This is a genomic window from Altererythrobacter rubellus, from assembly GCF_030284385.1.
GTDB lineage: Bacteria > Pseudomonadota > Alphaproteobacteria > Sphingomonadales > Sphingomonadaceae > Erythrobacter > Erythrobacter rubellus.
Genome location: NZ_CP127221.1, coordinates 733,243 through 845,109 on the forward strand (window position 1 = coordinate 733,243; position 111,867 = coordinate 845,109).

Annotated in this window: 118 protein-coding genes and 3 tRNA genes (1 of these 121 only partly in view); 69 read left to right on the forward strand and 52 right to left on the reverse strand. The window is 57.6% G+C overall.

Translation table 11 applies throughout. The features are described 5' to 3' along the window. Positions 1–6: 6 nt before the first annotated feature. Positions 7–426, reverse strand: a complete 420-nt coding sequence (locus QQX03_RS03680; protein ID WP_285976524.1) for a VOC family protein — start codon at positions 424–426, stop codon at positions 7–9. A gap of 102 nt (positions 427–528) precedes the next feature. Between QQX03_RS03680 and QQX03_RS03685 the strand changes: the two genes are divergently transcribed. Genes QQX03_RS03685 through QQX03_RS03700 form a run of 4 tightly spaced genes read left to right on the forward strand, consistent with a single transcriptional unit; the run spans position 529 to position 4,465 of the window. Beyond that, a complete protein-coding gene (locus QQX03_RS03685; RefSeq protein WP_285976525.1) occupies positions 529–1,197 on the forward strand; it encodes a glutathione S-transferase family protein in 669 nt (222 codons plus the stop codon). Beyond that, on the forward strand, positions 1,194–2,078 hold the full coding sequence (locus QQX03_RS03690) for a S1/P1 nuclease (RefSeq protein WP_285976526.1): 885 nt from the start codon (positions 1,194–1,196) through the stop codon (positions 2,076–2,078). Before QQX03_RS03685 ends, QQX03_RS03690 begins: the two co-directional genes overlap by 4 nt. Further along, the gene (dapE, locus tag QQX03_RS03695; protein ID WP_285976527.1) at positions 2,075–3,208 is read left to right on the forward strand and encodes a succinyl-diaminopimelate desuccinylase; all 1,134 of its coding nucleotides are present in this window, start codon (positions 2,075–2,077) and stop codon (positions 3,206–3,208) included. The genes QQX03_RS03690 and dapE overlap by 4 nt, the downstream gene beginning before the upstream one ends. A gap of 21 nt (positions 3,209–3,229) precedes the next feature. Then, positions 3,230–4,465, forward strand: coding sequence for a dicarboxylate/amino acid:cation symporter (locus tag QQX03_RS03700; RefSeq protein WP_285976528.1), 1,236 nt, complete (start codon positions 3,230–3,232; stop codon positions 4,463–4,465). Positions 4,466–4,895: 430 nt separating this feature from the next. On the opposite strand, the gene nth is transcribed toward QQX03_RS03700, so the two are convergent. Both nth and dapB read right to left on the reverse strand, forming a co-directional pair. Beyond that, positions 4,896–5,546, reverse strand: a complete 651-nt coding sequence (gene nth / locus QQX03_RS03705) for an endonuclease III (protein WP_285976529.1) — start codon at positions 5,544–5,546, stop codon at positions 4,896–4,898. A gap of 10 nt (positions 5,547–5,556) precedes the next feature. Continuing rightward, positions 5,557–6,297 (reverse strand): 4-hydroxy-tetrahydrodipicolinate reductase, encoded by a 741-nt coding sequence (gene dapB / locus QQX03_RS03710; protein ID WP_285976530.1) that lies wholly within the window; start codon positions 6,295–6,297, stop codon positions 5,557–5,559. A gap of 35 nt (positions 6,298–6,332) precedes the next feature. Here dapB and QQX03_RS03715 point away from each other — a divergent pair, with 35 nt between their 5' ends. Both QQX03_RS03715 and QQX03_RS03720 read left to right on the forward strand, forming a co-directional pair. Next, the gene (locus QQX03_RS03715; RefSeq protein ID WP_285976531.1) at positions 6,333–7,031 is read left to right on the forward strand and encodes an NAD-dependent deacylase; all 699 of its coding nucleotides are present in this window, start codon (positions 6,333–6,335) and stop codon (positions 7,029–7,031) included. Positions 7,032–7,238: 207 nt separating this feature from the next. Further along, complete coding sequence (locus QQX03_RS03720) at positions 7,239–8,975, forward strand: amidohydrolase (protein ID WP_285976532.1); 1,737 nt, start codon at positions 7,239–7,241, stop codon at positions 8,973–8,975. Between the two features lie 148 nt (positions 8,976–9,123). On the opposite strand, the gene QQX03_RS03725 is transcribed toward QQX03_RS03720, so the two are convergent. The 6 genes from QQX03_RS03725 to QQX03_RS03750 all read right to left on the reverse strand — a co-directional run bounded on the left by QQX03_RS03725 (position 9,124) and on the right by QQX03_RS03750 (position 16,639). Further along, positions 9,124–9,747, reverse strand: a complete 624-nt coding sequence (locus QQX03_RS03725) for an isochorismatase family protein (RefSeq protein ID WP_285976533.1) — start codon at positions 9,745–9,747, stop codon at positions 9,124–9,126. Positions 9,748–9,802: 55 nt separating this feature from the next. Beyond that, positions 9,803–10,984: a CaiB/BaiF CoA transferase family protein gene (locus QQX03_RS03730; RefSeq protein ID WP_285976534.1), complete on the reverse strand. Its 1,182-nt coding sequence runs from the start codon at positions 10,982–10,984 to the stop codon at positions 9,803–9,805. After that, the gene (locus QQX03_RS03735; protein WP_285976535.1) at positions 10,984–12,879 is read right to left on the reverse strand and encodes a hydantoinase B/oxoprolinase family protein; all 1,896 of its coding nucleotides are present in this window, start codon (positions 12,877–12,879) and stop codon (positions 10,984–10,986) included. The genes QQX03_RS03730 and QQX03_RS03735 overlap by 1 nt, the downstream gene beginning before the upstream one ends. Positions 12,880–12,883: 4 nt before the next feature. Continuing rightward, the gene (locus tag QQX03_RS03740) at positions 12,884–14,941 is read right to left on the reverse strand and encodes a hydantoinase/oxoprolinase family protein (protein WP_285976536.1); all 2,058 of its coding nucleotides are present in this window, start codon (positions 14,939–14,941) and stop codon (positions 12,884–12,886) included. Positions 14,942–14,964: 23 nt separating this feature from the next. After that, a complete protein-coding gene (locus tag QQX03_RS03745) occupies positions 14,965–15,873 on the reverse strand; it encodes a hydroxymethylglutaryl-CoA lyase (protein ID WP_285976537.1) in 909 nt (302 codons plus the stop codon). Between the two features lie 118 nt (positions 15,874–15,991). Continuing rightward, positions 15,992–16,639, reverse strand: a complete 648-nt coding sequence (locus tag QQX03_RS03750; protein ID WP_285976538.1) for a GntR family transcriptional regulator — start codon at positions 16,637–16,639, stop codon at positions 15,992–15,994. 259 nt (positions 16,640–16,898) lie between these two features. Here QQX03_RS03750 and QQX03_RS03755 point away from each other — a divergent pair, with 259 nt between their 5' ends. After that, positions 16,899–19,421 (forward strand): TonB-dependent receptor, encoded by a 2,523-nt coding sequence (locus tag QQX03_RS03755; RefSeq protein ID WP_285976539.1) that lies wholly within the window; start codon positions 16,899–16,901, stop codon positions 19,419–19,421. A 190-nt stretch (positions 19,422–19,611) separates the two neighbouring features. Here QQX03_RS03755 and QQX03_RS03760 read toward each other — a convergent pair. After that, positions 19,612–19,687 (reverse strand) — tRNA-Lys (locus QQX03_RS03760). 42 nt (positions 19,688–19,729) lie between these two features. After that, positions 19,730–20,233 (reverse strand): 2-amino-4-hydroxy-6-hydroxymethyldihydropteridine diphosphokinase, encoded by a 504-nt coding sequence (gene folK / locus QQX03_RS03765; RefSeq protein WP_285976540.1) that lies wholly within the window; start codon positions 20,231–20,233, stop codon positions 19,730–19,732. 103 nt (positions 20,234–20,336) lie between these two features. On the opposite strand from folK, the gene QQX03_RS03770 reads away from it, so the two are divergent. After that, a complete protein-coding gene (locus tag QQX03_RS03770; protein WP_285976541.1) occupies positions 20,337–21,767 on the forward strand; it encodes a M20/M25/M40 family metallo-hydrolase in 1,431 nt (476 codons plus the stop codon). An 8-nt stretch (positions 21,768–21,775) separates the two neighbouring features. Here QQX03_RS03770 and aguB read toward each other — a convergent pair whose 3' ends face one another. Both aguB and QQX03_RS03780 read right to left on the reverse strand, forming a co-directional pair. Continuing rightward, positions 21,776–22,627 (reverse strand): N-carbamoylputrescine amidase, encoded by an 852-nt coding sequence (aguB, locus tag QQX03_RS03775; RefSeq protein WP_285976542.1) that lies wholly within the window; start codon positions 22,625–22,627, stop codon positions 21,776–21,778. Positions 22,628–22,675: 48 nt separating this feature from the next. Continuing rightward, positions 22,676–23,503, reverse strand: a complete 828-nt coding sequence (locus tag QQX03_RS03780; RefSeq protein WP_285976543.1) for a class I SAM-dependent methyltransferase — start codon at positions 23,501–23,503, stop codon at positions 22,676–22,678. Between the two features lie 110 nt (positions 23,504–23,613). Between QQX03_RS03780 and msrA the strand changes: the two genes are divergently transcribed. Genes msrA through QQX03_RS03805 form a run of 5 tightly spaced genes read left to right on the forward strand, consistent with a single transcriptional unit; the run spans position 23,614 to position 27,966 of the window. After that, entirely contained in the window at positions 23,614–24,150 is a 537-nt protein-coding gene (msrA, locus tag QQX03_RS03785; RefSeq protein ID WP_285976544.1) for a peptide-methionine (S)-S-oxide reductase MsrA, read from the forward strand. A 12-nt stretch (positions 24,151–24,162) separates the two neighbouring features. Next, a complete protein-coding gene (locus tag QQX03_RS03790) occupies positions 24,163–24,996 on the forward strand; it encodes a hypothetical protein (RefSeq protein WP_285976545.1) in 834 nt (277 codons plus the stop codon). A 31-nt stretch (positions 24,997–25,027) separates the two neighbouring features. Beyond that, positions 25,028–26,119, forward strand: coding sequence for a Gfo/Idh/MocA family protein (locus QQX03_RS03795; protein ID WP_285976546.1), 1,092 nt, complete (start codon positions 25,028–25,030; stop codon positions 26,117–26,119). Then, positions 26,112–27,065, forward strand: coding sequence for an aldo/keto reductase (locus QQX03_RS03800; protein WP_285976547.1), 954 nt, complete (start codon positions 26,112–26,114; stop codon positions 27,063–27,065). The genes QQX03_RS03795 and QQX03_RS03800 overlap by 8 nt, the downstream gene beginning before the upstream one ends. Then, the gene (locus QQX03_RS03805) at positions 27,058–27,966 is read left to right on the forward strand and encodes a TauD/TfdA family dioxygenase (RefSeq protein ID WP_285976548.1); all 909 of its coding nucleotides are present in this window, start codon (positions 27,058–27,060) and stop codon (positions 27,964–27,966) included. The genes QQX03_RS03800 and QQX03_RS03805 overlap by 8 nt, the downstream gene beginning before the upstream one ends. Here QQX03_RS03805 and QQX03_RS03810 read toward each other — a convergent pair. Next, positions 27,959–29,659: a solute:sodium symporter family transporter gene (locus tag QQX03_RS03810; RefSeq protein WP_285976549.1), complete on the reverse strand. Its 1,701-nt coding sequence runs from the start codon at positions 29,657–29,659 to the stop codon at positions 27,959–27,961. The two genes, QQX03_RS03805 and QQX03_RS03810, sit on opposite strands and share 8 nt — an antisense overlap. A 161-nt stretch (positions 29,660–29,820) precedes the next feature. Between QQX03_RS03810 and QQX03_RS03815 the strand changes: the two genes are divergently transcribed. The 4 genes from QQX03_RS03815 (at position 29,821) to QQX03_RS03830 (ending at position 36,508) form a co-directional block, all read left to right on the forward strand. Beyond that, complete coding sequence (locus QQX03_RS03815) at positions 29,821–30,843, forward strand: extracellular solute-binding protein (RefSeq protein ID WP_285976550.1); 1,023 nt, start codon at positions 29,821–29,823, stop codon at positions 30,841–30,843. Positions 30,844–30,868: 25 nt separating this feature from the next. Then, complete coding sequence (locus tag QQX03_RS03820; protein WP_285976551.1) at positions 30,869–32,494, forward strand: ABC transporter permease; 1,626 nt, start codon at positions 30,869–30,871, stop codon at positions 32,492–32,494. Further along, positions 32,491–33,516, forward strand: a complete 1,026-nt coding sequence (locus QQX03_RS03825) for an ABC transporter ATP-binding protein (protein ID WP_285976552.1) — start codon at positions 32,491–32,493, stop codon at positions 33,514–33,516. The genes QQX03_RS03820 and QQX03_RS03825 overlap by 4 nt, the downstream gene beginning before the upstream one ends. Before the next feature lie 112 nt (positions 33,517–33,628). Further along, positions 33,629–36,508, forward strand: coding sequence for a TonB-dependent receptor (locus QQX03_RS03830; RefSeq protein ID WP_285976553.1), 2,880 nt, complete (start codon positions 33,629–33,631; stop codon positions 36,506–36,508). 102 nt (positions 36,509–36,610) lie between these two features. Here QQX03_RS03830 and QQX03_RS03835 read toward each other — a convergent pair whose 3' ends face one another. After that, the gene (locus tag QQX03_RS03835; protein ID WP_285976554.1) at positions 36,611–37,123 is read right to left on the reverse strand and encodes a flavin reductase family protein; all 513 of its coding nucleotides are present in this window, start codon (positions 37,121–37,123) and stop codon (positions 36,611–36,613) included. A gap of 148 nt (positions 37,124–37,271) precedes the next feature. Here QQX03_RS03835 and QQX03_RS03840 point away from each other — a divergent pair, with 148 nt between their 5' ends. Continuing rightward, on the forward strand, positions 37,272–38,087 hold the full coding sequence (locus QQX03_RS03840) for a FadR/GntR family transcriptional regulator (protein WP_285976555.1): 816 nt from the start codon (positions 37,272–37,274) through the stop codon (positions 38,085–38,087). 17 nt (positions 38,088–38,104) lie between these two features. On the opposite strand, the gene QQX03_RS03845 is transcribed toward QQX03_RS03840, so the two are convergent. Next, positions 38,105–38,341 (reverse strand): hypothetical protein, encoded by a 237-nt coding sequence (locus QQX03_RS03845; RefSeq protein ID WP_285976556.1) that lies wholly within the window; start codon positions 38,339–38,341, stop codon positions 38,105–38,107. A gap of 175 nt (positions 38,342–38,516) precedes the next feature. On the opposite strand from QQX03_RS03845, the gene QQX03_RS03850 reads away from it, so the two are divergent. From QQX03_RS03850 to QQX03_RS03910, 13 genes are all read left to right on the forward strand, one after another. Further along, a complete protein-coding gene (locus QQX03_RS03850; RefSeq protein ID WP_285976557.1) occupies positions 38,517–39,659 on the forward strand; it encodes an acyl-CoA dehydrogenase family protein in 1,143 nt (380 codons plus the stop codon). Positions 39,660–39,671: 12 nt separating this feature from the next. After that, positions 39,672–40,409 (forward strand): SDR family NAD(P)-dependent oxidoreductase, encoded by a 738-nt coding sequence (locus QQX03_RS03855; protein ID WP_285976558.1) that lies wholly within the window; start codon positions 39,672–39,674, stop codon positions 40,407–40,409. A gap of 10 nt (positions 40,410–40,419) precedes the next feature. Beyond that, positions 40,420–41,445 carry an aldo/keto reductase gene (locus QQX03_RS03860; protein ID WP_285976949.1) on the forward strand — a complete coding sequence of 342 codons (1,026 nt, stop codon included), beginning with the start codon at positions 40,420–40,422 and terminating at the stop codon, positions 41,443–41,445. Between the two features lie 134 nt (positions 41,446–41,579). Further along, the gene (locus QQX03_RS03865) at positions 41,580–42,251 is read left to right on the forward strand and encodes a lytic transglycosylase domain-containing protein (RefSeq protein WP_285976559.1); all 672 of its coding nucleotides are present in this window, start codon (positions 41,580–41,582) and stop codon (positions 42,249–42,251) included. Beyond that, complete coding sequence (locus tag QQX03_RS03870) at positions 42,252–42,557, forward strand: TrbC/VirB2 family type IV secretion system protein (RefSeq protein WP_285976560.1); 306 nt, start codon at positions 42,252–42,254, stop codon at positions 42,555–42,557. A 7-nt stretch (positions 42,558–42,564) separates the two neighbouring features. Further along, positions 42,565–42,849, forward strand: a complete 285-nt coding sequence (locus tag QQX03_RS03875; protein ID WP_285976561.1) for a VirB3 family type IV secretion system protein — start codon at positions 42,565–42,567, stop codon at positions 42,847–42,849. Positions 42,850–42,867: 18 nt separating this feature from the next. Then, on the forward strand, positions 42,868–45,291 hold the full coding sequence (locus QQX03_RS03880) for a VirB4 family type IV secretion/conjugal transfer ATPase (protein ID WP_285976562.1): 2,424 nt from the start codon (positions 42,868–42,870) through the stop codon (positions 45,289–45,291). Further along, on the forward strand, positions 45,291–46,472 hold the full coding sequence (locus QQX03_RS03885) for a TrbL/VirB6 family protein (RefSeq protein ID WP_285976563.1): 1,182 nt from the start codon (positions 45,291–45,293) through the stop codon (positions 46,470–46,472). The genes QQX03_RS03880 and QQX03_RS03885 overlap by 1 nt, the downstream gene beginning before the upstream one ends. After that, positions 46,469–47,278, forward strand: a complete 810-nt coding sequence (locus tag QQX03_RS03890; protein WP_285976564.1) for a TrbG/VirB9 family P-type conjugative transfer protein — start codon at positions 46,469–46,471, stop codon at positions 47,276–47,278. The genes QQX03_RS03885 and QQX03_RS03890 overlap by 4 nt, the downstream gene beginning before the upstream one ends. After that, positions 47,278–48,357 (forward strand): TrbI/VirB10 family protein, encoded by a 1,080-nt coding sequence (locus tag QQX03_RS03895; protein ID WP_285976565.1) that lies wholly within the window; start codon positions 47,278–47,280, stop codon positions 48,355–48,357. Before QQX03_RS03890 ends, QQX03_RS03895 begins: the two co-directional genes overlap by 1 nt. Before the next feature lie 11 nt (positions 48,358–48,368). Continuing rightward, on the forward strand, positions 48,369–49,370 hold the full coding sequence (gene virB11, locus QQX03_RS03900) for a P-type DNA transfer ATPase VirB11 (protein WP_285976950.1): 1,002 nt from the start codon (positions 48,369–48,371) through the stop codon (positions 49,368–49,370). A gap of 42 nt (positions 49,371–49,412) precedes the next feature. Continuing rightward, entirely contained in the window at positions 49,413–51,566 is a 2,154-nt protein-coding gene (locus tag QQX03_RS03905) for an RNA degradosome polyphosphate kinase (RefSeq protein WP_285976566.1), read from the forward strand. Continuing rightward, positions 51,563–53,128, forward strand: a complete 1,566-nt coding sequence (locus tag QQX03_RS03910; RefSeq protein ID WP_285976567.1) for a Ppx/GppA family phosphatase — start codon at positions 51,563–51,565, stop codon at positions 53,126–53,128. Before QQX03_RS03905 ends, QQX03_RS03910 begins: the two co-directional genes overlap by 4 nt. Positions 53,129–53,131: 3 nt before the next feature. Here QQX03_RS03910 and QQX03_RS03915 read toward each other — a convergent pair whose 3' ends face one another. Beyond that, complete coding sequence (locus QQX03_RS03915; protein WP_285976568.1) at positions 53,132–53,878, reverse strand: queuosine precursor transporter; 747 nt, start codon at positions 53,876–53,878, stop codon at positions 53,132–53,134. Between the two features lie 61 nt (positions 53,879–53,939). On the opposite strand from QQX03_RS03915, the gene QQX03_RS03920 reads away from it, so the two are divergent. Then, a tRNA-Arg gene (locus tag QQX03_RS03920) sits at positions 53,940–54,016 on the forward strand. 28 nt (positions 54,017–54,044) lie between these two features. On the opposite strand, the gene QQX03_RS03925 is transcribed toward QQX03_RS03920, so the two are convergent. The 10 genes from QQX03_RS03925 to leuC all read right to left on the reverse strand — a co-directional run bounded on the left by QQX03_RS03925 (position 54,045) and on the right by leuC (position 61,373). Then, entirely contained in the window at positions 54,045–54,827 is a 783-nt protein-coding gene (locus tag QQX03_RS03925) for an NUDIX hydrolase (RefSeq protein ID WP_285976569.1), read from the reverse strand. Between the two features lie 291 nt (positions 54,828–55,118). Beyond that, entirely contained in the window at positions 55,119–55,451 is a 333-nt protein-coding gene (gene grxD, locus QQX03_RS03930) for a Grx4 family monothiol glutaredoxin (protein WP_285976570.1), read from the reverse strand. Between the two features lie 32 nt (positions 55,452–55,483). Beyond that, the gene (locus QQX03_RS03935; RefSeq protein ID WP_285976571.1) at positions 55,484–55,723 is read right to left on the reverse strand and encodes a BolA family transcriptional regulator; all 240 of its coding nucleotides are present in this window, start codon (positions 55,721–55,723) and stop codon (positions 55,484–55,486) included. Between the two features lie 4 nt (positions 55,724–55,727). Further along, the gene (locus tag QQX03_RS03940; protein WP_285976572.1) at positions 55,728–56,051 is read right to left on the reverse strand and encodes a DUF1476 domain-containing protein; all 324 of its coding nucleotides are present in this window, start codon (positions 56,049–56,051) and stop codon (positions 55,728–55,730) included. Positions 56,052–56,119: 68 nt separating this feature from the next. Continuing rightward, positions 56,120–57,118, reverse strand: a complete 999-nt coding sequence (locus tag QQX03_RS03945) for an NADPH:quinone oxidoreductase family protein (RefSeq protein ID WP_285976573.1) — start codon at positions 57,116–57,118, stop codon at positions 56,120–56,122. Then, positions 57,115–57,717 (reverse strand): 3-isopropylmalate dehydratase small subunit, encoded by a 603-nt coding sequence (gene leuD, locus QQX03_RS03950; RefSeq protein ID WP_285976574.1) that lies wholly within the window; start codon positions 57,715–57,717, stop codon positions 57,115–57,117. The genes QQX03_RS03945 and leuD overlap by 4 nt, the downstream gene beginning before the upstream one ends. Beyond that, positions 57,717–58,556, reverse strand: coding sequence for an N-acyl homoserine lactonase family protein (locus tag QQX03_RS03955; protein WP_285976575.1), 840 nt, complete (start codon positions 58,554–58,556; stop codon positions 57,717–57,719). Before QQX03_RS03955 ends, leuD begins: the two co-directional genes overlap by 1 nt. Positions 58,557–58,585: 29 nt before the next feature. Beyond that, the gene (locus QQX03_RS03960) at positions 58,586–58,732 is read right to left on the reverse strand and encodes an isopropylmalate isomerase (protein WP_285976576.1); all 147 of its coding nucleotides are present in this window, start codon (positions 58,730–58,732) and stop codon (positions 58,586–58,588) included. Positions 58,733–58,787: 55 nt separating this feature from the next. After that, positions 58,788–59,861, reverse strand: coding sequence for a zinc ribbon domain-containing protein (locus QQX03_RS03965; protein WP_285976577.1), 1,074 nt, complete (start codon positions 59,859–59,861; stop codon positions 58,788–58,790). A gap of 81 nt (positions 59,862–59,942) precedes the next feature. Continuing rightward, positions 59,943–61,373, reverse strand: coding sequence for a 3-isopropylmalate dehydratase large subunit (gene leuC / locus QQX03_RS03970; RefSeq protein WP_285976578.1), 1,431 nt, complete (start codon positions 61,371–61,373; stop codon positions 59,943–59,945). A gap of 117 nt (positions 61,374–61,490) precedes the next feature. Between leuC and QQX03_RS03975 the strand changes: the two genes are divergently transcribed. The 3 genes from QQX03_RS03975 (at position 61,491) to QQX03_RS03985 (ending at position 63,153) form a co-directional block, all read left to right on the forward strand. Next, entirely contained in the window at positions 61,491–61,889 is a 399-nt protein-coding gene (locus tag QQX03_RS03975) for an acyl-CoA thioesterase (protein WP_285976579.1), read from the forward strand. A gap of 62 nt (positions 61,890–61,951) precedes the next feature. After that, positions 61,952–62,656, forward strand: coding sequence for a fatty acid desaturase (locus QQX03_RS03980; RefSeq protein ID WP_285976580.1), 705 nt, complete (start codon positions 61,952–61,954; stop codon positions 62,654–62,656). Next, a complete protein-coding gene (locus tag QQX03_RS03985; protein ID WP_285976581.1) occupies positions 62,653–63,153 on the forward strand; it encodes a sterol desaturase family protein in 501 nt (166 codons plus the stop codon). Before QQX03_RS03980 ends, QQX03_RS03985 begins: the two co-directional genes overlap by 4 nt. Here the strand turns inward: QQX03_RS03985 and QQX03_RS03990 are convergent. From QQX03_RS03990 to QQX03_RS04035, 10 genes are read right to left on the reverse strand one after another with little or no spacing between them, the layout of a single operon-like run. Next, the gene (locus QQX03_RS03990; RefSeq protein WP_285976582.1) at positions 63,150–64,058 is read right to left on the reverse strand and encodes an NAD(P)H-binding protein; all 909 of its coding nucleotides are present in this window, start codon (positions 64,056–64,058) and stop codon (positions 63,150–63,152) included. The two genes, QQX03_RS03985 and QQX03_RS03990, sit on opposite strands and share 4 nt — an antisense overlap. Continuing rightward, the gene (locus QQX03_RS03995; protein WP_285976583.1) at positions 64,051–64,398 is read right to left on the reverse strand and encodes a YbaN family protein; all 348 of its coding nucleotides are present in this window, start codon (positions 64,396–64,398) and stop codon (positions 64,051–64,053) included. Before QQX03_RS03995 ends, QQX03_RS03990 begins: the two co-directional genes overlap by 8 nt. 14 nt (positions 64,399–64,412) lie before the next feature. Beyond that, positions 64,413–64,820 carry a SufE family protein gene (locus tag QQX03_RS04000; RefSeq protein ID WP_285976584.1) on the reverse strand — a complete coding sequence of 136 codons (408 nt, stop codon included), beginning with the start codon at positions 64,818–64,820 and terminating at the stop codon, positions 64,413–64,415. A 24-nt stretch (positions 64,821–64,844) separates the two neighbouring features. Then, positions 64,845–65,078, reverse strand: a complete 234-nt coding sequence (locus QQX03_RS04005; RefSeq protein ID WP_285976585.1) for a hypothetical protein — start codon at positions 65,076–65,078, stop codon at positions 64,845–64,847. Between the two features lie 29 nt (positions 65,079–65,107). Next, a complete protein-coding gene (locus QQX03_RS04010; protein WP_285976586.1) occupies positions 65,108–65,374 on the reverse strand; it encodes a hypothetical protein in 267 nt (88 codons plus the stop codon). After that, complete coding sequence (locus tag QQX03_RS04015) at positions 65,371–65,676, reverse strand: hypothetical protein (protein ID WP_285976587.1); 306 nt, start codon at positions 65,674–65,676, stop codon at positions 65,371–65,373. Before QQX03_RS04015 ends, QQX03_RS04010 begins: the two co-directional genes overlap by 4 nt. 24 nt (positions 65,677–65,700) lie before the next feature. Next, positions 65,701–66,078: an envelope stress response membrane protein PspC gene (gene pspC / locus QQX03_RS04020; RefSeq protein ID WP_285976588.1), complete on the reverse strand. Its 378-nt coding sequence runs from the start codon at positions 66,076–66,078 to the stop codon at positions 65,701–65,703. Then, complete coding sequence (pspB, locus tag QQX03_RS04025) at positions 66,075–66,374, reverse strand: envelope stress response membrane protein PspB (RefSeq protein WP_285976589.1); 300 nt, start codon at positions 66,372–66,374, stop codon at positions 66,075–66,077. The genes pspC and pspB overlap by 4 nt, the downstream gene beginning before the upstream one ends. Before the next feature lie 3 nt (positions 66,375–66,377). Continuing rightward, entirely contained in the window at positions 66,378–67,313 is a 936-nt protein-coding gene (gene pspA, locus QQX03_RS04030; RefSeq protein WP_285976590.1) for a phage shock protein PspA, read from the reverse strand. After that, positions 67,310–67,468, reverse strand: a complete 159-nt coding sequence (locus QQX03_RS04035) for a hypothetical protein (RefSeq protein ID WP_285976591.1) — start codon at positions 67,466–67,468, stop codon at positions 67,310–67,312. Before QQX03_RS04035 ends, pspA begins: the two co-directional genes overlap by 4 nt. Positions 67,469–67,630: 162 nt before the next feature. On the opposite strand from QQX03_RS04035, the gene pspF reads away from it, so the two are divergent. The 10 genes from pspF (at position 67,631) to QQX03_RS04085 (ending at position 77,278) form a co-directional block, all read left to right on the forward strand. Then, a complete protein-coding gene (gene pspF, locus QQX03_RS04040; RefSeq protein ID WP_285976592.1) occupies positions 67,631–68,692 on the forward strand; it encodes a phage shock protein operon transcriptional activator in 1,062 nt (353 codons plus the stop codon). Positions 68,693–68,808: 116 nt separating this feature from the next. Further along, positions 68,809–69,243, forward strand: coding sequence for a hypothetical protein (locus QQX03_RS04045; protein ID WP_285976593.1), 435 nt, complete (start codon positions 68,809–68,811; stop codon positions 69,241–69,243). Positions 69,244–69,294: 51 nt separating this feature from the next. After that, a complete protein-coding gene (locus tag QQX03_RS04050; protein ID WP_285976594.1) occupies positions 69,295–69,672 on the forward strand; it encodes a hypothetical protein in 378 nt (125 codons plus the stop codon). Between the two features lie 217 nt (positions 69,673–69,889). Beyond that, entirely contained in the window at positions 69,890–70,450 is a 561-nt protein-coding gene (rimP, locus tag QQX03_RS04055; protein WP_285976595.1) for a ribosome maturation protein RimP, read from the forward strand. Next, positions 70,450–72,111, forward strand: coding sequence for a transcription termination factor NusA (gene nusA / locus QQX03_RS04060; protein WP_285976596.1), 1,662 nt, complete (start codon positions 70,450–70,452; stop codon positions 72,109–72,111). The genes rimP and nusA overlap by 1 nt, the downstream gene beginning before the upstream one ends. After that, positions 72,092–72,865 carry a DUF448 domain-containing protein gene (locus QQX03_RS04065; protein ID WP_285976597.1) on the forward strand — a complete coding sequence of 258 codons (774 nt, stop codon included), beginning with the start codon at positions 72,092–72,094 and terminating at the stop codon, positions 72,863–72,865. The genes nusA and QQX03_RS04065 overlap by 20 nt, the downstream gene beginning before the upstream one ends. A gap of 16 nt (positions 72,866–72,881) precedes the next feature. Further along, positions 72,882–75,398, forward strand: coding sequence for a translation initiation factor IF-2 (gene infB, locus QQX03_RS04070; RefSeq protein ID WP_285976598.1), 2,517 nt, complete (start codon positions 72,882–72,884; stop codon positions 75,396–75,398). A gap of 71 nt (positions 75,399–75,469) precedes the next feature. Continuing rightward, positions 75,470–75,910: a PaaI family thioesterase gene (locus tag QQX03_RS04075; RefSeq protein ID WP_285976599.1), complete on the forward strand. Its 441-nt coding sequence runs from the start codon at positions 75,470–75,472 to the stop codon at positions 75,908–75,910. Beyond that, positions 75,910–76,308, forward strand: coding sequence for a 30S ribosome-binding factor RbfA (gene rbfA, locus QQX03_RS04080; protein ID WP_285976600.1), 399 nt, complete (start codon positions 75,910–75,912; stop codon positions 76,306–76,308). The genes QQX03_RS04075 and rbfA overlap by 1 nt, the downstream gene beginning before the upstream one ends. A 52-nt stretch (positions 76,309–76,360) precedes the next feature. Beyond that, on the forward strand, positions 76,361–77,278 hold the full coding sequence (locus tag QQX03_RS04085; RefSeq protein WP_285976601.1) for a bifunctional helix-turn-helix transcriptional regulator/GNAT family N-acetyltransferase: 918 nt from the start codon (positions 76,361–76,363) through the stop codon (positions 77,276–77,278). Positions 77,279–77,294: 16 nt separating this feature from the next. Here QQX03_RS04085 and QQX03_RS04090 read toward each other — a convergent pair whose 3' ends face one another. Both QQX03_RS04090 and QQX03_RS04095 read right to left on the reverse strand, forming a co-directional pair. Further along, on the reverse strand, positions 77,295–77,870 hold the full coding sequence (locus QQX03_RS04090) for a YceI family protein (protein ID WP_285976602.1): 576 nt from the start codon (positions 77,868–77,870) through the stop codon (positions 77,295–77,297). Positions 77,871–77,923: 53 nt separating this feature from the next. Beyond that, on the reverse strand, positions 77,924–79,552 hold the full coding sequence (locus QQX03_RS04095; protein ID WP_285976603.1) for an AbgT family transporter: 1,629 nt from the start codon (positions 79,550–79,552) through the stop codon (positions 77,924–77,926). 184 nt (positions 79,553–79,736) lie between these two features. On the opposite strand from QQX03_RS04095, the gene QQX03_RS04100 reads away from it, so the two are divergent. The 5 genes from QQX03_RS04100 (at position 79,737) to pnp (ending at position 84,794) form a co-directional block, all read left to right on the forward strand. After that, positions 79,737–80,315 (forward strand): thymidine kinase, encoded by a 579-nt coding sequence (locus tag QQX03_RS04100; protein ID WP_285976951.1) that lies wholly within the window; start codon positions 79,737–79,739, stop codon positions 80,313–80,315. Positions 80,316–80,339: 24 nt separating this feature from the next. Next, entirely contained in the window at positions 80,340–81,059 is a 720-nt protein-coding gene (locus tag QQX03_RS04105; protein ID WP_285976604.1) for a site-2 protease family protein, read from the forward strand. Beyond that, a complete protein-coding gene (truB, locus tag QQX03_RS04110; RefSeq protein ID WP_285976605.1) occupies positions 81,052–82,056 on the forward strand; it encodes a tRNA pseudouridine(55) synthase TruB in 1,005 nt (334 codons plus the stop codon). Before QQX03_RS04105 ends, truB begins: the two co-directional genes overlap by 8 nt. Positions 82,057–82,068: 12 nt before the next feature. Further along, positions 82,069–82,338: a 30S ribosomal protein S15 gene (gene rpsO / locus QQX03_RS04115; RefSeq protein ID WP_285976606.1), complete on the forward strand. Its 270-nt coding sequence runs from the start codon at positions 82,069–82,071 to the stop codon at positions 82,336–82,338. Between the two features lie 170 nt (positions 82,339–82,508). Further along, positions 82,509–84,794: a polyribonucleotide nucleotidyltransferase gene (gene pnp / locus QQX03_RS04120; RefSeq protein ID WP_285976607.1), complete on the forward strand. Its 2,286-nt coding sequence runs from the start codon at positions 82,509–82,511 to the stop codon at positions 84,792–84,794. 74 nt (positions 84,795–84,868) lie between these two features. Here the strand turns inward: pnp and QQX03_RS04125 are convergent, their stop codons facing one another. Next, complete coding sequence (locus QQX03_RS04125; protein WP_285976608.1) at positions 84,869–85,078, reverse strand: DMT family transporter; 210 nt, start codon at positions 85,076–85,078, stop codon at positions 84,869–84,871. Between the two features lie 174 nt (positions 85,079–85,252). Here QQX03_RS04125 and QQX03_RS04130 point away from each other — a divergent pair, with 174 nt between their 5' ends. After that, a complete protein-coding gene (locus tag QQX03_RS04130; protein WP_285976609.1) occupies positions 85,253–85,540 on the forward strand; it encodes a winged helix-turn-helix transcriptional regulator in 288 nt (95 codons plus the stop codon). After that, a complete protein-coding gene (locus QQX03_RS04135; protein ID WP_285976610.1) occupies positions 85,540–86,226 on the forward strand; it encodes a spermine/spermidine synthase domain-containing protein in 687 nt (228 codons plus the stop codon). Before QQX03_RS04130 ends, QQX03_RS04135 begins: the two co-directional genes overlap by 1 nt. Positions 86,227–86,229: 3 nt before the next feature. Here QQX03_RS04135 and QQX03_RS11550 read toward each other — a convergent pair whose 3' ends face one another. The 3 genes from QQX03_RS11550 to QQX03_RS04145 all read right to left on the reverse strand — a co-directional run bounded on the left by QQX03_RS11550 (position 86,230) and on the right by QQX03_RS04145 (position 87,399). Beyond that, positions 86,230–86,310, reverse strand: a complete 81-nt coding sequence (locus QQX03_RS11550) for a DUF481 domain-containing protein (RefSeq protein ID WP_367114440.1) — start codon at positions 86,308–86,310, stop codon at positions 86,230–86,232. 55 nt (positions 86,311–86,365) lie between these two features. Beyond that, positions 86,366–86,644 carry a DUF1993 family protein gene (locus tag QQX03_RS04140; protein ID WP_285976611.1) on the reverse strand — a complete coding sequence of 93 codons (279 nt, stop codon included), beginning with the start codon at positions 86,642–86,644 and terminating at the stop codon, positions 86,366–86,368. Positions 86,645–86,727: 83 nt separating this feature from the next. Then, positions 86,728–87,399, reverse strand: coding sequence for a GcrA family cell cycle regulator (locus QQX03_RS04145; protein ID WP_285976612.1), 672 nt, complete (start codon positions 87,397–87,399; stop codon positions 86,728–86,730). Between the two features lie 114 nt (positions 87,400–87,513). Between QQX03_RS04145 and QQX03_RS04150 the strand changes: the two genes are divergently transcribed. Beyond that, the gene (locus QQX03_RS04150; protein WP_285976613.1) at positions 87,514–88,407 is read left to right on the forward strand and encodes an ABC transporter permease; all 894 of its coding nucleotides are present in this window, start codon (positions 87,514–87,516) and stop codon (positions 88,405–88,407) included. A 110-nt stretch (positions 88,408–88,517) separates the two neighbouring features. Here QQX03_RS04150 and hspQ read toward each other — a convergent pair whose 3' ends face one another. Then, complete coding sequence (gene hspQ / locus QQX03_RS04155; protein ID WP_285976614.1) at positions 88,518–88,898, reverse strand: heat shock protein HspQ; 381 nt, start codon at positions 88,896–88,898, stop codon at positions 88,518–88,520. Positions 88,899–89,089: 191 nt separating this feature from the next. Here hspQ and QQX03_RS04160 point away from each other — a divergent pair. From QQX03_RS04160 to QQX03_RS04185, 6 genes are all read left to right on the forward strand, one after another. Next, positions 89,090–89,179: transfer RNA gene (locus QQX03_RS04160), tRNA-Ser, on the forward strand. Positions 89,180–89,464: 285 nt separating this feature from the next. Next, entirely contained in the window at positions 89,465–90,742 is a 1,278-nt protein-coding gene (locus QQX03_RS04165; RefSeq protein WP_285976615.1) for a DUF3422 domain-containing protein, read from the forward strand. A gap of 49 nt (positions 90,743–90,791) precedes the next feature. Further along, on the forward strand, positions 90,792–91,793 hold the full coding sequence (gene bchI / locus QQX03_RS04170; RefSeq protein WP_285976616.1) for a magnesium chelatase ATPase subunit I: 1,002 nt from the start codon (positions 90,792–90,794) through the stop codon (positions 91,791–91,793). After that, complete coding sequence (locus QQX03_RS04175) at positions 91,790–93,502, forward strand: magnesium chelatase subunit D (RefSeq protein ID WP_285976617.1); 1,713 nt, start codon at positions 91,790–91,792, stop codon at positions 93,500–93,502. Before bchI ends, QQX03_RS04175 begins: the two co-directional genes overlap by 4 nt. Beyond that, on the forward strand, positions 93,499–94,392 hold the full coding sequence (gene bchO, locus QQX03_RS04180) for an alpha/beta fold hydrolase BchO (protein ID WP_285976618.1): 894 nt from the start codon (positions 93,499–93,501) through the stop codon (positions 94,390–94,392). Before QQX03_RS04175 ends, bchO begins: the two co-directional genes overlap by 4 nt. 2 nt (positions 94,393–94,394) lie before the next feature. Beyond that, entirely contained in the window at positions 94,395–94,583 is a 189-nt protein-coding gene (locus tag QQX03_RS04185) for a hypothetical protein (protein ID WP_285976619.1), read from the forward strand. Here QQX03_RS04185 and QQX03_RS04190 read toward each other — a convergent pair. Both QQX03_RS04190 and crtD read right to left on the reverse strand, forming a co-directional pair. Beyond that, entirely contained in the window at positions 94,580–95,485 is a 906-nt protein-coding gene (locus QQX03_RS04190) for a hydroxyneurosporene dehydrogenase (RefSeq protein ID WP_490401896.1), read from the reverse strand. The two genes, QQX03_RS04185 and QQX03_RS04190, sit on opposite strands and share 4 nt — an antisense overlap. Then, on the reverse strand, positions 95,419–96,978 hold the full coding sequence (gene crtD / locus QQX03_RS04195) for a 1-hydroxycarotenoid 3,4-desaturase CrtD (RefSeq protein ID WP_285976621.1): 1,560 nt from the start codon (positions 96,976–96,978) through the stop codon (positions 95,419–95,421). Before crtD ends, QQX03_RS04190 begins: the two co-directional genes overlap by 67 nt. A 71-nt stretch (positions 96,979–97,049) precedes the next feature. On the opposite strand from crtD, the gene QQX03_RS04200 reads away from it, so the two are divergent. From QQX03_RS04200 to pufC, 10 genes are all read left to right on the forward strand, one after another. Beyond that, positions 97,050–98,174 carry a methyltransferase gene (locus tag QQX03_RS04200; RefSeq protein ID WP_285976622.1) on the forward strand — a complete coding sequence of 375 codons (1,125 nt, stop codon included), beginning with the start codon at positions 97,050–97,052 and terminating at the stop codon, positions 98,172–98,174. Positions 98,175–98,286: 112 nt separating this feature from the next. Beyond that, entirely contained in the window at positions 98,287–99,222 is a 936-nt protein-coding gene (gene bchC / locus QQX03_RS04205) for a chlorophyll synthesis pathway protein BchC (RefSeq protein WP_285976623.1), read from the forward strand. Continuing rightward, a complete protein-coding gene (locus QQX03_RS04210; RefSeq protein ID WP_285976624.1) occupies positions 99,219–100,202 on the forward strand; it encodes a chlorophyllide a reductase iron protein subunit X in 984 nt (327 codons plus the stop codon). Before bchC ends, QQX03_RS04210 begins: the two co-directional genes overlap by 4 nt. Positions 100,203–100,226: 24 nt before the next feature. Beyond that, positions 100,227–101,762, forward strand: a complete 1,536-nt coding sequence (gene bchY, locus QQX03_RS04215) for a chlorophyllide a reductase subunit Y (RefSeq protein ID WP_432762843.1) — start codon at positions 100,227–100,229, stop codon at positions 101,760–101,762. Beyond that, positions 101,759–103,204: a chlorophyllide a reductase subunit Z gene (gene bchZ, locus QQX03_RS04220; RefSeq protein ID WP_285976625.1), complete on the forward strand. Its 1,446-nt coding sequence runs from the start codon at positions 101,759–101,761 to the stop codon at positions 103,202–103,204. The genes bchY and bchZ overlap by 4 nt, the downstream gene beginning before the upstream one ends. A gap of 121 nt (positions 103,205–103,325) precedes the next feature. Continuing rightward, complete coding sequence (gene pufB / locus QQX03_RS04225) at positions 103,326–103,475, forward strand: light-harvesting antenna LH1, beta subunit (protein WP_118054814.1); 150 nt, start codon at positions 103,326–103,328, stop codon at positions 103,473–103,475. Between the two features lie 64 nt (positions 103,476–103,539). Then, positions 103,540–103,704 (forward strand): light-harvesting antenna LH1, alpha subunit, encoded by a 165-nt coding sequence (pufA, locus tag QQX03_RS04230; RefSeq protein WP_285976626.1) that lies wholly within the window; start codon positions 103,540–103,542, stop codon positions 103,702–103,704. A gap of 133 nt (positions 103,705–103,837) precedes the next feature. Next, positions 103,838–104,662, forward strand: a complete 825-nt coding sequence (pufL, locus tag QQX03_RS04235; protein ID WP_285976627.1) for a photosynthetic reaction center subunit L — start codon at positions 103,838–103,840, stop codon at positions 104,660–104,662. Positions 104,663–104,676: 14 nt separating this feature from the next. Next, a complete protein-coding gene (gene pufM, locus QQX03_RS04240) occupies positions 104,677–105,648 on the forward strand; it encodes a photosynthetic reaction center subunit M (protein WP_285976628.1) in 972 nt (323 codons plus the stop codon). A 5-nt stretch (positions 105,649–105,653) separates the two neighbouring features. Beyond that, positions 105,654–106,703, forward strand: coding sequence for a photosynthetic reaction center cytochrome PufC (gene pufC / locus QQX03_RS04245; RefSeq protein ID WP_285976629.1), 1,050 nt, complete (start codon positions 105,654–105,656; stop codon positions 106,701–106,703). 94 nt (positions 106,704–106,797) lie between these two features. Here pufC and QQX03_RS04250 read toward each other — a convergent pair whose 3' ends face one another. From QQX03_RS04250 to ppsR, 6 genes are all read right to left on the reverse strand, one after another. Then, entirely contained in the window at positions 106,798–107,043 is a 246-nt protein-coding gene (locus QQX03_RS04250; protein WP_285976630.1) for a hypothetical protein, read from the reverse strand. Between the two features lie 12 nt (positions 107,044–107,055). Continuing rightward, on the reverse strand, positions 107,056–107,538 hold the full coding sequence (locus QQX03_RS04255; protein WP_285976631.1) for a TspO/MBR family protein: 483 nt from the start codon (positions 107,536–107,538) through the stop codon (positions 107,056–107,058). Further along, positions 107,535–108,728: a geranylgeranyl diphosphate reductase gene (locus QQX03_RS04260; RefSeq protein WP_285976632.1), complete on the reverse strand. Its 1,194-nt coding sequence runs from the start codon at positions 108,726–108,728 to the stop codon at positions 107,535–107,537. Before QQX03_RS04260 ends, QQX03_RS04255 begins: the two co-directional genes overlap by 4 nt. Next, positions 108,725–110,038, reverse strand: a complete 1,314-nt coding sequence (locus QQX03_RS04265) for a BCD family MFS transporter (protein ID WP_285976633.1) — start codon at positions 110,036–110,038, stop codon at positions 108,725–108,727. Before QQX03_RS04265 ends, QQX03_RS04260 begins: the two co-directional genes overlap by 4 nt. Beyond that, entirely contained in the window at positions 110,038–110,940 is a 903-nt protein-coding gene (gene chlG / locus QQX03_RS04270) for a chlorophyll synthase ChlG (RefSeq protein WP_285976634.1), read from the reverse strand. The genes QQX03_RS04265 and chlG overlap by 1 nt, the downstream gene beginning before the upstream one ends. A 67-nt stretch (positions 110,941–111,007) precedes the next feature. Next, positions 111,008–111,867 carry the 3' portion of a transcriptional regulator PpsR gene (gene ppsR, locus QQX03_RS04275; RefSeq protein WP_285976635.1) on the reverse strand. It continues 562 nt past the right edge of the window, so only the last 860 of its 1,422 coding nucleotides appear in the window; its start codon lies beyond the right edge, outside the window; its stop codon occupies positions 111,008–111,010.

A 111,867-nucleotide genomic window follows, 5' to 3' on the forward strand; every position in this document is an offset into this window, starting at 1 on the left:
AACCGGCTATTTTGCGAATAACTGGGCATCGTCCGCGAAGGCTTTGAACTCCAATGCATTGCCTGCTGGATCGCGAAAGAACATCGTTGCCTGTTCGCCCGGCTGGCCTTTGAAGCGCACAGTTGGCTCGATCACGAACTCGGTTCCTGCGGTGCGCAAACGATCCGCCAGCGCCTGCCAATCCTCCATCGTCAGTACGATGCCGAAATGCGGCACAGGCACACCGAGCCCATCAACGTGATTGCTGGCACGGTCTCCTGCTTGCCCCGGTGCGAGATGCGTGACGATCTGGTGTCCGTAAAAATCGAAGTCGATCCATTCGTCTGAACTGCGCCCCTCCGCACACCCCATCACACTGCCATAAAAATCGCGCGCTGCGGCAAGATCGTCGACCGGAAATGCCAAGTGAAATGGGCGCAATGACATCTGACAAATGCTCCTTTTTGCGCATCCCAGCCTGTTCAGGCTCGACAGCGAATAAATGAACACTTAGGGCAAGCGAGCATTCAAGCGCAAGGTGGAGCATTCATGAAACTGATTATCGGCAACAAGAATTATTCGAGCTGGTCCTTGCGCGGTTGGCTGGCGGCCAAACAATCAGGGCTCCATTTCGAAGAGATCATCGTCCCGATGTTCGGTGAGGAATGGCAGCAGAAGAAACAAAGCGAAGATGGCGGGATGATGCCCTCGCATGGCAAGGTTCCGATCCTGTGGGATGGAGACACTGTTGTGTGGGACAGTCTCGCGATCATGGAATATCTCAGCGACAAGGTTGGCCGCGACCGCTTCTGGCCCAAGGACGAAAGCGCTCGGGGAATGGCGCGGGCTATTGTGGCAGAGATGCACAGCTCGTTCGCTTCGCTTCGCCGCGAATTGCCGATGAACGTACGCCGCCGGTTCGAATTGCAGTCGGTCAACGATGAAACCAAGCAAGACGTTGTGCGGATATTATCACTGTGGGCAGAGGCCCGATCTCGCCATGGCAGCGGCGGACCCTTCCTTTTCGGCACATATGGCGCGACTGACATCTTCTATGCTCCGATCGTTTCTCGCTTCATAACCTATGGCATTGGCGTTCCCGGCTTCGCGCAAGCCTATATGGAAGCCATTTGGGAGCATGAGTGGACGCAGGAATGGATTTCTGCTTCCGAGAATGAAGAATGGGTGATCGAACAATACGAGACAGTCGGCGAATGATGCAGCGCGCCATCGGTAGCTTGGTAGCGGCGCTGGCGTTACTTGTAGCTCCTGTGCAGGCCGGAGCCTGGGGTTTTTATGCGCATGGTGTGACGGCAGACATCGCCTACGCCAATGTCAGCCCGCAAACTCGCGCCAAGATCAACGAACTCTTGCGACAAGAGGCTATGCTGGGCACGCCTGAATGCCGGATACGCACGATCGCGGAGGCTTCGGTTTGGCCCGATTGTGTGCGCAACACCTTGTGGCGCTGGGGTTATACCGCAGCCTGGCACTATCGCACGACACCGATTTGCGAAGCATACAATCCGCGCGCCAATTGTTCGGGCGGGAACTGTGTGACGGCGCAGATCGAACGCAGCCATCGCATTCTGGCGGATGAAAGGCTGCCCGCGCATATTCGCCTCGAAGCACTTGCCTTCATGGTGCATTTCGCAGGCGATATTCACATGCCGCTCCATTCGGGCGACAAGGATGACCGCGGCGGCAATGACCGCGTGACCGATTATGGAATTGTGCCGGACCGCAATCTGCATTCGATCTGGGATGGCCCACTGGCAGAACGCGCCATCACTACCGGGCCGGACAAGGTGTTGCGGCGTTATTCGGCTGAGGAACGCAAAGAACTGGGCGGAGGAACCCCGGCGGACTGGGGCCGCGAAAGCTGGCAGATTTCGCGTCATATAGTCTACCCCAATGCCTTCGATGTGGATGATCCCTGCGCGAGCGATTTGCCCAGTGAAACCGCACTGACGCAGGATGACATTGTCGAAGCAGGGCCGGTAGCGCGCCGCCGGGTGCAGCAAGCGGGCATTCGTATCGCGGAACTGCTGGAGAGCGCCTTTGCGCCCGGCCCCCTGCCAGTCGAGGATCGCCGATGAGCGCTGCTCTCGACTATGCGCAGCGGCTGATCGGCGCTCAGAGCGTAACGCCAGCAAGGGGCGAAGTGTTCGATGTGTTGGAGCAGATGCTGACGCCGCTTGGTTTTGCCGTGGACCGTTTCACGCGCGGCGATGGCGAGGAAGGATTAGACGAGGCACCGGTCGAAAACCTGTTCGCCATCCGGCACGGACCGGAAGGCGCGAAGCATTTCGCCTTCGCAGGGCACGTTGATGTTGTACCGCCGGGTGAAGGTTGGGCGAGCGCGCCGTTTGAGCCTGAAATTCGCGGCGATCTGCTCTACGGACGCGGCGCGGTGGACATGAAAGGCGCGATCGCAGCGATGGTTGCGGCGGTCGCCGATGTCCCGCCAGAGTCCGGAACGATCAGTTTCATCATCACCGGTGATGAAGAAGGCCCCGCGCTGCATGGGACACGCGCCTTGATCGATTACATGCACGAGCAAGGCATTCAGCCTGACCTGTGCCTGGTGGGCGAGCCGACCAGCGTGAATCAGTTGGGCGATATGATGAAAATCGGACGACGCGGCTCGGTCAATATCTGGCTCGAGGTCGACGGCACACAAGGGCATGTCGCCTATCCGCATCTGGCCGACAATCCGTTGCCGCGCATGGTCACAATCTTGTCCGAGCTTAACAAGCTGCATCTTGATGACGGCACGGACTGGTTTCAGCCAAGCAATCTCGAAATCACCGAAGTCGATGTGCCCAATCGCGCGCACAACGTCATTCCGGCCAAGGCCAAGGCACGCATTTCAATCCGCTTCAATGATCAGCATTCGGGCGCATCGCTTTCGAAGCGCGTGGTTGAGATTGCAACGAAGCACGGCGGTACCGCGCGGCCGGTTATTTCCGGCGAACCCTTCCTGACCCCGCCGGGAGTTTTCTCCCACATCATTTCACAAGCGGTTGAGGCCGAAACGGGTCTGAAGCCCGAAGCCTCGACTACGGGCGGCACATCCGATGCGCGGTTCCTGCGCGCTGTATGCCCGGTGATCGAGTTCGGGCTTTGCAACGCCACCATGCACAAGCGCGACGAAGCGGTTGCAGTGGCTGACCTCGACACGCTAAGCCGTATTTACGCACGCATTGCGCAAGCCGCGCTGGCATAAAACACAACGAGAGGGGCGCTCATGAAAGCCTGGTTTGCAATTCCACTTTGGCAGCGCGTGATTGGCGCGTTGATCCTGGGCATCCTGACTGGCTGGTTCTGGGGGCCGGGCGCGGAAAGTATCAAGATCATTGGCGATATCTTTATCGCTTTCATCAAGATGCTGGTCGTCCCGCTGATCTTTTTCAGTCTGGTCGCGGGCGTGGCCAGCATTGGCGATCTGCGCAAGCTCGGCAGCGTCGGCTGGCGCGCCTTATTGCTGTTCGTTGTGACAGGCCAGATGGCTGTATGGCTCGGCCTTGGCCTTGGCACCTTTATGCAGCCAGGGGCGGGCGTTGATACTTCCTCTATCGATATGGGAGCCGTTCCCCCACCGAACGATACGAGCTGGCGCGAGATGTTGCTGGGCATCGTCCCCCAGAGCCCCGTTCAGACAATGGCGGACGTCAACGTACTTCCGTTGATCGTGTTTTCTCTGCTGCTCGGCATTGGTATCCTGATGGCGAAGGAAGAAGGCGAACCGGTTCAGCGGATCTTCGATTCCGGTGCGGTCATCATGCAGAAAGTCACGATGATTGTGATGGAGCTAACGCCGTTCGGTGTCTTTGCGCTGATGGCTTGGGTGGCCGGCACGCTTGGCCTGGACGCGCTTGGCGCACTCGGCAAGCTGGTGTTCCTGAACTACCTCGGCTGTTTGCTCATCATTGGTCTGATCTATTCCTCGATGATCAAATTCATCGCCAAACTGCCTGTGATCGATTTCTTCCGCGGGATCGTGGATGCGATCGCTGTCAGCTATTCGACTGCTAGCTCCAACGCCACGCTGCCGGTGACGCTGCGCTGCGCGGAGCGCAATCTGGGGATCAGCAATTCAGTTGCCAGTTTCGTGATTTCATTGGGTGCGACGATCAACATGAACGGCACCGCGATGTATCTTGGGCTCGCAACACTATTCGGGGCGCAGATCTTCGGTGTGGATCTAAGCTGGGGCGATTATTTCCTCATTTCGATCCTTGCGACACTTGGCGCAATCGGCGCAGCCGGCATTCCGGGCGCTGGCCTGATCATGATGGCTCTCGTGTTTGGCGCTGTGGGTGTGCCGCTCGAAACGATCGCTTTCGTGGCGGGCGTTGACCGGATCATGGACATGATGCGCACCACCACCAATGTCAGTGGTGACGCGGCAGTGGCAACGACTGTTGCCAGCCTGACGAACGAGATTGACCGTGCCGAAATGATCAGCGCGGATGATGTCTAGGGCCTAGTCGGGTTCGGCAGCTTCGGCTTCAGGCCGGGCTGTTTCATCGGCTTTGCCTGGCTCTTCGGTAGGCAGCTCCTCTTCGGGGCCAACCGCATCTAACTGTGCTTCTTCAGGAGCCGCGGGCTCGTCTCCCGGGCAATTCAGCTTGCACCGCGCAGAAGCCGAATTACGTAGCCGCCCACTGACCCGGATCGTGGCGCCGTTGATACTGCCGCGAACTGCGTTGCCTAGCCCGCTTGACGCCCGCCCGGTGCCAACGCCACAGCTCCTTCAGCTGCGGCCTGCGCATGAGCTGAACTGGCAGTGGCGCTCGCAACAGTGACGGAAACCGCGGCGAGAATAATGCGGCCAATCATGGGCAATCCTCCCTTCGTCCAGGGGGATGATTGTGGACCTTGCGCGCAGACTTGGCAAATGGCGCGCCAGATCAACGCCCCTTCGGTTTCTCCAGCACTTTCTTGCGGAAGCTGCAAAGATCAACCAATTGGCATCGCCAGCATTCGGGCGTGCGCGCTTTGCAGGTGTAGCGGCCGTGCAGGATCAGCCAGTGATGTGCGTGTAGGCGAAACGGTTGCGGTACACGCTTTTCTAGCTTCTCTTCCACTTTCTCTGGCGTCTTGCCTTTGGCCAATCCCGTGCGATTGCCAACCCGCAGGATATGCGTATCGACCGCGAAGGTCTCCTGCTTGAACCAGCAATTGAGCACGACATTGGCGGTCTTGCGACCCACACCGGGCAGCCGCACCAGATCTTCGCGCGTGTCCGGCACTTCACCGCCATAATCGTCAATCAACAGTTGGCTGAGTGCGATCACGTTCTTTGCCTTGGAATTGAACAGCCCAATGGTCTTGATGTGCTCGATCAATCCGTCGAGCCCGAGGTCGAGCATTTGCTGCGGCGTTTTCACCTTCTGAAACAGCGCGCGCGTTGCCTTGTTCACCCCGACATCGGTGGCTTGCGCGGATAGCGCTACGGCCACGACCAGCTGATAGGCATTGCCATATTCCAGCTCTGTCTCTGGTTCGGGATTGTCTTCGGCCAAGCGGCGGAAGAACTCAAAAATCTGGTCGTTCGTCATGGTGGTTCGATTAGAGCCCCAGCACTTGCGCCATGGTGTAACGGCCCGGCGTTTTGCCGATCAGCCATTCCGCACCGCGCACTGCACCGCGGGCAAAGATCATCCGGTCCTCTGCGGTGTGCGACAGCGTAATGCGCTCTTCATTGCCGGCAAAGATAACGCTGTGCTCCCCAGCCACGGTCCCACCGCGCAGGGTTGCAAAACCAATCGCACCCTCGCGCCGTGCGCCGGTTTGCCCATGTCGCCCGCTGTCCATGGCATCGGACACGGAAACCCCGCGTGCTTCGGCTGCCGCTTCGCCCAACAGCTTGGCCGTACCCGATGGTGCGTCAACCTTGGCCCGGTGATGCATCTCCAGAATCTCGATATCCCAGCCCTGGCCCAGCTTCGCCGAAGCTTCGCGCACGAGATGCGCGAGCAGCGTTACGCCCAGCGAGGTATTGCCCGTCTGCAGCACAGGGATGGTATCGGCAGCCTCTGCCAGCATTACGCAATGGTCTTGTTGTAGCCCTGTTGTCCCGACCAGGATCGGGATACGCGCGGTCTTGGCTGCGTCGAGATTTTCCTGCAGCGCTTCGGGTGCGGAAAAGTCGACAAGCACATCGCATTGCGTCGCTAACGGTACCGGATTGCCGCCGGCATCCACACCAATCTGCATAGTATGGCCGGCCTCTGCGATCACAGCTGCCAAAGCGCGGCCCATCCGTCCCTTGTACCCGATCACGCCGAACCGCTTTGCAGAATCTGTCATTGCCTTGCCTCCGTTTCGCGTGCTTCATGCGGCAGATGAATGACATTCGCAATATCGTGATCCTGACCGGAGCCGGCATATCGGCTGAAAGCGGGATCGATACGTTCCGCGATGCCGGCGGATTGTGGGAGCAGCACCGGGTGGAAGACGTCGCCACGCCAGAGGGTTTTGCGCGCGATCCCGACCTCGTGCTGGGTTTCTACGACATACGGCGCGAAGCGCTGAGCCAGGTGAAGCCAAACGCGGCGCATCAAGCTCTCGCCCGGCTGGATGCTGAATGGTCTGGCGAATTGTTGATCGTCACGCAGAATGTCGATGACCTGCATGAAAGGGGCGGCGCAAAGCGCGTGCTCCATATGCATGGCGAACTCAAGAGTGCGCTGTGCCTTTCATGCGAGATGCGCAGCCCGTGGGATGCGCCAATGTCTAATCGCCCTCCATGCCCGGTTTGTCAGGCTCCGTCGCTACGGCCCGATGTCGTGTGGTTTGGCGAGATGCCTTATCAGATGGAGATGATATACGCGGCGATCCGAGAGGCTGACTTGTTCGTCAGCATTGGCACCAGCGGCGCGGTTTATCCTGCAGCGGGCTTTGTGCGCGACGCAAGGGAGCTGGGTGCGCAAACGCTGGAGCTTAATCTGGAGCGGAGCGAGGGCTCACATTGGTTCGACGAATCGCGCCAGGGGCTGGCAGGCGAACTAGTGCCTGCATGGGTGGAAGAGACGCTGCGATGAAGCGCGGACCGGGACAAAGCGAACGGTACTTTTAAAGCGTGGCGGCTATCGACATTAAACTAAGCTAGCTCAGCGCCCGTTTTTGGGGTGGAAAGCGGAAGGTGAACAGAAGATCCAAGCTTGTACCCGCTCTCGATCCATTATGTTCCATGCAAGTTTGCCCAGCATCGCGCGATCGACTAGCTAAGACGTGAGAGGAGTTGGGGCATGAAATACTGGTTCTTAGCCGTACTGCTAGTGTGTGTTGGGAGCGTCAGTCCGGTTCATTCGGAGAGCGGGCCGATCGGCTCAACCTACGACAACGTAGTCGTTTACGAGGCTGATAAAATCATCACGATGGAGCCCGGCTATCCCGAAGCCAAGTATGTCGCTGTTTCCGATGGCATCGTACTCGCTGTTGCGGAGAATCTGGAAGAACTCGCGGCGTGGACCGATGGACGGCGTGTAACGGTCGACCGCCAATTTGCATCGCAAGTCCTCATGCCCGGCTTTGTCGAGCCTCATATTCATCCGATGCAGACGATCATGATGCTGCCGCTTCCGTTTATCAGTCCAGAGGCTTGGGACTTACCGGGGCGCCATTATCCTCGCGTAACAGGCGAGGAAGAGTATGAGGCACGGCTGCGCGAAGCGCTTGCAGAGAGCGAAGAGAAATTATTCATCACCTGGGGGCATCACCGACTTTTTCATGGGGAAATGACCAGGCAGAAGCTCGATGCAATCGCGTCCGAACGCGCCGTGGTTATTTGGCAGCGTAGCTTCCACGAGATCATCGCCAATACCAAGGCGCTCGAAATGCTCGAAATCGGAACGCGCGATGCTTTTGAAGCCGAGTTCAATCGGCCCGGCATTGATCCGTCCCATGCCGACTTTGAAACCGGGGTGATCCATGAGACCGCCTTGTTCAATGGCGTCGAGAAGTTGCGCCCTTACCTTTTCTCTCCGGAGAAAGTGAAACAAGGTCTGGCCGAAATGCGCCAGATGATGCTGGAGAACGGCGTCACAACAAGCGCCGATCTCGCTTTTGGTGGTTTTGGTGGAATCGATGCAGAGGCGCCGCTGTTCAAAAGCCTTTATGATCGGGACGACACACCTTCTCGTATCCTCGCAATACCGGTTGCCCCGGTTGTTGAAGGTGACCCGAATGCGTGGCTAGCAGCAACAAGCGCGAAATATGGTAGCGACAAATTCTTTTTCTCCGACCGTGTAAAACTGTTTGCTGACGGAGCATTCTTTGCGCAGTTCATGCAGATGAAGCCGCCCGGCTACAGCGATGGACACGAAGGCAAATGGATTACCGAACCGGATGTTCTTGAAGAACAGGCAGAGCGTTTTTGGGAGGAGGGATGGAGCCTGCACACCCATGTGAACGGTGACAAAGGCGTTGATGTCGTGCTTGGCATTCTTGAGCGCCTCTCGACACGCGAGGCACAGGACCGCGTGCTCGAACATCTGGGCTATTCAACCGAAGCGCAAAATCGGCGAATTGGCGAGATGCAATTGATGGTTTCCGCGCAGCCGAATTACATCCGCATTCTAGGTGATGCCTACGCCCGATACGGCCTCGGCCCTGATCGAGCAGCTCAGATGAACCGCCTGGGCTCACTCGAACGCAAAAAAGTGCCAATCGGCCTTCACAGCGATTTCAACATGGCCCCGATTGACCCTCTCTATCTGGCATGGGTCGCAAGCACTCGGATTACGCTCGAAGGAAATGAAAAGGCTCCAGAGGAGCGGCTTAGTCTGCACAAGGCCTTGCGTGCGATAACGATTGAGGCGGCGCAGGTCATCGGGCTTGACGATCAAGTCGGGAGCATCGCGTCAGGCAAAAAAGCGGACTTCGTAGTGCTAGATCGTGACCCCTTTGCGAGCGGAGCAAGAGCGTTGAACGACGTGCAGGTTCGCGGCGTCATTTTTGAAGGCAGATGGTTCGCTGCACAATGAAAATCAGCCACTCCAGTTGAATGCCAGTTCGGCTAATCGAAGCGATGCATTCAGTTGGTAATGTGAGCGTGTTAGATTATCCGCAAATGGGTCGTTACCAGACGGTCCGCTATTGTTAGATTGCATGACAAGGCAGCCGGAGCCATCGTTACAAAACGTTCAAATGAGCGATAATCTCCTCCTCGGAGACAACGTCGGCATATTTGGCCTGCATATCGAAAAGGTTTGCTTCGTGCGGCTCTGAATGGCGATCGCCGCATGCGTCACGCACAACCGTCGTGATGAATCCATGCGACATGGAATCGACGCAGGATGCGCGAACGCATCCGCTGGTGGTCAGGCCTGTCAGGATCACATTATCGACGCCCATCGCGGTCAGAGTTGAGGCGAGCGATGTGCTGAAGAATGCGCTGGGATACTGCTTTGAAATAACCAGCTCGTTTTCAGTTGGCGTCAATCCCCTGGGCCAGTCACCCATCGGGTTGCCCCGGAGGAAATTGCGCAGCGGGCGTACTTTTTCGAAGAAGCGGCCACCATCAAGCCCGCCGTCCTGATACACGACATTGGTCAGGATCACGGGTATGCCCACTTTGTGTGCGGCCTCGCGCACGCGCAAGGCAGACTGCAGTGCGTCATCGACATCGGCGAAGAGATCACAATCGGGATCGAAATAGGCCTCGACAAAATCGATCATCAGCAAAGCCGGTGAGGTGCCGAAGCCGGCCTTGCCGCCATAAGCCTTGGCGTAATTGGCATCGAGAGAATCGGACATTATTCAGTCTCGCTATTGGTCTTGCACCACAGCCTGGTGTCGGAAAGGCTAGATGTCAGATGACACCAGCATCCGCCATAGTATCGATCATCTGCGTGTCATAGCCAAGCAGTTCGGACAAAACCTCATGGTTCTGTTGGCCCGGCTTTGATGGTGCGGGGCGGCGCACTCCCGATGGAGTTTGCGACAGTTTGGGAAACGCGTTCTGCATTTTCAGCTTGCCGCGAGTTTCGGTCTCAACCTCGATGATCGCCTGGCGCGCCTGAAAATGCGGGTCAGCGATCATGTCTGGCGCGCGATATACGCGCCCAGCCGGGATCGAATGGTCAATCATCGACTGTTCGACTTCATCAACAGTCAGCGTGCCGGTCCAGGCATTCACCAGCTCATCCAGTTCGATCTGGTTTTTCCCGCGCGCGATATGCGTGGCGTATCTCGGATCGCTTGCCAATTCGGGTTGACCCATCGCCTGCGCCAGCCGGGCAAAGATTTCGTCCTTGTTCGCGCCGATCATGAAATGCCCGTCCTTGCACCTGTAGACATTTGACGGGGCAATACCGGGCAAGATCGAGCCGGAACGTTCGCGGATAAAGCCATTGCGGTCATATTCGGGCACCAGGCCTTCCATCACTTGCAATACGGCCTCGTAGAGCGCGGTATCCACCACCTGGCCCTGGCCTGTCTTCTCGCGGTGATGCAACGCGGCGAGCACGCCCATGCAGCCATAGGTGGCGCACAGCGTGTCGCCGATAGAGATGCCCATGCGCGCGGGCGGCCGGTCAGGGTCGCCGACTATATAGCGCCACCCGCCCATCGCCTCGCCAATTCCGCCAAAGCCGGCGCGGTTCGAATAGGGGCCATCCTGCCCGTAACCAGACATGCGCGCGATGATCAGTCCGGGGTTTTCAGCCAGAAGGCTTTCCGGCGAAAGCCCCCATTTCTCCATCGTTCCGGGCTTGAAATTCTCGACCAGTACATCTGCCTTCGCGATCAGCTTGCGGGCCAGCTCCTGACCTTCGGGAATACGCAGATTGCAAGTGACAGAGCGCTTGTTGCGGGCAATGACTTCCCATTGCACCTTCTCTTCGCCCTGGCCCCACAGGCGCATCGGATCGCCCGCACCAGGTGGCTCGATCTTGATAACGTCAGCGCCCATGTCGCCCAGCAATTGGCCGCAGAATGGTCCGGCCAGAAGCTGGCCCATCTCGACCACGCGAATATCATCAAGCGCACCCACTATTCGGCTGCCTCGCGTATCTGAGTGTGGCTCCAGACCGGCTGAATCGGTGCGGGCAGGCCGGTTTCCTCTTCGCATCGCGCGCGCAGATCATCGATTGCCGGACCGTAGTCGAACAGCGGCAGCTCGCCGCGTTTGGCCTTGATCTCAGCGCGCAGAGCTTCTGTTGCGGCGCTGTCGATCACGCCGTTCTCGTCCGCGACTACGCCATAGTGCTTGGCGCCTTCGGGCGTGACGAGACCTTGGCGAATTTCCAGCCCGACCAGCTCTGGATCGCGATCCAGCGGGTCGCCCCAGCCACCACCACCCCAGGTGATGTAATGCAAGAGATCGCCCTCTTTCACCGGCACATCTTCCACTTTGTTGCCCACGATTTCAGTCGTGCCATCCGCGCGTTCGAGCACTTTTCTGGCGCGCATGCCCGGATGCCCGCCATTGACGCCCCAAGGGGGCACGAACCAACGGTCATCATGCACAGCGATCTCGCCATCGGCCAAAAAGCGGTAGGTCATGTGAATACCATTGCCGCCGCGGTGCAGGCCTGCGCCCCCGCTGTCGGGTTCGGTTGAATATCGCTCGATCCGCAGCGGGAAGTACTTCTCCAGGAATTCGTTAGGGACATTGGTAAAGCCCGGCCACAGCGAATGCCCGTCCGGCCCATCGCCCAGCGGTCTGCCCGGGATGCCTCCAAAGCCGATCTGGAACAGCTGGAACCATTCACCTTCGCTGGCTGGCCGGTTGTCCCAGCCGGAGTAGAACAGATGCGGCGATGAGCTGAAGCCTGCAGCGTTGAGGAATTCCGGCGTGCCTTGGCCCAGCAGTCCGCCCAGAATGTCAAAAATCCGGCCCAGCGCATGGGTGCGGCCAGACAATGCAGCCGGGAATTGCGGCTTCAGCAGGGATCCTTCGGGAATGCGAACCTCGATCAGATCGTAGAAGCCATCGTTGAACAGGATCTGCGGATCGAAGACCATGATCATGTAGATGCCGAAGAACATCTTGAACATGTTCTCGTTGAGCAGGAAGTTGATCGAGGCGGCGGATTGCGGATCTGTGCCGTCGAAGTCGAGAATGACCTTGTCGCCTTCGCGCCACATGGTGCATTTGATCTTGTACGGGCCAAATCCCTTGCCGTCGTCGCAGATATAGTCTTCGAAACTGACCGGCTTTTCCGCGACAGCTTGCGACAACAAGGCCTTCATCGCGCGGTGGTTGCGCGCCAGCAATTCCTGCGTTGCCGAGACATAGACATCATCGCCAAACCGCTCCGCCATTTCGACCACGCGTTTGGCGGCCACCCGGCAGCTGGCGATCAGCGCGTTGAGATCTGCCTGACACCAGTCGGGCTTGCGCGTCTGGTGCATGACGAGTTTCATCAGGTCTTCATTATATTCGCCCTTCTTCCAGATCTTGACCGGTGGAATACGCACGCCTTCCTCGAAAATCGAGCTTGCACCGATTGGCATAGAGCCGGGTACCGATCCGCCGATATCCGACTGGTGACCGAACATAGCTGTAAAGGCGATCAGCCGCCCGTCCTTGAACACCGGCAACAGCACCAGCCAGTCATTCGAGTGGCTGACCGCACCGTCACATGAATAAGGGTCTGACAGGAAGATCATGTCACCATCTTCCAGCGTGCCGTCGAAACCCTTTAGGAAGCCATCGATGAAGCTGCCGAACTGGCCGACGATCATCTTGCCCGATGGGTCAGCGATCAGGGGGAAGGCATCACCCTGTTCGCGAATACCGGGGCTCATCGCGGTGCGTACCAGCGTGGCGTCCATCTCGATCCGCGCATTGCGCAAGGCGTTCTCGATAATGTCGAGCGTAACCGGGTCTATTTCGATCTTCTCGAACGGGATGTCATTGGTTTCAATGATCTGTGCTGGCATCGGTTCAGCCCTCCTGCACGGGATTGATAAGGATGTTGCCGACGGCATCGACTGTGGCAATGCAGCCGCTTTCGACCAGCGTGGTTGAGTCCATTTCTGTGATGATCGCGGGGCCGGGGATCACATTGCCCTGGCGAAGCAGAGCGCGGTCGTAGATCACTGCAGCTTGTTCCTTGCCATCCATCCACAGCGTGTGATCGCGTATCTTCGCAGCCGAAGGATCGTCACCGCCTTTGGGCAGTTCGGCGGCGGGTAGAGCCGGCGCTTCACCTAGAGCCACCGCGCGCAGGTTCACAATTTCGTGCGGGGTATCCATGTTGAATGTGAAAAGCCGCAAATGCTCCTGGTCGAATCGGGCCAGAATGCCTTCGATCCCATCCGCTGCAAGCACGGCCTTGTCGATTGTCAGCGGCACTTCGAAGGCTTGACCGGCATAGCGGATGTCGACTTCGAATTGCGTCGTGATCTGTTCCTCGGGCACACCGTCAGCCAGCAATTCCTGGCGCGTTTGAGCCGCCATTTCATCTAGCACCGCCTCAAGGTCAGCGATGCTGGTGTCCTTGGCGAGTTTTGAGAAGCTGCGCGCGGTTTCGGTGCGCATTTGCGTGGTCGCATCGCCCAGTGCGCATAGCACTCCCGGCGAAACAGGGGACACGGCAGGCCAGCTACCCATCAGCTTGGCAACGGCGTTCACGTGTAACGGGCCAGCACCGCCAAAGCCCATCAGCGCGAATTCGCGCGGGTCATAGCCTTGCTGAACGCTGATCATGCGCAGCGCGCCGAACATGTTCTCGTTCACAATGTCGATGATGCCGCGCGCGGCCTCCATCAAACCGATGCCCAGCGCATCGGCAATGGTCTGTACCGCTGCCTTCGCGCCTTCGCGGTCAAGCTTGAACGAACCGCCCAGCAAATCCTCGGGCAGATAGCCGAGCACGACATTGGCGTCGGTGACGGTCGGCAGAGTGCCACCCTTGTTGTATGCGACGGGGCCCGGCACTGCGCCTGCGCTTTCCGGGCCAACGCGCAAAGCCTTGGTCAGTTCAGGGACGTGCGCGATCGAGCCGCCGCCAGCGCCCACTGTTTTCACATCGAGCGCGGAGGCACGGACAGACAAGTGGCCGACCTCTGTCGTGCGCACGCGGCGTGCTTCCAAACCTTCGATCAGCGCCACGTCCGTCGATGTGCCGCCGACGTCGAGCGTCAGAATGTTGGAAAGGCCCGCGTTCTTGCCCACCCATTTGGCACCGGTCACACCGCCGGCTGGGCCGGACATCAGGATGTTGACCGGGTGTTCTTCCGCCTTGTGGCTGCTCATCAAACCGCCATCAGAGCGCAGCAGCGAGAGTTTGCCTTCCAGCCCTTCGTCTTCCAGCTTGTTACGCAGGTTGGATACATATTTGCTCACCACCGGTCGCACGGCCGCATTGGCCACGGTTGACAGTGTGCGCTCATATTCCTGCATTTCGGGCAGCACTTCATGGCTGAGCGAGACAGGGATACCGGGCAGCACCTCTTCCGCGATCTCGCCGATGCGCTTTTCATGCGCACCGTTGACGTAAGCGTTGATCAGGCTGACGGTCAGCGCTTCGATGCCCTGCCCCTTGAGCTTGTGCAGCGCTGCACGCACTGCCTCCTCGTCCAGCTCGCGAACCACCGCGCCATCCGCGCTCATGCGTTCGGGCACCTCGACCGTATCTTCCAGATGCGCGAGCGGTTGCGGCTTGGGCCACACAATCCATGCCGCCAGTCCGCCAGGCACAAAGCTGCGCGCGATCTGCATGATGTCGCGGTAGCCCTCGGTGGTGACCAGGCCCACCTTCGCGCCCTTGCCTTCCAGCACGGCATTGGTCGCGACAGTGGTTCCATGCAGGAAGTAGGCAATGTCGCTAGCAGATACGCCTGCTTCGGCGGTGATCGCCTTGACCCCGTTTAGGATCCCCTCAGAGCTATCGTGCGGTGTCGAAGGTGTCTTGTGCCGCCAGAATTTGCCGCTTTCTTCGTCGAATAACAGCAGATCGGTGAATGTTCCGCCTACATCGACGCCCAAACGATAAGTCATACTCTCTCCGTGACGTGTGTCTGTCAGGCCGCGCGTGCGACCATGGATGGCAATTGCCGGCCCAGCTTTTCAGCGAACCAGTGGTTGGTTGTAATGGCTGCCTCCAGATCGACGCCGCTGTCGATCCCTGAATGCTCCATCATGTAAATCAGGTCCTCGGTAGCGATATTTCCGGTCGCCTTGGGGGCAAACGGGCATCCGCCAAGGCCGCCCAGCGATGCGTCGAAGATAAGCACGCCCGCTTGATAGGCCGCCCAAGCATTGGCGATACCAGTGCCACGGGTGTTGTGAAAATGCGCCCGCATCGGGATTTTTCCGCCGAGCAATTCGCGAAGCTTGCCGAACAGATCGCTCACCTGTGCTGGCGTGCCCACTCCGATTGTGTCGGCCAGCGCAATCTCTTCCGGGGCTTCAGCGGCCATCTCTTCGGCGATCTGCAGCACTGTTTCCGGCTTTACTTCACCTTCGAATGGACAGCCGAACGCTGCGCTGATCGTGATCTGCGCGCGTATTCCCTCTGCCTTGGCGAAGCGGATCATGTCGCGGTTCTCCGCGATCCCTTCTGCGATGGTTTGCCCCTGGTTTTTCTGGCCGAAGGTGTCGCTGGCCACCAGTACACAGCCGATCTGGTCGATCCCCCTTTTGCCGCCTTCGCGGGTTGCGATCCCGCGCATCACGCCGCGTTTGTTCAGGGCCAGCCCGATGTAGGTTGCATCGGCGCGATCAGGCAGGCCGGCAATCACATCTTCCGCATCGGCCATTTGCGGCACGCGCGCCGGGTGCACGAAGCTCGCGACCTCAAGCCGACGCGCGCCGAAACCAAGCATGCGCTCGATCAACTCGAGCTTGCTTCGCGTCGAGATGATGTCCGGTTCGTTTTGAAGCCCGTCGCGCGGACCGACTTCGACCAATTCAATCGCATTGTGCGTCATCTGAGTCGCTCTGTGAGACGGTTAGGGATCGAGTCTGATACGCAAATTGTATACAAATGCAAATAGACAGTTTTTGGCAGGCGTGAATCCTCTGTCAGTCATTTTAGGGCGGGTAGCATCATTCCGCGGCCTCGGTAGCATCGGCAAATGTGTGGAAGGCACGGCGCAAATGGCTGCCCATCACCGCACGCGCCCAGCTGGCATCGGCGGCGCGAAAGGCCGAGATGAGCTCGTCGTGGTCGCGCGCCGACTGCTGCAGATCATTGATCGAGTAATTGCGCGCAGTTCGCAGCACCACGGGCGTTTCGACCAGCATCGCCAGAACCTGTTTCAGGCGCGGTGACTGCGCCGCATCGGTGATGATCTCGTGAAAAATGCGGTTCGCATTGAGGAAGCTTGCGACATCAGGTTCTGCCAATTCGACCGCTTCGTGGAGCTCGCGATTGACTTCCTCCAGATGGTCGATCTGCTCCTGTGTGATGCGCTGTGCGGCGCGCTCGGCAGCATGCCCTTCCAGCATTTGGCGCAGCGTGAACATCTCGTCGATGTCGTCGCGGCTCCAGTCGGCAACAAAGATGCGTTTTGATTCATTGCGCACCAGCAGCATCTCGCTCTCCAGGCGCCGCACTGCGTCGCGCACCGGTGTGCGGCTGACACCTGTTATCTCTGCAAGCCTTTCTTCGGTCAGCTGCTCTCCGGGCGAAACTTCGCCGCTCAGCAAATGGCCGCGGATCTTGTCATAGGCTGTGTCGGAGGCGCGGCTCATTTGGATGTACTCAGGGTAATCGGATCCAAAACTGGTCTGGCCACGCCATGCTGCGCGCTTTTCTCTGCGATTCTCACGACCAACCCCTCGGAAAGTTTTGACAAGCCGTGTTGATTACGTGGCTGTTTTCGCTTGACGTACTTAAATTGTATACAATAGAGGGTTCGTCAAGGGAAATAAGTTTATTCTCGGCAGACGTTTTCGTCATTGCCTCCATAACACAGCCGATCTGCACAACGCGGCATAGGGAGTATAGAAGATGAGGAACTTCAAGGTCACACTCGCATCAGGCATCGCTCTCGGCGCACTGGTCACTGCAAACCCAACCATTGCGCAAGACTTCGGGGATAGCGCGGAAGCAGCCGAGGAAAGCAATGCCATCATTGTTACGGCGCGCCGGCAGTCTGAAACGCTGGCTGAAGTTCCGACGGCCATCACAGTTTTTACCGCTGATGCGCTGCAGAAGACGGGGATCCAGAAGGCCGATGAATTTGTACAGCTAACCCCAGGCGTAACGATTGTGACTGGCACAGCCGAAGCAGGCGATACGCAGATCAACATTCGCGGCATCAACGGTGCGCGCGATGCGGAAAGTTCTGTTGCGCTGGTGGTGGACGGTATCCTCAAAACCAATACCGCACAGCTTAACCAGGATCAGGGCACGCTACGTCAGATCGAAATCCTCAAAGGTCCGCAGGGCGCGCTTTATGGCCGCAATGCTGCAGCCGGTGCGGTTGTCATTCAGACATTGAAGCCTAGCAACCTCATGGAAGGCGGCGTCCGCGTTAGCGCAGCTGAAGACACTAGCTATTCGGCCAGCGGTTATGTCTCGACACCGCTTGGTGAAGGCGTGGGCCTGGTTGTTTCCGGCAGCTATTCTACAACTGACGGTTTCTATCGCGACAATTTCCAAAACGCCAACACCGTGGACTCTCAAGAGATCTGGTCGGTCGACGGACGCCTTGTTGCGGAAATCGCCCCTGGAACGGAATTGGACGTAAAGGCGCGCTATTCTGACCTTACCGGCAACGCGATCAATTTTAACGCTGCATTCCACTTGCCCAATTTCGCCGGTGTGAACCCCGCCTTCTTTGAAGATGTGAACGACCACCCGTTCAACTATTATTCGAATATCGCGTCGTTCAACGAGCAGCAGTCATTCGAAGTGTCGGCCAAGATCGAGCACGAGTTTGAAAGCGTCACCCTGACCGCCTGGGCGCTTTACAGCGATGTTGATCAGATCCTTGGCGCGGACGGTACATCAGCAGATTTCGCGCGCTTCATCCCGTTCCCCGCGCCAACGCAGACCGCAGCAGATGTGGCGGGACAGTGTTTTGCCACGACTGCGGCACTTACTGGCTACCCGGTCAATCAGCCGGGCTTCATCGGGCAGACACCCGTGCCGTTCATTTTCGATCCGGCTGCGGGCTCAACCTTCGGCCCGTATAGCCCGACGACATGCGACGGCACGCAGTTGCAGCTGCGCGAGCAGACCGATGTCAGCGCGGAAATCCGCCTGGCATCGAACGATATCGGTCCGCTACAGTGGCAGGTCGGCGCTTATTATCTCAACATCAGCCGTGAGACCGGCGTCAGCCTGGGCGCGGATCTGGGCAATGGGATCAGCCGTGATTTGTACAATGCACCGGGTACCGGAAACCCGACCACCCAGCTGTTCAATGATGATTTCTCAACTGATGTCTACGCACTGTTTGCTGCGGTTGATTACGAAGTAAGCGACCGGTTCGAAATCGGATTTGCTGGCCGTTATGACATCGAAGACCGCCGGGTCGACAATCTTGTTCCGACGATCGATGATCCGATCACCGGCGGACCGATCAATCCGGGGCAAGCCTTTGGCCCGATCCCTGACCAGTCGCGCAAGTTCAAGCAATTTCAGCCCAAGATCTCGCTGCGCTATGCCTTGAGCGACGATATCAATGCATATGCTAACTGGGGTGTAGGCTTTAAGTCAGGCGGTTTCAACAACCAGGGTTCGGCCGCGATTGTCGACCAGGCGTTCAACCAGTTCATCGGCACCGATGTACTGATCGAAGATATCTTCCGCAAGGAAACCTCCAGCGCATTCGAGCTTGGTGTAAAGGGCAATGTTGCCGATGGCCGCATCACCTTTGACCTCGCGGGGTATCATACCACGGTCGATGACATGCAGTTCTTCGAATTCTTCGTGGGCGGGTTCGGCTTGCTGCGCGTGGTGTCGAACATCGATGAGGTCGAGATCTACGGCGCGGAAGCAAACCTCACTTTCGAGATTATCGATGGCTGGGATTTGTTCGGTTCGGTCAATGTGACAGAGAGCGAGATCAAGGAAAACGCCTCGCGCCCTGTTACGGTTGGCAATAAGTCGCCCTATACCGCTGATTACACCATCAACCTCGGTACGCAGGTCGATAAGCCGCTGAATAACAGCCTCGATCTGGTCATGCGCGCAGACTATCGCATCACTGGCCCGACCTGGTTCCACACTGTGCAGGAAAACACATCGCCAACACTGTTCAGCGGACTTTTGCCTATCTCCGCGCTCGCGCTGCCGGCTTTCGTCGGTGACGCGGATTACTCCATCACAGAGCGGGAAGCATTTGGGGTGCTTGATCTCCGGTTCGGTTTGGAAGGCGAGAATTGGAACATCACCGCATTTGCCGACAATTTGCTCAACCGCGAATATCTCAACGAAGTTATTCCGGCGATCGAATTTGGCGGATCGTTCAATTCGCCCGGCGGCCTGCGCCGGTTCGGAGTTGAGGTGGGATACGAATTCTGATTGGCCCAGCTTGAGATCGGGGGTGCGCCAGCGTGCCTCTGTGGCCGCCACGCCATATTGAGGTTCTTTGCCGGATCAATCCAGGCGAGCACCGAGCCTGTGCCTATTAGTGAAGGCGGCCATCACTGTGCGCGGATAATTTTCGCCACAATGGTGGCTATCGCCCTATTCATCGTTCGAGGGGAATGGGTGGTGAGCCGTGCTGGGGTCGAACCAGCGACCTACTGATTAAAAGTCAGTTGCTCTACCGACTGAGCTAACGGCCCACCTGATGCGCAACACCGTTCGGTAGCGTTGCACGAGGCGCGTCACCTAGGGGCAGGGCGCGGCTTGGTCAAGCGTGCATATAGCTGTGCGAGCGACAAATTTGTGATCGGGTCGCGCCAATCGTCCGCAATGGCGCTTGCTGGTCGCAAAACGAAGTCGCGGTTTCGGAATTCGGGATGCGGAATGATCAGCGAGTGGCTCTCCCAGATTCCGCCCTCCCAAAGCACAATATCCAGGTCGAGCACACGCGCACGCCAACGCTGACCATGCGATTTGCGGCCAAAGATTTGCTCTGTGGCCTTCAGCAATTGCAGCAGCTCTTCGGGCTCGCGGTGTGTCTCGATAACAGCTGCGCCATTGGCGAATTTGCGCTGTGAAGGTCCAATGGGCTCAGTTGCAATGATGGGTGCAACCGCGTGGAATAGCAGTCCGAGGTCTTCCAAGACTTCGATCGCATTTTCCAGAACCCGTTTTGGCGCACCGTTGGAGACAGTCCGGACATTGGAACCAAGTGCGATCAGATAGAGGTGAGAGGGCTTCGCCATACCGTGTCGTAGCTTGCACGCCGAACGATGCAAACAATCCAGATCGACTTCGCTCGATAGCGCTGTTACGCAAAGGGAAGGGATGTCGGTCAGGGGGGATTAAATGAAGGCAATGTATTCGACTGGAGCGGCTCTGCTGCTCGCATCTGCTGCGGCGCAGCCTGTGCAAGCACACGATGGCCATGTTCAGGATCTGACGACCGAGCAACAGATTGCGATCAATATCTACCAAGACATTATCGCATTCCGCACGGCGCGTGGTCACCAACAGGTACCAGCCATGGTCAGCTATCTGACTGCGTGGCTTAAAGGCGAAGGCTTTGCCGATGAAGATGTAATGGTCACCAACTATGATAGCGATGGCGAGCCGACGCAGGGCTTGGTTGTGCGCTATCGCGGTGACGGGTCGTCCGGCAAGAAACCGCTCGTTTTGCTAGCGCATATGGATGTGGTCGATGCGCTGCCAGAGGATTGGGAGCGCCCACCGTTCAAGCTGATCATTGAAGATGACTATTTCTTTGGGCGCGGCACGCTGGACAACAAATATGGTGTGATGAACCTGACGCAGACTTTCTTGCGGCTGAAGCGCGAAGGCTGGACGCCAAATCGCGATCTTTACCTCGTGTTCTCCGGAGACGAAGAAACAGGGATGATCTCTACCCGTGCGCAGGCGAAATGGGTGGCAGAAAATGTCGATCCGGAGTTTGTGCTGAATAGCGACGCTGGCGGACTGGCGCTGGCTGACGATTACACGCCGATGGCTATGCGCGTGCAGGCCGCGGAGAAGACGTTTGCCACATGGGAGCTGACTATCACTAATCCGGGCGGACACTCGTCGCGCCCCCGCAGCGACAATGCGATCTATGAACTGGCTGATGCGTTGACGCGGGTCCGCGACCATAAATTCCCGGTTCGCGCAACCGCACTAACCCGCAGCTATTTTGCAGCCTTGGGGCAAAGCGTGCCGGGTGATCTGGGCGCAGCGATGCGTACTTTCGCTGACGAACCTGAAAATTCAGAGGCTATTGCCATGCTGCAATCCAATCCGGAGACTGTAGGCACGGTCGGAACGACTTGCATTGCGACTATGCTTCGCGCCGGACATGCCGAAAACGCCTTGCCGCAAAGCGCGACCGCGACCGTGAATTGCCGCATTTTCCCGGGCGTTGGTGCGGCTGCAACCGAAGCGAAGCTGAAAGAAGTCGTCGGTAATGACAATGTCGCCTTCAACCTGATCACGGATGTGACGGAAAGCCCTGAATCGCAATTGCGCGATGATGTGCGCGCGGCATTGGCGACCAGCCTGTTGGCTCGCTTCGGCAAGGAAATTCCGATCATTCCCTACATGGAATCCGGCGGGACTGATGGCATGCACTATCGCACGCTTGGATATGACGCTGTGGCGATCAGCGGTGCGGGCTCACGTCCGCAGGATATGTTTGCTCACGGCTTGAACGAGCGGATGTATGTGGACGCGTTCCTCAACGGCCTCGATCATTGGGTGATCATGTTGAAAGAACTCGCCGGAGACTGAACCCGGGGTCAGATGTCTTCGCTGATACGGCCGTAGAGCTGAGGACGGCGATCGCGGAAAAACCCCATGCCCGCGCGGTGCGTTGCGGCTTGATCAAGATCGAGCGTGGCCACGAGCACGCCTGATTCGTCCTTGTCAAATTCGCACACCTTATCGCCCCATTCATTGGTGATGAGGCTGTGCCCGTAGAAGGCCTGCCCTTGCTCTTCGCCAATCCGGTTGGCGGCGATCACCGGCATGCAGTTAGACACCGAATGCCCCTGCATCGCGCGCTGCCACATACGGCTGGTATCAAGATCGGCGTCATACGGCTCTGACCCGATCGCGGTGGGGTAGAACAGCAATTCTGCGCCTTTGAGAGCCATAACCCGCGCGCATTCGGGGTACCATTGATCCCAGCATATGCCGACGCCGATCTTCGCACCGCACACGTCCCACACCTTGAACCCGTCATTACCCGGACGGAAGTAGAACTTCTCTTCATAGCCTGGACCGTCAGGGATGTGGCTCTTGCGGTAAGTGCCCATCACATCGCCGTCCGGGCCGATCATCGCGAGCGTGTTGTAATAGTGATGACCGTCACGCTCAAAGAAACTGGTCGGGATCGCTACCTTCAGCTTCGCGGCAAGCTTGCGCATGGCAATGACCGAAGGGTGCTCCAGCGTTGGCCGCGCGAGGGCGAACAGCGCTTCATCTTCGGTCTTGCAGAAATAGGGGCCCGAAAACAGCTCAGGTGGCAAAATGATTTGCGCCCCGCGCGCGGTGGCTTGCTCCACCAGCTCGCTGACAGCGGTGATGTTTTCCTGTTCGTCCTCGCTGCCCAGCGAGAGTTGAAGGGCGGCAACCGTGATTTCTCTCATATGCCGCCCTTTAAGCTCAGTCTGGCTTCTTGAACAGCCTAGAGGACGTCAGTCCGCCTTCCTGAACAACAGCGTCATACGATCGCTTTCGCCGAGGTTCTCTAGCTCGGGGCGCTTCGTACGCCAGACTGGCTTCATCTCCCAAACGCCTTCCGGGTGATCTGCTGTGTCATTTGGGTTGGCGTTGATCTCTGACTTTGCGACCAGTTCAAAACCGCTGATCTCCATCAGCTTTATCATGTCGGCCTCGCGCATGTAGCCGAGTGCCGGGTTCACATCGGCATAGGTGGCATCAGCAGGCGCACGATGTTGAACAATGCCCACCATGCCATCGTCTGCCAGAACCTTTCGCATTTCGCGCATCCAAAGCTGAATGTCGCCGCCATTCCACACGCCGTGCAGCGCGCGCACGATCAGGATACGATCGATACTTCCCGACAACTCATCGGGAAATTCATCAATCTCAAAAGCCATCACTTCGTCAGCGCTGCCACCAAACTCCTCGGCGAAATTCTGCTTAAAGCGTTCAGTCCATGCCAGTGCGCGTGCCCGGGCGGCGCGCGTATCGAAACCGCCTTCGTCGCTGTCACGCGCAATCGCGATGTACTGGCCATTTTCAGCCAAATACGGTGCAAGAATGCGTGAATACCAGCCGCCGCCGGGGGCAACTTCGGCAACGGTCATATCGGGCGCGACTTGGAAAAACGCGAGTGTTTCAGCAGGATTGCGATATTGATCGCGGGCACGGTCACCGTCGCGGCGTTCGTCTGCCAGCACTTCTTCCAGCGTCGGGTGGGCCCCATGGCCATCAGCCATTGCAGGATCAAACGGTGCAGTTAGAGCCAAGGCCGCAACAGCGAGTACAAGTCTTTTCATCAGGGGGTCCTTTTTAGGGGGTGCGTTGCAAAATTCTTTTACCCCAACGCATCACGATGACAAACGTGCCCTGAATTCCTATCTGTTGGGCTGGCAAGGAGAATAGGTTCATGGCAGCAAGCAAGCAGGCAATCGTAGCCGGCGGATGTTTCTGGTGCACGGAAGCGGTGTTTCGAGACGTTGTGGGCGTAAGCGAAGTCGAAAGCGGCTACATCGGTGGCGCGAATGCCAATCCTACTTACAAAGAAGTCTGCTCGGGTCAGACCGGCCATGCAGAGGCGATCCGTGTGACCTTTGATCCCGATGTAATCTCCATGGAAGAGATTCTCGATGTATTTATGGGCACACATGATCCGACCCAGCTCAATCGTCAGGGCAACGACATCGGCACGCAGTATCGCAGCGCGATTTTTGTTTCTGATGATCTTGACCGAGAATCCGCCGAAGCCGCGATTGCGCGCTGGAACGCGGACAATGCTGGTGCAGCTGTCACAACCGTTGAAGGCCCTGCGACATGGTATCCAGCCGAGGATTATCATCAGGAATATTGGGAAGGCGAAGGCCAACGCAATCCCTATTGCCTCGCTGTTATACCGCCCAAGCTTCAGAAGCTGAGAAAGAGCTTTGCCGCCAAGGTCAAAGCTTAGCGCAGGTGCTCCATGCCCGCACCTGAAGGGATAACCTATACCAGCGATCACGAGGTCAGCGAGGATGGATCGGTCACGTTCAAGTGCTCCACCGATCCAGATGCATGGCGCTGGGTGAAGCTGCCACCAAGTCACCCGATCGTCATCCAGACGTTCAATTACTTCATCAGTGTTGAATGCTCGGCGGCGCGCGGCACGCTCGATCCGTCCAAATGGAGTGCGCTCACCTGGATGAGCTGGGAGATCGGTGAGGCAGGCGCTGGCATTCCCGTGCGCGGGACCATGGGCAATCGCGCGGACGGCGAAAAGATCGGCTTCGGCATTGAATTGTTCGATGCGGAGGACCGACTGGTCTATCGTACTGCCGGCAAGGGCGTTGTCTTTCAGACCCGCAATTTCGAAGGCTGGCGCAGCAAGGCCAAAAAGGAACTCGACGCTGACAAACAGCCGCCGCCATTTGCATTCGCCCCGCGCGAGGCGGTGCGCGCTTTGGATTGCGAGCATACGCTAATTGCTCCGCTGGATGACGGTGCAACAGAGACAGAGGCTTTGATCACGAATGCAAACGGCATGCCGCCGGGCAGCCGTTTTCTCGATGGATCAGGCGATCACGTTAACGCGGTCCATCTGGCGGAGGTCGGGCGGCAGTTTTGCGCGCTCCTTTTGGGGCAGCCCGATGTCCAGTTGTCAGGCGGAGAGATCAGCTTCACCCGCTATGTCGAAATGAATGTTCCGTTCTCGATTGCGCTGACGAACCGCGCCGAAGGCGCAATCGAGATGATGATCGAACAGGCTGGCAAACCATGCACTTCGCTCATCTATAGACTGGCTGAAGATCGCGCTTGAAAGCGCCGCCGCTTCGCCGCATGGCGAGTGCATGAGTGACACTCGGCGATATGCGATAATCGGATGCGGGATGATGGGCCGCGAGCATATGCGCAATCTCGCACTATTGCCGCAAGCTGATCTGGTCGCGATTGCGGACCCTGATGCTGGCTCGCGTGAGGCGGCTAAGGCGCTGGCGGGCATATTGGGCCAGCGCATCGAAGCCTTCGCGGATACCGCCGAGATGCTGGATGCATTTTCCCCCGATGCTGTGATCATCGCATCTCCCAATTTTTCGCATCATGCAGTTCTGCAAGAGATCATGCCGCGCGAGCTCGCAATTCTGGTCGAAAAGCCGCTGTGTACGACCGTAGAACATGCTCAAGAGATCGCGGCACTGGCGGCTGACTATCCTGCCCTCTTCTGGGTCGGTCTGGAATATCGCTATATGCCTCCGGTCGCGCGGTTTATTGAGCGTGTGCACGCTGGCGAAACCGGTGATGTGCGGATGATGTATATCCGCGAACATCGTTTTCCCTTCTTGCCCAAGGTTGGTGACTGGAACCGTTTCAACCGCAACACGGGCGGTACGCTGGTTGAGAAATGCTGTCACTTCTTCGATCTGATGCGACACACATTACGCGATGAGCCGGTGCGGATTTTTGCGAGCGGCGGGCAGGATGAAAATCATCTCGACGAGAGCTATGGCGGCGAAGTGCCGGACATTCTCGACAACGCATTTGTGACGGTGGATTTTGCGCGTGGCGCACGGGCTGTGCTGGATCTGTGTATGTTCGCCGAAGGGGCAGAGCAGCAGGAAGAGATTTACGCGCTTGGCGCAGAGGGACGGCTGGATGTGGAGATCCCTGCTGCGAACGTCACTTGGTCGCCACGCGACAAGAGCGGACCGATTGTCGAGCATATCGATACGCCCAAGGAAGCATTGGCAGCAGGCGATCATCACGGCGCGACCTATTTCCAGTTGCGGGAATTCCACGATGCGCTGATTTCTGGCGGCGCGCCCACGCTGAGCGCTGTCGATGGGTTGCGCTCTGTTCAAATGGGCGCAGCCGCGCAGCAATCGATCACCACCGGCTTGCCGGTTGAACTCGACTTTTTATCTTCAGGAGACAGCATTGGCTGACACTTTGCCCCAGATCGGTTTTGGCTTCTGGAAGGTCGCGTGTCAGGACGCGGCCAATGTCGCCTATGAAGCGATTGCTGCGGGGTATCGCCACCTCGATTGTGCGGCTGACTATGGCAACGAAACCGAAGTAGGGCAGGGGATCGCGCGCGCCATCGCGGACGGGCTGGTGACCCGTGAGGATCTTTGGATCACGTCCAAGCTATGGAACACTTTCCATGCGCCTGAGCACGTTGAGGAAGGGTGTCGAAAGTCGCTGTCGGACCTAGGGCTCGACTACCTTGATCTCTACCTGGTTCATTTCCCGATCGCGCTGGAGTATGTGCCAATCGACACGCGTTATCCCCCCGAATGGGTGCATGACCCGGACGCGCAGAGCGGCATGAAACGTGCGAAGGTGCCTCTGCACGCTACTTGGGGGGCGATGGAGACGTTGGTGGGAAAGGGCCTCACTAAGCGGATTGGCGTTTGTAACTATAACAGCGGCCTGATCCATGATCTGATGAGCTATGCGACCGTGCATCCGCATACTCTTCAGATCGAGGCGCATCCCTATTTGACACAGGAACGCTTGATCCGGCTGGCCAAGGACTATGGGATTGAAGTCACGGCTTTCTCGCCGCTTGGTGCACTATCCTATGTCGAGCTCGATATGGCGGGCCAAGGCGATAGCGTGCTGACTGAACCTGCCGTGCTCGCTGCGGCGCAGGCGCATGGCAAAACGCCGGCTCAAGTGGTGTTGCGCTGGGGCGTGCAGCGCGGAACATCGATCATTCCCAAGACATCCAAGCCTGAGCGGATGCGCGAGAACCTGGACATCATGGACTTCGCGCTGAGCGAAGAAGAGATGAACGCGATCAGCGCACTCAACCAGAACCGCCGCTTCAATGATCCAGGCACCTTCACGGAAGCGGCCTTCAACACATTCCACCCGATCTATGACTGACTTTCCCGCCATCATCACCGGAGGGGGCGACCTCTCCGAATTTCTGTCTTGCAACAAGAGCGCGGTTGATGCGGCGCTCGCCGATGCAGGCGCGCTGTTGTTTCGCGGATTCGATGTGCCCGATCCCTTGGCTTTCGATGCGGCGATCAATGGCTACGGTGAAGCGGGCTTCACCTACGAAGACTCGCTTTCGAACGCAGTGCGCACCAATGTGACGCCGCGCGTTTTCACCGCAAACGAAGCGCCGCCCACGACCGAGATCTTTCTGCATCACGAAATGGCGCAAACGCCGCTCTATCCCGGCAAGCTGTTCTTCTATTGCGAGATCGCACCGGGCGAAGGCGGCGCGACGCCTGTGTGCCGCTCGGATTGGGTGCTCGATCGTTTGAAGGCGGAAGCGCCGGAATTCTACGGCGATTGTCGCGATCATGGCGTACGCTACACTAATGTCATGCCGGGCAGCGATGATGCGGGTTCAGGCCAGGGGCGCAGTTGGCGAAGTACGCTGAGCGTGGATACGCGCGAGCGAGCGGAATCGCGACTGGCGGAACTAGGCTATGAGTGGGAATGGCTGGACGGGGATGTGCTGCGCGCGACCACGCCAGTGCTGCCTGCCATCCGACAGCTTCAGGATGGGCGGGAGACTTTCTTCAATCAGCTGATCGCCGCCTATCGCGGCTGGTCGGATAGCCGCAATGATCCGAACCGCGCGATCACGCTTGGCAATGGTGAGCCGATTTCAGCTGCTGCGATGGCCGATGTGATAGCGATTGCAGATGAGCTGACGGCTGACATTGCGTGGCAAGCAGGCGACGTGGCTTTGATCGACAACTTTACGGTGATGCATGGGCGGCGGCCATTTGCGGGCAAGCGCCGCGTGCTGGCCTCGCTGATCAGCTAACGGCTTGCTTCCTAACCGCCATCACCCATGCAGCCAGGTTCGCCGCGACTAGCAGGCCCATCAGCAGCGCGAACAGCGCAGACAGACCAGCGGTGCTCGCCAGACCGATGGGCGAGAAGACCAGATAGAGCGTCACCACACCAGATAGCAACGTGAATGCCGTCGGTCGGGCAAAGCGCCATGGCGTCATGTCGACCTCATGCCGATTGACCGGCTGATAGGGCGTCTCGCGCGGCTGCCAATATCCCACCGCCAGCATTATGGCGACTTCAATCACGAACAGGATGGCGTATTGATGGATGAAGTGCAGCGTCACGACATCGTCGAATACGAACCGCAGCAAGCCGTATGCTGTAACGTGGAAGATGATCACCAGCTTCGCACCCATCGCGGGAACGCGCGCAGTGAACAGCCCCATGACCACGATCACGACCGTGGGAATATTGTAGAAGCCAGTGAAGACGCGCACCACTTGCCAAAGGCCTTCCTCGGCGAAATAGAGCAGGGGCGCCACGGTGAAAGAGAACAACGCGATGATGACGCTGGCGATCTTCGCCACGCGCACAAGATGCGCATCGCTCGCCTGCTTGCGTGACGGTGCATAGATATCGAGCGTGAACAGCGTCGCGGCACTGTTCAGCAACGAATTGAACGAGCTGAAGACCGCACCCAGTAGGACCGCGAGAAAGATTCCGCCAAGATAGGCGGGCAGCAGGTCTGAAACGAGCCGCGGGTACGCCTCATCAATCGATCCAAATCCGGGGCCATAAAGATGGAATGCGATCGCGCCCGGGATCATCATCATGAACGGGACTATGATCTTGAAGAAGCCGGACGCCAGCACGCCCTTCTGCCCTTCCGCCAAAGACTGCGCGCCCAATGTGCGCTGAATCACATATTGGTTGGTGCACCAGTAAAACAGGTTGGCGAAGATCATGCCGGTGAAAATCGTGCCGAACGGTGTCGGGTCAGTGGCGGAGCCGATCGCATTCAGCTTTTCCGGGTGATCGCTGGTCAGGCGAGACAGCCCATCTGAGAAACTGCCTTCGCCCAGCGCGGTCAGGCCCAGTATCGGCACAAGCAGTCCGATAAACAGCAGCCCGATACCGTTGAGCGTGTCGGATACTGCCACCGCGCGCAAACCGCCAAACACAGCATATGCGGCGCCTGTCAGCCCGATCACGATCACTGTCAGTACGAGCGCGGGAAACATGTCCAGCCCGGTTAGCTGTGGCACATCGAAGAACTGCATCACCGCCAGCGATCCGGAATAGAGCACCGAAGGGATCGTCACGAGCCCGTATCCGAGCATGAACAGCAGCACGGACATGCGCCGAACGGTTGGATCGAACCGTTCAGCGAGGAATTCCGGCAAAGTGGTGAATGCACCGGCGAGATATCGCGGCAAGAACAGGAACGCCATGGCGACAGTCGCGATGGCTGCGGTTACTTCCCAAGCCATACTGGAAAGATTGTGGCCATAGGCAGATCCATTGAGGCCGATCAGCTGCTCTGCCGACAGATTGGTCAGCAATAGCGAACCTGCTATGAAACCGGCGGTCAGACCGCGCCCGGCGAGGAAATAGCCCTCTCGCGTGTCAGTTTGCCCGCGAGTTTTGCGCCAGCTGATCCAAGCGATCAGAGCCATCACTGCAACACAGCTGGTGAATGTGAATGCGAGCCCCCCGTCCATTTAGCTGGCCTTAAGCGATTAATTGTGAGGCGCAAGCTGGCGACATTGTATGGGCTGCTTGTCACTAATGAGAATTATTCGCAATAAAACTCTCGACAGAAAGCCTCGCTCGCGCTTATGGCCGCATTGGATCGGAATTCACCGAGTCGAAGGAAGTGCTGATGACCAACCGTTTTGCTTTGGGCCTTGTGCTCGCTCCGCTTGTTGTTCTTGGTGCCTGCTCGCAGGAGGCAGAGACGAGTGATGACACCTTGGTCATCTATTCCTCGCGACACTACGATTCCGACTATGCGCTGTACGAAGCTTTTACCGAGGCGACAGGGGTGGAAGTCGAAGTGGTCGAAGCCGATGGAGATCTGCTGATCGAGCGGGTGAAGGCTGATGGCGACAGCAATCCGCCAGACGTTATCATTACAGTCGATTCCGGCAGGCTATGGAAGGCCGATCAGGAAGGTCTGTTTGCGTCGACGAGCTCTGACATTCTCAACCAGCGTGTACCTGCATCGATGCGCCACCCTGACGGCCATTGGTACGGAATTTCCAGCCGTGCACGTGTGTTGGTATACGCGAAGGACCGCGTGCAGGCGAGCGAGCTGACCGGCTATGAAAGCCTTGCCGATCCAAAATTCGGGGGCCGCGTGTGTGCGCGCAGCTCCGGCAACATCTACAATATTTCGCTGCTCTCTGCGCTGATCGCCCGCTGGGGTGAGGAGCGCGCGCAGGATTGGGCCACCAAGGTCGCGGGGAATTTTGCGCGCGATCCGCAAGGCGGCGACAGCGACCAGATCCGTGCCTTAGTGGCTGGCGAATGCGATCTCGCACTGGTCAATCATTACTACTATGCGCGCATGGCGTTGGACACGAATGAGGATGTGAGCAACGTTGCAGTCTACTGGCCCGAAGCCGATCCGGGCGTGCATGTAAACATCTCGGGTGCCGGTGTTGCGGCGAATGCGCGCCATCCCGAACTGGCAAAGAAATTCATCGAATTTGCGGTTTCAGACGAAGCGCAGAAGTTGTTTCCAGAACTGACCAGCGAATATCCGGCGGTTCCGTCTGTCACCTATGACAATGCAGTGCTGGACGCACTGGGCACCTTCAAGGCAGATCCGCTGGACGGGACGACAATCGGTTCGCGCCAGGAAGAAGCACAACGTTTGTTCGATCGGGCCGGCTGGCCCTGATCAGCAGGGCAATCGGTAAGGCGCATTGGCGGCAATAACGAATAGCATCGGCAATCGGGCAGCCTTCGCGGCTGGAGGGATTCTGCGCCGACTGGATCCCGCGGTTGTCGGCACAATACTTGCCGCTTTTTTCGCGCTGCCGATCATTGCGCTGATCGCGCTCGCGCTGTCGGGCGACAGCGAATATCTTGATCACATTGCTTCGACCCGGCTAGCCGAGTTTTCGATAAAGTCGACAAAGCTTGCGATCATGTCAGGGGCGCTTGCGGCATTGATCGGTGTCGGCTGCGCCTGGCTTGTCACGCGATACGAATTTGCCGGGCGCCGGGCGCTGAGTTGGCTGCTGATCTTGCCGCTTGCCATGCCGGGCTATGTGGCCGCCTATAGCTGGTATGCGATCACGGCGCCGGGCAGCAAGTTCGAGGCCGCAAGTGGATGGGATTTGCCGACTGTCTCCGGCATTTCCGGCGCGGCGTTCATTTTCGCCCTAACGCTCTACCCCTATGTCTATCTGCTCAGTCGCAACGCGATGGAAGCGCATGGCCGGCTCAGCTGGGATATCGCCCGCAGCCTGGGCGCAGGCCCGTGGCGCGCTTTCCGGCAAATCACTTTGCCACTGATATGGCCGGCCGCTGCGGCGGGCACAGCTTTGGTCATCATGGAAGTGCTCGCGGATTATGGTGTGGCCGATTTCCTGGGGGTTTCGACGCTAACCGTGGGTATCGTGCGTGCATGGTCTTCGTTCAGCGATCCGGCTGCCGCTGCGCAGTTGGCTGTGCTGTTGCTGTTTGGTGCTTTGCTGGCGCTGGGAGCAGAGCGCACGGCGCGTGGGCGCAGGCAGTTCGCTTCGACTGGAGCGAGCGACACCCAGCTCAGCCCGCGATCGCAATTGACCGGCTGGCGCAGCGCAGTCGCGGCAGGATTGGCTATGCTGCCCATCGCATTCGGCTTGCTCATTCCGGCCGGAAATCTGGCCTGGTTGGCGATCAATACACGGCCATCAGATTCGGTTTTGCCCGCTTTGCAGGGCACATTGTTGCTAGCGATCGGCTCTGCCGTCCTGGCGGTATTTCTGGGGCTAACCGCCGCTTATGTATTGCGCAGCGGCAACCGCGTGGCGCGCGCTTCCGTGCGTGTCTTGCAGGCAGGCTATGCGGTGCCGGGCGCGGTTGCAGCAATTGCCATTCTGTCAGCGCTGGCAATCGGACAGTCGGTGCTGAATGCTCTGTCCGGTGCGCAGGCGGCCATACTTACAGGGGGCAGCATAATCGCTTTGTTGCTGGCCTATCAGTCCCGCTTTGCGGCGGTAGCAATCCTGCCTTCGGAAGCGGCCTTGATGAAGGTTCGCCCGGAATTGGACGAGGCAGCGCGCAGCCTTGGCGCGTCGCCCATGCGCGTGGTCACAAAAATTCACCTACCGCTCGTCTTGACCGGGTTGGCAACTGCCGGACTTCTAGTAGCAATCGAAGTGATGAAGGAATTGCCCGCGACGATGATACTGCGGCCTTTCAGCCTTGATACGCTGGCAGTCACAGCACATCATTACGCCAGTGACGAACGGCTTGCGCAAGCGGCGCTACCGGCATTGATCCTTATCGCGATCTGTGTTCCTGCAACGGCTTTGCTGAATCTGGTGAGGCCCAACGCATGAGTACCACTGAAGCGCAAATCTCCTTGAAGGATGTTGCCTGCGAGATTGCAGGCAAGCGCATTCTGGACGGCATAGTTCTGGATCTTCCGCGCGGAGCGATCACAGTTGTGCTGGGGCCATCGGGCGCTGGCAAATCCACACTTCTGCGCGCGATTGCCGGCTTCGAGCCTGTGAGTGCGGGCACGATCACCTCCCCAGCTGGTATCATGTCCTTGCCCAGTGTTACCCTGCCACCGGAAAAGCGCCGGATTGGCGTTGTGGTGCAAAGCAACGCCTTGTTCCCGCACATGACGGCGGCCGAGAATGTGCGCTTCGGGATGGATCGATCTGACGGCCCGCGCTCTGCGCAAGAATGGCTCGCCAAAGTCGAGCTGGCAGAGCGCGCCAATGCCTACCCGCACGAATTGTCGGGCGGAGAGCAACAGCGCATTGCGCTTGCCCGTGCGCTAGCCAGTCAGCCAGATGTGGTTCTGCTTGATGAAGCCTTCTCCAGTCTTGATCAGCAATTGCGCAAATCCATGCGGCGCGATGCAAAGCTCTTGCTGAAAGAGGCTGATGCTGCAGTATTGGTCGTCACCCATGATCCCGATGAAGCGCTTGAACTGGCTGACACGATCGTTGTGCTGAACGATGGGCGCATTGTGCAGGAAGGCGTCCCGGAAGATCTCTATTGGCGCCCACAAAGCATTGTCGCTGCACGGCTATTGGGGGAAGTGAATGCGCTGTCCGGGACGTGGCACGATGGCGTTCTGAAAACCGCGATTGGCGACATAATACTCTCTGAAATCACGGAGAAAGAGCCTCAAACGGCACTTCTCCGCCCCTCAGCCCTTTCACTCGTATCTTCATCAAATGGCCCATGGACCGTCATCGAAAAAGAATTTTCTGCAGGATATCGTTTTGTCACGATAAAGGAAAAAAATGGCGAAATTCTGAGGATTTCTGGTCATACAGACGTCACAATGAAGGTCGGCGATAAAGTTGATGTAGCCTTCGATCCGGAGCGGGTTGGCTGGGTCTGATCTTGAGTTATCCGACAACGAGTTGAAGAATCAGTTTGTCATATATCCGTCAAATAAGTTAGCTTCCAAATCAGAACCGCAAAAGCGGTCTGGGGAATTTGGGAGAGGGTTTATGAAATTGAAAGCATTGCTGCTGTCCGGCATCTGCGCGGGTTCAATCGCGACACCTGCTATAGCGCAAGACGCGCAGGCTGACGACGAGAGATTCCAAAGCGCAGGACCTGTCATTGTTGTTACCGCACAACGTCAGGCACAAAGTCTGCAAGAAGTTCCGATCGCGGTTAGCGCGTTTGACGCTGAAGCACTCGAGTCGCAACAGATTGAAAACGCCAGTGACTTGCAGCTGACGCTACCCAACGTTTCTTTCACCAAGAGCAACTTTACTGGTGCGAGTTTTACGATCCGTGGCATCGGTGACCTTTGTGTGGGTGTGAGCTGTGACAGTGCCACCGCGATCCACTTGAACTCCGCACCTCTGTTTGGAACGCGTTTGTTCGAAACCGAGTATTTCGATCTTGAACGGATCGAAGTATTGCGTGGTCCGCAGGGCACATTGTTTGGGCGTAATGCGACTTCAGGCGTTGTGAACGTCGTCTCCGCAAAACCTGATCTGTCCGGCTTTTCTGGCAAAGCTGAGTTCGAATACGGCAACTTCAATAGCATGAAAGCCAAGGGCATGCTCAACCTGCCGATTGGCGAATCTATCGGTGCGCGCGTTGCCGGCTTCTATCTGAAACGCGATGGTTACACGGAAAACCTGACTACTGGCAGCGACTTTGACGACCGTGACATGTACGCGATCCGCGGTTCGCTTCGATTCGAGCCGGGCCCCGATACGACCATCGATCTGATGGCCTATTACTTCGAAGAGGATGACAACCGTTCGCGTATCCAGAAGCAATTGTGTCAACGTGACCCGACGGGCGTGTTGGGATGCCTCAATGCGCGGCGCGACTTTGACAAGTTGAATGCCAACTCGACTTTCACAGGTACGCTGGGTTCGTCGGAATTCCTCGCGATCAACGGTATTCCGGCCTCGCTCGGGCTTAACAGCCTTTATGGACCGGATGCCTATGCGAACTTTGATGAACCGAACGATGTTCGCAAGATCCGCACTGAATTTGTTCCGGAGTACTTCACAGACGAGCTGCAACTGCAAGCGCATATCGAACACAATTTTGGCAATATCCAGGTTGCTGTCACTGGCACCTATCAGGAAACCACCGTCGATTCCCGGCAGGACTACAACCAGGGTGTTGGCGAGATTCCGAATGCTGCAGTGGCATTCGGAACTCTTAATGCGTTCGCTGGCGGTCTGCTCGGCCCGGGCACAGAGGCGTACTTCACGCCGGTTACAGCAGCTTTGTTCGATGGCAGTGGCAATCTGTGTACGTCAGACACCCGCCTTGATGGCCGCGGATCCTATGAAGGGTTCCGCGTCTGTACGCCAAACGGTCCGCAATTTGACCGTTCGAATCAGGACCAGACGGCATGGTCGACAGAGGCAATCATCTCAAGCGACTTTGACGGTCCGTTCAACTTCCTGCTCGGCGGCATTTATGCCGAGACCGAAGTGAGCGAGAATAGTTATTACGTGAATTCCTTTGCGATCGATTACATCGCTGGTGTGCTCGGTTCATTCACGTCATTGGGCAACGGCCTGCCACCGTCCTATTTGGCAACGTCATTCTTCCGCAACAACACGCGGAACGCCCAGCTGGAAAGCTTCGGCATTTTTGCAGAGGGTTATTTCGACGTTACTGATAGGCTGAAGGTAACGGCCGGCATTCGTTACAATGACGATAAAAAGTCGACCTCTGCGCGCTCGACGCTGGCGAGTTTCCTAAACCCTTACTCCAACGATGGGGACCCCTTTGATTCACCATTTGTCGGTTCTTACGATGCCGATCCGGGGATTGCTGGAAATCAGCTTACCGCCGATCGCTCAGTTGGCTTCGATGAGATAACAGGCCGTTTCGTGGTCGATTATGCCTTGTCTCCAGACAACCACATTTACGCATCTTATTCGCGTGGCTATAAATCGGGCGGTATCAACCCGCCATTGCAGCCGATCTTTTCGGTTCCTGATAGTTTCGGACCAGAGAAGATCGATGCGTTTGAAGTCGGCTCGAAGAACACCTTCGCCAATGGCATGATCCAGCTGAATGCGACCGCGTTCTATTATAAGTACAAAGGCCTTCAGCTGAGCCGGATCATTGCGCGCACGTCGGTCAACGATACGATTGACGCCAATATCTGGGGCATTGAGCTCGAATCTGTGCTGCGGCCTGATCCAGCGTGGCTGGTCAATATGAACTTCAGCTATCTCAACGCAGAAGTGGCTGGCGATCAGTTCTTCTCCAACCCGCGCGATCCCGGTGGTGGCGATCCTAATGCGGTGATCATCAAGGACGTTACCAATGGCGCGCTTTGCGCTGTTACCGGCCCATCGCAGGCAGCAACCGCCGGTTTCGTAACAGCCGTAAATGGCGGTCTTGGGCTGCAAGGCCCAACGTCGTTCCCGGCTGATGGTAACATCGCTTCAACCGGTGCATTCAGTATCTGCAGTGTACTTGAAGCGAATGCTCCTGCAGGTCTGCAGGTCCTAAGCCCTGGTGTTGAGGTGAACCTGAAAGGCAACAAGCTGCCTCAGGCACCAACAATCAAAGCATCGGCCGGTGTCCAATGGACCGCTGAATTTGACAGCGGCATGACACTGGTGCCGCGCTTCGATATCTCGATGACCGGTGAACAATACGGCAATGTCTTCAACGGCAATGTAAACCGGCTTGCACCATTCGTTCAGGCGAATGCGCAGATCCAGTTGAACTCGGCTGAAGAGAACTGGTTCGTACGCGGTTTCGTCCAGAACATCTTTGACAGTGACTCGGTTACGGGTCTGTATGTGACGGATGCAAGCTCGGGCTTGTTCAGCAATATCTTTACGCTTGATCCGCGCCGCTACGGTGTGGCTGTTGGCTTAAGCTTCTGATCAAAGAGTTTCTGGTCCAGCACAGGGGATTTCCTCCCCCTGGGATCGGAATTGGGGGGAAGGGCCGGCTTCGCGCCGGCCCTTTTTTGTTTGCAGATCGGATCAGTCGCGTTGCAGACTGCGGTACTCACCGCGAAAATAGAGGAGCGGATCGCCTTTCTCGGCAAAGCGAACATGCTCGACCTGCCCCACCAAGATCGCGTGATCACCACCGTCGGCGACTGAGTAACGCTGGCACTCGAAATTCGCGAGCGCGTCACGAATGATGGGTACGTCGTGATGCCAGGTCTCGAACTGCGTTTCTGCGAAACGGTCTGTGCCTTTCGTGGCGAACAGACGAGAAAGGTTGGCCTGTTCGTCTGACAGGACATTCACTGCGAAATGATCTGCTTCCAACAGCACTTGTGTGGTGGCCGCGGATAGAGCCGGACAAACCAGCAAGAGCGGGGGTTCAAGGCTGACCGAAGTGAAGCTGTTGGCGGTCAGACCAACGGGCTCGCCGTCGGGTGCGCGCGCGGTAACCACTGTTATCCCCGTCGCGTAGCAGCCCATGGCGCGGCGAAGCATGACGCTGTCTGATCCGGCGCGATAAGTTGTCGTAGCCTTGGCATTCATGCGCCCCATGTGCGCAGGACCACCCTGTTTTGCAAGCGCGAACCCATCTTCTCGAACCAAGAGCGCTAACAATAGCCCCATGACATGGCGGGCCGACTTCGCTAACTAAGTGAGACATCGCGGGCGGACGAGAGGTATCTGACAATAAATGGCGAGGTCTTACGACAACGCATTGGGGCGCGGCAGTTTGGTTGCCGACCAACCCAACATCCTGGATCTTGGTCAACGCGAAGAACTGCGGGTGCCAAAGACCGCTGAGATTGTTGCAGACCGGATCCGCAAGCGGATCATCTCCGGCGATCTGGACGAAGGTTCGTCTTTGCCGCCAGAGGGCCAACTGCTGGAACAATTTGGCGTGTCGCGCCCGACTCTGCGCGAAGCCTTTCGTATTCTGGAGGCCGAGCGGTTGATTTCCGTTACGCGTGGATCGCGCAGTGGGGCTCGCGTCAGTCGCCCGAAAGTGAGCGGTGTGTCGCGCTATGCAAGCTTGGTTCTGCAAGCGAATGAAACCACTGTACCGGATATCTTTGAAGCCCGGCTGGCGTTGGAACTGTATGTGGTTCGCCGTTTGGCGCGAACGGGTGCTAAGGCTTCACTAGAGATACTTCGAAACGAGATTGACCGTTTGGAGCGCCTGGATGAGGCGGGCGACAAGCGCGGCTTTATCGCGGCGTTGACAGAGTTTCATGAATTGCTGGTGGAACAAGGTGGCAATCGCACGCTCCACTTCATGATTCAGATGCTGCACGATCTGATGGATCAGGTGAAGTTGCGGCTGATACGGCGCGATGCCGAAGGGCGGATCGCGGACAGTGGTACGGCATTGAAAAGCATGCGAAAGCTGATCGACCTGATCGAAGCTGGAGATGGTGACGGGGCGGCCAAACACTGGCGATTGCATTTAATCAATGCCAACAAGACGTGGGCTTTCGACGGCAGCCTGCGTGACATTCTGGCAGAGTAAAGCGTTGGCTGTACGGGCTAATTTCCGAACAGGGCTTGCAACACGCTGCGTCGCTTGGGTTTTGACTGGCCGGTCATCTCAAACAGATAATTTGCGAGCAGGACTGCCTGATTGCGATCGAGCAACACTGCGCGTTCGCGGACTTCCTTCTCTTCGCTCTCGGTTCGGTGCATTGTTTGCATGTGCAACACCATGCGTTTGCCAAGATCATCCAGCTTCCAGCCGACCAGCGCACCAGTATCAATCGGTTCCATCGAGTTCCTCACCGTCTCGCCCTTGTTGGGCGCTTGGCAAGTTTAGCTTAACGCGACTAACACGCCGGGACTGCGCGCGCGCATATCCACCTGCATTGTCAGTTTCACCAAGTGTGCACATCGGCCGCACGCTGCCATAATGTTTCCATCTCAATATCAGGGAAGTTGAATTCACATGCTCGATACAAGCTATCGCACCGCCTATAACGAAGACCATGAGGCTTTCCGTGACACCGTGCGCAAGGTGTTCGCGCAATATCTCGAGCCTAATCTGGACCAGCATGAAGCAGAAGGTATTGTCCCGCGCGAGGTCTGGAAGGCTGTTGGTGAGGCGGGCCTGCTGTGCCCTACTGTGAAAGAGGAAAATGGCGGGCTGGGGCTAGATTTCGGCTTTAACTGCGTGCTGTGTGAAGAGCTTTCGTATCTGGGTTCTGCGGCAGGCTTCACTCTGCAAAGCGACATCACGGCCAATTACTTTGAACGGCTGGGTACTGAGGAGCAGCGGCAGAAATACCTCCCCGGAATGGTCTCTGGCGATATCATTACGGCCATTGCCATGACTGAACCAGGCGCGGGGTCCGATTTGCAGGGTATTCGCACGACTGCGGTTGAAGACGGCAATCACCTCGTGATCAACGGCTCCAAGACTTACATCACCAATGGCCAGAACGCCGATTGCGTCATCTTGGTTGCCAAGACAGACCCGACTCAAGGCGCAAAGGGCACGACATTGATTCTGGTTGATGCAGGTACGCCGGGTTTTGAACGCGGTCGTAACCTCGACAAGATCGGGCAGCATTCGGCCGATACATCAGAGCTGTTCTTCAACGATTGCCGCGTTCCCAAGACCAATATTCTGGGTGGTGAAGGCCGCGGCTTCATCCATCTGATGGAAGAATTGCCTCAGGAACGTTTGGGCATCGCAGTTGGTGCACAGGCCGCCGCGCAGCGCGCATTCGATGAAGCGGTTAGTTTTACGAAGGACCGTAAGGCATTTGGAAAGACAGTATTCGAGTTCCAGAACACCAAATTCACACTGGCAGACCTCAAGGCCAAACTGCAAGTGGGCTGGGCGCACCTCGACTGGGCGATCCGCAAACATCTGGCCGGCGAGCTGACAACCGATGAAGCCAGCGCGGCGAAACTGTGGCACACCGATCTGCAATGGGAGGCGTGCGACACAGCGCTGCAACTGCATGGTGGTGCGGGCTATATGAATGAGTATACCATTGCCCGGTTGTGGCGCGATGCGCGCGTGACGCGCATTTTTGGCGGTACAAACGAAATCATGAAAGAAGTGATTTCGCGTTCCATTTGAGGAGCTTAAGCTATGTCTGACCCGCTCGATTTTTCTGGCAAGCGCGTGATGGTGATCGGTGGCTCGAGCGGGATCGGCAATGGCATTGCACGCGGATTTGCCGAGCGTGGGGCAGAGGCGCATGTTACAGGTACGCGGCCCGATGAAGGTGATTATCTGGAAGCTGAGGACAGCGATTTTACCGGGCTGACCTATCATCAGCTTGATGTGACTGATCGGGATTCGCCCGATGTGCTTGCAGCCAAGCTCGATCCCATTGACGTGCTGGTCCTGTGCCAGGGCGCGGTGCGATATGGACGCCGCGAGTTCGAACGTGAAGGCTGGGACGCGGTGATCGACGTGAATCTGAACTCGGTGATGGATTGTGCGCGCGCCTTTCATCTGGGGCTCGCAAAACGCGACGGTTCAATCATCATTGTCAGTTCGACCGGCGCGTTCCATGCCATGATCGGCAACCCCGCCTATGGCGCAAGCAAGGCGGGCGCTGCCAGTCTGGTAGGCTCGCTGGCGCAAGCCTGGGCGCGAGATGGCATTCGTGTGAACGGCATTGCGCCCGGTTTCGTCCCGACAAAGATGACCAAAGTTACAACCGAGAACGAGCAACGCCGCGATGGCGCAATCGCCCGCATTCCGTTGGGCCGGATGGGCACGCCTCAGGATATGGCCGGTGCGGCGCTGTTCCTGTCGTCGCCGCTTGCAAGCTACATTACCGGGCAATCGCTGATCGTTGACGGCGGCCTATCGCTGTAAAGGGATCATGATGAAGTTTACGAAACTGGGAACTTCGGGGCTGACTGTCTCGCGCCTTTGCCTCGGCTGCATGACCTATGGTGACACGACCAAGGGCTGGCATGGCGATTGGCTTTTGAACGAAGAGGAAAGCCGCCCATTTTTCCGCAAGGCTCTGGAATCCGGCATAAACTTCTTCGATACTGCCAATGTCTATGCGGGCGGAACCTCGGAGGAAATCACCGGAAATCTGCTTAGGGAGATGGCCCAGCGTGACGAGATTGTGCTCGCGACCAAAGCCTATTTCCCGTGGCGCCCAGCGCCCAACGCGGGCGGCAATTCGCGCAAGGCATTGATGCAGGCAATTGATGACAGTCTGGTGCGGCTGGGTACGAATTATGTCGACCTGTTCCAGATCCACCGCTGGGATGACGAAACGCCGATCGAGGAAACGATGGAGGCGCTGCATGACATCGTGAAATCGGGCAAGGCGCTGCATATCGGCGCGTCCTCTATGTACGCTTGGCAATTCGCCAAGGCGCAGGAATTGGCGCGTGCAAATGGCTGGACCCGGTTCATCTCGATGCAGAATCAGCTCAATCTGCTTTACCGTGAGGAAGAGCGCGAAATGCTGCCCCTGTGCGAAGATCAACGCGTCAGTGCCATCCCCTGGAGCCCTCTTGCGCGCGGCAGACTGGCGCGGGCCAATGATGAAGAGACCGTGCGCAGCAAGACCGATGGAGTGGGCAAGGCGCTCTACAAGGACGATGACGAGGCTGACCGAGCTATCATCGAGGCGGTGGGCGAAGTTGCGAAAACTCGCGGGGTCAGCCGTGCCAGTGTGGCTCTTGCCTGGCATTTCACCAGGCCTGCCGTTGCGGCTCCCATTATTGGCGCGTCAAAGGAACATCATATCGATGCAGCTATCGCCGCGCTCGATATCGATCTTTCGACAGAAGAACTCGCAGCGCTTGAGGCTCCCTATAGACCAAAGTCGCCGACTGGAATGGGCATGGCATTGCCGCTTATGAACCAAGTTTCTGTAAAAGCCGGTTAATCATCAAAATCAGGTAGTTATGGGGGTTGTGCGACCCAGTTGTGCAATTTTTGCGGTTTTTCGCAAGAAATCTATCTGGCTTGGTAACCCTGTTCTGTCACGTCACTGTCATTTGAGCTAAGCATTCGGGGTTAATGAATGATCGTGAGCTGATTCTCTTTCCCGCGCGCGGGCTATTTGCCGCAGGGCTGTTAAGCGCTGTTGCGGTGGCAGCGCCTGCGCAGGCCGATGTGATGGAGATCGGGAGCGATGGCGCGCAATGGATTGCTGGCGGCCCTATTACCCAATCAGCCGTTTCCGCTCAGATTGCCAACAATTTATCGCAAGCCATTATTATTCCTGATCGCCCGCAATACTCGGTTAGCCCGGTAATGTTGGCGGAAGTCCTCGCCGTAGGGGTGCCGCAAGCCTACTCGGCAACTGTGGCTGATGTCTGCACCCGCTATGACCTCAGCCCGGCTTTGCTGGAAGCTCTGGTCTGGCAAGAGAGCCGGTGGCGTCACCGCTCGATTTCGCCGAAGGGGGCCAGGGGCCTCGCCCAATTGATGCCAGCCACGGCGCGATATCTGGGTGTCGATCCAGACGATCCGCACACCAATCTGGAAGGCGGCGCACGTTACCTGCGCATGCAGCTCAACCGCTTTGACGGTGATCTGGTAAAAGCGCTCGCTGCTTACAATGCGGGTCCGGGACGCGTCGAGCGCGCGAACGGTGTTCCGCAAATTCGTGAAACACAGAATTACGTTAGATCGATTTTGGGCCGTCTTGCGGCGCATCATCGCAACAGACAGAACGGGATGACCTAGATGTTTTCAAATATCCGCAACGCAATTGTGAGACTTTCAGCCGGGCTTATGCTGCTTGCTATGCCCGGCGCTGCTTTTGCGCAGCAGGTCCAGCAGAGCGACGATCCGATTACCAGCGCATTGGTCTGGATGCAGGGCATTCTGCTGGGCCCGATTGCGACGAGTCTGGCCGTGATGGCGGTTGCGGGTGTTGGCTTCATGATGCTGACCGGCCGGATGAACTGGCGCTATGGCGGCACGGTCATCATCGGTGTGTTCATTATCTTCGGCGCGCCGCGTCTGGTCGCCTCGATCGGGGGCTTTTGATTAGTCGATGAGCAATCTCGTTCGCCATAGCGTGCACCGTGCATTGACCCGGCCACAGATGTTCGCCGGGGTGACGATGAATTTCTTCATCATCAATCTGATGGTGACGACGATTGCGTTTCTGATCCTCAGCAGCCTGTGGATCATAATGGTGCCGATTGTCGTGCACATCATCGGATACTTCGCTTGTTTGAGGGAACCGCGCATTTTCGATCTCTGGATCACCAAGGTGTCGCAGTGCCCGCGGGTAAAGAATTACAAGCGTTGGGGCTGCAATAGTTACACGCCGTGACGCAGGAACTGATTTGATATGAGCAAATGGATCGGAGCGGCGGGCTGGGGCCCCAAGGAAGCCAAGGCTGGCGACCGTTTACCCTATCTGCGGATGGTCGACGAAAACACGCTGTTGCTGCGCGATGGATCGGTCATGTCCTCCATTCAAGTGCCTGGCCTGTTGTTCGAAACTGAGGACACAGACAGCCTGAATGCCCATGCGGCGACGCGCGAAGTGGTGCTGCGTTCGACACTCGATTCACGCTTCGTGCTGTACCACCATGTCATCCGCCGCCGGGTAGAGGTAGAGCTAGATGCGAAATTTGATGATCCGCTCTGCCGTCATATCGATACGCGTTGGAAAGAACGGCTCGCAGGTGGTTCTCTGTTCATCAATGACCAGTTTATCACGCTAATCCGCCGCCCCGCACGTGGCAAGGCGGGCCTGGCAGAACGTGTTTCACGCTTTTTCAATCGGGCGCGCAGCAGCGAAGTCGAAGCCGATACCAAGGATGTTCGCACACTGAAGGCCGCGGTCACCGGGCTTGTCGCATCGCTGCAAAGTTACGGCGCGCAGGTGCTCGGCCAATACGAGGGGCTGACGGGCACCAATTCGGAAATGCTCGAGCTGCTTTCGGCGATCTACAATGGCGAGATGCGCCCCGTGCGCGAGCCGGAGCATGACACTGACGTAGGTCAAATGCTGCCCTATCGACGCGCAAGTTTCGGTTTGGATGCGATGGAGCTTCGCGGTTCAGGCGAGGTAGAATTCGCAGCTCTTCTGGGCCTTAAAGAATACCCCGACGCCACATCGCCGGGCCTGCTTGATGGCTTGCTGCGCCAGCCGTACGAGATGATCGTCACGGAAAGCTACGCGCCTACCGAACGAACCACGGCACGAGAGCGGATTGATTTGGCGCTGCGGCGTCTGCGCGCGGTGGATGAAGAGGCAGCGGCTGAGCGTGCTGACATGCTTACCGCGCGGGACGAGCTGGGCAATGGCTCGGTTGGCTTCGGCGATCATCACCTGACAGTGCTGGTCCGTGAAAGCAATCTGGCCCGGCTTGATGAGGCAACGGCATCTTGTGCTGCGGCTTTGGCAGATGCCGGCGCGATTGCTGTTCGCGAAGACATCAATTTGGAGCCGGGTTTCTGGGCACAATTTCCGGGTAATGAGCAATATGTGGTGCGCCGCGCACTGATCAGCAGCGCGAATATGGCTGGCTTCGGTTCAATGCATGGCTTTGCGCTGGGCAAGGCAAATGGCAACCACTGGGGTGAAGCGGTAACACTGCTGCAAACGACCAGCGCGACTCCGTTTTTCTTCAATTTTCACAATGGCGATCTGGGCAATTTCTCGGTCATCGGCCCATCCGGTTCAGGCAAGACGGTGGTGATGAACTTCCTCGCTGCGCAGGCGCAGAAATTCAATCCACGCACAGTCCTGTTCGACAAGGATCGCGGTGCAGAGCTGTTCATTCGCGGGATTGGCGGGCGATATGACCGGATCAGCGCGGGCGAACCAACTGGTTTCAACCCGCTCGCGCTACCCGACACGGCAGAGAACAAGGCATTCTTGCGCGATTGGCTGGGTGTAATTCTGGAAGCGAACGGGCCGGAAGAGTTAGCCACGATTTCGGCTGCAGTGGACGCCGCTTACAGCAATGATGCATCGCTGCGCCGCTTGCGCCATTTCAAGGAATTGCTGGCCGGATCGCGCAGGCCGCAGCCCGGCGATCTGGCGGACCGGCTCTCGGCATGGATCGGTGATGGTGAGCACGCCTGGTTGTTCGACAATGCAAGCGACAAGCTTGATCTGGCGAACCGTGTGCTTGGCTTTGACATGACCGCGCTGCTTGAAAATCCGCGCCTCCGCACGCCGACCATGATGTATTTGTTCCACCGCATTGATGAGCGGTTGGACGGTGAGCCGACCATGATCCTGATTGATGAAGGGTGGAAGGCGCTGGATGACGAAGTCTTCGCTGCGCGTATCCGCGACTGGTTGAAGACGTTGCGTAAGCGCAATGCGCTGGTTGGGTTTGCCACACAAAGTGCCAGCGACGCACTCGAAAGCCGGATCTCGGCTGCATTGGTGGAACAGACCGCGACGATGATTTTCATGCCCAACAGCCGCGCGCGGGCAGAGGATTATTGCGATGGCTTTGGCCTGACCGATCATGAGCTGGCGCTGATCCGGTCGCTTCCGGCACACAGCCGCTGCTTCCTGGTTCGTCAGCCCGACGCGAGCGTTGTGGTGCGGCTTGACCTTTCAGGCGCTCCGGAAGTTTTGACGATCCTGTCTGGTCGCGAAGCTTCAGTGCGCAAGCTGGACCAGTTGCGCGCATCGGTTGGCGATGATCCGGCGGAATGGTTCCCGCCGCTGACCGGCCGCGTGTGGCCCGAACATGCAGACAATGATGCCGGCGGCGAATTGCCGCTGTGGCAGGCGGCAGAGTAATGGCGGGGACTTGCGATACTGCGCTAGAGGGCATGGGCGGGGGCATTGCCTCTGCGCTGCAGGCCATCGAATGCATGGCTCAGCAAGGCGCAGCGGGTATGTTCGGCAGCCTGTTCGCTCCCGGCGGGGCGCTGCAAACAACCCTGGTCATTCTGCTGACCTTCTATGTAGCCTTCTTCGGGATCAGCTTGATGCTGGGGCGCTCCAGCTTGAGCGTCCGGGCACTGGTTCCGCGCATGATGACTCTGGGCCTTGTTCTTACCTTTGCGACAAGCTGGGTCGCCTACCAAGGCGTCGTCTGGAACCTTATCGTATGGGGTCCGGAATGGTTGGCCAGAGTTCTTACGGGCAGCGATGGCCCGGCCACCCTGGTATTCGGGCAAAAGCTGGACGTGGTATTCGAGGCTGTGCAGCAAGCGAGCCAGGGTCAGGAGAACTTTGAAGCATTCTCGCCGCCTGGTTTGATGTGGTTGGGGGCAGTCTTATTGTTGCTGGGGACAGTTGGCATCCTGGCCACATCGAAAATTGCCTTGGCATTGCTGGTGGCAATTGGTCCTGCCTTCGTTGTGATGGCTTTGTTCAACGGTACACGCGGCCTATTCACCGGTTGGCTTAAAGGCTTGGTCATGCTGGCGCTGGTTCCGCTGTTTGCCGTGCTGGGCGGCACAATCATGCTGGAGTTGGCAGTGCCGGTGCTGTCCGCATTGGTTGCCATACCCGGCGAAGTATCACCGCGTGCGGCGATGGCGTTTTTCCTGATCGGTGCGGTACATGTCGCATTGATGTTTATGGTACTCAAAGTGACCGGCACCATGGTTGCCGGCTGGCAGGTGTTCGGGCTTGCACCGCAAGGCGACACGGTGGATGCTGCGGCGGTCAGCACCTTTAACCAAACCTCGGCCCGTGTGGCTGAGGCGCGCAACGCAACGATAGTTGCAACCGCCTCGGGCGCTCGCCGTGTGGACGTTGCAGCAGCGACTATGACCAATATGGCCAGTGATGGCGGCGGCACTGGCAGCACGGCAAGGGTGCGCGAAACACGGGTGTACGCCACATCCGGGGGCAGTGCAGCCCCGCATTCTGACACGAGACAATCCACGTCACGCACGCGTGGTATCGGCAATCGCTTCCGCCCTGTTCAAGCGCGCGCTTTAGCGCGCAAATCGGAGACTTCATCATGATCCGCGCAGCAGCATTTGCGCTCGCTCTTGCAACGGCAACGCTGGCAACTACCCCGGCGATGGCTGATGATCCGCGTCTGGTTGAGCTGGAATATGATCCAGCACAAGTCGTGCGCATCAATGGCAAGGCGCGTGTCCAGGCGACAATCATGTTCGCTGAAGACGAAGTGATCGAGAATGTCGCGATCGGGGATTCGCAAAGCTGGCAAGTCACGCCCAACAAGCGGGCGAACCTACTGTTCGTGAAGCCATTGGCCGATAATGCCGTGACCAATCTGACCGTTGTCACCAGCCAGCGAACTTACCTGTTCGATCTGGTTGCGAGCCCGCGCAATCGCCCGGTCTATGTCATGAGCTTCCGCTATCCGGAACTCGAAGCGGCTAAGGCTGCTGCTGCCGAACTGGAAGCGCGCCGTCAGGCAAATGCCAGCGAGATGGCGGCAGCCACCGATCCTTTCGCAGTGCTTGATCCCGCTGATCTCAATTTCGCATGGGACAAGCGCGGGGATGCCAGCCTGCATCCGGTACGCGCTTTTGACGATGGCCGTGCCACATTCCTAAGTTGGCCGACTGATCGGGCGGTGCCCGCCATATTGATCACGGATTCAGAGGGAACTGAAGGGCCGGTGAATTTCACCGTGCGCGGCGAGACAATCGTGGTTCAGGCGGTGCCGCGCCAGATTGTGCTCAGGCATGGCGAAGAATCCGCTCTTTTGATCAACAACGGCCCGGTCCGCCCGTCGCCGCCGCTACGTGATGAGCCGGCGCTCGCTCAGATCGAAGCTGAAGCGCGGGAGAACAACTGATGCGTTTGGCCAGCCAAGTTACGGGCAAAGATCCGCGCGATCAGGAGTCAGCTGAAATTCTCGATCTGGCTAGCCGCACAGCTTATCCAGCGGTAGCTCAACAAAAACCGGGCTCGGATGCCTTGGGGCTCGCCGCTGGTGTCGCCATTGTTGCCGGGCTTGGTGCAGTCGCATTCTGGGCGATGACATCGGCGGAACTGGAGGAACAGCCAGCTTTGTCCGCTGATCCCACCCCTGTTGCCCCGGCGCCTCAAGAAGTCGAAGCACCAGAACCTGTGCAAGCGGTGCCGCCGCCAATTGTTGTACCAGAACCCATTGATGAGAGCGGAGCGGCTGTCGCAATAGCACCAAGCACGAATCCATACTCCAGTCCGACGGTGGTGTTCGATTCGAGCGCGGCCGGAAATGCGGTAGAGGCTGTTGCGCCAGACGCGGCCGTTGCGACAGGCTCGGCATCGCCGGCATCGACAGGCAATTCAGCCGCCGACTTCGCGAGCCGCATTGGCGGCGTTGGCGGCGCGCCTGCGCAAGCAACGCCGATGACCAACCCGTCCACCACGGTCACGCAAGGCACGTTGATCCCGGCAATCCTTGAGACTGCAATCGACACAGATGTTCCGGGATTTGTCCGTGCAGTCGTGAGCGAGGATGTGCGTAGCTTTGACGGCACACGCATTCTGGTTCCACGATCATCACGGCTCGTCGGGCAATACCAATCCGGTCTGCAAGGCGGACAAAAGCGTGCCTTTGTTATTTGGACGCGGCTGATCCGCCCAGACGGCGCTTCGGTCAATCTCGCATCGCCTGCTGTCGGCTTCGATGGCACCACCGGGCTTGAAGGCGATGTGAATTCGAATTTCTTCGGCCGCTTCGGTTCTGCACTTCTGCTATCCGTGGTCGATGGCCTCGCTGCGGTTGCATCAGGGGGTGCGTCTGTCGTGCTGGGCGGTGGCAGCTCGGCGGCAGCAGCGGCGATTGAGCAGGACGGCAAGATCGGCCCGACAGTCCGCGTCCGCCAGGGTGAACCAATCCGCGTATTTACATCGCGAGATCTGGATTTCTCTCAGGTTCCGAATTGAGCGAAAAGACGATGTCCGCTGAAGTCCATCCTTTGCCGAATGACGTTAAGGCGCCTGCGGGTGAGCACAGTGTGTATCTGGAGGCGTATTTGGCGCCGTTCCGGCAATGGTTGGATCGCGACACAATAACCGAGATTATGGTCAATCGCCCGGGCGAAGTATGGATCGAAGATGCCACAGATCCCGGAATGAAGCGGGTCGAAACGCCTGACATCGATGATGCGCTTGTTCAGCGGCTTGCGGAGCAGGTTGCGCGGGTAAGCCACCAGGGGATCAACCGCGAACACCCATTGCTGGGCGCAACATTGCCGGATGGCGCGCGTATCCAGTTTTGCGGTCCGCCGGCGGCGCGTAAGCACTGGACGATGGCGATCCGCCGTCATCGCCGGCTCGATTTACCGCTAGACGCCTATGATGCCGGACCGCTTTCCAAACCTGTGCCCCCGCAAATGCCTGACCCGCAAGCTGAGCCAATCGCCTATCTCCGTGAAGCGATCCGCCAAAGGCGAACAATTCTGATCTCAGGCGGCACAAGCACAGGCAAGACGACTTTCCTCAACGCCATGTTGAAGGAAATCCCGCGCGATGAACGCGTGGTTCTGGTGGAGGATACACCGGAACTGAAACTGCCGGGAGAGAACGGTGTCGGGCTTGTCGCTGTGAAGGGCGAACTGGGTGAAGCCAAGGTGTCCGCCAACGAATTGTTGCAAGCCGCGCTGCGATTGCGCCCGGACCGGATCGTCTTGGGCGAGCTACGTGGCCAGGAAAGCGTAAGTTTCCTGCGTGCTATCAACACTGGTCACCCGGGCAGCTTTTCTACGATCCACGCCAACAGTCTGCGCGGTGCGTTGGAACAATTGTCGCTAATGGTCATGCAGACCGGTATCGGCCTTACGCGCAGCGATACGATTGCCTACGCAGCTTCTGTAATTGATGTGATTGTTCAGCTTGGCCGCGATGGGACCGGCAAGCGCGGGATTACGGAAATTGCTGATAGCAGCTCGCTTATCTGAATCCTTCGACAATGTATCGTGCGGGAGTTAGAACAGACCACCATGGGCAGCGAACCGGTCAATCTACAACAAAGCCGTCCCGCGGCGACCAGCGGCGATCTCTATTTCAACAGGGAACTGAGCTGGCTGGCGTTTAACGAGCGCGTTCTCGCAGAAGCGAGCAATCCGAACTATCCGCTGCTGGAACGCCTTCGGTTCCTGGCGATCTCCGGAAGCAATCTTGATGAATTCGTGATGATCCGCGTTGCCGGCCTTGCGGGACAGGTGCAGCGCGGGATTGAACGCCTGTCGATTGATGGCAGCACGCCATCGCAGCAGCTTGCCGCGGTTAGAGAGCGGGTCGTGCGGCTTTCGCTCACTCAGGAGAAGACCTGGCGAGAGCTGCATGAGCAATTGTCCGCCAACGGCATCCATGTGGCTGACGAGCACCGCATCTCGCCCGATGCAATTGATTGGCTCGAGACATACTTCCTCGAGGAAATTATGCCGGTTCTCACACCGCAGGCGCTGGATCCGGCCCATCCGTTTCCATTTGTCACCAATGGCGGCTTGGGCCTTCTCTTCACGCTCACACGGCAAGCAGATGATGAGCAAGTTATCGAAATGGTCTTGATCCCGCCTGCTTTGCCTCGATTTGTGCAGGTTCCGGGCGACGATGCGTTGTTTATCTCTGTCGCTAGCCTGATTTGCCGTTTCGCCGATCATGTATTTCCCGGTTTTACGATCGAAGGCGACGGGTTGTTCCGTGTGCTGCGTGACAGCGACATAGAGATCGAGGAAGAAGCCGAAGACCTTGTCCGCACATTCCGCAGCGCAATCCAGCGCCGGCGCAGAGGGCGTGTGATCCAACTCGAACTGGAAGAGGATTTCGATCCCGTTGCCGAGCAGGTCCTGCTCGAACAATTGGGCGTGTCCGATGCGATGGTAATGAGGACCGATGGTATTATCGGGATGAGTTCATTGAGCGAGATTGTGGCCGCGGACCGGCGCGATCTCAAATTCGAAAGCTATAACCCTCGTTATCCTGAACGCATTCGGGAACACGATGGTGACTGTTTCGCTGCCATCCGCGAGAAAGACATCGTCATCCACCACCCTTATGAAAGCTTTGAAGTGGTGGTGGACTTCATCCGGCAGGCCGCGGCAGATCCGGATGTCGTGGCGATCAAGCAAACACTCTATCGTGCAGGCAACCAGTCGGCCATTATCAGCGCGCTCATAGCTGCTGCAGAAGAAGGCAAATCGGTTACCGCGGTGGTTGAGATCAAAGCGCGATTTGATGAAGAGCAAAACCTGATGTGGGCGAGCAAGCTGGAGCGCGCCGGGGTCCAGGTGATTTACGGCTTCGTCGACTGGAAAACACACGCGAAGGTTGCGATGGTCGTGCGGCGCGAGGAAGATGGGTTCCGCACTTATTGCCACTTTGGAACGGGTAATTATCACCCGGTTACCACCCGCACCTATACCGACCTCAGCTTCTTTACCGCTGAACCGGAATTCAGCCGCGATGCGGCAAAGCTTTTCAACTTTGTAAGCGGCTATGTTGAACCGCGCAGTACAGAAGCGCTGGTCATATCACCCATCCATTTGCGCGATCATCTGTACGGATTGATTGATGCAGAGATTGCAAACGCACTCGCGGGGAAGCCAGCAGCGATTTGGGGGAAATGCAATCAGATCACTGATCAGGACATGATCGCCAAGCTCTATGAAGCGAGCCAGGCCGGTGTCGAGATAGAGCTGATCGTGCGCGGTATTTGTTGTTTGCGCCCTGGCGTTGCCGGGGTCAGCGATAACATCCGCGTCAAATCGATCATCGGACGCTTTCTGGAGCATGGACGAATTTACGCGTTCGCCAATGGACATGCGATGCCAAGCAGCAATGCAAAAGTCTACATTTCCTCAGCTGATTTAATGGAACGTAATCTTGATCGACGTGTCGAGGCCCTAATCCCGATCAGAAACCGCACCGTGCATGATCAGGTTCTGCAACAGGTGTTGCTTGCCAATGTTCTTGATAGCGAACAAAGCTGGTGGCTGCGCGAAGACGGCGAATATCTGCGAGCCGAAACCCCTGATAAACCCTTCAACTGTCACCATTACTTCATGACCAACCCTTCTTTGTCGGGCCGGGGTGATGCGCTGGATCCGGACGCAGTACCAAAGCTTTCCTTGCGCAAGGGGCGCGACGCATGAGTTCGACGCGGCGGCGCAGCGACCGGGCGGGCAGCTTCTCGGGCAATGCGGCAGAGCGTGCAATTATCGACATCGGGTCCAATACTGTTCGATTGGTTGTTTATGGCGGGACTATGCGGGCGCCGGTTACGCTGTTGAACGAAAAGGTTGCTGCGCAGCTGGGGCGCGAAATCAAAGCGACCGGACGGTTGGCGCAGGATTCGATTGACCTGGCTATGCGCGGGCTAAAACGTTTTGCCCTGCTTCTTGAAGATTTGGGTGTCGACGATGTCGAAACGGTAGCGACAGCAGCTTCGCGTGATGCTGAAAACGGGCCGGAGTTTCTGGAAGAAGTGCGGGCGCTTGGTTTTGCGCCCAAGCTTCTGGCTGGCGAAGAAGAGGCTGAGGTCAGCGCCCAGGGGGTGATAGGGGCATTTCCCGGAGCCGAAGGAGTGGTTGCCGATCTGGGCGGGGGCAGTCTTGAACTGATCCGCGTTGCTGGCGGAGCAAGCGAGGGTGCCACCACATTCCCGCTTGGTACTTTGCGGCTGCGTGAATATCGCGAAGACAGCGACAACGGGGTCGTGGCTATGCGGCAACGCCTGGCCGGCAAGCTGAAAGACGGCGGGTGGAGCAAGCGCATCAATTCCCCGCTGTATCTGGTTGGTGGTACCTGGCGCGCGATGGCTGTCTACGCGATGGAAATGCGCAAGTTTCCTTTGACTGACCCGCACGCACTTGAGCTGAGCCGGCAACAGGTGCTGGCCCTGGCCCGAAAGCTGGCGCAAGAGGATCCGGACAACCTCAAGCGGGTTCCACGTATCACGGCGATGCGCTCGGAAATCCTTCCGCACGCAGCGGTGCTGTTGCAAGCACTCCTGCGAACACTCAAGCCAGAGACGGTCGTTTTCTCATCCTGGGGACTTCGCGAAGGGCTGATCTATTCACGCCTTGCTGAACACATGCGTGCGCAGGATCCACTATTGGCCGGGGTGTCGCACTTTGCGGCGTCGCGCGGCGCACCACCTCAATTGGCGACCCGGATTGCGGGCTGGGCATCGGAAGCCGTGCCGACCGGCGATTCCGGCAGCGAACGGCTGCGCCTTTCTGCAACAATGCTGGCTCTGGCCGGTATGCAGATTGAACCTAACCTGCGCGTTCCGCTGGCAATCGACTGGGCATTGCACAAGCGCTGGCTTGCGGTCGACGCGGAAGGGCGCGCGATGATGGCGGCAACGTTGGCGGCAAACGGTAACCAGCTCGATCTGCCAAAGCAGCTTATGCTTCTTGCTTCGCGCGAGGCGCTCGAAGAAGCAATCTGCTGGGGACTTGGGATCCGCCTTGCGCGAAGAATTGGTGCCCGCTCACCCAAATCACTGCAAGTCAGCCGTCTCTTGCGAGATGAAGACAGGCTGGTTTTGCGGCTGCAGGAAAGCCATCGTGATCTTTATGGCATACCGGTTGAGAAAGACCTGAAGCTGTTGGCAGAGCGCCTGCAACTGGAACCGGAGGTCGAGATTGTGCCTGACGGCACAGTTTGGGAAACTGCGGTGGAAGATGACTGGTTCGAAGCCGTTCAATAGCCGCTAGTCATCGCGTTTTCCGCTGCTTGCGAACGGGGAGAAGTCCGTTTGCGTATCGTATAGATCGACGCCCTCCGCCGCTTTCAACCGGTTAATCACGATGTAAGTGAACGGGGTAAGCAAAGCTTCCCACAGCGTTTTAATGATCCATTGCGAGATTACGACCTGGACAAGCGTCTCAGGCGGCCAGCCAGCGAGGCCCCAGAACGCCAATGGATAGAAGATCATGCTGTCGAGCCCTTGCCCGACCACGGTCGACCCGATGGTGCGCATCCACAAGAATCGCCCCTCCGTCCAGACCTTCATCTTTGCAAGCACATAGGAATTGGCGAACTCGCCAACCCAGAATGCGGTCATAGAGGCAAGCACAATGCGCCAGCTATTGCCGAACACATTCTCGTAGTCGCTCTGGAATGGCCAGCCATCTGCCGGGGGCAGGGAGACAACCACCCACGCCATGAACGCCATGAACAGCAATGCGGCAAACCCGGTCCAGATTACGCGGCGCGCCCGAGCATAGCCGTAGACCTCGGTCAAAACATCGCCGATAATGTAGCTTATCGGAAAGAACAGCACACCTGCGCCAAAGATCCATGATTCGCCGCCGGGTAGAGTGATGTAGCTCGGTTTACTGGCGCCGATCAGGTTGGACAGCAGCAGGATCGCGACAAACGCCGCCATGACCAGGTCATAATAGCGGAATGCTTGTGGGGCGGAGTCGCTAGTGACGCGTTGAGGCGATTTTTCCATGGGCGAAAGACCTAACGCCATTTGAACCCGCTGCAAAGCACGCTAATGGCAGTTTCGGCGCGCGCCCGTAGCTCATCTGGATAGAGCGCGAGACTTCTAATCTTGAGGCAGCAGGTTCGAGTCCTGCCGGGCGCGCCAGTTTTCAACACACACCGGCTGGGCGAGGCTAGCCCCGCATGACGCTGTCCAACGGCTCTCCTGTCACAGGATAGCCGAGATCTTCACCGATCTGGAGCCACGTTTTGCCTTCCAAGTCTTCCATGAACGGCGTGATTGTGCGCACGGGGATCGCCTCAGCTTGAGCCTTGGCCTCTTCGAAAGTGCTGAAAAGTGCAAGCCGTTCCAGGTTGCGGCGAGTCGGAAAGATGACCTTGATGTCACCCTTCTCGGCAGCCTCCAGGGCTCCCTTCGCAGATACCCAGAATAGATGCGTATTCTCAGAAAGGTCAGCAGCAATATCGACCGCCCCGGTTCCCAGATTCGCAAGGTAAAACCGCGTGTCATAGACGCGCGGAATACGCTCGTTCTTGGGATACCATCGGGCAAAGGGCGTTAACTGATCGAGATCGAGTTCCCAGCCGAAGTGGTCAAGCACTGGCGCAAGCTCACCGGTTTCCTGAAGGAAGTGCCGGGCTGCCTGCGCTTTGCTGGCGTCGATATCACCGGAAAGGCCGATAACAAGGCCGGTCTCTTCCAGAGTTTCGCGAACCACCGCTATCTGATGCGCGGCTTCATCTGGCTCGAGCGACCCGCCCATCATCGCCCCAAGCTCAAAGTCGGCCGGGTCGACCCGGCCACCGGGGAACACGGCCATGCCGCCGGCAAACACCATTTCGCGACTGCGGATCGTCATCAGGATCTCGGGCGGGCCATCGTCCGGTCCGTTGCGAAAAATTATGACGGTTGCAGCAGGAATGGCGTCAGGCGCTTGGGTGTCAGGTGTGTTCATCGGCAATCTTATGCGCATAGCGGCAAGCAATTGCCACCCAGCAAAATCGCCAAGCTGTCGGAAATTCTAACACTCGAGGGTCGGGTAAGGAATTGGCAACCATCGCAAGACGCGGAAAAGGTCCAATCCGTGAAACTGGCATGCTCGATGCATAGTAATTGGCATACGAGTTAGTCTTCGTGAATGAGGCAGTGCCGCAGTCTCCCTGGCCCGCTTCCCCGAAACAAAGAAAGCCGCCCCACTGGTACCCCGGGGCGGCTTTCTTTTTGTCCTGGTCGATTGGGTCTGGCTTTAGCTGTCTGCTTTCGCCACCTGCTTTTCATCCAGCAGTTGCTGCAATTCGCCTGCTTCGAACATTTCCATCATGATGTCGCTACCGCCAAGGAATTCACCTTTTACGTAGAGCTGCGGTATGGTTGGCCAGTCAGAGAAGGCTTTGATCCCCTGACGGATTTCCATGTCCTGCAACACATCCACGCCTTCATAGGCAACGCCGCAGTGATCCAGAATGGCCACGGCGCGGCTGGAAAAGCCGCATTGCGGGAACAGGGGGGTGCCTTTCATGAACAGGACAACATCGTTGTCATTCACGAGAGTGGAAATGCGTACGTCAGTGTCAGACATGGTGGCTAAAACCTGAAAGTTGAAATTCTTGCTCAATCCGAAGTGGGAATTGCGGTCGTCAGTTGCAAGGCATGCAGAACTCCGCCCATACGGCCACCCAAGGCTTCGTAGACCATCTTGTGTTGCTGGACGCGGTTCTTGCCTGCGAATTGCGGAGCGGTAACCTTGGCTGCCCAATGGTCATTGTCTCCGGCAAGATCAGTCATCTCCACCACCGCGCCGGGAAGCGCGGCAGTGATCATGCTAGTGATTTCGGATGCCGACATCGGCATGTGATCAGCTCTCACTCATGAGTTGGCGGCGTGCTTCGACCGAACATTCATCCAGCTTGGCACGGATGTCGGCTTCGCTGACATCACTCTCTGCTGCGGTCAGATCGCCCAGAACCTTGCGGATTACATCTTCGTCGCCCGCTTCTTCGAAGTCAGCTTGCACTACTGCCTTCTTATAGGCATCGGTTTCTTCTTCGGTCAGGCCCATCAGGCACGCTGCCCACTCACCCAGCAAGCGGTTGCGGCGTGCGGCCACGCGGAACGCGGTGTCCTCGTCCATCGCGAACTTGGCTTCTTCTGCGCGCTCGCGGTCTTTGAAATCGGTCATTGTGTCAGTCCCCTCGGGATTGTCTCTAAAAGCGAAATAGGGTTCACCGCCGCATGCGGCAAGGCGCTTTAGTCCATCGTCACTACAAGCTTGCCGACGGCTTGCCGGTTTTCAAGTTTCGCAATTGCGTCACCGCCGCGCTCCAGCGGGAATGTTTCTGACACCAGCGGGTCTATCTTCCCGTCCTTCATCATTTGGAACAGCTCTTCCACTTGCTGGCGGAACTTCACCGGTTCGCGTGCGGTGAACGCGCCCCAGAAGACACCCGCAATGTCACAGCTTTTCAACAGCGTCAGGTTGAGCGGCATCTTGGCGATTCCTGCCGGGAAGCCGACCACCAGGAACTTTCCTTCCCAAGCGATCGAACGCAGCGCAGGCTCGGAATATTGCCCGCCAACAATGTCATAGACGATGTCGGCACCTTCCGGGCCGCAAGCCGCCTTGAACGCATTGGCGAGCGCCTTTGACGCGTCCTTGTCCATCTCGCCTTTGGGATAGATCACGACCTCGTCTGCACCTGCGCGCTTGGCGACCTCGCCTTTTTCTTCAGAGGATACCGCCGCTACTACGCGCGCACCAAAAGCCTTGGAAAGTTCTACGGCTGACAGGCCAACGCCGCCTGCCGCACCAAGCACCAGCACGGTGTCGCCTTCCTTGATGTGTCCGCGATCCTTCAAACCGTGGATCGTCGTGCCGTAAGTCATCAGCAGGCTGGCTGCCTTTTCGAATGCCACGCCATCTGGGATCGGAAACATGCGGCCAGCGGGGACGATAACCTTCTCTGCCAGTCCGCCATTACCAATCCCGGCCATGACCTTGTCGCCCACGGCATAGCCTTCCACGCCTTCGCCCACTGCTTCGATCACGCCCGCGATCTCGCCACCCGGAGAGTACGGACGCTCTGGCTTGAACTGGTACATGTCGCGGATCATCAACGTGTCGGGATAGTTGATCGCGCAAGCCTTTACATCAACCAGCACTTCGCCCTTGCCCGGGGTAGGGACCTCGACTTCGTCCAGCGTGAGCGTTTCCGGGCCGCCAATTTGGTGCGTACGTAGTGCCTTCATGATGTGACTTGTGTCCCTCTCTCGATCCAGGGCATCTCTTGACCCCGGCGTTGTTCGTAATTTGCAATGGCCGCATCGCGCGCCAGCGTTAGCCCGATCTCGTCCAGCCCTTCCATCAGACATTGCTTGCGGAAAGGGTCGATTTCGAATGTGAAGCGATCCTGAAATCGCGTGGTCACGGTCTGGCTTTCCAGATCGATTGTGATCTCGTCCGTCTCTGCCACTTCCAGCAGGCGGTCCACCGCCTCTTGTGGCAGCACAACGGTCAGGATGCCGTTCTTGAACGCATTGCCTGAGAATATGTCGGAAAAACTCGGCGCGATGACCGCCTTGATGCCCAGGTCGCCCAGCGCCCAGGCCGCGTGTTCGCGGCTGGATCCGCAGCCGAAATTGTCGCCCGCCATAAGGATGGGTGAGCCGGCGTAGCGTTCGTCATCGAACACATTGTCCGGCTGCGCACGCACGCTTTCAAATGCGCCTTTGCCCAATCCCTCTCGCGTGATGGTCTTGAGCCATTCAGCCGGAATGATGACGTCCGTATCGACGTTTTTAGCCCCATACGGGTAAGCGCGGCCTTCGATTTCGCGTACTTTTTCCATTATTTGGCTGACTCCGGGAAGGTCGGGAGCCGATCAAGGTGACGCGAGTCATGCTGGATGATCACCGTTGCATCAAGCGACTTGGCTATTGCGTCGAAACGCGCCATCGAAGCGAGTGTGTCCGCGCGATTGGTGTTAAACTGGGGTACCCCGCGGTTCGTTACCTGTTCTTCGAAGTGATAAAGATCCCCGGTCAGCAAGACGTCACCTTTCTCGGGAAGGCGGACCAGCAAACTGGCGTGGCCCGGTGTGTGGCCCGGCGTTGCCTTGATCAAGACCGATCCGTCACCGAAAACATCGTGGTCTTGTGCAATCGCTGTAACCGGCGCTGTATCTTCGCCCAGCCATGGCGTGAAAGGACGTGGATCGACCAACTGATTGGGTTCCTGTGCTGCCTTCACCACATCCCAATCAGCAGCGCCGATCAAGAGCGTTGCATCGGGGAAATCGGCAAGCTGGCTCGTGTGGTCAAAATGATAATGGCTTACTGCAGCAAGGTTTATGTCCTCGGGGCTCAGCGTGAGTTCAGCCAACTGATCGACCAGCGATCGTTTCATTGAAACTGTGAAAGCGCCTTCTGTGTAACTGATGCCGATCAGGTCCTTCGACAGGCCTGCATCCCACAACATGTACTGATCGGCGTTCCGGATCAGATAGCAATTGACGACCAGCGTGCGCTCCTCACCGTCATAAAGGTGGGCATCAGAGAAATCGCCCGCGTCGCTTAGCTCAATCGTGCCGCAGTCGAGCTGCCACATCTCAAGATCAGGAGCTTCTTGTGCGCTAACCGGAGCTGCCAAGCTGGTGGCCATGGCAAGCGAAAAGATTATTGGTTTCACGGTCGGCTCTCCCTTTTTGAGCTGCGCTTTCAATCGGTCTCGGGCTTTTCGCCTGACGGAACCGTTGGCTTGGGCTCTTCCTTCTTTTTGCGCTTGTTGGCGTAAAGAAGCGCAGCGGCGATTGCTGCGGAACCGATTGCTGCGGCGCCAATGGCGGCTTTGGATTTCTTGGTCATAGTTTCTTCTTGGCGTTGGGGGCTGAAGTTAACAAGCGCGAAAACGGTTGTAGAGCTAGGAGGGGGCTTGAGCAGATGACTCAGCCTTCGGCTCTTCCTGTGCAACTGTTCCGCATTTCATACAAAAGCGGAAAAATGCCATCTTGCGCGTGTCGCAAGAGCTGCATGTGTCGAACAATGTCATGCCGCAATGAACGCAAAAATTGGTCTCTATTCCTTCCATTTTCGCAATCGGGCGATCGCATCCGGGACACACGCTGGAAGACATCTTCTTGAATGCGTCATCGTGTGACACAAGTTTGCGACGTTCATCCTCAGCCTTTTGTTCCACCTCTTGCCGCTTGGCCAGATATTGGCGCATGTTTTTGATGAGGAAGTGCCCGGCAGCAAAGGTCAGGATTATGCCAACGCCATAACGAACGTAGCCACCATAACTGGGCAGGTAGGGCACAAGCTCGACGAAGAAGACAAAGATTGATGCAAGTACAAAGCCGCGCGAAATTGGCCAGTATTCACCCTTCCGGCGCTTCGCTACCAGCCAGGCGGCAAAGGCCAGCATCGGCAGCGTAATCAGCAATCTTAGAGCAAAGATGCGCAATTCCTGCCAGAATTGTGCTCTCTCATATGCGGGAATGCCGCTAAGTTCCGCGGTGGATAGCCGGTCGAAAACCGCATTCGATCTTTGATCAAGCTCTGTCAGTTCGGTTTCGAGTGCGCTGACCGAATTGCCTACAGAGCGTTCATTCTGCTGGAGCTGTTCCAGCTCTCTGGTTCGGCGAATGACCTCTGGATCCTGAGTGGGATCGGTTGTTGCTCTGCGTGTTTGTATCCAGGCTTCGAACGTCTGTTTTGCAGATGCAGTTTCCGACTCGGCTTGTCGTTGCTGGATACGCAGAAGATCAAGCCGGTCGCTGACCGTTGCGCGATCATCATTGATTGCACGCATCTCGCTGCGAAGTTGAATAACTTCAGGTGTCTCAACGAAATCGCTACGCTCAACACGGGTTTCGACTTGAGGAAGATCGCCAATGATCAGATTGCCGAAACCGACCAGGAATGCGGCGAACACAATCGAAACGAGCCAAAGGACGCCCTTATAGAGCCGTTCGGGGACCCGAATTCCCTTCATCACATCCATCTCATTGATCCTTTCCAGACGCCGACATTACCGTAGGTGGAAACCCAATCCTTAAATGTTTGGGCAATTCACTCAAGCGAACTGTCGCACATCGGCGAGGTGTCCGGCAACGGCTGCTGCGGCAGCCATCGCTGGTGAAACGAGGTGAGTGCGGGCCCCCGGGCCTTGTCGACCGACAAAATTACGGTTGGAGGTCGACGCACATCGTTCGCCCGGCGGTACTTTGTCCGGGTTCATGCCCAGGCACGCTGAGCAGCCCGGTTCGCGCCATTCAAATCCTGCATCCTTGAAAATCCGGTCCAGACCTTCGTCTTCCGCCATGGCTTTTACGAGGCCAGATCCCGGCACAACTATGGCCCATTTGACGTTGTCTGCCTTCTTGCGGCCTTGGAGGATGTGGGCGGCAGCGCGCAGATCCTCGATCCGGCTGTTGGTGCAGCTGCCAATGAAGATATTCTCGACCGCAATATCCTCGATGCGCTGCCCCGGCGTAAGTCCCATATACTCCAGGCTCTTGGCTGCTGCTTGCTGCTTCGACGGGTCAGCAAAACTGGCGGGATCAGGCACTACGCCGCCAATCGCGACAGTGTCTTCGGGGCTGGTGCCCCAGGTTACCGTAGGTTCAATGTCGCGCGCATCGATAGTGACCGACTTGTCGAAACTCGCCCCTTCATCGCTATGCAGCGTTTTCCAGTAAGCGACCGCTTCGTCCCATTCATCGCCCTTGGGTGCAAGAGGGCGGCCTTTGAGATAGCGGAACACAGTTTCATCCGGCGCAATCAAGCCAGCGCGCGCACCCGCTTCAATGCTCATATTGCAGACGGTCAGGCGCTCTTCGACACTCATTTGTTCGAACACAGGACCGCGATATTCGATCACGTAGCCTGTGCCACCGGCTGCGCCGATTGTGCCGATGATATGCAGGATCAAGTCCTTCGCGGTCACCCCTTCGCCAAGTTCGCCTTCAACCCGCACCTCCATCGATTTGGAGCGCTTCAGCTGCAGCGTTTGCGTCGCCAGAACATGTTCGACTTCGCTGGTGCCGATGCCAAAGGCCAGCGCGCCAATCCCGCCGTGGCTGGCGGTGTGCGAGTCGCCGCAAACAATGGTTGTGCCGGGCAGAGAGAAGCCTTGTTCCGGCCCGACAACATGCACAATTCCCTGAGCAGCGGCCGTGGCATCGATGTAACGGATGCCGAATGCGGGTGCATTGGCTTCAAGAGCCTCAAGCTGTTGCGCGCTCATAGGATCAGCGATGGGAATGCGCTTACCGCCTGCATCGACCCGCGGCGTAGTGGGCAGGTTGTGGTCCGGCACAGCCAGCGTCAGATCAGGTCGGCGCACTTTGCGTCCCTGCAGTCGCAGCGCTTCAAACGCTTGCGGGCTGGTGACTTCATGCACCAGATGCCGGTCGATATAGATCAGCGATGTTCCATCATCGCGTGTCTCGACAACGTGGGTATCCCAGATCTTTTCGTATAATGTGCGGGGTTTGCTGGCCATTGGGTTATCCTCTGATCAGACCGGATTAGCGGCCTTCGCGCAACACTGGCAAGCTGATTAGAGACCACGATTGCTTCAGTCATGGAAAAGCAAACTATTCGTGCTTAACTTACACAGATGTCAGCAACGCCATTTAGATTTCCGATCAAAGTCCTCCCGGAAGATATCGACTTCATGGGGCATGTGAACAACGCCCGCTATCTCAACTGGGTGCAAGATGCTGTGTTAGCGCATTGGAACAAGCTGGCACCTGCCGATGATGTGGCGAGCAAGGCATGGGTCGCGCTCAAGCACGAGATCACCTATCGCAAACCAGCGTTCCTCGAGGATGATGTGATTGCGCAAACTGTGCTGGAGCATTTTCAGGGCGCACGGGCGTTCTACAAGACTGTGATCAGCCGCGGCGAGGAAGTGCTGGCTGAAGTGCAATCAAGCTGGTGCTGCATCGATGCGAAGACCTTGCGCCCGGCCAAGATTGGCGATCACTTGCGTGAGTTCTTTTTTCCTGAAGTGTAATGCCCTATACGGCGCCTATCGTGTCGTATCCGGTATCTCTCCCTTCGCGCAATTCTCAGCGTATGTTCGGCCTTGTCCTGGGCGCACTTATCGCTGGCAGCTGGCTGGGCATTCATTTCTATGCGATGTTTGTTTTTGAACTGAGCTGGAACGCGTGGCCGCAAGTGCTGCTGATGGCCGCACTGCAATGTTGGCTATCGGTCGGGGTCTTTATCGTGTGTCACGATGCGATGCATGGTTCGCTTGCACCGGGCTGGAAAAGTACAAACTCCGGAATCGGTGCAATCCTGTTGTTCCTCTATGCGGGCTTTGCCTGGCGAAAGATACGCGATGCACATTTCGCGCATCACAAGCACACCGGTGAGGACGGCGATCCCGATTTCGACACCGCGCACCCGACACAATTCTGGGCATGGTACTGGACCTTCTTCAGGCGGTATTTCGGCTGGCAATCACTGATTTACGTCAACACCGTGGTCGGCATTTATCTGTTCGTGTTTGACATACCGTTTATGCAGATATTCCTGCTGTATGGGGCGCCAGCGCTGCTATCCTCACTTCAGCTATTTTATTTCGGCACCTATCGCCCACATCGGCATGGCGAGGGAGCGTTCGCTGACGGGCACAATGCGCGCTCTGACAATTTCAGCACGCTTGCAAGCCTCGCCAGCTGTTTCCATTTCGGCTATCATCTGGAGCATCACCGTCGCCCCGATGTCCCCTGGTGGGCATTGCCTGGCGCGCGGCGTGCAGGAGTAGCCGCATGAGCTGGTGGGAAATCATCGCAATCGTCCTTGCCGCGCTGATCGGTATGGAATTCTTTGCCTGGTATGCGCACAAATACATCATGCACGGCTGGGGCTGGGCATGGCATCGTGACCATCATGAGCCGCATGACAATACTCTGGAAAAGAATGATCTGTTCGCTGTCGTCTTCGGCACAATCAACGCGGTAATGTATATCTACGGTGCGCTCTATTCGGATACGCTATGGTGGTTTGCGCTGGGAATCACGCTTTATGGCGTGATCTACACACTGGTTCACGACGGGCTCGTGCATCAACGTTATTTCCGCTGGGTGCCTAAGAAAGGCTATGCCAAACGGCTCGTGCAGGCGCACAAGTTACACCACGCCACAATCGGCAAGGAAGGTGGGGTCAGCTTCGGATTTGTCTTCGCGCGTGATCCAGTAAAGTTGAAGGCGGAACTGAAAGAACAGCGCACAGCCGGTATTGCCAAGGTCCGCGAAGCTGATTTGAGTTAGGACGCACGGACGAGCTCTTCATAATAATCGAATAGCGTTTCACGACCGAATTCGGGCGTGGCGTCCGCATCGTATCGTCGCTGTTTTTCATCCCAAACCAGCATGCTTTCCGTGGCGTAATAGCGGCCGATCTTGGCATATTCAGCCTTTGCGGCTGCGCGCTTTGATACTAGGCCCACTAGGCTGAGCGCGCCGATGATTGCATTCATCAGCACAATGGGCACGCGGCGATAGCGTGGTTTGCATCCCGTCAATCGAAACAACTCTTCGCCTTGTTCCAATGGCGTGATCGCGGGGCCGGGTCCGCCGATGGGCAGCATGCGATCGTGTCGCGCCGGATCATCGATGCAGCCGACGATATAGCGCGCCAGATCGCTATCACTGATCGGCTTGCACCGCGTTAGCTCGCCATTGCTGAAAAGCAGGTAGGGTTTACCTGATCTCACGCGCTCGACCTGACCAGACAGCGATTTGAAGAAAGCCGTGGGGCGCACAATGGAGTAGGTAAGGCCGCTTTCGATTAGTTCTTTTTCAAAGGCGAGTTTAGCGTGCTGAAAAGCCAGTTTGGGCTTTTGCACACAGATTGCAGACACCAGTATGAAATGTCTTACGTCGTGTGTCTGCGCAGCCTTCAGTATGTCACTGTTTGCTTGGTAATCCACGGCCCATGCATCCTCAGGCACGCCTGTACGCGATGCAATGCATGAGATCGCAACATCGAATTTCTCGGTCCCAAACACATCCACGAGAGCTCCAGACCTGATTTTGCATCCAGAGAGGTCGTCTGGGACATCGCTGGTGCTGCGCAGCGCGCAGACTATTTCGTATCCGCATCGAAGCAGCTCTTTCGCAACGGCTTTGCCTATTGTGCCGCTCGCTCCGAAAAGAACGACGCGCTTACTCATTGCGAGTCCAGATCCAACCGCCTGCAGTCACAAGAATAGCAATCGAAACCCAATGCCACGGATCGCCCAGAGCATACCATGTGAAGATCGCGCCGACGCTCATTGCGCCAATTGCCATATATTTGGCGCGACGATTTATCGTGCGCCGCTCTCGCCAATCGAGAACCTGTGGCCCCCAATGCGGGTGATCGAGGATCTTCTGCTCCCACGCAGGGTTGCTGCGCGCAAAGCAGAATACGGCCACAAGCAGAAACGGCACTGTCGGCATGATCGGCAGGAATGCTCCGACCGCCGCCAGACCCACTGCGATGATCCCCCCCGCTGCATAAAGCGGGCGCATGTCAAATCTCCGGGTCAGGCATCGGCAAGCCGCGCGGCATGTTCGCGGACCAGCGCGATCATGTTGGGCACGCCTTGTGTGCGGTTGGAGGAAAGCTGGTTCTTAAGATCGAACGGCGCAAGCATGGCGGTTACGTCCATAGCTGCGACTTCATGGGCTGGTTTGTCCTGCACAGCTGAAATCACCAGCGCGACGATGCCTTTGGTAATCGCAGCATTGCTGTCAGCCAGGAAGTGCAGTTTGCCGCCGTTGTCAGTGGGATAGACCCAGACGCTGGCAGAGCAGCCTCGCACCAGTGTAGCATTGGTTTTGAGGGCATCGGGCATCGGGTCCAGCTCACGGCCCAGCTCGATCAGCAGACGATAGCGCTCATCGCCTTCGAGAAAATCATATTCTTCGCGTATGTCATCAAGGTATCGCATGATAGCGCATCTAAGCGCTTTGGCTCACAAATCCACCCCGCTGGCGATCGCTTCCAGCTTTTTGATGCGTTCTTTAAGGTCCGCAATCTCAATCCGTGCTGCGCTATTGCCTACACCCCCTTCGATTTCACCAGAGGCGCTGTCGAGCTCTCGCTGCTTCAGCGCAAGCCAGCCATGCCAGGCCTTTAGCAATGCAAATGCTACGACACACAAGCCGACTATAGATGCTGCGGCAATGATTATTGTTGGCTCAAACATTCCCTCATATCCTCCGTAAACTTGTGGCCCTATCCGTCCTGTTTATCCGGCTTGCTGCGCAAGCTTTCGATTTCGTCTGCTATGGCGCGCGCTTCGCGGCCATCCACTGTAATTCTTTCAAGTACTTTCACGCGTTCACGCAGGTTTTCGATCTCGCGTTGCGCCTCTTCATCGCGCGCAATTGCATTGGTTTCGCTTTGCCCGTTCGGGCGGCCGCTATTGCGATTGCGAGAGCGCATTACCCCTGCAACTGCACTGATCAGCACAATCAGAACAACGGCGGTTGCCCAGCTCATCGAACGGCCTCCCTGTTGTTCGTTGTATCGGCAGTCAGATCGTCGATTTCTTGCAAATCGCGCAGGCTTTCGATCTGCAGCGCCAGATCCTGCTTGCCGTCAGTTGCAATGCGCTCAAGCACTTGGACACGATCTTCAAGGCGTTGCACTTGACTGGCATATTGTGCCGCTTTTTCAGCGGTATGTTCCGCAGTCGTGCTGATTTGCATCTGAGCCACTTTCTCTTTGTGCTTTGCCCAGATCGCCACCATCGGGATGGTGCAACCGAATATAATCGCGACTATTGGAATTAACTCACCCATTGTCGTGTTCCTTCCCTTTTGGTCTTAGCGCAGGCGCTCGATCTCAGCGGTTAGCCGCGGATTGCTGCTGACGTAGTGATGCTCGACCTCAGCCAGGCGGCGATCCACATCGCGGAAGCGTGCGCGGATTTCGCGCGCGGTGCGCTTCGGGCTCTGCCGTACGCGCTGCCAGTACTGTTGTTCTTCCTTGTCGACATAAAGGTGCGGCGGCTTCTTGCTGAGTAGCATGCCGGCAATGAAATAAGCCGGAAGCAAGATAGGTGCGACAGTGAAGAGCAAAACAAGGAAACCCAGACGCACCCACAGCGCGTTGACCCCGGTGTAGTCAGCGATGCCGGAGCAAACGCCCATCAGCTTCGCGTTGTGCTTGTCGCGGTAAAGGGTTGTGCGGGGGCTATTCACTTGGCGGTTCCTTTCTTCTCGGCGATCAGACGGTCCAGTTCGCGCAACTGCTGATTGTCAGCTTCCAGATTGGCTTGAAGGCGCTTGGGCTGGAATTCAGGATTGTCGCTCGCAACCAGGCGTTCGACCGTATCCATCCGGTCATCCAGCCTGCGGGCAAGCTGATAGAGTTCGTCCAGGAGCACTTCATCATCGGTGGTGATCGTCGCGGAGGTCTTCCACTTGGTGACGTAGTGCAGAATCAGCCACGGCAGGCCGATTAGAACCATTGGTAAAATTACAAATTCCGGATCCACGGCTTAAGCCCCTTTCTTGTCAGCGCTGTCTTTGCCCAGCGCTTTCTTCATCTGTTCCAATTCATCATCGATCGCGTCCGCGCCTGCGAGCGCTGCGATCTCATCCGACAGGCTTGGCGTACCGGACTGATCAGCAATGCTCAGCGCTTCGGCGCGGCCTTCGGCATAATCGACCCGGCGCTCCAACTGGTCGAAGCGCGAGATGGCTTCGTCTGTGCGTTCAGTGCTCATAACCGTGCGCAGCTTCACGCGGTTCTCAGCGCTTTCGAGACGAGCAGCAATTGCGGTCTGGCGGCTGCGGGCTTCGCGCAGGCGATGCTGCAATTTCTGAATATCTTCTTCGTAGGCCCGAAGCGCGTCATCCAATACGCCGATTTCCTGGCGCAGCTGGTCGCCCATATCGGCGGCTTTCTTCTTCTCGACCAAAGCTGCTCGAGCAAGATCCTCGCGATCCTTGCTCAGCGCCAACTGTGCCTTCTCGCCCCAGTCAGCTTGCAGCCGGTCCAGCTTCACCACGTGGCGGTGCATTTCCTTTTGATCAGCTATAGTGCGCGCCGCGCTGGCGCGAACTTCGACCAGCGTTTCCTCCATTTCGAGGATGATCATGCGGATCATCTTCGCTGGGTCGTCTGCCTTGTCCAGCATATCTGTAAAGTTAGCTGCGATGATATCGCGGGTACGGCTGAAAATGCCCATGAAGGCTGCTCCGTTGAAAAAATTCTCTTCAGTGTTCGAACGCCCAGTGCTCTGAGTGGAGGTTGGGCTCTGGCGCAGGCGTTCGATTTCTGCATCAAGCCGCGAGCGACGTTTCTGACGCTCAGGGGAAAGAGATTGGGCCGGAGAAGCGGCGCTGCGACTGGAATGCGCGCCGGCAGGTTTGCTCGCGGGGGGGACAGAGCTCTCCGGCCCAAAGGGGGTATTATTGTCAGGCTTGGTCATGCCATCTCGACCAGCAGACCCGAAGCAACCGGAGTTGCTGAGACTGCAGGTGCGATATGCATTTGCGTGCTAAGCGCGACGAACAAAGTTATCGCTGCAATACTGGCGACAGAAGCCTTGCCAAGCTTGCTCTGGATGAATTCGCGATTGAACATTTTTCTAAACTCCCTTGCGGTATGTTCAGTAAGTAACAAGGGCTGTGCCAAACTTGTAAAATATATATAAAACAATGGTTTGAGTAATTTTTCTAAGTCACTGTTTGGTTTCGATTGCCAAAGATTGGGAATTTTCACTATAGGTTGGTCAAGAGACCGAAATTGGAACGCGAAAATCAATCTATTGGCCAATCTGGCGCCTTTCTCGACGCGGTAGAGCGCGCCTCGCGTGCGGCCCCGATGGATCGTCCCGTTCTCGTAATAGGCGAACGCGGCACCGGCAAAGAGCTCATCGCAGAGCGCCTCCACCGCTTGTCACCAAGATGGGGCGAGCCGCTCGTCACCATGAACTGCGCCGCATTGCCAGAGACGCTGATCGAAGCCGAGCTTTTCGGCCACGAAGCGGGGGCTTTCACAGGGGCTACCAAAGCGCGGGTCGGAAGGTTTGAGGAAGCCCACAAAGGTACCCTATTTCTCGACGAACTGGGCACTTTGTCGATGGGCGCGCAAGAGCGGCTGCTGCGCGCGGTTGAATATGGCGAAGTAACGCGCATTGGATCGTCGCGTCCAGTTCGCGTCGATGTTCGGATTGTTGCAGCCACAAATGACAATCTGCCCGCACTGGCGGAGCAAGGCGAGTTTCGCGCTGACTTGCTGGACCGTCTGAGCTTTGAAGTGATTACTTTGCCTCCGCTCCGTGTGCGCGAAGGCGATGTGGATGTTCTGGCAGATTACTTCGGGCGGCGCATGGCGGCCGAATTGCAGTGGGATGCGTGGCCAGGATTTGCTGATCACGTTCGACGGGAACTTGATGAATATGCCTGGCCGGGCAACGTCCGCGAGCTTCGCAATGTGGTTGAACGCGCGGTTTATCGCTGGGACAATTGGCGCGAAGCGATTGCGCATGTCCAGTTTGATCCTTTCGATAGTCCGTGGAAGCCGTTTGTGCCAAGCCACCGCAAACCGGGCAGCCCTATGGCAGCGCTTGCGAAGGTGTCGTCGGATGGAATGGCACCTCAATCTCCTGCCGCCGCCGATCTGGAGAATGTCGATGATCTGCGCGCCGCGGTGGATGCGCACGAGCGCTCGATAGTCGAGCACGCATTAGGCAAGCACCGCTGGAACCAACGCCAGACCGCAAAGGCGCTTGGACTGACTTATGATCAGTTACGTCATTGCATCAAGAAGCACGGGTTAATGCAAGAGCAGAGCGAAGATGGTTAAGCTCGGTTAGAGCTAATTGATAATCAAACTGCTTAAGCGGGCTTTTGCCTTTCACGGGGCAAATCCGATTTGCGCCGGATCGGGCGTGACTGATTGGGGCCTTGGCGAACATGAAATTGAGCAAGAGATTTGCAACCGCAACTGCCGCGATATGCGCGATGGCAGCGGGGTCTCCGCTGTTGGCAAACCATTCCTGGAGCACTTATCACTGGGTCCGGACCAGCAATGAGATCACGGTTCCCGTAATAGACAATACCACCGGCATCTGGGCCCAGCGCAACCATACGGGGATTGCGGTCGCTGACTGGAATGTTTCGCCATATATCGAAGCGCCATTGGTTCGAGGGAATGCCGATCCCGCTTGCGCGATCGTGCGCGACGAGATCAATGTCTGCAATGATGACTACGGTTCTGTCGGCTGGCTCGGTCTCGCCCGCATTACTATCTCCAGCGGTCACATCACTGGCGGGGCAACGCTGCTCAACGATTACTATTTCAATCAGGATCGCTACAACAACGACACCTGGCGCCAATTGGTGACGTGTCAGTAGATCGGTCATGACTATGGGCTTGGTCACCAGAACGAGAATTTCAGCACGGATGTGACCACATCGTGCATGGAGTATACCAGCCAGCCGGCGGGCAATGAAGGCCCCGATGCACATGACTACGAACAGTTGGCGCTGATCTATGCGCATAGTGAAGGCGGAGACACCGGTGACGGCGGCGGCGGAAAGCCTGGAAAGGGCGGTGGCAATGGCGGCGGTAAAGGCGGCGGTAAAGGCGGCGGTAAAGGCAAGAAGTTTGGTCTGGGAAATACCCCAAAGGACTGGGGGCGCCCGACCGACTATGATGGCGATGGTCGTCCCAACGTTTTCGTCCGCGAGATGGATGGCGCGCTTGTAGTGACGCATGTCACCTGGGCCATCGGTGAAGGTCCGCAGGGCGGCGATCACCATCACGATGGTGAACACCACTAATTTCTCATTCCAAGGTTCGGTACCTGAGGGGGCTGGCCGTAGGGCTGGCCCCTTTTATTTTTTGAGCCGCCATATCGTTTGCCGCTTGCAATGCGGGCAACCCGCGCCTATCTGCTTCTCATCCCGACATTGTCGATACAAAGTTGTGATGCTGGCGCCGCAAGGGGCCGGCCCCAATCATCTATTGTCGGCAAGTTGATGACCAATTGGAGCACAGATGGCGAATGTAGCGCGCCTTATTGAGATTATCGAACCCGAGGCGAAATCCCTCGGCTTTGATCTCGTGCGCGTGAAGATGATGCCATCGGAAGCCGGCGATGGCGCACAAGCGCTTCAGATCATGGCGGAGGACCCGGCGACGGGACAGCTGATCATTGAACAATGCGCGGCTCTGTCGCGCGCGGTGTCTGCCAAGATGGACGAGTGCGAAGAGGCCGGCGAAACCCTGATCGAAGGTGCGTATCACCTGGAGGTCAGCTCGCCAGGTATCGACCGCCCTCTGACCCGGGCCAAGGATTACGCCAATTGGACCGGGCACGAAGCCAAGGTCTCATTGACCAAGGATTGGGATGGCCAGCGCAATTTGCGCGGTATCCTGAAAGGTATCGAAGGTGACACAGTCACTATCGATGACAAGAAGGCGGGAGAGGTTTCCTACCCGCTCGAAATGGTTCATTCAGCGAAGCTTGTCTTGACCGACGAGTTGATCGCCGCCACCCAGCCGCTCGATACGAGCGGCGCTGAAGACATAGTTGAAGAAGAAGAGGCTCAAGACTGATGGCCACGGCAATTTCTGCGAATAAAGCTGAACTGCTTGCGATTGCGAATGCGGTCGCTTCGGAAAAGATGATCGACAAGACGATCGTTATCGAAGCGATGGAAGAAGCGATCCAGAAAAGCGCACGCAACCGCTATGGTGCGGAAAACGATATTCGCGCTAAGCTTGACCCGCAAACCGGCGATTTGCGCCTTTGGCGTGTGGTTGAAGTGGTTGAAGAAGTCGAAGATTACTTCAAGCAGGTTGATCTGAAAGCGGCTCAGAAGCTTCAGGATGATGCCAAGATCGGTGACTTCATCGTTGATCCGCTGCCGCCGGTCGACCTGGGCCGCATTGACGCGCAGAGCGCCAAACAAGTGATCTTCCAGAAGGTTCGCGATGCCGAGCGTGAGCGCCAGTATGAAGAGTTCAAGGACCGCGCAAACGAAGTGATCACCGGGGTGATCAAGTCGGTTGAGTTTGGTCACGTGATCGTGAACCTTGGCCGCGCAGAAGGCGTTATCCGTCGCGACCAACAGATTCCGCGTGAAGCGGCCCGTGTGGGTGAGCGCATCCGCGCGATCATTACCAAGGTTGAACGCAACAATCGCGGCCAACAGATTTTCCTCAGTCGCGCCCACCCTGACTTCATGCGCAAACTATTCGCGCAGGAAGTACCTGAAATCTACGATGGCATTATCGAGATCAAGGCAGCTGCGCGCGATCCGGGCAGCCGCGCCAAGATCGGTGTGATCAGCCACGACAGCTCGATCGATCCGGTTGGCGCCTGCGTTGGTATGAAAGGCAGCCGCGTTCAGGCCGTTGTCCAGGAACTGCAGGGCGAAAAGATCGACATTATTCCGTGGTCGGAAGACACAGCGACGTTTGTCGTGAACGCCTTGCAGCCTGCAACGGTGTCCCGCGTGGTTCTGGACGAAGAGGAAGGCCGCATCGAAGTTGTCGTGCCCGATGATCAGCTTTCGCTCGCCATCGGTCGCCGCGGTCAGAATGTGCGCCTCGCTAGCCAGCTCACGGGTCACCAGATTGACATCATGACCGAGGAAGAGGCTTCAGAAAAGCGCAGCAAGGAATTTGCTGAGCGTTCGAAGATGTTCGAAGAAGAACTCGACGTCGATGAAACTCTCTCTCAGCTGTTGGTTGCCGAAGGTTTCGCGGAGCTGGACGAAGTCGCATATGTCGAACTCGCCGAACTGGCATCAATCGAAGGCTTTGATGAAGAGCTGGGCGAGGAACTGCAAAACCGCGCCAAGGAAGCGCTGGAACGCCACGAAGAAGCTGCGCGAACAGAACGCCGAGAGCTTGGCGTGGAAGATGATCTGGCAGAAATTCCGCATCTCTCTGAGTTTATGCTGGTGACACTCGGCAAAGCGGGCATCAAGACGCTCGACGATCTGGCAGACTTGGCAACTGACGAACTGATCGCGAAGAAGCGTGAAGCGCCGCGCCGTCGCAACAATGCGGATGGCCCTCCGATGCGTCGTCCGTCGGTCCGCGAGCAGGACAAAGGCGGCGTGTTGGGCGAATACGGTCTAACCGAAGAGCAAGGCAATGAGATCATCATGGCCGCGCGCGCACACTGGTTTGAAGATGAAGAGGAAGCTCCGGCAACTGCCGCAGCCCCCGACACGCAGGAGGCCGCCGATGCGGACTCCACCCAATGAGCGCGTAAGCTCCGACATCGCTAAGAAGCCGCGGCATCGTAAATCGATGCGCGGCGAAGCTTGCGCAACCAAGACGGCGAATCCAGGGCCAGAGCGCAGATGCATTTTGACCGGTGCACACGCACCGCGTGACAGCTTGTTGCGATTGGCGATATCTCCCGACGGGCTCGTTCTGCCCGATCCACACGCGAAGGCCCCCGGGCGCGGCGCGTGGATCGGTGTTTCGCGCCCTGAGCTTGAAACCGCGCTTGCCAAGGGCCAGCTCAAAGGCGCTCTGGCGCGTGCGTTCAAAGGCGCTAAGCTGGAACTTCCCGCTGACTTGCCTGATCTGGTGCAACATGCGCTGACAAAGGCGTTGTTGGATCGGTTGGGCCTTGAGCTGCGCGCCGGAAATGTTGTGCTTGGCACGTCACGGATCGATGAACAGGCGCGAAGCGGGCGCGCGGAATTGCTCTTGCATGCTTCGGATGCCAGCGAAGACGGGCGCAAGAAACTTGATCAGGCATGGCGCGTGGGGCGCGATACAGAAGGTAGCGGCGAACGGGGAACCGTGTTGCCACTAGACCGGGCGGCTTTGTCTGTGGCATTGGGCCGCGAGAATGTCGTCCACCTAGCGCTTTGCAATGGCGCTGCAGCGGGACGGGTCGAAGGGGCTTTGGCGCGGCTGCTGCAATATCTGGAGGGCACTTTGCCTTCCGAAACTGATGGCGATCGGGCCTCTCCGGGTCGCCAGGACGAAGAATTGAATGTGTGAAGGACGCAATAGCTAGATGAGCGACGAAGAAAAAAAACCTGCCCGTAAACCGCTGACCCTGAAGGGTGCGCAGCCTGGAGAGGTCAAGCAGACCTTTAGCCATGGCCGCACCAATAAGGTTGCGGTCGAGGTCAAGCGCCGCCGCAAGCTGTTGAAGCCGGGTGAAACACCCGCGCCGGCGCCTGCACCTGCGCCCGAACCAGAGCCGACACCTGCGCCGGTCGCCAAGAAGGCTGCACCGAAGAAGCCGGCCGCGCCTAAGGAAACGCCTCAGGAAATGGCTGCCCGTCTGGCGCGCGAAGCGGAAGAGGCGCGCCTGCAATCACTTGAAGAAGCGCGCAAGCGTGACGACAAGAAGGCCAAGGAATCCAAGGCCGGCGAGAAAAAGCGTGCGGAAGAAAACCGCAAGGCTGAGGAAGAAGCAGAGAAGCGTGCGGCCGAAGAAGCCAAGGCGGCTGCCGAGGCTGAGACAAAAGATGTCGAAGAAGCCGCCGATGCTTCTGTTGTTGCGGACGAGAGCACTCCAACACAGGCAGCACGCAAGTTTACGCCTGTTGCTCGCCCTGAGCCCAAGCGCCCTGAGAAAAAGCGTGAAGAAAAGCCCAAACGAGGCGCTGGCGGCAAAGACAAGCGCCGCTCTGGCAAACTGACTGTCACTAAAGCGCTGAATGAAGACGAAGGCCGCCGGGCACGTTCGCTCGCGGCGCTCAAACGTGCGCGTGAGAAAGAGCGCAGGTTACAAGGCGGGGGCGACAATCGTCCGCGCGAGAAGCAGGTTCGCGATGTTGTTGTTCCTGAAGCGATCACCGTTGGCGAATTGGCCAAGCGGATGGGCGAAAAGGGTGCTGACCTTGTCAAGGAACTGTTCAATCTGGACATGATGGTCACCGTCAACCAGACGATTGATCAGGATACCGCTGAACTGCTTGTCGAACAGTTCGGTCACAATATCCAGAAGGTGTCTGAAGCCGACGTCGATATTACGACGGAAAAGGATGTCGATCCGGAAGAAACGTTGAAACCGCGTCCTCCGGTGGTCACGATCATGGGCCATGTCGATCACGGGAAGACCTCGCTGCTCGATGCCCTTCGCGGAACGAATGTGACCAAAGGCGAAGCTGGTGGGATCACGCAGCATATCGGCAGCTATCAGATCGACACCAAGTCGGGCGGAAAGATCACTTTCCTCGATACGCCGGGACACGCCGCCTTCACAGAGATGCGCCAGCGCGGTGCGAATGTGACGGATATTGTGGTGTTGGTCGTTGCTGCCGATGATGGTGTGATGCCCCAGACGATTGAGGCGATCAAGCACACCAAGGCGGCTGGCGTCCCGATGATCGTTGCGATCAATAAATGCGACAAGCCGGAAGCCGATCCGAACAATATCCGGTCGCGCTTGCTCGAACACGAAGTGATCGTGGAAGCGATGTCAGGTGACGTGCAGGACGTCGAGATCTCGGCTAAGGAAAAGACCAATCTGGATGAGCTGGTCGAGAAGATCGAGCTGCAGGCAGAATTGCTTGAATTGAAAGCTCGCCCGGACCGCGACGCTGAAGCCACTGTGATCGAAGCGCAGCTCGACAAGGGCCGCGGCCCGGTCGCAACGGTGATCATCACACGCGGTACGCTGAAGCGTGGCGACACATTCGTTGTTGGTACACAAAGCGGTAAGGTGCGTGCGATAGTCAATGATCAAGGCAAGCAGATCAAGGAAGCTGGCCCCTCCATGCCAGTCGAGGTCCTTGGCCTCGACGGTGTGCCGGGAGCTGGTGACATTCTGACAGTTGTCGAGAATGATCAGCGCGCCCGCGAAGTTGCCCAGTATCGTCAGGAAAAAGCGACAGAGAAGCGAACAGCGCTTGCTCCGACCAACTTCGATACGATGTTCAACAACCTTCAGTCGAACGTCATCGAATGGCCGGTTCTGGTAAAGGCGGACGTCCAGGGTTCGGTCGAAGCCATCGTCACAGCGTTGCACAATATCTCTAATGACGAGATCAAGGTGCGCGTGCTGAATGCAGGTGTAGGCGCAATCACCGAAAGCGATGTCACATTGGCTGCAGCTTCTAACGCGCCAATCATTGGCTTTAACGTACGTCCGAATGCCAAGGCGCGCGAAATGGTGAAGCGCGATGGCGTGCGGATGATGTATTACGATGTCATCTACCACCTGACAGAGGAAGTCGCGAAGGAAATGGCTGGCGAGCTGGGTCCAGAGCGGATCGAAACCGTGGTCGGCCGTGCCGAAGTCAAGCAGGTCTTCAAGTCAGGCAAGCGCGACAAGGCGGCCGGTTTGCTGGTCGAAGAAGGCGTCATTCGCAAAGGCCTGTTCGCGCGCCTTACCCGCGAAGATGTTATCGTTTCGGCGACGACTATCGCTTCGCTGCGTCGGTTCAAGGACGATGTCGATGAAGTCCGCGCAGGGCTCGAGTGCGGTGTCGTGCTCGAAGATACGAACGACGTTCAGGCGGGTGACCAGCTTGAAGTCTTCGAAGTCGAGGAGCGTGAGCGGACGCTCGAAGTTGGTTAAAGGAGCTAGAGGGTGAACAGGATCCACATAGGTCAGCGTTCGCCCTCAGCAGGCCTGGTGGGCACAACCCGATGAGCGATCAGCAATTCTACCCTGCAGATAGTGCGGATTCTCCGCATAGCTCGCTGCTTGGTTCCGAGTTAGTTGGTTTCGATGAAGAAACCGCGACAGCAACCATGCGCTTCACTGTGAAGCGAGAGATGACCACCTGGCGAGGGGGCGTGCAAGGCGGGCTTGTTGCGGGTTATCTCGATGATGTGATGGGCTATGCCTACGTAGCGATGACCGGCGGCGAGCAAGCTCCGCTCAATCTGGAAATTTCGATGCAACTGCTGGGGCTCTTGCCAGAGGGCGCGACGATCATCGGCAAGGGCCGCGTGGTGCGCGGCGGGCGGCGAGTGATCTTTCTTGAAGGCGAATTGCAAACCGAAGAGGGGCAATTGCTTGCCCGCGCGACATCTACTGCAATCCCGACCATGCGCCCGACGCCAACCGAAACGGGGATGGGATAATGGCTCGCCAGCAATTTACACCTGAACAACACTCTGTCCGCGTCCTGAAGGTGTCAGAGCGCTTGCGGCATATTCTTTCCGAACTGCTCGCACGGCAGGAAGTGCATGACGATGTCGTCAGTGCAGCAAACATATCAGTGACTGAAGTTCGCATGACACCAGATCTGCGCAACGCGACCGCCTATGTGAAGCCGCTCCTTGGGTTGGAAGAAGCGGTGGTTGTGAAGGCGTTGCAACAGAACACAGCGTTCCTGCAGCGTGAAGTTGCCAAGCGGCTGGGCCTCAAATTCGCTCCCAAGCTGAAGTTTCGCGCCGATGAGAGTTTTGACGAAGCGGACCGTATCGAAAAGCTGTTGCGCGATCCCAAGGTGGCGCGCGATCTGGGCGAGGGCGAATAAATCCAACTGAATTATAGTTGACTTTGACAACTAATATCGCGATGCCGTCTGAATGACTGTCGCGATCCAAGAAGCCGTGCCCGCTATTCGTGCGTTCAATCGACAATTCTCTCAACTGATGGGCTTATTGGAGCCGCGTTATATGGGCGGTGAGTTGTCGCTGATCGAAGCGCGCGTGGCCTACGAGATTCGTGAGCGACAGCCTGTGCTCGCCCGCGATATCGCGAAGGTGCTAAATCTTGATCCGGGCTATCTCAGCCGAACGGTTGCGAAGCTCGAGAAGCATGGATGGATTGAGCGCGGCAGAGGCGAGGATGCGCGTGAGCGCCCGCTTTCGCTGACTTTGAATGGAGAGCAACGTTATCAAGATCTTGATGCCGTTACTTTGGCTGAGACTAAGAAACTTTTGGCTCCGCTTGGTGAAGATGGCGCAAATCGCCTTACCAACGCGCTCAGTGAGGCGAGCGATTTGTTGTTTGGCAACAATCAGTTCGAGTGGTTCTTGCGAGAATTTCGTCCCGGCGATCTGGGGCATTTCTGCGCACGGCAAGCCATCCTCTATCGCGAACATTGGGGCTGGGGCGATAAACTCGAAGCGTTGATGATGGAAATTTGCGCAACCTATTTGCGCCACTTCAAACCCGGGAAGGAGCAATGCTGGATCGCGGAGCGGGGCGGACGCATGCTGGGATCCGTTTTTGTTGCAAGTGAAGATCACGAGACCGCTCGCCTGCGCATGCTCTATGTCGAACCCGAAGCGCGCGGGCTAGGGGTAGGATCGGCCCTTGTGCGCCAATGTACCGAATTCGCCCGCGATGCCGGGTACAAACGTATCGTGCTTTGGACACATCGGGTGCTTGGAAGTGCGCGAAAGATCTACGCCGCAGAGGGATACAAGGTCACGTCTACAGAAGTGCAGACCGAATTCGGCAAGGAAGAGATAAGCGAGCATTGGCTGCTCGAGCTTTGAGGTCTGGCGCTCGGGCCTAGCCTTGCGGCACCATCCGAGCGGTCAGCTCGATTTCGACATGCTTGCCCACGATCAAGCGATATGACGTCATCGCGAATTCATAACGGTTGATGCGCGTTTTGCCCGTCAGCGTGATTGCTTCGCGTGGCGCGATTTCGGCCGGCGACTTGCTGAACGTGACACCCAATGTAACTGGCTTAGTCACTCCGCGCACGGTTAAGTCGCCTTCGACAGTGCCCTGTGTGGCATTGGTCATAGTAATTTCGCGGCCCACAAAGCGCACCGTCGGATAACGCTCCACCCAAAAAAACCGCTCACCCTTTAAGCGGCTGAGTGTCAAATCATCGCTCGCAGTCAGCTTGGTCGCGTCGATGGTCACATCCAGAGCGATGTCTTGCGGACGACTGCGGTCCAGCTGGATTGTTCCGGCCACATCGGGAAAACCGGCGGTCTTGCTGCCAAGGCCAAGGAAGGGGACCTTGGCGGACAGATTGCTGGCAACGGCATCTACCCTATACATCTGGCCTGCAGGCATTGCCGCGCCGAGCAGGGCTGCTGCGAGCAGGAGAGTTATGGAGCGGAGCCAGGACATTTGATCACTATGCTCCGCTCTCATGTCTGTTCCCTTAACCAGCCTTTGCCCGATCAGCTGCCGCTACCTGGCAGCACATAGGTGACCGGTGCATCCGGGCCGAGTGGAATACCGAGATAGAACCAGATCACGATCAGCAATGTGCCGGAGATTAGCAGCCACACCGAATATGGCATCATCATCGCGGTCAGGCTTCCAAGACCGAAATCCTTTTGCCAGCGCTGCGCGAAGACCAGGATCAGCGGGAAATATACCATCAACGGAGTGATGATGTTGGTTGCGCTGTCGCCCACTCGATAGGCGGCCGTTGCACCCTCAGGGCTGATACCAAGCAGCATGAGCATCGGCACCAGGATCGGTGCAAGCAGCGCCCATTTCGCGCTGGCCGAGCCAACAAACAGGTTCAGCAAACCAGCAAAGATTACCATCAGACCCAATACGATCGGCAAAGGCAGGCCCGTTGCCTGAATCGCGCTGGCTCCATGAACCGCCGAGATCAAGCCGAGGTTGGACCATTCGAACATTGCCACAAAGTGTGAGGCCGCGAAGGCAAGGACCAGATAATAGCCCATGTCTTTCATGCTCTCCGCCATCATGTTTACGAGATCGCGGTGATTTGTGATCACTCCGGCCGCTCGACCATAGGCCCAGCCGGTCAGCAGAAACAGCAGGAAGAATGCCGCCACTAGCGATTGGTAGAGCGGTCTGAGTTCGCTGTGGATCGAGCAGTCAGGGATCGGTGCACCATCCTCTGCCAGACACGCGGCTTCATTGATCAGCGGCGTGCCCGGCGCGAACACCATCAGCAGCCAAAGGCCCACGACAAACAGAGCCGCGAGGCCAGCATGACGCAGGCCCTTTGAGGCGAGCTCTCCATCGTGCTGCGTGGGGTCTGGGCCAGTGCCGTCCTCGAACTCGGCCGCTACATTGCCGACCCAAGGGCCAAGGCGTGGCTCGATAATCTTGTCGGTCACGTACCAGATGATCGGCAGGAACAGCACCGTCATCGCGCTGATAAAGTACCAATTGCCCGCAATATTGGCGGTCCATGCCGGGTCAAGCGAGCTCGCGGCAACAGCTTCTTCGGTGATCCCGAACAGCAATGCGTCGAGTTGCCCCGGTGAGATATTGGCCGAGAAACCGCCTGAAACGCCTGCGAACGCCGCTGCAATCCCTGCCAGAGGATGCCGCCCGGCTGCTGCGAACAGGATACCAGCGAGCGGGATCAGTACAACATAGCCAGCATCAGCCGCGTGGTTACCGAGCATGGCGACCAGCGCCACAACCGGGGTCAGCAGCGCCTTTGGCGCGCTCTTTACCGCCTTGGCCATGCCGGCGGCGAAAAAGCCGGAACGTTCCGCCACACCGGCACCAAGCATGACCACCAGAACATATCCCAGCGGGTGGAAGTGTGTGAATGTCTTGGGCATTTCGACCCACAAGCGCTGAATATTGTCTGCGCTCAGCAAGCTGACCGATTCAATAACCAGAGCGCTGCCGGTTGTTTGGTCGATTTCCGTCGGGTGAAGTGCCGAAACGCCTGTCAGTGCGGCTACGATCGACACGACAACCAGCCCTGCGATCAGATAGAAGAACAGGAATACCGGATCGGGCAATTTGTTGCCCGTGCGTTCGATCCATCCCAGAATGCCGCTTTGCGCAGGTGCGCTTGCTTCAGCCATTTTGTGACAACCCCTCAAATTCTAGCGAATTGGTTTGTACAATATCGTTGCGTCTTGCGCCTGTCTTACAGCTTAATCCGCAAAACCCCATTTTTGTTTCCGAAAACTTCTTGCGCGCGCTTGCGCAGCGGTAGAACGGCTGCAAGACGTGCAGCTATTGTCAATCTGCAAAGGCACGCGGCGTATGGCCAAGCTCTATTTCTACTATGCCAGCATGAATGCAGGGAAGAGCACGACCTTGCTCCAGGCCGCATTCAATTATGGCGAGCGTGGTATGCGCGTTTCCTGCTGGACCGCAGCGATCGATGACCGGTCGGGCTTTGGTGCGATCAGCAGCCGCATTGGTCTCTCTAGCGATGCCAACCGCTTTACAAACGATACAGATATCCTTGAGCATGTGTTGGAAGAGCACTCCCAAGGTCGCGTCGATTGCGTGTTGATCGATGAAGCGCAGTTTTTGACCGAGAAGCAAGTGTGGCAATGCGCCAGGTTGGCGGATGAGACCGGTACGCCGGTGCTTTGCTATGGGTTGCGCACTGACTTCCAGGGCAAGCTATTTCCTGGCTCTGCGGCATTGCTGGGTATTGCGGATTCGCTCGTTGAACTAAAAGCAATCTGTGATTGCGGGCGCAAAGCGACAATGAACCTGCGCGTCGATGAAAGCGGCAAAGCGGTCAAGCAAGGCGAGCAAACGGAGATAGGCGGCAATGACCGCTATGTTGCGCTCTGCCGCAAGCACTTTTCAGAGGCACTGGCGAGTTGACCTGCCCGCCACTATCTTCAATAAATGACAGATACTCTCACAATGGCGCTGGTGCTGATCCCTTGCCTGATCGTCGCGATCGTGTTCCACGAGGTCGCGCATGGATATTCCGCGTTGCTGCTCGGCGATACGACCGCGCGCGACGCGCAACGTTTAAGTCTTAACCCGCTTCGCCATGTCGACCCTGTTGGTACTTTGCTGGTGCCAGGCTCATTGGCGCTGGCCGGGGCTCCTGTGTTCGGCTGGGCCAAACCTGTTCCAGTGCGGCAGGATCGGCTCGACAATCCGCGCTATGGCATGATGGCGGTGGCAGCTGCGGGGCCGGGTTCGAATTTTGTACTGGCGTTGATTGGCGCAATCGCCTTGGGGCTATTCCTCCCTGCTGGAGCTCAGATCACAAGCACTGGTAGCGGCATGTCGCTGATTGCGGACGGGGCAGGTGAAACGCTGCTGCTGCAAAGCGGCATGTTCTATTTCATCCTGATCAATGTGTTCTTGGGCGTTTTCAACCTGTTGCCAATCCCGCCGTTCGATGGTTCGCATATAGCTGAAGGGCTGCTGCCACCTTCGTTGGCGCGCAGCTATCGCAAGCTGAGACCTTACGGGATGGCTTTGTTTTTTGGTCTGGTCGCGCTGACATGGTTTGCCCCGGAATGGGGCGTGCTGGAGAACACGATTGGACCGCCTGTGAACTGGGCGCTCAAACAATATCTCGACATTGCGACGGTGGTGGCTGGTGGCTGATCCGCGCGAGCATCCGGTTTCCGGCTGGCTGATCCTCGACAAACCGCGTGGGCTCGGCTCGACGCAGGCTGTCGCTGCCGTGAAGCGCAATCTGCGCGAAGGTGGATATGCCAAGACCAAGGTTGGCCACGGTGGCACGCTTGATCCGCTTGCCGAAGGGGTTTTGCCAATAGCACTGGGCGAGGCGACCAAACTGGCTGGACGCATGCTGGATAGCGACAAGATCTATGAATTTACGATCCGGTTCGGTGAAGAGACAGACACGCTCGACACGGAGGGCGAAGTTGTTGACCGCTCGGGCAGGCGACCACCAATGGCCGCCGTGGCTGCGATCCTTGAACATTTCACAGGGGAAATCGAGCAAGTGCCGCCTGCCTATTCAGCGGTAAAGGTGGACGGTAAACGCGCCTATGCCCGGGCGCGAGCTGGAGAAACGGTAGAGATCAAAACGCGGTTGGTAACGATCCACTCGCTGGAGATGGCATCCTCATATCAGTCGGGGTCTGAACTTGATTCCGCTTTTGCAACATCACGCGGCCGGCCTGATCCCTATGATCCTTCCGCGCCACTCGAATTGGCTGAAAGCGTCACTCTCATCGCGCATGTTTCCAAAGGGACCTATATCCGTTCTCTGGTACGCGATATCGCGCGCGCGCTTGGGACCTTTGGTCACGTGACTTATCTGCGGCGTGTAAAGGCAGGCCCCTTCCTTGAAAGTCAGGCGATTTCGCTGGACAAACTCAACGAAATCGCTAATGGCGCGAGCCTTCAAGACCTACTCCTGCCGCTCGAGGTGGGGCTGGACGACATCCCGGCTCTCATTCTCGATCAGACAAGTGGGCAGGCGGTCCGTCAGGGCCGGGTCCTGTCTGAACTGCCCCAACCATCCGGGCTCTATTGTGCGATGCTGGACGATGTGCCGGTAGCGTTGATGGAAATTGAGGATGGGACGGCGAAAGTCGTCAGGGGCTTTAACCTACCCGATGTCGCTGAGTAAGAGAGAATTATTATGTCGGTTGATGCCGCAACGAAAACGAAGATTATCGAAGAAAATGCCCGCGACAAAGGTGACACGGGTAGCCCGGAAGTACAGGTAGCGATCCTCACGCAGCGTATCCGCAACCTGACCGAGCATTTCAAAGGCCACCACAAGGACAACCACTCACGCCGTGGTCTTCTGCAGATGGTCAACAAGCGTCGCAGCCTGCTCGCCTATCTCAAGAAGAAAGACGTAGAGCGCTATAACGCTTTGATCGCGAAGCTGGGTCTTCGTAAGTAAGAATTTCTCGAAGCGGCCCCCTTTCGGGCCGCTTCTTGCATAAGGAGCCGAGCAACATCCGGTTGCTGGCCCGGGGGCAGATAAACGTCCCACACCGCACCGGGGCGGATTTCCCGGGATTTGTAGGCCCCGCGCGGCAATAAGGCCCCGCGGGTACAAAAGGAAAATACATGTTTGATAAGAAAACCGTGTCGATTGAATGGGGCGGAAAAACCCTCACTCTCGAAACCGGTCAGATTGCCCGTCAAGCAGACGGCGCCGTTCTGGCCACCTATGGCGAAACCGTAGTGCTCTGCGCTGTAACCGCCGCAAAAAGTGTTCGTGAAGGGCAAGACTTCTTCCCGCTCACTGTTCACTATCAGGAAAAATTCTCTGCAGCCGGCCGTATCCCGGGTGGCTTCTTCAAGCGCGAAGGCCGCGCAACGGAAAAAGAAACGCTGACCAGCCGTCTGATCGACCGCCCGGTTCGCCCGCTTTTCCCTGAAGGTTTCTACAACGAAATCAATGTTATCGCTCAGGTTCTGTCCTATGATGGCGAAACCGAACCGGACATTGTTGCGATGATCGCAGCTTCGGCCGCACTGACCATCTCGGGCGTTCCATTCATGGGCCCGATCGGTGCAGCGCGCGTCGGTTTCCGCAATGGCGAATACGAACTCAACCCGAGCCTGCAGACTGCGCTCGACGACGAAGGCCGTTTGGACCTGGTCGTTGCAGCAACACAAGATGCTGTGATGATGGTTGAATCCGAAGCGAAGGAACTGACCGAGGAAGAAATGCTCGGCGCAGTTATGTTCGCGCATGAAGAGAGCCGCAAGGTTATCGGCGCGATCATCGATCTGGCTGAACAGGCTGCCAAGGAACCATGGGTTATCGACACATCGGACGATACCGCAGCGATCAAGGAAAAGCTGCGCGGCATCGTTGGTGACGATATCGCAGCCGCTTACAAGCTGACTGACAAGTCGGCCCGTTCGGACGCGCTCAATGAAGCACGTGCGAAGGCGAAGGAAGCTTTCGCTGACGAAGAAGCGCAAACGCAGCTGGTTGCCAACAAGGCAGTGAAGAAGCTGGAGGCAGAAATCGTTCGTGGCGCCATCATCAAGGATGGCACTCGTATCGACGGCCGTAAGCTTGATCAGGTTCGCCCGATCGAAGCTATGGTTGGCTTGCTGCCACGCACACACGGTTCAGCGCTGTTTACGCGCGGTGAAACGCAGGCAATCTGCACCACCACGCTGGGCACCAAAGATGCCGAGCAGATGATCGACGGTCTCGAGGGTCTCTCTTACAACCACTTCATGCTGCACTATAACTTCCCGCCCTATTCGGTTGGCGAAGTGGGTCGCTTTGGCTTTACCGGTCGACGCGAAACCGGCCACGGTAAGCTCGCATGGCGCGCGCTGCACCCTGTGCTGCCCAACCATGAAGACTTCCCCTACACCATCCGCGTGCTCTCAGACATCACCGAGTCCAACGGCTCGAGCTCGATGGCGACCGTTTGCGGTGGCTGTCTGTCGATGATGGACGCAGGCGTTCCGATCGAACGTCCTGTATCTGGTATTGCGATGGGCCTGATCCTTGAAGGCGAGGACTTTGCTGTTCTGTCAGACATTCTGGGTGACGAAGATCACCTGGGTGACATGGACTTCAAGGTTGCCGGTTCAGAAGCAGGTATCACCACCATGCAGATGGACATCAAGGTTGCCGGCATCACGCAGGAAATCATGGCCAAGGCGCTGGAGCAGGCGAAAGCCGGCCGCACGCACATCCTTGGTGAAATGGCGAAAGCTCTTGGCTCAGCGCGTACAGGCGTTTCCAAGCACGCTCCGCGCATCGAAACCATGCAGATCGACAAGTCGAAGATCCGTGACATTATCGGCACGGGCGGCAAGGTTATCCGTGAAATCGTTGCTGAAACCGGCGCAAAGGTCGACATCGACGATGAAGGCGTGATCAAGATCAGCTCTTCAAATGCCGATGAAATCGAAGCCGCGCGCAAGTGGATCGAAGGCATCGTTGAAGAGGCTGAAGTCGGCAAGATCTACACCGGCAAGGTCGTCAACATCGTTGACTTCGGTGCATTCGTGAACTTCATGGGTGGCAAGGACGGTCTCGTCCATGTCAGCGAAATGAAGAACGAGCGCGTCGAGAAGCCAACTGACGTTGTTTCAGAAGGCCAGGAAGTAAAGGTCAAGGTCCTCGAGATCGACCAGCGTGGCAAGGTTCGCTTGTCGATGCGTGTCGTCGACCAGGAAACCGGTGAAGAGCTGGAAGACACACGTCCTCCACGCGAAAGCAAGCCTCGCGGTGATCGTGGCGATCGCCGTGGTCCGAGGAATGATCGCGGCGGCGGTCGTGGCCGTGGTGGCGGTCGTCGCGGTGGCCGTGATGATGGCCACAAGGGCGGCGGCGATGACGGCTCTGCCCACGTGCCGGACTTCCTTAAAGACTAAGCTCTTTTCAATTGAAATGATGAGGCCCGCCGGAGAGATCATGGCGGGCCTTCTTTTTTGAGCAGGTCTGCCGGCTACCTTCTGGCGAGTAGCACCCAGACAACCATCAGCGTGATTCCCGCGATGCCTATTAGATCAATTCGTGCAACTGGTACGCCCATCAGGCCGAAATGATCGATGATGACTGCGCTGATGATCTGGCCAAGCAAGACGAAGAAGATCGCATTGCCCATGCCGAAACGTGGGCCGATAAATGTGATTGATATGGCATAAAACGCAATCAAGACGCCGCCCAGCTATTACTCTCACTTTCCCAATGCCACCTACTTTCTATTGGTAACTGGATTTCTAGGTTACCCATGGGTAACCTCGCGAAACACGTCGATTGGAAGATCATGCTCAAGCGTCGCATAAATCACAGCCCAAAGCCGCCCGAACCTTGCGCGTTAACCGAATGCATGGCGGTTATTGCCGGTACATGGGCACCCAATGTGGTGTGGTGCCTGCGGGCCGGGCCACGCCGCTTCAGCGAATTGATGGATGTTATTTCCCCTGTCAGCGGCAAGGTGTTGCCGGCACGGCTGCGCGAGCTTGAGCAGCGAGGCGTCATCACTCGCAAGGTTTGCGACACCTCGCCGCCATCGGTTGAGTATTCGCTGACTGAACTGGGCGGCGGATCGATCCCAGCACTCGATTCGATCGTTAAGGTTGGTCACAATCTCAAAAAGCGGGGGTATTCAGCCTGATGCTTCCGCGTGAGACCCTGGCCACAGCGCAGATACCCGATGGCGACGAGCTGTCGCTCGTTAGCCATGGCCGCGATTTCATCATCATGCTCGGGCGGAACGAGCTGATGGGCACGCGTATGCAGTTCAGCGAAGAGCAGCTGGCAGTGCAGACCATGGAGCGCGTTGGGAATGACGCGCCGCGAATATTGATAGGCGGCTACGGCATGGGTTTCACCTTGCGGGCCGCGCTGGCGCGCATGGGCTCCAACGGTCAGGCGGTCGTAGCAGAACTTGTACCGGAAATTGTCGAATGGGCGCAGGGTCCGATGGCAGAACTGACGGGTGGCTGTCTGGAAGATCCGCGAATGGACCTGAAGATTTGCGATGTCGCGGCCCTGATCGACGATGCAAATGACGGCACTTGCGACAAATTCGATGCCATTCTTCTCGATGTCGATAACGGACCCGATGGTATTGTCCGCGAGGAAAACAACCGCCTCTATTCACCCACGGGGCTGGGAAAATCGCGAGATGCCCTAAAGCCGGGTGGCATACTCGCGATATGGTCTGCAGCATCAGACCACCGCTTCACCAGAAAACTGCGCGATGCCGGATTTGATGTTGAAGAACGCTTCTTCCGCGCCCGGCCTAACAATAAGGGCCCGCGGCACACGATCTGGTTCGCCCGCCCTAGACAGCGCTGAAGGTCAAAAGTCGTAGATTAGAGTCACCCGGCTAAGCGTGTCGGTTTGCTCGGAGCCTGCTAGAGGGCTGCTGTCATACTCGATTGCTTAAGAGAAGCGTGTGCTCAGAACGCTGCCAGCTTGCTTTGCGCATCCGCAATCATTGCGCGTATGACTGCCAACTATCCGGTACGATCGTGAAATCTGCCGTAAATTCGCCCGTTGGCATTTGGTCAAAGGTGCAGGCTGAATGCATCGAGCATGCGCGGACATGCCGCGGCAGTGTCCATATCGTCTCTGCAAGCTTCGCGCCGATCAGGTCGTTATCCGAAAGCCCATTCTCCTTCACATGCGCCTCGCCTTTGGCGATCAAGCCTGAGAGCCCACTCAAAATCTGCTGACAGCTTTGGACGAAGGCGTCGTAAGGGTTAATGGCCATGCGAATGCTCCGTGAGATTTGAAAAGGCCGGGCGATCCACAGGGACAACCGGGCCTCGAAAGTCTTTGCTCAGCGCGCCCGACCTACCTTACGCGGGGGCCACCGAAGGGAAGCGGTGGAGGGGGTCTGCGCGCGCCGCGCGGCAGCTGTGCCTGATAGGCGCGCCCGCAATGCTCAACGCAATAGGGATATCCCGGGTTCACTGCTTCGCCGCAGAAGTGGAAGTCAGGCTCACCAGGGTGACCCATAGGCCAGCGGCAAATCTTCTCGGTCAGATCGAGCAAGCTAGTTTTGTCCTCGATTGCCGGGCTCGGTTTCGCGGGCACCAATCGGCGCGGTGGAGCTGGTGGGATCGGCGCTTGCTGATCGCCCGGACCCTGACGCAAGAATCCACCAGGACCGACCGACACGATTTTAGGCAGGTCTGGCGTCTTGTTAGGAATTGGTTGTGACGGAATACTCGCACCTGATGCCTGCGCAGTTGCTGGCTTGTCGGTCGGATTTACTGCCGGTTTTGCTGCAGGTTTAGCAGCGGTCTTCTTCACAGCGGCCTTTGGCGCAGGCTTCTTAGCCGGAGCTTTCTTCTTCTCACCCGCTTTTACCGGGGAAGGGCGTGATTTCAGACCTAACCGATGCGCCTTGCCGATTACGGCATTACGGCTCACTCCCCCAAGCTCTTCAGCGATCTGGCTAGCGGTTGATCCGCCTTCCCACATTTTCTTTAGCGTAGCGATACGCTCGTCAGTCCAACTCATCTAAATTCCAGTTCCTGTGTCCCGCGCTGGTTGCCCGTTTTCGATCAGCAAACAGCACAACGAATCTTACTGTGTGACTTGTCACAGCCGCTCCATCGCACTAGGCGCGCCTGCATGGCCGATCAAGCACCTCCTGCCCGTCCGAAATCGGAGGCACCCCTCGACAAGACAAATTCGGGCGAAGGGACCCGTTTTACGCCGCGCGGCGTGCCGGTAATCTCCGGCGTCAACCGCGTCGGCTTGTGGAGTCTCTATATTAAGGAGGTTCGGCGGTTTCTCAAGGTGCACACGCAGACAATTTGGGGCCCGGCCGTCACGACACTGCTGTTCTTGATCATCTTCACGGTCGCTTTAGGGCGTGGCGGACGCGAAGTGCTGGGCGCGCCATTCGCCAGCTTTGTCGCGCCAGGCTTGATCATGATGGGCATGATGCAAAATGCTTTTGCAAACTCGTCCTTCTCGCTGCTCGCTGGCAAGATCCAGGGAACAATCATGGATTTGCTCATGCCGCCGCTTTCGCATGGAGAGCTGATGGCAGGTATTATCGGCGCAGCTGTGACCCGCGCGGTGATGGTGGGCAGCACGGTTGCGCTGGCGATGGCGCTGTGGCCGGGAGTTTCGCTGTCCATAGCGCATGTATGGGCCGTGATATGGTTTGGCCTGATGGGCGCGATCATGCTGTCGCTCATGGGATTGGCAACGTCGATCTGGTCGGAAAAGTTTGATCACAACGCGGCCATTACCAATTTCGTAGTTGCACCCCTCTCGCTGCTTTCCGGTACATTCTATGTAATCGACAACCTTGCGCCGGCGTTTCAGGCTGTCAGCCGGGCAAACCCGTTCTTCTATGTGATCTCTGGCTTCCGCTACGGCTTCCTAGGAGAAAGCGATATCGGCGAGGGTGCCGACGCGGTTGTTCAGGCGGCGGTTGCGCTTGGGGTACTAAACCTTGCTCTTGCCATCATCGTTTATCTGGTCTTGCGTTCCGGCTGGAAACTCAAGGACTAAAGGGCAGGCTCGTCGACAGCTGATATCATGGTCATTCTGTCCATGCCGGACGTTCTAGCAGGTATGTGTGATACTAATGTCAAATGCGCCGTTGACCGTGGCTAGACGCATTAGTGGGTCAGCGCTCGGCGCATGCGATACCGTTTGCCGTCGAACTGTTCGAACAATTGCGCGATTTGCGGATGATCAATCGGTCCGCTGCTTGCATCGGTAAGCAGGTTCTGCTGGCTGACATAGGCGACGTAGGAACTGTCGTTATTCTCAGCCAGCAAGTGATAAAATGGTTGCTCGCGGCTTGGGCGGATGTCCTCAGGGATAGCCTGGTACCATTCTTCGCTATTGGCAAAGACCGGATCAACATCGAAGATCACACCGCGAAAATCGAACATCCGGTGGCGCACAACATCGCCAATCCCGAAGCGCGACTTGACGTGACGCGGGGCCTCGATGGTGCGTCCAGCTTGGCTGGAAAAGAACACAGCTCTCTCCATAATGACGGAGGATATGGGTGATAGGTCGCGGGAGACAAGGGCGCATCGGCAAACCGTCCCCAGTTTTGCGGCGAATTTGTGCTTGGCAAGGGCAGGGGGGTCAGCTAACTGGCGCGCTTCTTGTCGCAGGCTGGACATGACGACGCTTTACGCGCGGCTCGTCCGCGTCAACCGCGTGCAGACAAGAATGCGGAGAGATGCCGGAGTGGTCGAACGGGGCGGTCTCGAAAACCGTTGTGCTTTCACGAGTACCCAGGGTTCGAATCCCTGTCTCTCCGCCACCTATTTTCAGGCCATTATGGCGTGTAGGGAAAATGTCTCAAGAACGTCGAGGTTCTGCGTGATCACCAGCTTTGTCACTTGGCCTCGTAAAGAGACTATGTAAGGCTCGGCATGTCATGCTAGGCTGGGTCAAACCAATTGTACGGGAACCCAGCAACCCCTTGCAAGGTTTCAACATGTGAAGGTTTCCCGAGGCATGCAGGCTCAAAATAAGTGTTTTGGGAGAGTACCGACAGGCTAACCTGCGACTGGCGAGAGCATTCGGTTAGCGAGAAAGGACATCTATGCGTGATCATGAACTGCGCAAGAAAGCTGTAGGCGAGATGCATCTGCGTCGCTGGCCGGTGCTTGAGGTGCCTTGTGTGATCGTCCAATGGGTCTTGATCGTTGACGATGATGAACGCGCAGCAGAGCTTTCTGTGATCGAAGCCAAAGCCAAGTCTGACGATCCGGTTGGCAATCCGGCCTATCGAGCGGGCCGGCTGGGCGAACATGTGAAATTCGTATGGGAGCGGCACAGCGAAGGAACTAGCCTCTCTCTGTTCGCGGCGAATTCTCATGCGCAGGCGTTTCTGGATCCACTATCACATTCCGAACTGGCAGCAGCGCTCGATTGGGTAAGCCAGCTACCGGGTCAGATTGTACGTTGCACGCGCATCTGGGTTGCAGGAAGCGATCAGCATGTCGAAGCAGTTTTACCGAAAGTCGATCTGGAGCGTGCGGAGCTTGTTTCCTGTCATTTGGGCGGTCAGATCCGCATGTGGTCGGACTTTCGTATTCAGGACGATGGCTTCGGGCGTTTGTTGGTTGCCGCCAATGGCGCGGACCCTGCTGACATCACACGCCAGGTCCAGCGCTTGCAGGAACTAGGCAATTATCGCAATCGCGCACTTCTAGGACTTCCAATTGCGCGCGAATGCTGGCCAAAGCTTGATGAAGCCGAGGCGCGTTTGCGCGATCTCGCAGCGCGAATCGATAATCGCGACGAAACCGATGACCAGCTGATGGATATTTTGTCCAAGCTCTCTTTGGAGCTAGCGGCAATTGAAACCTCTATTTCATTCCGGATGGACGCAACCCGCGCATACGCACAATTGGTCAAAGACCGGTTGGTACAAGTCGATCTGCGTCCCATTCCCGGTTATGCTTCGCTGGCGGACTTTACCCAGCGGCGATTTTTCCCCGCGATGAACACGTGCAAAGCCACCACAGCGCGGGTTCGCCAATTGGCTCTTCGCGCTGCGCAATTGGCATCTCTCTTGCGCGCAAGGATCGAGACGCGGATTGAGAACCAGAATGCGCAACTGCTCCACTCGATGGATCAGAGCACGCGGATGCAAGTCAGGCTGCAGCAGTTGGTTGAAGGTTTCTCGGTCGTGGCGCTGAGCTATTACCTGATCGGATTGGTCGGTTATTTGCTTGGTGGCCTGCCGCTTGATCGATACGGCTTGGAGAAGAACTGGGTGCTGGCTGCCCTGGTGATTCCGGTCGTCGCCGGCATCTGGATCGGGATGCGCATGCTACGCAAACGCCTATTCGCAAACCGCGCAAAACACGATTGAGCACTAATTACTTGTCCTGACGCGGGAATTTGTCCAGACTTGTGGACACATGGCGCGTTTTCCTTTCTCAGCGATTGTCGGTCAGAGCGAGATGAAGCTCGCGCTGCTGATTGCTTCGGTCGATCCTACGATCGGCGGCGTAATGGTTTTCGGTGATCGCGGCACGGGCAAATCGACGGCCAGCCGCGCGCTGGCTGCGCTGCTTCCGCCGATGCTGGTGGTGGAGGGATGCCGGTACGGCTGTACACCTGATCAGGCCGGCACTTGCCCCGATCCCTGCACATCGAAGCGCAAAGTAAAACGACCTTTGCCTTTCGTTGATCTGCCCTTGGGTGCGACTGAAGACCGGGTTGTGGGCTCGCTCGACTTGGAGAAAGCGCTGCGCAAGGGTGAAAAAGCGTTCGAGCCGGGCCTGCTGGCCAAGGCGCATCGCGGTTTCCTTTATATTGACGAGATCAATCTGCTTGAGGACCATCTCGTTGATCTGCTGCTCGATGTGGCGGCGTCAGGTGAGAATGTGGTCGAGCGCGAAGGGCTGTCCGTGCGCCACCGCGCCAGGTTCGTGTTGATCGGAAGCGGAAACCCGGAAGAAGGCGAATTGCGCCCGCAACTGCTTGATCGCTTCGGACTTTCCGTTGACGTACGCACGCCCAGCGAAATCGAGGAACGCGTCGAGATCATGCGACGCTGCGGCGCGCAGGAACGCGATCCTGAAGGCTTTGCCAAAGCATGGCAAGCCGAAGACGACAAGATCATCAAGCAGATCGCGCGCGGGCAAAAGCGTGTGCAGACAATAGATGTGCCGGATGATGTGCTCGCCGATGCGGCTCATCTTTGCATGATGGTCGGCGTTGACGGCTTGCGCGGAGAACTGACGTTGATGCGGGCCACCCGCGCTTTTGCTGCGCTGAGCGGCGCGCGCAAGGTCAAACGCGAGCATATGCTTGAAGTTGCCCCATTGGCGCTGCGGCACCGCTTGCGCCGCGATGTGCTCGATGAAACAGGTTCGACAGTTCGCATCGAACGCGCGGTGGCAGAGCTGTTCGGATGACGCGCGGCGCGCCCGCGCCGGAGTCCGATCTCGACCCCTTGGCCGACGCGCTGCTCGCAGTTCGCCTGCTGGCAATCGCTCCTCAAAAGCTTGGCGGGATTTGCTTGCGGGGGGGAGGGCCGGCGCGCGACTTGGTGCTTGGCTATCTGAAAGTTGCATTGCCCGAAACGTCGCCTTCGCGGCGTTTGCCAGCCAATATCGACGATGAAGGCCTGCTCGGCGGTGTGGATATCGCTGCAAGCTTAGCCGAGGGCAGAGCGGTAGAACGCGCTGGATTGCTCAGCGAGGTGCGCGGTGGCGTGGTAGTGGTGCCGATGGCTGAGCGGCTTCGAGAGGCGACCGCCGGGCGATTGGCGCAAACGCTTGATGACAAGGACATCGCGCTGGTGGCGCTTGATGATGGCCGCGAATCCGATGAAGGGCCAGCTGATGCCTTGCTGGATCGGGTGGCGTTCAAGTGCGATTTGTCGCGCGCAGCCTCGTTGGATCATGACAAGATCGTACCCAAACCGCTTTCGATTAGTCATGTTGCTGAATTGGAAGATGAACAGCTGGCAGCGCTGGCAGCAGTGTCTGTCGCGCTGGGGATCGGTTCTGTGCGTCCACTGCTGTTTGCGCTGACAGCGGCGCGAGCGCATGCTGCGCTCCATCGCCGCAAGAAAGTGCGACATGAAGATTTGAGCGCGGCAGTGTCATTGGTACTAGTCCCGCGCGCAACGCAATTGCCGCAGGAGCAGCTTCAGGAAAGTGAGCCTGCCCCGCCGCCAGATAGAGCCGATGATCCGGGTAACAACGACCGAGAGCAGTCGAGCGAGCTACCGCCTGAAGAAATGCTGATCGAAGCCGCGCTCGCATCGATCCCGCCGGATGTTTTGGCGAAAATCGCAGCGGGCAAATTACGGCGCAGCGCTGGAGGCGGCACAAGCGGCAAACGCAGTATGTCCAAGCTGCGCGGCAAACCGCTGGGCGCACGGCCCGGTATCCCGCGTGGCGGGGCACGGTTGGCGCTGATCGACAGCCTGCGTGCAGCAGCACCATGGCAGCCGTTGCGGCGGCATGAACGTGGGGATGACTCCCCAACGGCGCTGTTTGTCGAGAAGGACGACCTGCGGATCCGGCGATTTGAAGAACGCGCGGGCTCTGTCACAATCTTTTGCGTTGATGCATCGGGCTCTGCCGCCGTCGCGCGGCTTGCAGAGGCCAAGGGGGCGGTCGAGCGTATTCTCGCGCAAGCCTATGTCAAACGCAGCGAGGTCGCGCTGATCGCGTTTCGCGGTGAGGGTGCGGAAATGCTGTTGCCGCCAACGCGCTCGCTTACCAGGGCGCGCAGAGCTTTGTCCGAATTGCCAGGAGGTGGCGGAACACCGCTCGCGTCGGGATTACAGCTTGGGCTACAAATGGCTGAAGCAATTTCCTCACGCGGGCGTACGCCGTTCCTTGTGTGCTTGACTGATGGCAGCGCCAATATTGCCGCAGATGGCACACCTGGTCGCGCGCAAGCAAAGGAAAACGCGCACGCAGCTGCACGGGCATTGGCCCTACGCGGCATCGACAGCATCGTGATCGATATTTCACCTCGCCCGCGCGCTGAAGCAGCGGAGCTCGCACAAGCCATGCAGGCGCGTTATCTGCCGCTTCCCATGGCGGATGCGGCCGCGCTTGAGCGTGCGGTCAATGCCGCGCAGCCTGGCCCGCAGCTCGTACGATGAGTGCGCTCAACTGGGAGCGTGAGGGACGAAGCTGGCCAAATCGCGAGCATAGCCGTTTCATTTTTGCTGACGGTCTGCGTTTCCATGTCCAGCAAATGGGTGAGGGGCCAGTTCTGCTTCTGCTGCATGGGACTGGAGGTTCTACACACAGCTGGCATGCTATCATACCGCGGTTGGCCTCCCACTACACCGTAGTTGCCCCCGACTTGCCTCTACATGGCTTCACTGGCGGCGAACCGGTGAGCAGCAGAGCCAGCCTGGCAGGAATGGTGCGCTCGCTCGCGGCTCTAATCGATACGCTTGATGCAAAGCCGGCTGGACTGGTTGGGCATTCCGCCGGTGCGGCGATCGCGCTCGAATTGGCGCGAACAGGTGTAGTGAACGAGAGTACACCAGTCATTGGGTTCAGCCCTGCACTTACGCCTTTCCCGGGTGCGGCAGCACAGATATTCCCGGGCCTTGCAAGATTGCTGCTGCTCAACCCATTTGTGCCAAGGGTGTTCGCGGGCGTTTCCAGATTTGCCGGTGATCCCAAGCGTTTCCTCCAGCGATCAACTGGCTCTCAGACCGATCCGACGTCGCTGGCGTGCTATGCGAAGCTGTTCGCCAATTCGCACCACGCGCGGGGCGCGCTTGCGATGATGGCGCACTGGGATTTGAACACCTTTTCCAAGGGGTTGTCTGGCATCAGCAACCCAGTGCTTCTGGTGCACGGGCGCAGTGATCAAGCAGTGCCTTTGGGTTCAGTCGAAGGCGCGGCGGCCAAGCTGCCAAATGCGCGATTGGACGTGTGGGAAAATCTAGGGCACATTGCGCATGAGGAAGCGCCTCAGCGCTCCGCAGCAGTGATCGCGCAATTCGCAGAAGCGCATATCCAGGGAGCGAAATAGGTATGGCCGATAGCTTGTGGGAGCAGTGGCGCGCCTTGGTGGTCCCCAACATGGGGCTGATCGAGATCGGGATGACTTTCTTCCTTGTGATCGGATTTTGTGTCTACCAGATCTGGTCGACCGATCGCGAACTCAAGAAAGATCGCGCTGAACGCGAAGCGGCGGAGAAGGACTCATCCTCGGAAAATTAACGGTCCGACCGGGGCATGCGATAGGGCAGCATGAATTGGACAATTCCGGAAGCAAACCGGTCCATATCCAGGCTTTCCTGAACAGCGACAACTTTCTCGCCGTCCAACCGAGAAGCCAGCGTGGAACGTGCGTAAAACGGAGTATCTTCCCACGTAGCAAGAATCTTGGCGTCGCCACGATCAGACCGCGTTTTGCGAGTAATCTGCCACACAGAATTTGGAAGCGGGGCAACCATTGGCAGCTCAGTCTCCTGCGGCGTACCGTCCGCGCGAAAACGCAGCGCACTGGCAAACCCGCTGCCGTTGCGGCGTATGCCTTCATAGCAAACAATCGCTTCTTTACCGATGTGCGCCCGCGACCAATGCCAAATGCGAAACCCTTCTTCCAGCGACTCGCTGCCAAAATTGGAATCCAGATAGCCCGCACCGCGCCAATTTATCCCTGGTTCGCGCATGTCGACTTCCACGCGCGCGCGCGGCGAGATGCAATGCCAGATATGCTTGGCTTGCGGGTCAAGTGCGAAAGCGGTTGAGTTCAGCATTTGCGGATAGACCCGCACTGTGCCGCGTATCTGCCTGCGGTACGGATTGAATAAGCGCTTGTCGCGCTCAGCGATTTCTATCTCCATGTGATCGTCCATCCAACGCACATTGCTGGGGCCAAGGATAAGCGTGTCACGATCGCGGGACAACGCGTCGTTTTGCCGCTCTGTCATGGCCCAGCGCGCCCGCGGCCCATAAAGCGCAACATTGAGCGCACAGTGGTTCTCCGGCTCACGCCGCCCTGAACTTTTATAATAAGGAGAGAAAACGCTGCCGATGAAGGCAATGATGGTCAGCCCGTGCTTCCCGTCTGCGCTGATGGCGTCGACATACCACCACCCATAACCACCGGGTGCGATTTCCGCATCGAAGCAAGGTCTTGCAACACTCTCGCTGCTGCCAGTTGCCCGGACAAGGCCGCCATTGGCACTCCCGCCCCCGGATGGGTGCTGCCGCCCGCGCAATAAAGCCCAGGGATCTTCGTAAGCGTTCCCTGCCGGCGGAAGGATGCCGCCCATCCGTGCGAGGCTCGTCCATAAAGCGCTCCTCCGGTTGAGGGCCAAAGCTTCTCGAACGTGTTCGGCGTCGCCACTTCGTGGGTGAACGGATCGTCCAGCTTCAGCCCGCAACGTGTCAGGCTGCGCATCATCGCTTTGGTGCATTGGTCGATCTCCTCGGGAGTATAACAGTGGTTGTCGCCATTGGCGGGTGCGTTGACGATTATCTGGAAACGCTCTGTGCGGCCGGGCGCTTCGCCCCGCCCTGGGTCGCGGTCCAGCGCGCATACATAAGCGGTTGGATCGCTCGGCGGTGTACCTGCCGCGATATCGAGGAATTCGCGCGGGTAATCCGGCGAAAAGAACACATTATGGCGCACTAACGGGAAGCTTTGAGCCCGCGCCTTGGCGTACCAGACAAAGGCGGAGAGCGAGCGCTTGCTCGTTCCAAATTGTGAAACTGCGCGTGAAGCATTCTGGCCGAAAAGTCCGCTCGCGATGGCTGCAGGATCAGCGTTGGCGATAACCGCGTCTGCGGCGATGCGTTCGCCATTTGCCAGGATAACTCCAGAAGCGCGACCACCAGTGACATCTATCCGCTCGACTGCCGTTCCGAGCCGGTACGTGGCACCCTGGCTTTTGCTCAAATCCTGCAGCGCCTTCGCCAGCGCCGCCATCCCGCCGTCGATCAACCACACGCCCATAGCCTCGACATGCGCGATCAGCATAAGTGTCGCAGGCGCATTGAAAGGCGATGAGCCGCAATATGTCGAATAGCGCGCGAACAGCTGACGCAGGCGTTGGTCACCAAAATGCTTGCCGAGCGCGTTCCATAGGCTGACGTAAGGATGCGTACCCATGAAGCCGGCAACATTGCTCAGACCCATACGCCAGACCAGCGACAGCGGCGTAGCCGGCTTGGGCGCGCGCATCATTGTGTCATTAAGCGAGGCATATATGGAGCGGGCTTCTTGACGGAAGGCTCTAAATCCTGCTGCGGCCTCGGCGCCTGCGAAATCGCCGATCGCTTCTTCGCTGCGCTGCGGATCGGCATGAAGATCAAGATAGGCGCTGTCATCCCAAGCGTGGCGCGCGAGGACTCCTGCGCGGCGAGTGGTGACGTAGTCATCAAGCTCCGCACCTGCGGCACGAAAAATTCCATCGAACACGTCACGCAGAGTGAAGACCGTCGGGCCGCCATCGATTTCCGCGCCATCGAGTGAGACTCGGCGTGCTTTTCCGCCGACCCAGCTGTCTTTTTCGATGACGGTTACGCGTTCGCCGCGAGCAGCCAATAGCGTTGCACAGGCCAAACCGCCCATGCCTGCACCGATAACGACTACCCCAGCGTTCAAGCCTCGCTCCCCGAAAGGTGTTTGACCTTTACATAACAGATGTCCAATCAAATGGACATAAGGAGTCACCTATGTCTCGCTCCGAAGGCAAGCAAGCATCATTGTGGAAGCAGCGTTGGGTCGCTTGGCGCAACAGCGTGCTGAGCAACCCGCGCTTCCAGCAATGGGCCGCAAGGAATTGGTTCTTGCGTCCGTTCGCGCGGCGAAAGGCGGCTGAACTGTTCGATCTCGTGGCAGGTTTCACATACACGCAGACGCTTCTCGCCATGGTCGAGAGCGGATTGCTGAAGCGGCTCGCCGAAGCTCCAACCGATGTGAGTGAAGCGGCACAAGTAGCGGATCTGAGCAAGGGGGCTGCTGAACGTTTGCTGCGCGCAGCAGCTGCGCTGAAGCTCGCTCAAGAGGTATCACCGGGTTTGTGGATGCTGGGCGAGAGAGGCGCGTCGCTTATTCCGCAGGAAGGCGCGCAGGCGATGATCCTGCATCACACGCTCCTTTATCGTGATCTGGCGGATCCGATGGCTTTGCTACGCCAGAATCGCGAACAGCCGACAGAACTATCCGAATTCTGGCGCTATGCGGCACGCGCCGATGCAGATGCAGAGCCATCTGAGATGGTTGCCCCCTATTCCGAACTGATGGCAGTTTCGCAGGGCATGGTCGCTGATGAAGTGCTGCGGTCCTATCGCTTTAATGGCGTAAGCTCGGTACTCGACGTCGGTGGGGGACATGGCGCGTTCGCAAGTGCCTTAGCGGCAAAGCATCAGCAAATGCTGATTGGCATTTTCGATTTGCCGGGCGTTGTTGAAGGCGCACGCGCCCGCCTCGACTCCGGGTTCGAGTTTCATGAAGGTGACTTCTTCTGCGATCCGCTACCGCAAGGCTATGATTGCATCTCGCTGGTCCGGATCCTGCATGATCATGACGATGCGCAGGCACATCGCCTTCTCGCTGCGGCTCGTGCTGCGCTTAAGCCTGGCGGGCGACTCGTCATCGCGGAGCCAATGGCGGATACCCGCGGTGCAAAAAATATGGGCGATGCTTATTTCGGACTCTATCTGTGGGCAATGCGATCAGGGCGCCCACGCACGCGGATGGAGCTATACAAGATGCTGAGAGCCGCAGGATTCCGGGATTTTCGAGCTATCAAGACGGGGCAGCCGCTCATCACCAGCCTGACTGTCGCATTTGCCTGACAGTAAACTTGTCTTACATTATTGACACTTTCAACTGTCAGGCTATGATGACAGTGGGTGAAAAAATCTATCGCGAAAGGGTTGATCGCGACCATTAGGGGAAGTCCACAAGATGGACGCGATCGCGGTGATTCTTGATGCGCCAAAACGGCTGTCTGTAAGGCAGTTGTCGCTGAATCCCGCGACCTCATCAGACGTTATCGTTGAAACCGTGTGGAGCGGGATCAGCAGTGGCACGGAGAAGCTCTTGTGGACCGGCGAAATGCCGCGTTTCCCCGGCATGGGGTATCCGCTTGTGCCGGGTTACGAGTCTGTCGGCCGCATTGTCGATGCCGCGCCTGAATTCCAAGGACGCATTGGTGAATGGGTGTTTGTACCGGGTGCGAACTGCTTTGCTGACGCGCGCGGATTGTTTGGTGGAACCGCAAACCGCTTAATCGTCCCATCCGAGCGCGCGCTCACCATTTCTGAAGATCTGGCCGAAAAAGGCGTGCTGATGGCACTGGCCGCTACAGCGCTGCACGCGCTGGCCGCTGGCGATCCACCTGAACTTATTATTGGCCATGGCGTTCTGGGGCGTTTGCTTGCCCGACTTACCATCGCGTCAGGCGCACCTGCTCCCACAGTTTGGGATAACAAGGCCGAGCGCCGCGAAGGCGCAATTGGCTACGAATGTATCGCGCCCAAGGACGACGATCGACACGACTACAGCTCGATATATGACGTTAGCGGCTATGCTCACGGGCTTGACAATCTGATCGGGCGGCTGGGCAAACGCGGCGAGATCGTTCTTGCTGGATTCTATTCGGACCGGCTTAGCTTCGGCTTCGCCCCCGCATTCCAGGCAGAGGCGCGCTTGCGCGTGGCAGCTGAATGGACCCCTGAGGACTTGGCTTCGACTCGAGCGCTAATCGAAACCGGGGCTCTCAACCTTGATGGCCTGATCACTGACGTTCGTCCCGCGAGTGAAGCTGAAACGGCTTATCCCACAGCATTCACTGAAATCGACTGTCTCAAGATGGTGTTGGACTGGAGCAGCTACGAATGACAATGCTTGATACTCAAGCCTTAAGGAATGAGGCGGCTCAGGAGCCGGACCCCGTCCACACAGGCGAAGTGACCAGCGAAACGCAAGTTATCGCGATTTACGGCAAGGGGGGCTCTGGGAAGAGCTTTGCCTTGTCGAACCTCAGCTACATGATGGCGCAGCAAGGCAAACGTGTGCTGCTTATCGGATGTGACCCCAAGTCTGACACTACCAGCCTGTTGTTTGGCGGCAAGAGCTGCCCAACCATCATTGAAACTTCCTCGAAGAAAAAGCTTGCGGGTGAAGAAGTCACTATCGAAGACGTATGTTTCCAGCGTGACGGCGTCTTTGCGATGGAGCTTGGCGGACCTGAGGTCGGTCGCGGCTGCGGCGGGCGCGGGATCATCCACGGCTTCGAGTTGCTGGAAAAGCTCGGCTTCCATGAATGGGGTTTCGACTACGTCCTGTTGGATTTTCTGGGCGACGTAGTTTGCGGCGGTTTCGGCCTGCCGATTGCACGCGATATGTGCCAGAAAGTGATTGTCGTCGGCTCGAACGATTTGCAATCGCTCTATGTCGCAAACAATGTCTGCCAAGCGGTCGAATACTTCCGCAAGATGGGTGGCAATGTCGGTGTTGCCGGCATGATAGTAAACAAGGACGACGGTACTGGAGAGGCGGCAGCCTTCGCGAAGGCGGTCGACATTCCCGTGCTGACAGCAATTCCGGCAGATGAAGATATCCGCCGCAAATCCGCCAATTATCAGATCATCGGAAAGCCAGGCGGCGAATGGAGTGGGCTGTTTGAACAGCTAGCTGAAAACGTTGCCAAGGCGCCGCCGCGCCAACCTGCTCCCTTAGACCAGGACGGGTTGCTTGGCCTCTTCTCCCCCGAAGACACTGGAGGCGATGTCAAACTCGTTCCGGCGACCCAGGCCGATATGCGCGGCGGCACTTTTGAGCCGAAGCCCAGCCTCGAAGTTATTTACGATGAGGTGTGACGCTTGACTGATCTGAACGCATCGATGCGCACTGAAGAACGGACGCGTGACCAACTTGATCTTGGATCGGGCGGGGAGCCGACGGCTGGCGCCTGCTCCAGCAAGGACACCATGCTTGAAGCCGCACGCAAAGCTGGCAAGAGCGACATTCTGGATCGCTACGCCGCAGATTATCCGGTCGACCCGGCGCGCGGACCACATGATCAACCGCAATCAATGTGTCCAGCCTTCGGATCGCTCCGCGTCGGGTTGCGCATGCAACGCACCGCCACGGTTCTGTCCGGTTCGGCCTGCTGCGTTTACGGGCTGACTTTTACTTCGCATTTCTACGGCGCACGTCGCACGGTTGGTTACGTGCCGTTCAACTCCGAAACGCTTGTTACGGGCAAGCTGTTCGAAGACATCAAGGAAGCGGTCGAGGAGTTGGCCGATCCTGCCAATTACGATTCAATTGTCGTGACGAATCTCTGTGTACCCACTGCCAGCGGTGTGCCCTTGCGGCTGTTGCCCAAGGCAATCAACGGAGTGCGCATTATCGGTATCGACGTACCTGGTTTCGGTATTCCAACCCATGCCGAGGCCAAGGACGTACTCGCTGGCGCTATGCTGCAATATGCGCGCAACGAGGCCGAGCAAGGTCCTGTCGCCGTTCCGAAACAGCGCTCGGACAGGCCGACGGTGACCTTGCTCGGAGAGATGTTTCCAGCAGATCCGGTCGGCCTGGCGCAGTTGATTGCGCCAATGGGGCTTGCGACGGGCCCAGTCGTGCCAACCCGCGAATGGCGAGAGCTCTACGCTGCCCTCGACTGTTCGGTAGTGGCTGCAATTCATCCCTTCTACACGGCCAGCATTCGCGAATTCGAAGCCGCGGGTCGTTCAGTAGTTGGCTCCGCGCCAGTCGGTCGCGATGGCACGGTCGCGTGGCTGGATGCGATTGGCGCTGCTTGCGGTGTGGCGCAAGACCAGATCGACGCAGCCAAAAATGCGGCGCTTCCAGCGATCGAAGCTGCACTGGCAGCAGCTCCCATAAAAGGCCGAGTGACAGTCTCTGGCTATGAGGGTTCCGAGCTCTTGGTTGCGCGCCTGCTAATCGAAAGCGGCGCGGACGTGCCCTATGTCGGCACTGCCTGTCCACGTACGCCATGGTCCGAACCCGATCGTCAATGGCTCGAAGCCAAAGACGTGAAAGTGCAATACCGCGCGAGCCTGGAGCAGGATATCGCAGCAGTAGACGAGTATCGCCCGGACTTGGCGATCGGTACTACACCGGTTGTACAGCACGCCAAACAGCACGGCATGCCGGCCATGTATTTCACGAACTTGATTTCAGCGCGCCCGCTTATGGGTGTCGCTGGCGCAGGCAGCTTGGCGCAAGTCATCAATGCCGCGATTGCCAATAAGAATCGCTTTGCGAAGATGACTGCCTTCTTTGAAGGGGTTGGCAAGGATATGAGTGCAGGTGTGTGGGAAGACACCCCGCAGGACCGCCCGCTGTTCAAGAAGAAATTCGCCGCGCAAAACATCGCCGCGCGCAAGGCCAGTGAGGCGGTGGGTACATGACGCTGATCCTCGATCATGACCGCGCGGGCGGATATTGGGGCGCGATTTATGCCTTTACCGCAATCAAAGGCTTGCAAGTCGTGATCGACGGGCCAGTCGGGTGTGAGAACCTGCCAGTCACCTCAGTCCTGCATTATACAGACGGTTTGCCGCCCCACGAACTTCCGATCGTCGTTACGGGCATCGGCGAAGAGGAGCTGGGCAAAACCGGGACAGAAGGCGCGATGAAACGCGCATGGGAAACGCTCGATCCGGATTTGCCATCCGTGGTGGTGACTGGCTCGATCTCCGAAATGATAGGCGGCGGCGTTACACCTGAAGGCACCACTCTCAAGCGCTTCCTGCCGCGCACTATCGATGAAGATCAGTGGGAATCGGCTGATCGGGCGCTGAGCTGGCTTTGGACCGAATTTGGGCCAAAGAAGATGCCGAAGCAGCGCGAGCGCAAGGAAGGCGAAAAGCCGAAGGTCAATATCATTGGCCCGTCCTACGGCATGTTCAATATGGCGTCAGATCTCGCCGAGATTCGCCGCCTGGTTGAGGGCATCGGGGCGGAAGTGAACATGGCTTTCCCGCTGGGTAGCCATTTGGCCGATATCAAGAAGCTGGGCATGGCAGATGCGAATGTCTGTCTTTACCGCGAGTTCGGCCGGAACCTTTGTGAGCTTCTTGAGCGGCCCTATTTCCAAGCGCCAATCGGTTTGGAGAGCACTACCAAGTTTCTTGAGGCGCTTGGCGAGGAGCTGGATCTCGACCCGGCGCCCTTTATCGAACGTGAGAAGCACACTACGATCAAGCCGCTGTGGGACCTGTGGCGTTCGGTCACTCAAGATTTCTTCGGCACTGCCAATTTCGGAATCGTTGCGAACGAGACCTATGCACGCGGCATTCGCAACTTCCTGGAGGGCGATATGGGGCTGCCGTGCAGCTTTGCCTTTAGCCGGTCGGCTGGGGTGAAACCCGACAATCAGGCTGTGCGCGAAGCGATCCATACCAATCCGCCGCTCGTAGTATTCGGATCTTATAACGAACGAATGTACATGGCCGAATGCGGCGCGCGCGGGATCTATATCCCCGCGAGCTTCCCCGGCGCTGCCATACGCCGTCATACCGGCACGCCCTTTATGGGCTATTCTGGGGCGACCTATCTCGTGCAGGAAGTGTGCAATGCGCTGTTTGATGCGCTGTTCCACATCCTGCCACTGTCGACGCAAATGGACGCAGGCGACGCCACGCCGGCGCGCGAATATGAAGAGCTTGCTTGGGACGAAGACGCCAAAGCGAAGCTTGACGCGCTGGTCGAAGCACAGCCCGTGTTAATCCGGATTTCCGCTGCCAAACGGCTTCGCGATGCTGCTGAACGCGCCACGCGGCGTGCAGGCGAAACCCAGGTCTCATCCGACCGGCTGGCGGACGCCCTGCTTGAAGGACACAGTGCATGAGTGCGCTCACACAGATCGCTCGCAGCAATGCGAGCCCAGCAATCCATGCGATCATTTTCGCACGGATACCGACGGAGGCACGTCGCCTCTCGCACAACAACCCAAAATGGGAGAATAGGCTATGAGTGATGTGGGAATGAGCACATATCTCACCCCCGAAGAAGCTAAGGAGTTCCACAAACTCTTTATGTTTTGGTTCGCCGCTCACACCGGGATCGCTGTCGTGGCGCACCTGCTGGTGTGGACCTGGCGTCCGTGGATAGGCATCTGAACCAACTGGAGCTGCTTGGCGGCCGTCAAGCGGCAAAGTTCAATATAAAATAAGGAATTAGACCATGTGGAGAACTTGGCTAACATATGATCCGCGCAGAGTTTTGGTAGGCCTTCACGTCTACTTGGCTGTGCTCGCGTTCACTATTCACTTCATCCTGCTGAGCACGGACACTTACAACTGGATGGATGGCCCCAATGCGCGGGCAACCATCGAGCTGGTCGAGTAGCTGAGGCTCTTAGCGAAGAGATAAACATTCGACAGTGCGAGGGCGACGGCCGACAAATTTGGTCGGCCCCGCCTCACAGGTCGAATTCGAGAAACATTGATCTCGCCATTTTGAGGCGGGGGAGGATTGGGTTATGGCGCTCCTCAGTTTTGAGCGAAAGTATCGCGTGCGTGGTGGCACGCTGATCGGCGGGGACCTGTTCGATTTCTGGGTCGGCCCATTTTACGTCGGCTTTTTCGGAGTCGTCACCGCGATCTTCGCGACCTTAGGGACAGCGTTGATATTCTACGCTGCGTCACAAGGCCCGACCTGGAATCCTTGGCTCATAAGTATCGCACCACCGGATTTGAGCTACGGATTGTCAATGGCGCCGTTGAAGGAAGGAGGGTTCTGGCAAGTCATCACGGTTTGCGCGATCATCTCTTTCGTTTCATGGGCGCTCCGAGAGGTTGAGATCTGCCGCAAGCTGGGAATGGGTTACCATGTCCCGGTTGCGTTCGGGGTTGCAATTCTCGCTTATGTGACGCTCGTTGTCATCCGGCCCGTACTCATGGGTGGCTGGCATTTTGGTTTTCCTTACGGGATATTCAGCCACTTGGACTGGGTATCCAACACGGGGTACCAATACCTGCATTTCCACTACAACCCGGCGCATATGCTGGCGGTGTCGTTCTTCTTTACGACCACACTTGCCCTGGCATTACATGGCGCCTTGGTGCTGTCAGCGGTCAATCCAGAGCGCGGCGGCGAAGTGAAAACGCCGGAATATGAAGACACCTTCTTCCGGGATCTGATCGGTTATTCGGTTGGAACGCTCGGCATTCACCGCGTGGGCTTGCTTCTCGCGCTTAACGCCGGCTTCTGGAGCGCAGTCTGCATCGTAATCAGTGGTCCTTTGTGGACCAAAGGTTGGCCCGAGTGGTGGACCTGGTGGCTCAATCTGCCGATCTGGGCGTGAGGGGAGACTGAACCATGGCGACTTATCAAAACATCTTCACACAGGTTCAACTGAACCATCCGCCTGAACTCGGCATCCCACTGCCAGACGGACAGCACGAACCGCGTTTCAATATCACTTTCATCAATCGCTGGCTCGGCACGATCGGTCATGCGCAGATCGGCCCGTTCTATCTTGGGTGGACTGGCATCGGAGCGCTAGCATTTGGCTTGCTGGCATTCTTCATCATCGGGATGAATATGTGGGCTTCGGTTGGCTGGGATCCGATCCAGTTTGTCCGCCAGCTGTTTTGGCTCTCGCTTGAACCGCCCGGCCCGCAATATGGCTTTTCGCCATTCGTCCCGCTTAATGAAGGCGGCTGGTTCATTCTGACCGGCGCATTTCTTACCATCTCGGTGCTGCTCTGGTGGTTAAGGACCTATCTGCGCGCAAAAGAGCTTGGCATGGGCATGCATGTGCCCTGGGCTTTTGCCTCAGCGATCTGGTTGTTTCTGGTTTTGGGCTTCCTGCGGCCGATGTTCATGGGGAGTTGGGCCGAAGCGGTGCCGTATGGCATCTTCCCGCACCTTGATTGGACGGCGGCATTTTCGATCCGCTACGGCAACCTGTTCTACAACCCGTTCCACGCGCTTTCGATCGTGTTCCTTTACGGTTCGACGCTGCTCTTCGCGATGCACGGGGCGACGATTCTTGCTGTTGGCCGTTATGGGGGTGAACGCGAGATCGAGCAGATTACCGATCGAGGCACTGCATCAGAGCGTGCAGCGCTGTTCTGGCGCTGGACCATGGGTTTCAACGCGACGATGGAATCAATCCACCGATGGGCATGGTGGTTTGCGGTGCTGACCACGCTGACCGGCGGGATCGGCATATTGCTGACCGGCACTGTGGTCGACAATTGGTATCTATGGGCGCAGCAACATGGTTTTGCCCCGGCCTATCCCGACACCGGGGTCGTTGACCCTGCCGCCATTCCAGGGGAGTGAGTAGGATGAAAACGACAGTTAAAATTGTAGTGCTTTCTGCTCTTCCCCTTGTTCTGGCAGCTTGCGAGATCCAGCCAAAGGTTTCTGAGCAGAATGGTTTTCGCGGCACAGGTATGAACCAAGTTGCGCTGCGTTCGGTGGCAGAGGCCGAGTACGATGTTCCGGCACCGCCCTATGAACTGCCGCCACCTGGTGGCCCTTCAGCTGGCGAAGTCTATGAGAACGTCCAGGTCCTTGGCGACATCTCAGCTGATGAGTTCAATTATCTGATGGCTGCGATCACCGAATGGGTAGCACCTGATGAAGGCTGCAACTATTGCCACAACCCGGCGAATATGGCGTCTGACGAAGTCTATACCAAAGTTGTAGCAAGGCGCATGATCCAGATGAATCAGACGATCAATGCGAATTACGAAAGCCACGTGGCCGATACAGGTGTCACATGCTGGACGTGCCACCGTGGGAACAACATTCCGGAAAATTACTGGACCTTGCCGGAAGACGCCAACCACAATTCAGTCAAGATCACGAAGCGGGGGCAGAACAGTCCAACTCCCGAAACCGCATATAGCTCGCTTCCTGTGAATGCGGTCGCGCGGTATTTTCTGAATGACGAGACAGTGCAGAATATCCGCGTCGCATCGACCGGGCTTTACCCAAGCGAAGACAATACGTTGTCCACCATGGAAACCGAGAACACCTATGCACTAATGCTGCATATGTCAGACTCGCTCGGTGTGAACTGCACCTTCTGCCACAATACGCAAAGCTTCGGAGCCTGGAACATCAGCCCGGCGCAGCGTGCAGTTGCTTGGCACGGCACGCGTATGGTCGCGCGTATGAATCAGGAATATATCACTCCGCTGGCTCCGGTCTTCCCCGAGAACCGGCTTGGCAATGCAGGTGACCCGTTCAAGGTCAATTGCACGACTTGCCACCAAGGTGTGAACAAGCCGATGGGCGGCGCGCAGATGGCGAAAGACTATCCTGCGTTGTTGTCTGTTCCGGCCGCACCGGTGCAGGAAGCAGAAGCTGACGCTGAAGAGGCGACATAAGAAAAAGACTGATTGCATTTGCATTCAAGGCTTGAATGCGGCTCGCGCGCAAGGGCGTTCGGGCCGCTTTTCTTTTGGTATCTGCGTTCGCAGTCTAGCGCTTGCGCCGTGCCAGGTCGGCCAAGTGCACTGGGAATGCGAGCGTCAGGGGAATGGCAATCCAGATCCAATGGGCATCGACCAACGCCGCCCGTAAAGCGAGTGCGATCAACGCGGCAGGCAACAAAAGCAGAAGCGCATTCAATGGCGACCACCCTTTGCGCCACAGGATCACGAATTCAATCGCCAGCACTGCGAGCACTATATCGACTGCCGTGCCGCTGGAGAAGAATTGCTCCATCAAACTGTATCGTCAGCCGAAGGGACCGTTAAGTTCAATAACCTGCCAGTTAAGCGCGCCAGCAATCGTCACCCAGATCAGATAGGGCACCAGCAAGAGGCTGGATAGCCGCGAAATCCGCCCGGTATAGATGAGCAGGAACAGGATCGAGAGCCAAAGCAACAACAGTTCGGCAAAGGCCCAATCCGGGCGTTGCATGCGGAAGAACATCAGGCTCCACAGGATGTTGAGAAAGGCGTTCAGTGCGAAATGGCCAATTACCCAGTCGCGCTTGCCGGCAGTAGGGGCTCGTTCCCATGCAATTACAGCTGAAATGCAAACCAGCGCGAAGATTGTTGTCCAAGCGATCGGAAAGATCACATCTGGCGGATTCCAGCTCGGTTTTTCAAGCGATTGATACCACGGGCCAAGATCAGTGATCGTTGCCCCTAGAAATGCGACGCACATCGCAGCCACCGCTGCAACAATAAATGGAATAACCCAGTTTGTGTTCATCTAGCCATCGGCCTCAATCCCAGCAGATGCGCTGTATCCTTGAGGAAAATTTTCAGATGCGCAAGCGGCTTGGCGCGGACCAGGCGTTTGTTCATATAGGCTTGCCAGGTCAGCTGCTGAACGTCCGCATCATCGCACATGTCGACAAAACGCTCCCGGCGCTTGTCGCTGGAATACCAGAAAAACTGCATCATCCCCAGGATCCAGAACACGCGGCCATGCTCCTTCATAAAACGCTTGCGAGCTCCCTTGAGTGCAGTCGGATTGCCAGAGACGACGAACTCGCTCGCGGCCTCCGCTGCAATCCGACCGCAAGTCATAGCATAATAGATGCCTTCACCTGACGCTGGTGCGACGACACCAGCCGCATCGCCAGCGACGAGCACATCCTTGCCATTGTCCCAACGCTTGAGCGGCTTCAATGGGATCGGTGCGCCTTCCTTCCGGATCGTTTTGCAGGCATCGAGACCTAGCTCGTCGCGCATGTCAGATACAGTGGCGCGCAAGGGGAAGCCTTTGTTCGCACTGCCAAGACCAATGCTGGAGGTGTGCCCGTGGGGGAATATCCAGGCGTAGAAATCTGGCGAGAGTTTGCCCTGATAGAAGACATCGCAGCGCGCTGGATCAAAGCCTCGGTTGTTTGCGGGCGGGCTTTCGATCACTTCGTGATAGGCGAACACGCATTTCATGTCTTCCGCGCCATCAATGTTCTGCCGTGCGACTTTCGAACGGGCGCCCTCCGCACCGATCACCAACTTGGCTCGCACTTTCTCAAGTTCTCCGCCGCGACTGGTGCGAAAACACACATGCGTTCCTTGTCCGTCTCGCTCGATTGTCTCGAAGCTTCCGGTACAGCGTACCGCCCCGTCATTCGCCGCGCGTTGGCGTAGCCATTCGTCGAATACGTCGCGGTCGACCATTCCAACAAAGCCGATTTCGCCAACCGGCATGTCTACTTTGCGCCCGGACGGTGCAATCATGCGCGCGGATCGCGCTTTGGCAACAAGCAAAGAGTGCGGGATATCGAAATCTTCTAGCAAACGCGGAGGCACTGCGCCGCCGCACGGCTTGATCCGGCCAGCACGGTCAAGCAGCATGACCTTGTGGCCGGCTTTCGCCAAATCGCTTGCCGCTGTTGCCCCTGCAGGCCCGCCTCCTACGACTACAACATCATAGAGTTCATTGGTCATAGGATTGCTGCCTCCTTGGCTTTAGTTCGTTTGCTGCTGCTTGTCGCGCGTAAGGCCAGGAACGCAGCGAGCATAAAGGCTGTCGCTTCGATCACGAAAATGAGTTGAAAGGCGGTTGCATCATCACCGCCAGACCGGCGTGCAATGTCGACACCAAGCGCGCCCAGCAGGCCGCCCATGCCGAATGCGATGGCTTGTGATGCTCCCCAAACACCCATACGCACGCCTTCGCGGGTCCGCTCGCCAGCCCCTGCCAGACCCATCATCGCGCCGATAGCGGCAACGGCAAATGCGCCATTGCAGAATCCCAATGCAAATACATTGGCTTCAAGTGGCCATCCGGGGCCGGCAACTGCTGCCGCCGCCAAGCCCAGCAAAGCCAGTGCCGATCCGGCGCATCCCGCAACAATCCAGGCGCGCAGTTCGACCGGCATTCGCCCGGCAAACGCGCTACCGCCAACGCCCGCTGCAATCATACCTGCCAGAACGCCGCCGTGTTGGATGCCCGCGAGCGATGTCGATTGGCCGGGAGTCATCTCGAAAACGAGGCCGGCGAATGGTTCCAGGATCAGGTCCTGCATGCTGTAGGCCAGCATTGAGACGAAGATGAATGTCGTGAAGCGGCGTGCAGCCTGCTCGTGCAATATCTCGCGGATTGCTTCGCGGAAATCAGGGGCGGGACCTGCGCGGTCTTCTTCCGCTTCGATTAGGGCATGCTGTTCAAGCCGGAACACGGCGATCACCGTCAGCGCAAAGGCGCACGCGATAACGCCGCCTGATACAAGCGCCAGGCGTTGTTCAGAGAAGGGATCAAGCAATTGGCCTGCGGTTGCTGCCGATACAACGATCCCGAAAACCATCATGATCCAGGTTACGGCAGCGGCAGCCGCTCGGCGTTCGCGCGCAACACCTGAGGCCAACAACGCGAGCAAGGTTGTACCTGAAGCGCCCACGCCCGCGCCAATCAATGTGAATGCAATAACTGCGAGCACACCTCCGCCAATTGGGTAGGTGGACATCATCACTGTCGCATTCACGGCCATCAGCGCGCCGAGTGCCAGCACAGCCATGCCGCCAATGATCCATGGGGTGCGCTTGCGGCCTTTGTCCGAGCCGTGACCCCAGATAGGGCGTGATAGCTGGACGGCATAATGCCAGGCGACCAGCCCGGCAGGGATGGCTGCGACGAGACCATACTCGACCACCATCAAGCGGTTCAGCAGTGAAGTTGCCAGCATAACGATCGCGCCGATCGAAGCTTGGACCGCGCCTATGCGGATAACGGATAGCCAGCCGAACCCGCGCGCCATCAGATGTATCCTCCAAGGCCTAGCGCGCTACCGAGCATTCCCAGGACGTAAAGCGTGACGCCGGTTGCTGAGTACCATGGTGCGTGGGCCTTGGGATTGCGAAGCAGGCGCGGCATCAATGCCAACTGTGCGAGCAAAACCGCGCTGACGGCTATCGCTGACCACAGGTAGCCCCAACTGTATAGCAGTGCGATAACCGCGAACTGTGGCAGCGCCATGGTCGCGCACGCAAGCCGAGCTGCCTTGTTAACGCCTAATGTGACCGGCAGGGAACGCAATCCGGTTGCCCGGTCGCCTTCGACAGCTTTGAAATCGTTGAGCGTCATAATGCCGTGCGCGCCCAAGCTATAAAGAGCGAGTACAATCAGCACTTCGGCCTTTGGCAAAGCCCCTGCCATCACGCTTGCGCCGGTGAACCAAGCAAGCCCTTCATAGGTGAGCGCGACCACTGCCGGCCCGAGCCAGCCGCTGGTCTTGAAGCGGAAGGGTGGGGCGCTATAGCACCAAGCGCAGATCAGGCCGACAACCGTCGCTGCAAGCACAAATGGCCCGGTAAACCAGGCGACAACAAGCGACAAAAGCGTGCCGATGATCGCAATTCGCAGTCCCCAATTGCTACCAACACGGCCAGAAGGGATCGGGCGGTTGGGTTCGTTGATCGCATCGACATGCCGGTCAAACCAGTCGTTCACCGCTTGACTGGTGCCGCAAACCAATGGGCCGGTCAGCGCGATACCGGCGACAAGAAACCACCAACGTCCTTCCATGCCAACGCCCGAGGACACAACACCGCACATAAAGGCCCACATTGGGGGAAACCAGGTTATGGGTTTGAGCAGCTCAAGAACATCGCGCGCCGCTGGCGGCGATGCTGACGGAATCGAGACTGCCGAACGGGACATGCAGGCAGGCTATGCCTGCTACAAGCATGCGTCAAATCATTTTGACACTCCTTGTGTCAATCTGTTATTACTCGGCATCTGCAGGCAAATTGCCGAGCCCGTAGCGGTGTAATTTCGAGTACAGACTTTGCCGGCTGAGCCCCAAGATTTCCGCAGCCGAGGCACGGTTATCCGAGGTGTACTTAAGCGCTGCTTCGATACACAGCCGTTCGATCAGATCGGTGCTCTCTCGCACGATGTCTTTCAGTGACATTCGACCAACCAATTCAGTCAATTGCTCGACTGAGCGTGGCATTTCCTGCGGCATTGGCGGCAGGTCGCCCAAGCGTCGCGCGATCGGCCGGATCACTAGGCCTATATGCGGAGATTCCTTGCCGGTCTGCACAGCGGATAGCTCAATCGGCTCACCTTGGCCTGCGTCGTTTGCGCCGATTACGCTGTTCACATTGCGAGCATAACCTTGCTTTTGTAGCTGGCTTGAAATCAAGTCGAGGTCGATGCCTGGGCGACCCACAAACTGACCCAACGGCTGCCCGCGAATCTGATTGATGCTGGCCACTCCAGTCAACTCTGCGAAGGCCGTGTTGGCAGCGACAATATGCCAATTTGCGTCCGTCAGCACGAAAGCATCGGGCATGGCCTCAAGAGTATCCATGACCGCTGTTTCTGGCGCGTTTTCAACTCGCGCATGCCTGTTAAAACGAATCAGCACGAAAAGCTTGCCGATTTGACGGAATCCCGTCGCGTTGAGCTCAAGTTTGGTGCCTTTCACGGCAAGATTGGCATTGATTGGCGATACAGAGGTTGAAGTGAGTGCTGCGCCTAGCAGTCCAATCAGCGGTTCGCGCGCTGTGCGGTCAAACCATGCCAAGAATTTGCTGCCGATCAAGCTTCCCGGTTTCGCTAGAAGCAAGGTGTGGGCCGCGG

Excerpts from the sequence above, each read along its gene's own strand:
- QQX03_RS03680 (WP_285976524.1), bottom strand. The coding sequence starts at position 426 with ATGTCATTGCGCCCATTTCACTTGGCATTTCCGGTCGACGATCTTGCC.
- QQX03_RS03685 (WP_285976525.1), top strand. The coding sequence starts at position 529 with ATGAAACTGATTATCGGCAACAAGAATTATTCGAGCTGGTCCTTGCGC.
- QQX03_RS03690 (WP_285976526.1), top strand. The coding sequence starts at position 1,194 with ATGATGCAGCGCGCCATCGGTAGCTTGGTAGCGGCGCTGGCGTTACTT.
- dapE (WP_285976527.1), top strand. The coding sequence starts at position 2,075 with ATGAGCGCTGCTCTCGACTATGCGCAGCGGCTGATCGGCGCTCAGAGC.
- QQX03_RS03700 (WP_285976528.1), top strand. The coding sequence starts at position 3,230 with ATGAAAGCCTGGTTTGCAATTCCACTTTGGCAGCGCGTGATTGGCGCG.
- nth (WP_285976529.1), bottom strand. The coding sequence starts at position 5,546 with ATGACGAACGACCAGATTTTTGAGTTCTTCCGCCGCTTGGCCGAAGAC.
- dapB (WP_285976530.1), bottom strand. The coding sequence starts at position 6,297 with ATGACAGATTCTGCAAAGCGGTTCGGCGTGATCGGGTACAAGGGACGG.
- QQX03_RS03715 (WP_285976531.1), top strand. The coding sequence starts at position 6,333 with ATGAATGACATTCGCAATATCGTGATCCTGACCGGAGCCGGCATATCG.
- QQX03_RS03720 (WP_285976532.1), top strand. The coding sequence starts at position 7,239 with ATGAAATACTGGTTCTTAGCCGTACTGCTAGTGTGTGTTGGGAGCGTC.
- QQX03_RS03725 (WP_285976533.1), bottom strand. The coding sequence starts at position 9,747 with ATGTCCGATTCTCTCGATGCCAATTACGCCAAGGCTTATGGCGGCAAG.
- QQX03_RS03735 (WP_285976535.1), bottom strand. The coding sequence starts at position 12,879 with ATGCCAGCACAGATCATTGAAACCAATGACATCCCGTTCGAGAAGATC.
- QQX03_RS03740 (WP_285976536.1), bottom strand. The coding sequence starts at position 14,941 with ATGACTTATCGTTTGGGCGTCGATGTAGGCGGAACATTCACCGATCTG.
- QQX03_RS03745 (WP_285976537.1), bottom strand. The coding sequence starts at position 15,873 with ATGACGCACAATGCGATTGAATTGGTCGAAGTCGGTCCGCGCGACGGG.
- QQX03_RS03750 (WP_285976538.1), bottom strand. The coding sequence starts at position 16,639 with ATGAGCCGCGCCTCCGACACAGCCTATGACAAGATCCGCGGCCATTTG.
- QQX03_RS03755 (WP_285976539.1), top strand. The coding sequence starts at position 16,899 with ATGAGGAACTTCAAGGTCACACTCGCATCAGGCATCGCTCTCGGCGCA.
- folK (WP_285976540.1), bottom strand. The coding sequence starts at position 20,233 with ATGGCGAAGCCCTCTCACCTCTATCTGATCGCACTTGGTTCCAATGTC.
- QQX03_RS03770 (WP_285976541.1), top strand. The coding sequence starts at position 20,337 with ATGAAGGCAATGTATTCGACTGGAGCGGCTCTGCTGCTCGCATCTGCT.
- aguB (WP_285976542.1), bottom strand. The coding sequence starts at position 22,627 with ATGAGAGAAATCACGGTTGCCGCCCTTCAACTCTCGCTGGGCAGCGAG.
- QQX03_RS03780 (WP_285976543.1), bottom strand. The coding sequence starts at position 23,503 with ATGAAAAGACTTGTACTCGCTGTTGCGGCCTTGGCTCTAACTGCACCG.
- msrA (WP_285976544.1), top strand. The coding sequence starts at position 23,614 with ATGGCAGCAAGCAAGCAGGCAATCGTAGCCGGCGGATGTTTCTGGTGC.
- QQX03_RS03790 (WP_285976545.1), top strand. The coding sequence starts at position 24,163 with ATGCCCGCACCTGAAGGGATAACCTATACCAGCGATCACGAGGTCAGC.
- QQX03_RS03795 (WP_285976546.1), top strand. The coding sequence starts at position 25,028 with ATGAGTGACACTCGGCGATATGCGATAATCGGATGCGGGATGATGGGC.
- QQX03_RS03805 (WP_285976548.1), top strand. The coding sequence starts at position 27,058 with ATGACTGACTTTCCCGCCATCATCACCGGAGGGGGCGACCTCTCCGAA.
- QQX03_RS03810 (WP_285976549.1), bottom strand. The coding sequence starts at position 29,659 with ATGGACGGGGGGCTCGCATTCACATTCACCAGCTGTGTTGCAGTGATG.
- QQX03_RS03815 (WP_285976550.1), top strand. The coding sequence starts at position 29,821 with ATGACCAACCGTTTTGCTTTGGGCCTTGTGCTCGCTCCGCTTGTTGTT.
- QQX03_RS03825 (WP_285976552.1), top strand. The coding sequence starts at position 32,491 with ATGAGTACCACTGAAGCGCAAATCTCCTTGAAGGATGTTGCCTGCGAG.
- QQX03_RS03830 (WP_285976553.1), top strand. The coding sequence starts at position 33,629 with ATGAAATTGAAAGCATTGCTGCTGTCCGGCATCTGCGCGGGTTCAATC.
- QQX03_RS03835 (WP_285976554.1), bottom strand. The coding sequence starts at position 37,123 with ATGAATGCCAAGGCTACGACAACTTATCGCGCCGGATCAGACAGCGTC.
- QQX03_RS03840 (WP_285976555.1), top strand. The coding sequence starts at position 37,272 with ATGGCGAGGTCTTACGACAACGCATTGGGGCGCGGCAGTTTGGTTGCC.
- QQX03_RS03845 (WP_285976556.1), bottom strand. The coding sequence starts at position 38,341 with ATGGAACCGATTGATACTGGTGCGCTGGTCGGCTGGAAGCTGGATGAT.
- QQX03_RS03850 (WP_285976557.1), top strand. The coding sequence starts at position 38,517 with ATGCTCGATACAAGCTATCGCACCGCCTATAACGAAGACCATGAGGCT.
- QQX03_RS03855 (WP_285976558.1), top strand. The coding sequence starts at position 39,672 with ATGTCTGACCCGCTCGATTTTTCTGGCAAGCGCGTGATGGTGATCGGT.
- QQX03_RS03860 (WP_285976949.1), top strand. The coding sequence starts at position 40,420 with ATGAAGTTTACGAAACTGGGAACTTCGGGGCTGACTGTCTCGCGCCTT.
- QQX03_RS03865 (WP_285976559.1), top strand. The coding sequence starts at position 41,580 with ATGAATGATCGTGAGCTGATTCTCTTTCCCGCGCGCGGGCTATTTGCC.
- QQX03_RS03870 (WP_285976560.1), top strand. The coding sequence starts at position 42,252 with ATGTTTTCAAATATCCGCAACGCAATTGTGAGACTTTCAGCCGGGCTT.
- QQX03_RS03875 (WP_285976561.1), top strand. The coding sequence starts at position 42,565 with ATGAGCAATCTCGTTCGCCATAGCGTGCACCGTGCATTGACCCGGCCA.
- QQX03_RS03880 (WP_285976562.1), top strand. The coding sequence starts at position 42,868 with ATGAGCAAATGGATCGGAGCGGCGGGCTGGGGCCCCAAGGAAGCCAAG.
- QQX03_RS03885 (WP_285976563.1), top strand. The coding sequence starts at position 45,291 with ATGGCGGGGACTTGCGATACTGCGCTAGAGGGCATGGGCGGGGGCATT.
- QQX03_RS03890 (WP_285976564.1), top strand. The coding sequence starts at position 46,469 with ATGATCCGCGCAGCAGCATTTGCGCTCGCTCTTGCAACGGCAACGCTG.
- QQX03_RS03895 (WP_285976565.1), top strand. The coding sequence starts at position 47,278 with ATGCGTTTGGCCAGCCAAGTTACGGGCAAAGATCCGCGCGATCAGGAG.
- virB11 (WP_285976950.1), top strand. The coding sequence starts at position 48,369 with ATGTCCGCTGAAGTCCATCCTTTGCCGAATGACGTTAAGGCGCCTGCG.
- QQX03_RS03905 (WP_285976566.1), top strand. The coding sequence starts at position 49,413 with ATGGGCAGCGAACCGGTCAATCTACAACAAAGCCGTCCCGCGGCGACC.
- QQX03_RS03910 (WP_285976567.1), top strand. The coding sequence starts at position 51,563 with ATGAGTTCGACGCGGCGGCGCAGCGACCGGGCGGGCAGCTTCTCGGGC.
- QQX03_RS03915 (WP_285976568.1), bottom strand. The coding sequence starts at position 53,878 with ATGGAAAAATCGCCTCAACGCGTCACTAGCGACTCCGCCCCACAAGCA.
- QQX03_RS03925 (WP_285976569.1), bottom strand. The coding sequence starts at position 54,827 with ATGAACACACCTGACACCCAAGCGCCTGACGCCATTCCTGCTGCAACC.
- grxD (WP_285976570.1), bottom strand. The coding sequence starts at position 55,451 with ATGTCTGACACTGACGTACGCATTTCCACTCTCGTGAATGACAACGAT.
- QQX03_RS03935 (WP_285976571.1), bottom strand. The coding sequence starts at position 55,723 with ATGCCGATGTCGGCATCCGAAATCACTAGCATGATCACTGCCGCGCTT.
- QQX03_RS03940 (WP_285976572.1), bottom strand. The coding sequence starts at position 56,051 with ATGACCGATTTCAAAGACCGCGAGCGCGCAGAAGAAGCCAAGTTCGCG.
- QQX03_RS03945 (WP_285976573.1), bottom strand. The coding sequence starts at position 57,118 with ATGAAGGCACTACGTACGCACCAAATTGGCGGCCCGGAAACGCTCACG.
- leuD (WP_285976574.1), bottom strand. The coding sequence starts at position 57,717 with ATGGAAAAAGTACGCGAAATCGAAGGCCGCGCTTACCCGTATGGGGCT.
- QQX03_RS03960 (WP_285976576.1), bottom strand. The coding sequence starts at position 58,732 with ATGACCAAGAAATCCAAAGCCGCCATTGGCGCCGCAGCAATCGGTTCC.
- QQX03_RS03965 (WP_285976577.1), bottom strand. The coding sequence starts at position 59,861 with ATGAAGGGAATTCGGGTCCCCGAACGGCTCTATAAGGGCGTCCTTTGG.
- leuC (WP_285976578.1), bottom strand. The coding sequence starts at position 61,373 with ATGGCCAGCAAACCCCGCACATTATACGAAAAGATCTGGGATACCCAC.
- QQX03_RS03975 (WP_285976579.1), top strand. The coding sequence starts at position 61,491 with ATGTCAGCAACGCCATTTAGATTTCCGATCAAAGTCCTCCCGGAAGAT.
- QQX03_RS03980 (WP_285976580.1), top strand. The coding sequence starts at position 61,952 with ATGTTCGGCCTTGTCCTGGGCGCACTTATCGCTGGCAGCTGGCTGGGC.
- QQX03_RS03985 (WP_285976581.1), top strand. The coding sequence starts at position 62,653 with ATGAGCTGGTGGGAAATCATCGCAATCGTCCTTGCCGCGCTGATCGGT.
- QQX03_RS03990 (WP_285976582.1), bottom strand. The coding sequence starts at position 64,058 with ATGAGTAAGCGCGTCGTTCTTTTCGGAGCGAGCGGCACAATAGGCAAA.
- QQX03_RS03995 (WP_285976583.1), bottom strand. The coding sequence starts at position 64,398 with ATGCGCCCGCTTTATGCAGCGGGGGGGATCATCGCAGTGGGTCTGGCG.
- QQX03_RS04000 (WP_285976584.1), bottom strand. The coding sequence starts at position 64,820 with ATGCGATACCTTGATGACATACGCGAAGAATATGATTTTCTCGAAGGC.
- QQX03_RS04005 (WP_285976585.1), bottom strand. The coding sequence starts at position 65,078 with ATGTTTGAGCCAACAATAATCATTGCCGCAGCATCTATAGTCGGCTTG.
- QQX03_RS04010 (WP_285976586.1), bottom strand. The coding sequence starts at position 65,374 with ATGAGCTGGGCAACCGCCGTTGTTCTGATTGTGCTGATCAGTGCAGTT.
- QQX03_RS04015 (WP_285976587.1), bottom strand. The coding sequence starts at position 65,676 with ATGGGTGAGTTAATTCCAATAGTCGCGATTATATTCGGTTGCACCATC.
- pspA (WP_285976590.1), bottom strand. The coding sequence starts at position 67,313 with ATGACCAAGCCTGACAATAATACCCCCTTTGGGCCGGAGAGCTCTGTC.
- QQX03_RS04035 (WP_285976591.1), bottom strand. The coding sequence starts at position 67,468 with ATGTTCAATCGCGAATTCATCCAGAGCAAGCTTGGCAAGGCTTCTGTC.
- rimP (WP_285976595.1), top strand. The coding sequence starts at position 69,890 with ATGGCGAATGTAGCGCGCCTTATTGAGATTATCGAACCCGAGGCGAAA.
- nusA (WP_285976596.1), top strand. The coding sequence starts at position 70,450 with ATGGCCACGGCAATTTCTGCGAATAAAGCTGAACTGCTTGCGATTGCG.
- QQX03_RS04065 (WP_285976597.1), top strand. The coding sequence starts at position 72,092 with ATGCGGACTCCACCCAATGAGCGCGTAAGCTCCGACATCGCTAAGAAG.
- infB (WP_285976598.1), top strand. The coding sequence starts at position 72,882 with ATGAGCGACGAAGAAAAAAAACCTGCCCGTAAACCGCTGACCCTGAAG.
- QQX03_RS04075 (WP_285976599.1), top strand. The coding sequence starts at position 75,470 with ATGAGCGATCAGCAATTCTACCCTGCAGATAGTGCGGATTCTCCGCAT.
- rbfA (WP_285976600.1), top strand. The coding sequence starts at position 75,910 with ATGGCTCGCCAGCAATTTACACCTGAACAACACTCTGTCCGCGTCCTG.
- QQX03_RS04085 (WP_285976601.1), top strand. The coding sequence starts at position 76,361 with ATGACTGTCGCGATCCAAGAAGCCGTGCCCGCTATTCGTGCGTTCAAT.
- QQX03_RS04090 (WP_285976602.1), bottom strand. The coding sequence starts at position 77,870 with ATGTCCTGGCTCCGCTCCATAACTCTCCTGCTCGCAGCAGCCCTGCTC.
- QQX03_RS04095 (WP_285976603.1), bottom strand. The coding sequence starts at position 79,552 with ATGGCTGAAGCAAGCGCACCTGCGCAAAGCGGCATTCTGGGATGGATC.
- QQX03_RS04100 (WP_285976951.1), top strand. The coding sequence starts at position 79,737 with ATGGCCAAGCTCTATTTCTACTATGCCAGCATGAATGCAGGGAAGAGC.
- QQX03_RS04105 (WP_285976604.1), top strand. The coding sequence starts at position 80,340 with ATGACAGATACTCTCACAATGGCGCTGGTGCTGATCCCTTGCCTGATC.
- rpsO (WP_285976606.1), top strand. The coding sequence starts at position 82,069 with ATGTCGGTTGATGCCGCAACGAAAACGAAGATTATCGAAGAAAATGCC.
- pnp (WP_285976607.1), top strand. The coding sequence starts at position 82,509 with ATGTTTGATAAGAAAACCGTGTCGATTGAATGGGGCGGAAAAACCCTC.
- QQX03_RS04130 (WP_285976609.1), top strand. The coding sequence starts at position 85,253 with ATGGCGGTTATTGCCGGTACATGGGCACCCAATGTGGTGTGGTGCCTG.
- QQX03_RS04135 (WP_285976610.1), top strand. The coding sequence starts at position 85,540 with ATGCTTCCGCGTGAGACCCTGGCCACAGCGCAGATACCCGATGGCGAC.
- QQX03_RS04140 (WP_285976611.1), bottom strand. The coding sequence starts at position 86,644 with ATGGCCATTAACCCTTACGACGCCTTCGTCCAAAGCTGTCAGCAGATT.
- QQX03_RS04145 (WP_285976612.1), bottom strand. The coding sequence starts at position 87,399 with ATGAGTTGGACTGACGAGCGTATCGCTACGCTAAAGAAAATGTGGGAA.
- QQX03_RS04150 (WP_285976613.1), top strand. The coding sequence starts at position 87,514 with ATGGCCGATCAAGCACCTCCTGCCCGTCCGAAATCGGAGGCACCCCTC.
- hspQ (WP_285976614.1), bottom strand. The coding sequence starts at position 88,898 with ATGGAGAGAGCTGTGTTCTTTTCCAGCCAAGCTGGACGCACCATCGAG.
- QQX03_RS04165 (WP_285976615.1), top strand. The coding sequence starts at position 89,465 with ATGCGTGATCATGAACTGCGCAAGAAAGCTGTAGGCGAGATGCATCTG.
- bchI (WP_285976616.1), top strand. The coding sequence starts at position 90,792 with ATGGCGCGTTTTCCTTTCTCAGCGATTGTCGGTCAGAGCGAGATGAAG.
- QQX03_RS04175 (WP_285976617.1), top strand. The coding sequence starts at position 91,790 with ATGACGCGCGGCGCGCCCGCGCCGGAGTCCGATCTCGACCCCTTGGCC.
- bchO (WP_285976618.1), top strand. The coding sequence starts at position 93,499 with ATGAGTGCGCTCAACTGGGAGCGTGAGGGACGAAGCTGGCCAAATCGC.
- QQX03_RS04185 (WP_285976619.1), top strand. The coding sequence starts at position 94,395 with ATGGCCGATAGCTTGTGGGAGCAGTGGCGCGCCTTGGTGGTCCCCAAC.
- QQX03_RS04200 (WP_285976622.1), top strand. The coding sequence starts at position 97,050 with ATGTCTCGCTCCGAAGGCAAGCAAGCATCATTGTGGAAGCAGCGTTGG.
- bchC (WP_285976623.1), top strand. The coding sequence starts at position 98,287 with ATGGACGCGATCGCGGTGATTCTTGATGCGCCAAAACGGCTGTCTGTA.
- QQX03_RS04210 (WP_285976624.1), top strand. The coding sequence starts at position 99,219 with ATGACAATGCTTGATACTCAAGCCTTAAGGAATGAGGCGGCTCAGGAG.
- bchY (WP_432762843.1), top strand. The coding sequence starts at position 100,227 with ATGCGCACTGAAGAACGGACGCGTGACCAACTTGATCTTGGATCGGGC.
- bchZ (WP_285976625.1), top strand. The coding sequence starts at position 101,759 with ATGACGCTGATCCTCGATCATGACCGCGCGGGCGGATATTGGGGCGCG.
- pufB (WP_118054814.1), top strand. The coding sequence starts at position 103,326 with ATGAGTGATGTGGGAATGAGCACATATCTCACCCCCGAAGAAGCTAAG.
- pufA (WP_285976626.1), top strand. The coding sequence starts at position 103,540 with ATGTGGAGAACTTGGCTAACATATGATCCGCGCAGAGTTTTGGTAGGC.
- pufL (WP_285976627.1), top strand. The coding sequence starts at position 103,838 with ATGGCGCTCCTCAGTTTTGAGCGAAAGTATCGCGTGCGTGGTGGCACG.
- pufM (WP_285976628.1), top strand. The coding sequence starts at position 104,677 with ATGGCGACTTATCAAAACATCTTCACACAGGTTCAACTGAACCATCCG.
- pufC (WP_285976629.1), top strand. The coding sequence starts at position 105,654 with ATGAAAACGACAGTTAAAATTGTAGTGCTTTCTGCTCTTCCCCTTGTT.
- QQX03_RS04250 (WP_285976630.1), bottom strand. The coding sequence starts at position 107,043 with ATGGAGCAATTCTTCTCCAGCGGCACGGCAGTCGATATAGTGCTCGCA.
- QQX03_RS04255 (WP_285976631.1), bottom strand. The coding sequence starts at position 107,538 with ATGAACACAAACTGGGTTATTCCATTTATTGTTGCAGCGGTGGCTGCG.
- QQX03_RS04260 (WP_285976632.1), bottom strand. The coding sequence starts at position 108,728 with ATGACCAATGAACTCTATGATGTTGTAGTCGTAGGAGGCGGGCCTGCA.
- QQX03_RS04265 (WP_285976633.1), bottom strand. The coding sequence starts at position 110,038 with ATGGCGCGCGGGTTCGGCTGGCTATCCGTTATCCGCATAGGCGCGGTC.
- chlG (WP_285976634.1), bottom strand. The coding sequence starts at position 110,940 with ATGTCCCGTTCGGCAGTCTCGATTCCGTCAGCATCGCCGCCAGCGGCG.